At 73.0% G+C, this 112,477-nt stretch carries 98 protein-coding genes, 3 pseudogenes and 1 riboswitch (1 of these 102 running past the window's edge); of the genes and pseudogenes, 42 read left to right on the top strand and 59 right to left on the bottom strand.

What is annotated here, in order from left to right; translation table 11 throughout:
• The 3 genes from ACFYXE_RS12595 to ACFYXE_RS12585 form a co-directional block, all read right to left on the bottom strand.
• On the bottom strand, positions 1-456 hold the 5' portion of the coding sequence (locus ACFYXE_RS12595) for a hypothetical protein (RefSeq protein WP_389311751.1). It extends 399 nt beyond the left edge of the window; the window shows 456 of its 855 coding nt (coding positions 1-456); the start codon lies at positions 454-456; the stop codon falls past the left edge of the window.
• 165 nt (positions 457-621) lie between these two features.
• On the bottom strand, positions 622-2,415 hold the full coding sequence (locus ACFYXE_RS12590; RefSeq protein WP_389311749.1) for a multicopper oxidase family protein: 1,794 nt from the start codon (positions 2,413-2,415) through the stop codon (positions 622-624).
• A 136-nt stretch (positions 2,416-2,551) separates the two neighbouring features.
• On the bottom strand, positions 2,552-2,803 hold the full coding sequence (locus ACFYXE_RS12585) for a hypothetical protein (RefSeq protein ID WP_389311747.1): 252 nt from the start codon (positions 2,801-2,803) through the stop codon (positions 2,552-2,554).
• A gap of 592 nt (positions 2,804-3,395) precedes the next feature.
• Between ACFYXE_RS12585 and ACFYXE_RS12580 the strand changes: the two genes are divergently transcribed.
• From ACFYXE_RS12580 to ACFYXE_RS12570, 3 genes are read left to right on the top strand one after another with little or no spacing between them, the layout of a single operon-like run.
• Positions 3,396-4,862 (top strand): APC family permease, encoded by a 1,467-nt coding sequence (locus ACFYXE_RS12580; protein WP_389311745.1) that lies wholly within the window; start codon positions 3,396-3,398, stop codon positions 4,860-4,862.
• Positions 4,863-4,905: 43 nt separating this feature from the next.
• Positions 4,906-5,667 (top strand): DUF998 domain-containing protein, encoded by a 762-nt coding sequence (locus ACFYXE_RS12575; RefSeq protein ID WP_389311743.1) that lies wholly within the window; start codon positions 4,906-4,908, stop codon positions 5,665-5,667.
• Positions 5,664-6,503, top strand: coding sequence for an alpha/beta fold hydrolase (locus tag ACFYXE_RS12570; protein ID WP_389311741.1), 840 nt, complete (start codon positions 5,664-5,666; stop codon positions 6,501-6,503). The genes ACFYXE_RS12575 and ACFYXE_RS12570 overlap by 4 nt, the downstream gene beginning before the upstream one ends.
• 159 nt (positions 6,504-6,662) lie before the next feature.
• On the opposite strand, the gene ACFYXE_RS12565 is transcribed toward ACFYXE_RS12570, so the two are convergent.
• From ACFYXE_RS12565 to ACFYXE_RS12550, 4 genes are all read right to left on the bottom strand, one after another.
• Positions 6,663-7,721 carry a LacI family DNA-binding transcriptional regulator gene (locus tag ACFYXE_RS12565; protein WP_389311739.1) on the bottom strand — a complete coding sequence of 353 codons (1,059 nt, stop codon included), beginning with the start codon at positions 7,719-7,721 and terminating at the stop codon, positions 6,663-6,665.
• A gap of 123 nt (positions 7,722-7,844) precedes the next feature.
• Positions 7,845-9,482, bottom strand: coding sequence for an extracellular solute-binding protein (locus tag ACFYXE_RS12560; RefSeq protein ID WP_389311737.1), 1,638 nt, complete (start codon positions 9,480-9,482; stop codon positions 7,845-7,847).
• An 87-nt stretch (positions 9,483-9,569) separates the two neighbouring features.
• On the bottom strand, positions 9,570-10,433 hold the full coding sequence (locus ACFYXE_RS12555) for a carbohydrate ABC transporter permease (protein ID WP_389312546.1): 864 nt from the start codon (positions 10,431-10,433) through the stop codon (positions 9,570-9,572).
• A gap of 29 nt (positions 10,434-10,462) precedes the next feature.
• Entirely contained in the window at positions 10,463-11,317 is an 855-nt protein-coding gene (locus ACFYXE_RS12550; RefSeq protein ID WP_389312544.1) for an ABC transporter permease, read from the bottom strand.
• Positions 11,318-11,688: 371 nt separating this feature from the next.
• Here ACFYXE_RS12550 and ACFYXE_RS12545 point away from each other — a divergent pair, with 371 nt between their 5' ends.
• The gene (locus ACFYXE_RS12545; RefSeq protein ID WP_389312542.1) at positions 11,689-12,660 is read left to right on the top strand and encodes a hydroxyacid dehydrogenase; all 972 of its coding nucleotides are present in this window, start codon (positions 11,689-11,691) and stop codon (positions 12,658-12,660) included.
• 218 nt (positions 12,661-12,878) lie between these two features.
• Positions 12,879-13,637, top strand: a complete 759-nt coding sequence (locus tag ACFYXE_RS12540; protein ID WP_389311735.1) for a polysaccharide deacetylase family protein — start codon at positions 12,879-12,881, stop codon at positions 13,635-13,637.
• 231 nt (positions 13,638-13,868) lie between these two features.
• On the opposite strand, the gene ACFYXE_RS12535 is transcribed toward ACFYXE_RS12540, so the two are convergent.
• Together ACFYXE_RS12535 and ACFYXE_RS12530 are read right to left on the bottom strand one after the other, a co-directional pair.
• Complete coding sequence (locus ACFYXE_RS12535) at positions 13,869-14,501, bottom strand: DUF305 domain-containing protein (RefSeq protein WP_361179547.1); 633 nt, start codon at positions 14,499-14,501, stop codon at positions 13,869-13,871.
• Positions 14,502-14,519: 18 nt separating this feature from the next.
• A complete protein-coding gene (locus tag ACFYXE_RS12530; protein WP_389311732.1) occupies positions 14,520-15,179 on the bottom strand; it encodes a DUF3105 domain-containing protein in 660 nt (219 codons plus the stop codon).
• A gap of 152 nt (positions 15,180-15,331) precedes the next feature.
• Here ACFYXE_RS12530 and ACFYXE_RS12525 point away from each other — a divergent pair, with 152 nt between their 5' ends.
• The gene (locus ACFYXE_RS12525; RefSeq protein ID WP_389311730.1) at positions 15,332-15,781 is read left to right on the top strand and encodes an RrF2 family transcriptional regulator; all 450 of its coding nucleotides are present in this window, start codon (positions 15,332-15,334) and stop codon (positions 15,779-15,781) included.
• A 9-nt stretch (positions 15,782-15,790) separates the two neighbouring features.
• Here ACFYXE_RS12525 and ACFYXE_RS12520 read toward each other — a convergent pair whose 3' ends face one another.
• Complete coding sequence (locus tag ACFYXE_RS12520) at positions 15,791-17,146, bottom strand: globin domain-containing protein (protein ID WP_389311728.1); 1,356 nt, start codon at positions 17,144-17,146, stop codon at positions 15,791-15,793.
• A gap of 419 nt (positions 17,147-17,565) precedes the next feature.
• On the opposite strand from ACFYXE_RS12520, the gene ACFYXE_RS12515 reads away from it, so the two are divergent.
• A complete protein-coding gene (locus ACFYXE_RS12515; RefSeq protein WP_361179537.1) occupies positions 17,566-18,927 on the top strand; it encodes a glutamine synthetase family protein in 1,362 nt (453 codons plus the stop codon).
• A 251-nt stretch (positions 18,928-19,178) separates the two neighbouring features.
• Positions 19,179-19,646 (top strand): hypothetical protein, encoded by a 468-nt coding sequence (locus ACFYXE_RS12510; protein ID WP_389311726.1) that lies wholly within the window; start codon positions 19,179-19,181, stop codon positions 19,644-19,646.
• A gap of 181 nt (positions 19,647-19,827) precedes the next feature.
• Here ACFYXE_RS12510 and ACFYXE_RS12505 read toward each other — a convergent pair.
• Positions 19,828-20,243, bottom strand: a pseudogene (locus ACFYXE_RS12505) (hypothetical protein); the annotation flags it as partial.
• Between the two features lie 126 nt (positions 20,244-20,369).
• Here ACFYXE_RS12505 and ACFYXE_RS12500 point away from each other — a divergent pair.
• Together ACFYXE_RS12500 and ACFYXE_RS12495 are read left to right on the top strand one after the other, a co-directional pair.
• Complete coding sequence (locus ACFYXE_RS12500; protein ID WP_389311724.1) at positions 20,370-21,314, top strand: hypothetical protein; 945 nt, start codon at positions 20,370-20,372, stop codon at positions 21,312-21,314.
• 339 nt (positions 21,315-21,653) lie between these two features.
• Positions 21,654-21,740, top strand: a pseudogene (locus ACFYXE_RS12495) (glutamine synthetase); the annotation flags it as partial.
• An 83-nt stretch (positions 21,741-21,823) separates the two neighbouring features.
• Here ACFYXE_RS12495 and ACFYXE_RS12490 read toward each other — a convergent pair.
• Positions 21,824-22,258, bottom strand: coding sequence for a VOC family protein (locus ACFYXE_RS12490; protein ID WP_389311722.1), 435 nt, complete (start codon positions 22,256-22,258; stop codon positions 21,824-21,826).
• Between the two features lie 207 nt (positions 22,259-22,465).
• Here ACFYXE_RS12490 and ACFYXE_RS12485 point away from each other — a divergent pair, with 207 nt between their 5' ends.
• Entirely contained in the window at positions 22,466-25,459 is a 2,994-nt protein-coding gene (locus tag ACFYXE_RS12485) for a bifunctional [glutamine synthetase] adenylyltransferase/[glutamine synthetase]-adenylyl-L-tyrosine phosphorylase (RefSeq protein WP_361179533.1), read from the top strand.
• 107 nt (positions 25,460-25,566) lie between these two features.
• Positions 25,567-26,142, top strand: a pseudogene (locus tag ACFYXE_RS12480) (DUF4157 domain-containing protein); the annotation flags it as partial.
• Between the two features lie 136 nt (positions 26,143-26,278).
• Here the strand turns inward: ACFYXE_RS12480 and ACFYXE_RS12475 are convergent.
• Positions 26,279-26,947: a TetR/AcrR family transcriptional regulator C-terminal domain-containing protein gene (locus tag ACFYXE_RS12475; protein ID WP_389311720.1), complete on the bottom strand. Its 669-nt coding sequence runs from the start codon at positions 26,945-26,947 to the stop codon at positions 26,279-26,281.
• 179 nt (positions 26,948-27,126) lie between these two features.
• Between ACFYXE_RS12475 and ACFYXE_RS12470 the strand changes: the two genes are divergently transcribed.
• The gene (locus ACFYXE_RS12470; protein ID WP_389311718.1) at positions 27,127-28,599 is read left to right on the top strand and encodes an APC family permease; all 1,473 of its coding nucleotides are present in this window, start codon (positions 27,127-27,129) and stop codon (positions 28,597-28,599) included.
• A 54-nt stretch (positions 28,600-28,653) separates the two neighbouring features.
• Positions 28,654-30,234, top strand: coding sequence for an amidohydrolase (locus tag ACFYXE_RS12465; protein WP_389311716.1), 1,581 nt, complete (start codon positions 28,654-28,656; stop codon positions 30,232-30,234).
• A 67-nt stretch (positions 30,235-30,301) separates the two neighbouring features.
• On the opposite strand, the gene ACFYXE_RS12460 is transcribed toward ACFYXE_RS12465, so the two are convergent.
• The 3 genes from ACFYXE_RS12460 to ACFYXE_RS12450 all read right to left on the bottom strand — a co-directional run bounded on the left by ACFYXE_RS12460 (position 30,302) and on the right by ACFYXE_RS12450 (position 34,005).
• Positions 30,302-31,180: a phosphatase PAP2 family protein gene (locus tag ACFYXE_RS12460; RefSeq protein WP_389311714.1), complete on the bottom strand. Its 879-nt coding sequence runs from the start codon at positions 31,178-31,180 to the stop codon at positions 30,302-30,304.
• A gap of 106 nt (positions 31,181-31,286) precedes the next feature.
• Positions 31,287-32,312, bottom strand: coding sequence for a LacI family DNA-binding transcriptional regulator (locus ACFYXE_RS12455; protein WP_389311712.1), 1,026 nt, complete (start codon positions 32,310-32,312; stop codon positions 31,287-31,289).
• A 25-nt stretch (positions 32,313-32,337) separates the two neighbouring features.
• Positions 32,338-34,005, bottom strand: coding sequence for a glycoside hydrolase family 13 protein (locus tag ACFYXE_RS12450; RefSeq protein WP_389311710.1), 1,668 nt, complete (start codon positions 34,003-34,005; stop codon positions 32,338-32,340).
• 478 nt (positions 34,006-34,483) lie between these two features.
• Between ACFYXE_RS12450 and ACFYXE_RS12445 the strand changes: the two genes are divergently transcribed.
• Entirely contained in the window at positions 34,484-36,166 is a 1,683-nt protein-coding gene (locus ACFYXE_RS12445; protein WP_389312540.1) for a SpoIIE family protein phosphatase, read from the top strand.
• Here the strand turns inward: ACFYXE_RS12445 and ACFYXE_RS12440 are convergent.
• The 6 genes from ACFYXE_RS12440 to ACFYXE_RS12415 form a co-directional block, all read right to left on the bottom strand.
• On the bottom strand, positions 36,129-36,866 hold the full coding sequence (locus tag ACFYXE_RS12440; RefSeq protein ID WP_389311708.1) for a TetR/AcrR family transcriptional regulator: 738 nt from the start codon (positions 36,864-36,866) through the stop codon (positions 36,129-36,131). The genes ACFYXE_RS12445 and ACFYXE_RS12440 overlap by 38 nt on opposite strands.
• 67 nt (positions 36,867-36,933) lie before the next feature.
• Positions 36,934-38,004, bottom strand: a complete 1,071-nt coding sequence (locus tag ACFYXE_RS12435; RefSeq protein WP_389311706.1) for a PDR/VanB family oxidoreductase — start codon at positions 38,002-38,004, stop codon at positions 36,934-36,936.
• 1 nt (position 38,005) lies between these two features.
• Positions 38,006-38,911, bottom strand: coding sequence for a metal-dependent hydrolase (locus tag ACFYXE_RS12430; protein ID WP_389311704.1), 906 nt, complete (start codon positions 38,909-38,911; stop codon positions 38,006-38,008).
• Positions 38,912-38,981: 70 nt separating this feature from the next.
• The gene (locus ACFYXE_RS12425; protein WP_389312538.1) at positions 38,982-40,880 is read right to left on the bottom strand and encodes a hypothetical protein; all 1,899 of its coding nucleotides are present in this window, start codon (positions 40,878-40,880) and stop codon (positions 38,982-38,984) included.
• A 47-nt stretch (positions 40,881-40,927) separates the two neighbouring features.
• The gene (locus tag ACFYXE_RS12420; protein ID WP_389311702.1) at positions 40,928-41,431 is read right to left on the bottom strand and encodes a tetratricopeptide repeat protein; all 504 of its coding nucleotides are present in this window, start codon (positions 41,429-41,431) and stop codon (positions 40,928-40,930) included.
• A 77-nt stretch (positions 41,432-41,508) separates the two neighbouring features.
• The gene (locus tag ACFYXE_RS12415; protein WP_389311700.1) at positions 41,509-44,649 is read right to left on the bottom strand and encodes an alpha-N-acetylglucosaminidase; all 3,141 of its coding nucleotides are present in this window, start codon (positions 44,647-44,649) and stop codon (positions 41,509-41,511) included.
• A 111-nt stretch (positions 44,650-44,760) separates the two neighbouring features.
• On the opposite strand from ACFYXE_RS12415, the gene ACFYXE_RS12410 reads away from it, so the two are divergent.
• A complete protein-coding gene (locus tag ACFYXE_RS12410) occupies positions 44,761-45,201 on the top strand; it encodes a hypothetical protein (RefSeq protein WP_389311698.1) in 441 nt (146 codons plus the stop codon).
• A 39-nt stretch (positions 45,202-45,240) separates the two neighbouring features.
• Here the strand turns inward: ACFYXE_RS12410 and ACFYXE_RS12405 are convergent, their stop codons facing one another.
• From ACFYXE_RS12405 to ACFYXE_RS12395, 3 genes are all read right to left on the bottom strand, one after another.
• The gene (locus ACFYXE_RS12405) at positions 45,241-46,698 is read right to left on the bottom strand and encodes a DUF1996 domain-containing protein (protein ID WP_389311696.1); all 1,458 of its coding nucleotides are present in this window, start codon (positions 46,696-46,698) and stop codon (positions 45,241-45,243) included.
• 80 nt (positions 46,699-46,778) lie between these two features.
• Positions 46,779-47,429: a response regulator transcription factor gene (locus ACFYXE_RS12400; protein ID WP_361165574.1), complete on the bottom strand. Its 651-nt coding sequence runs from the start codon at positions 47,427-47,429 to the stop codon at positions 46,779-46,781.
• Entirely contained in the window at positions 47,414-48,685 is a 1,272-nt protein-coding gene (locus ACFYXE_RS12395; RefSeq protein WP_389311694.1) for a sensor histidine kinase, read from the bottom strand. Before ACFYXE_RS12395 ends, ACFYXE_RS12400 begins: the two co-directional genes overlap by 16 nt.
• Positions 48,686-48,946: 261 nt before the next feature.
• Between ACFYXE_RS12395 and ACFYXE_RS12390 the strand changes: the two genes are divergently transcribed.
• The gene (locus ACFYXE_RS12390; protein WP_389311692.1) at positions 48,947-51,145 is read left to right on the top strand and encodes an MMPL family transporter; all 2,199 of its coding nucleotides are present in this window, start codon (positions 48,947-48,949) and stop codon (positions 51,143-51,145) included.
• Between the two features lie 72 nt (positions 51,146-51,217).
• On the opposite strand, the gene ACFYXE_RS12385 is transcribed toward ACFYXE_RS12390, so the two are convergent.
• The 5 genes from ACFYXE_RS12385 to ACFYXE_RS12365 form a co-directional block, all read right to left on the bottom strand.
• Positions 51,218-52,204, bottom strand: coding sequence for an NAD-dependent epimerase/dehydratase family protein (locus ACFYXE_RS12385; protein WP_389311690.1), 987 nt, complete (start codon positions 52,202-52,204; stop codon positions 51,218-51,220).
• A 94-nt stretch (positions 52,205-52,298) separates the two neighbouring features.
• Positions 52,299-52,868, bottom strand: coding sequence for a winged helix-turn-helix domain-containing protein (locus tag ACFYXE_RS12380; RefSeq protein ID WP_361165586.1), 570 nt, complete (start codon positions 52,866-52,868; stop codon positions 52,299-52,301).
• A 554-nt stretch (positions 52,869-53,422) separates the two neighbouring features.
• On the bottom strand, positions 53,423-54,451 hold the full coding sequence (glnII, locus tag ACFYXE_RS12375) for a glutamine synthetase (RefSeq protein ID WP_389311687.1): 1,029 nt from the start codon (positions 54,449-54,451) through the stop codon (positions 53,423-53,425).
• A 171-nt stretch (positions 54,452-54,622) separates the two neighbouring features.
• Complete coding sequence (locus ACFYXE_RS12370) at positions 54,623-55,093, bottom strand: hypothetical protein (protein ID WP_361165592.1); 471 nt, start codon at positions 55,091-55,093, stop codon at positions 54,623-54,625.
• 140 nt (positions 55,094-55,233) lie between these two features.
• Positions 55,234-55,605 (bottom strand): arsenate reductase family protein, encoded by a 372-nt coding sequence (locus ACFYXE_RS12365; RefSeq protein WP_389311685.1) that lies wholly within the window; start codon positions 55,603-55,605, stop codon positions 55,234-55,236.
• A gap of 168 nt (positions 55,606-55,773) precedes the next feature.
• Between ACFYXE_RS12365 and ACFYXE_RS12360 the strand changes: the two genes are divergently transcribed.
• From ACFYXE_RS12360 to ACFYXE_RS12350, 3 genes are all read left to right on the top strand, one after another.
• Positions 55,774-56,082: a hypothetical protein gene (locus ACFYXE_RS12360; protein ID WP_389311683.1), complete on the top strand. Its 309-nt coding sequence runs from the start codon at positions 55,774-55,776 to the stop codon at positions 56,080-56,082.
• Positions 56,083-56,240: 158 nt separating this feature from the next.
• Positions 56,241-57,203 carry an alpha/beta fold hydrolase gene (locus ACFYXE_RS12355; RefSeq protein ID WP_389311682.1) on the top strand — a complete coding sequence of 321 codons (963 nt, stop codon included), beginning with the start codon at positions 56,241-56,243 and terminating at the stop codon, positions 57,201-57,203.
• 133 nt (positions 57,204-57,336) lie between these two features.
• Positions 57,337-58,698: a DUF2252 domain-containing protein gene (locus ACFYXE_RS12350; protein ID WP_361165603.1), complete on the top strand. Its 1,362-nt coding sequence runs from the start codon at positions 57,337-57,339 to the stop codon at positions 58,696-58,698.
• Between the two features lie 3 nt (positions 58,699-58,701).
• Here the strand turns inward: ACFYXE_RS12350 and ACFYXE_RS12345 are convergent, their stop codons facing one another.
• Entirely contained in the window at positions 58,702-59,472 is a 771-nt protein-coding gene (locus tag ACFYXE_RS12345; protein WP_389311680.1) for an alpha/beta hydrolase, read from the bottom strand.
• A 37-nt stretch (positions 59,473-59,509) separates the two neighbouring features.
• Entirely contained in the window at positions 59,510-60,640 is a 1,131-nt protein-coding gene (locus ACFYXE_RS12340) for a haloacid dehalogenase-like hydrolase (protein ID WP_389311678.1), read from the bottom strand.
• A 215-nt stretch (positions 60,641-60,855) separates the two neighbouring features.
• Here ACFYXE_RS12340 and ACFYXE_RS12335 point away from each other — a divergent pair, with 215 nt between their 5' ends.
• From ACFYXE_RS12335 to ACFYXE_RS12310, 6 genes are all read left to right on the top strand, one after another.
• Entirely contained in the window at positions 60,856-61,743 is an 888-nt protein-coding gene (locus tag ACFYXE_RS12335) for a helix-turn-helix domain-containing protein (RefSeq protein WP_389311676.1), read from the top strand.
• Positions 61,718-62,221: a VOC family protein gene (locus tag ACFYXE_RS12330; RefSeq protein WP_389311674.1), complete on the top strand. Its 504-nt coding sequence runs from the start codon at positions 61,718-61,720 to the stop codon at positions 62,219-62,221. Before ACFYXE_RS12335 ends, ACFYXE_RS12330 begins: the two co-directional genes overlap by 26 nt.
• Positions 62,222-62,272: 51 nt before the next feature.
• Positions 62,273-62,460: riboswitch (cobalamin riboswitch) on the top strand.
• A 107-nt stretch (positions 62,461-62,567) separates the two neighbouring features.
• A complete protein-coding gene (locus ACFYXE_RS12325) occupies positions 62,568-63,554 on the top strand; it encodes an ABC transporter substrate-binding protein (protein ID WP_389312536.1) in 987 nt (328 codons plus the stop codon).
• A 161-nt stretch (positions 63,555-63,715) separates the two neighbouring features.
• Positions 63,716-64,711 (top strand): FecCD family ABC transporter permease, encoded by a 996-nt coding sequence (locus ACFYXE_RS12320; protein WP_389312534.1) that lies wholly within the window; start codon positions 63,716-63,718, stop codon positions 64,709-64,711.
• On the top strand, positions 64,708-65,556 hold the full coding sequence (locus ACFYXE_RS12315; protein WP_389311672.1) for an ABC transporter ATP-binding protein: 849 nt from the start codon (positions 64,708-64,710) through the stop codon (positions 65,554-65,556). Before ACFYXE_RS12320 ends, ACFYXE_RS12315 begins: the two co-directional genes overlap by 4 nt.
• Before the next feature lie 208 nt (positions 65,557-65,764).
• The gene (locus tag ACFYXE_RS12310; RefSeq protein WP_389311670.1) at positions 65,765-66,541 is read left to right on the top strand and encodes a metallophosphoesterase; all 777 of its coding nucleotides are present in this window, start codon (positions 65,765-65,767) and stop codon (positions 66,539-66,541) included.
• Between the two features lie 19 nt (positions 66,542-66,560).
• Here the strand turns inward: ACFYXE_RS12310 and ACFYXE_RS12305 are convergent, their stop codons facing one another.
• Positions 66,561-67,025, bottom strand: a complete 465-nt coding sequence (locus ACFYXE_RS12305) for a hypothetical protein (protein ID WP_389311668.1) — start codon at positions 67,023-67,025, stop codon at positions 66,561-66,563.
• 299 nt (positions 67,026-67,324) lie between these two features.
• Positions 67,325-68,734 carry a type I glutamate--ammonia ligase gene (gene glnA, locus ACFYXE_RS12300; RefSeq protein ID WP_361165713.1) on the bottom strand — a complete coding sequence of 470 codons (1,410 nt, stop codon included), beginning with the start codon at positions 68,732-68,734 and terminating at the stop codon, positions 67,325-67,327.
• A gap of 269 nt (positions 68,735-69,003) precedes the next feature.
• On the opposite strand from glnA, the gene ACFYXE_RS12295 reads away from it, so the two are divergent.
• Positions 69,004-69,471 (top strand): RDD family protein, encoded by a 468-nt coding sequence (locus ACFYXE_RS12295; protein WP_361165633.1) that lies wholly within the window; start codon positions 69,004-69,006, stop codon positions 69,469-69,471.
• Positions 69,472-69,589: 118 nt separating this feature from the next.
• Here ACFYXE_RS12295 and ACFYXE_RS12290 read toward each other — a convergent pair whose 3' ends face one another.
• Positions 69,590-69,982: a hypothetical protein gene (locus ACFYXE_RS12290; protein ID WP_361165636.1), complete on the bottom strand. Its 393-nt coding sequence runs from the start codon at positions 69,980-69,982 to the stop codon at positions 69,590-69,592.
• A gap of 478 nt (positions 69,983-70,460) precedes the next feature.
• Positions 70,461-70,907 carry an ArsI/CadI family heavy metal resistance metalloenzyme gene (locus ACFYXE_RS12285; RefSeq protein WP_389311665.1) on the bottom strand — a complete coding sequence of 149 codons (447 nt, stop codon included), beginning with the start codon at positions 70,905-70,907 and terminating at the stop codon, positions 70,461-70,463.
• 78 nt (positions 70,908-70,985) lie between these two features.
• Here ACFYXE_RS12285 and ACFYXE_RS12280 point away from each other — a divergent pair, with 78 nt between their 5' ends.
• The 4 genes from ACFYXE_RS12280 (at position 70,986) to ACFYXE_RS12265 (ending at position 73,579) form a co-directional block, all read left to right on the top strand.
• Complete coding sequence (locus ACFYXE_RS12280; protein WP_389311663.1) at positions 70,986-71,384, top strand: ArsR/SmtB family transcription factor; 399 nt, start codon at positions 70,986-70,988, stop codon at positions 71,382-71,384.
• Positions 71,381-72,469 carry an ACR3 family arsenite efflux transporter gene (gene arsB / locus ACFYXE_RS12275; RefSeq protein WP_389311661.1) on the top strand — a complete coding sequence of 363 codons (1,089 nt, stop codon included), beginning with the start codon at positions 71,381-71,383 and terminating at the stop codon, positions 72,467-72,469. Before ACFYXE_RS12280 ends, arsB begins: the two co-directional genes overlap by 4 nt.
• Positions 72,462-72,872 (top strand): arsenate reductase ArsC, encoded by a 411-nt coding sequence (locus tag ACFYXE_RS12270; RefSeq protein WP_389311659.1) that lies wholly within the window; start codon positions 72,462-72,464, stop codon positions 72,870-72,872. Before arsB ends, ACFYXE_RS12270 begins: the two co-directional genes overlap by 8 nt.
• A gap of 188 nt (positions 72,873-73,060) precedes the next feature.
• A complete protein-coding gene (locus ACFYXE_RS12265) occupies positions 73,061-73,579 on the top strand; it encodes a hypothetical protein (RefSeq protein WP_389311657.1) in 519 nt (172 codons plus the stop codon).
• 66 nt (positions 73,580-73,645) lie between these two features.
• On the opposite strand, the gene ACFYXE_RS12260 is transcribed toward ACFYXE_RS12265, so the two are convergent.
• The 5 genes from ACFYXE_RS12260 to lipB form a co-directional block, all read right to left on the bottom strand.
• On the bottom strand, positions 73,646-74,122 hold the full coding sequence (locus ACFYXE_RS12260) for a nuclear transport factor 2 family protein (RefSeq protein WP_389311655.1): 477 nt from the start codon (positions 74,120-74,122) through the stop codon (positions 73,646-73,648).
• 317 nt (positions 74,123-74,439) lie between these two features.
• Positions 74,440-75,147, bottom strand: coding sequence for a DUF4191 domain-containing protein (locus ACFYXE_RS12255; RefSeq protein ID WP_361165648.1), 708 nt, complete (start codon positions 75,145-75,147; stop codon positions 74,440-74,442).
• A 30-nt stretch (positions 75,148-75,177) separates the two neighbouring features.
• Positions 75,178-75,381: a hypothetical protein gene (locus ACFYXE_RS12250; protein WP_361165651.1), complete on the bottom strand. Its 204-nt coding sequence runs from the start codon at positions 75,379-75,381 to the stop codon at positions 75,178-75,180.
• Positions 75,382-75,731: 350 nt separating this feature from the next.
• Entirely contained in the window at positions 75,732-76,697 is a 966-nt protein-coding gene (locus ACFYXE_RS12245; RefSeq protein WP_361165654.1) for a lipoyl synthase, read from the bottom strand.
• A 119-nt stretch (positions 76,698-76,816) separates the two neighbouring features.
• Positions 76,817-77,695 carry a lipoyl(octanoyl) transferase LipB gene (gene lipB / locus ACFYXE_RS12240; protein ID WP_389311652.1) on the bottom strand — a complete coding sequence of 293 codons (879 nt, stop codon included), beginning with the start codon at positions 77,693-77,695 and terminating at the stop codon, positions 76,817-76,819.
• A 217-nt stretch (positions 77,696-77,912) separates the two neighbouring features.
• Between lipB and ACFYXE_RS12235 the strand changes: the two genes are divergently transcribed.
• On the top strand, positions 77,913-79,352 hold the full coding sequence (locus tag ACFYXE_RS12235) for a regulator (protein ID WP_361165660.1): 1,440 nt from the start codon (positions 77,913-77,915) through the stop codon (positions 79,350-79,352).
• A 12-nt stretch (positions 79,353-79,364) separates the two neighbouring features.
• Here ACFYXE_RS12235 and ACFYXE_RS12230 read toward each other — a convergent pair whose 3' ends face one another.
• The 3 genes from ACFYXE_RS12230 to ACFYXE_RS12220 all read right to left on the bottom strand — a co-directional run bounded on the left by ACFYXE_RS12230 (position 79,365) and on the right by ACFYXE_RS12220 (position 84,183).
• Positions 79,365-81,506, bottom strand: coding sequence for a family 20 glycosylhydrolase (locus ACFYXE_RS12230; RefSeq protein WP_389311649.1), 2,142 nt, complete (start codon positions 81,504-81,506; stop codon positions 79,365-79,367).
• 207 nt (positions 81,507-81,713) lie between these two features.
• Positions 81,714-83,078 (bottom strand): NAD(P)/FAD-dependent oxidoreductase, encoded by a 1,365-nt coding sequence (locus ACFYXE_RS12225; protein ID WP_389311647.1) that lies wholly within the window; start codon positions 83,076-83,078, stop codon positions 81,714-81,716.
• A gap of 199 nt (positions 83,079-83,277) precedes the next feature.
• A complete protein-coding gene (locus tag ACFYXE_RS12220) occupies positions 83,278-84,183 on the bottom strand; it encodes a TIGR01777 family oxidoreductase (RefSeq protein WP_389311645.1) in 906 nt (301 codons plus the stop codon).
• Positions 84,184-84,270: 87 nt separating this feature from the next.
• Here ACFYXE_RS12220 and ACFYXE_RS12215 point away from each other — a divergent pair, with 87 nt between their 5' ends.
• Entirely contained in the window at positions 84,271-84,759 is a 489-nt protein-coding gene (locus ACFYXE_RS12215) for a GNAT family N-acetyltransferase (RefSeq protein WP_389311643.1), read from the top strand.
• Positions 84,760-84,846: 87 nt separating this feature from the next.
• On the top strand, positions 84,847-86,145 hold the full coding sequence (locus ACFYXE_RS12210) for a SpoIIE family protein phosphatase (RefSeq protein WP_389311641.1): 1,299 nt from the start codon (positions 84,847-84,849) through the stop codon (positions 86,143-86,145).
• Positions 86,146-86,159: 14 nt separating this feature from the next.
• On the opposite strand, the gene ACFYXE_RS12205 is transcribed toward ACFYXE_RS12210, so the two are convergent.
• On the bottom strand, positions 86,160-86,810 hold the full coding sequence (locus ACFYXE_RS12205) for a TetR family transcriptional regulator (RefSeq protein WP_389311639.1): 651 nt from the start codon (positions 86,808-86,810) through the stop codon (positions 86,160-86,162).
• Between the two features lie 131 nt (positions 86,811-86,941).
• Between ACFYXE_RS12205 and ACFYXE_RS12200 the strand changes: the two genes are divergently transcribed.
• The gene (locus tag ACFYXE_RS12200) at positions 86,942-87,736 is read left to right on the top strand and encodes an SDR family NAD(P)-dependent oxidoreductase (protein WP_389312532.1); all 795 of its coding nucleotides are present in this window, start codon (positions 86,942-86,944) and stop codon (positions 87,734-87,736) included.
• A gap of 14 nt (positions 87,737-87,750) precedes the next feature.
• Here the strand turns inward: ACFYXE_RS12200 and ACFYXE_RS12195 are convergent, their stop codons facing one another.
• Positions 87,751-88,272 (bottom strand): DUF4240 domain-containing protein, encoded by a 522-nt coding sequence (locus ACFYXE_RS12195; protein ID WP_389312530.1) that lies wholly within the window; start codon positions 88,270-88,272, stop codon positions 87,751-87,753.
• Positions 88,273-88,406: 134 nt separating this feature from the next.
• On the opposite strand from ACFYXE_RS12195, the gene ACFYXE_RS12190 reads away from it, so the two are divergent.
• Entirely contained in the window at positions 88,407-89,333 is a 927-nt protein-coding gene (locus tag ACFYXE_RS12190) for an SDR family oxidoreductase (protein WP_389311637.1), read from the top strand.
• A 28-nt stretch (positions 89,334-89,361) separates the two neighbouring features.
• Positions 89,362-90,333: a helix-turn-helix transcriptional regulator gene (locus ACFYXE_RS12185; RefSeq protein ID WP_389311635.1), complete on the top strand. Its 972-nt coding sequence runs from the start codon at positions 89,362-89,364 to the stop codon at positions 90,331-90,333.
• Between the two features lie 114 nt (positions 90,334-90,447).
• Here the strand turns inward: ACFYXE_RS12185 and aceE are convergent, their stop codons facing one another.
• From aceE to ACFYXE_RS12155, 6 genes are all read right to left on the bottom strand, one after another.
• Positions 90,448-93,153, bottom strand: coding sequence for a pyruvate dehydrogenase (acetyl-transferring), homodimeric type (aceE, locus tag ACFYXE_RS12180; RefSeq protein ID WP_389311633.1), 2,706 nt, complete (start codon positions 93,151-93,153; stop codon positions 90,448-90,450).
• 299 nt (positions 93,154-93,452) lie between these two features.
• The gene (locus tag ACFYXE_RS12175; RefSeq protein WP_361165690.1) at positions 93,453-94,076 is read right to left on the bottom strand and encodes a GntR family transcriptional regulator; all 624 of its coding nucleotides are present in this window, start codon (positions 94,074-94,076) and stop codon (positions 93,453-93,455) included.
• A 155-nt stretch (positions 94,077-94,231) separates the two neighbouring features.
• Positions 94,232-95,995, bottom strand: a complete 1,764-nt coding sequence (gene sucB / locus ACFYXE_RS12170; RefSeq protein WP_389311630.1) for a 2-oxoglutarate dehydrogenase, E2 component, dihydrolipoamide succinyltransferase — start codon at positions 95,993-95,995, stop codon at positions 94,232-94,234.
• 101 nt (positions 95,996-96,096) lie between these two features.
• A complete protein-coding gene (gene lpdA / locus ACFYXE_RS12165) occupies positions 96,097-97,485 on the bottom strand; it encodes a dihydrolipoyl dehydrogenase (protein ID WP_361165695.1) in 1,389 nt (462 codons plus the stop codon).
• Positions 97,486-97,783: 298 nt separating this feature from the next.
• Positions 97,784-99,331 carry a leucyl aminopeptidase gene (locus ACFYXE_RS12160; protein ID WP_361165698.1) on the bottom strand — a complete coding sequence of 516 codons (1,548 nt, stop codon included), beginning with the start codon at positions 99,329-99,331 and terminating at the stop codon, positions 97,784-97,786.
• A gap of 146 nt (positions 99,332-99,477) precedes the next feature.
• Complete coding sequence (locus tag ACFYXE_RS12155; protein WP_389311628.1) at positions 99,478-100,260, bottom strand: adenosylcobinamide-GDP ribazoletransferase; 783 nt, start codon at positions 100,258-100,260, stop codon at positions 99,478-99,480.
• Between the two features lie 87 nt (positions 100,261-100,347).
• Here ACFYXE_RS12155 and ACFYXE_RS12150 point away from each other — a divergent pair, with 87 nt between their 5' ends.
• The gene (locus tag ACFYXE_RS12150) at positions 100,348-101,154 is read left to right on the top strand and encodes a hypothetical protein (RefSeq protein WP_389311626.1); all 807 of its coding nucleotides are present in this window, start codon (positions 100,348-100,350) and stop codon (positions 101,152-101,154) included.
• Here ACFYXE_RS12150 and ACFYXE_RS12145 read toward each other — a convergent pair.
• From ACFYXE_RS12145 to cobT, 3 genes are all read right to left on the bottom strand, one after another.
• Entirely contained in the window at positions 101,052-101,801 is a 750-nt protein-coding gene (locus ACFYXE_RS12145; protein WP_389311624.1) for a hypothetical protein, read from the bottom strand. The two genes, ACFYXE_RS12150 and ACFYXE_RS12145, sit on opposite strands and share 103 nt — an antisense overlap.
• Entirely contained in the window at positions 101,798-103,588 is a 1,791-nt protein-coding gene (locus ACFYXE_RS12140) for a phosphatidylglycerol lysyltransferase domain-containing protein (protein WP_389311622.1), read from the bottom strand. The genes ACFYXE_RS12145 and ACFYXE_RS12140 overlap by 4 nt, the downstream gene beginning before the upstream one ends.
• A gap of 194 nt (positions 103,589-103,782) precedes the next feature.
• On the bottom strand, positions 103,783-105,069 hold the full coding sequence (cobT, locus tag ACFYXE_RS12135; RefSeq protein ID WP_389311620.1) for a nicotinate-nucleotide--dimethylbenzimidazole phosphoribosyltransferase: 1,287 nt from the start codon (positions 105,067-105,069) through the stop codon (positions 103,783-103,785).
• A gap of 294 nt (positions 105,070-105,363) precedes the next feature.
• Between cobT and ACFYXE_RS12130 the strand changes: the two genes are divergently transcribed.
• A complete protein-coding gene (locus ACFYXE_RS12130; protein ID WP_389311618.1) occupies positions 105,364-106,446 on the top strand; it encodes a class I SAM-dependent methyltransferase in 1,083 nt (360 codons plus the stop codon).
• A gap of 12 nt (positions 106,447-106,458) precedes the next feature.
• Here ACFYXE_RS12130 and ACFYXE_RS12125 read toward each other — a convergent pair whose 3' ends face one another.
• A complete protein-coding gene (locus ACFYXE_RS12125; protein ID WP_389311616.1) occupies positions 106,459-107,673 on the bottom strand; it encodes a bifunctional adenosylcobinamide kinase/adenosylcobinamide-phosphate guanylyltransferase in 1,215 nt (404 codons plus the stop codon).
• A gap of 101 nt (positions 107,674-107,774) precedes the next feature.
• Here ACFYXE_RS12125 and ACFYXE_RS12120 point away from each other — a divergent pair, with 101 nt between their 5' ends.
• Positions 107,775-108,008 carry a hypothetical protein gene (locus ACFYXE_RS12120; protein ID WP_389311614.1) on the top strand — a complete coding sequence of 78 codons (234 nt, stop codon included), beginning with the start codon at positions 107,775-107,777 and terminating at the stop codon, positions 108,006-108,008.
• Between the two features lie 155 nt (positions 108,009-108,163).
• Here the strand turns inward: ACFYXE_RS12120 and ACFYXE_RS12115 are convergent, their stop codons facing one another.
• The 3 genes from ACFYXE_RS12115 to ACFYXE_RS12105 all read right to left on the bottom strand — a co-directional run bounded on the left by ACFYXE_RS12115 (position 108,164) and on the right by ACFYXE_RS12105 (position 110,789).
• On the bottom strand, positions 108,164-109,222 hold the full coding sequence (locus ACFYXE_RS12115; protein ID WP_389311612.1) for a S1C family serine protease: 1,059 nt from the start codon (positions 109,220-109,222) through the stop codon (positions 108,164-108,166).
• A gap of 158 nt (positions 109,223-109,380) precedes the next feature.
• On the bottom strand, positions 109,381-110,088 hold the full coding sequence (locus ACFYXE_RS12110; RefSeq protein ID WP_361180748.1) for a class I SAM-dependent methyltransferase: 708 nt from the start codon (positions 110,086-110,088) through the stop codon (positions 109,381-109,383).
• 74 nt (positions 110,089-110,162) lie between these two features.
• Positions 110,163-110,789: a DUF3043 domain-containing protein gene (locus ACFYXE_RS12105; protein WP_361180747.1), complete on the bottom strand. Its 627-nt coding sequence runs from the start codon at positions 110,787-110,789 to the stop codon at positions 110,163-110,165.
• Between the two features lie 292 nt (positions 110,790-111,081).
• On the opposite strand from ACFYXE_RS12105, the gene ACFYXE_RS12100 reads away from it, so the two are divergent.
• Positions 111,082-111,879 carry a PspA/IM30 family protein gene (locus ACFYXE_RS12100; protein WP_361180746.1) on the top strand — a complete coding sequence of 266 codons (798 nt, stop codon included), beginning with the start codon at positions 111,082-111,084 and terminating at the stop codon, positions 111,877-111,879.
• A gap of 49 nt (positions 111,880-111,928) precedes the next feature.
• Positions 111,929-112,207 (top strand): hypothetical protein, encoded by a 279-nt coding sequence (locus ACFYXE_RS12095; RefSeq protein WP_389311609.1) that lies wholly within the window; start codon positions 111,929-111,931, stop codon positions 112,205-112,207.
• The last annotated feature ends 270 nt before the right edge of the window (positions 112,208-112,477 follow it).

Raw genomic sequence — 112,477 nt, 5'->3', positions numbered from 1 at the left:
GTCCTGCCTCTCCTCGTCCGGCTTCTCCTTGTCCTGTCGCCCGGACGCCCCCGTGGACGTGCTCGACGATTCCTTCTTGCCGCCCGTGCCGTTCAGTTCGTCCACCGCGTCGTTGACGACGGAGACGCTGATGACGAGGCCGACCACGGCGAGGACCGCGGCGGCCGCGCCGAGTGCGGTGCCCCAGATCGCCGTCTTCCTGTTCGTGGCCTGGCCCTTGCGGGCCCGCCCGATGCCGACGCAGCCGAAGACGACCGCCAGGACGGCGAGGATGCCGGCCGCCCAGAACAGCAGCGGCACCAGCCCGCACAGCACGCCGATGATGCCGAGCACGAGGGACGCGGTGCCGAGTCCGTTGCGGAGCTGCCCGGGCGGCTGCGGCTGCGGCTGCGGTGGCGGTGGCGGCGGGCGTGATCCCCATCTGGGTGGCGGCGGAGGGCCGTCGGGTGTGGTCATGGTGGCCCCCTTCGGGAAGGGGAGGCCTGGCTGCTGCCCTGTGGCCATTGTCCCGCTTCTGGCGGAAAGCACCCACCTTTCCGTGGTGCGGAGCGGGGCGGACGGTGCCCCCGGACGGCGGGTCCGAGGGCACCGACGCGCCTGCCCGGCGTCGCGGGCCGGTCGTCAGGCGCGGTAGCCGAGCACCGTCATCATCCCCGCCTCCGCGTGGTAGACGTTGTGGCAGTGGATCATCCACTGGCCCGGGTTGTCCGCGTCGAAGTCGACCGACAGGGTGCTGTTCGGCCGGACGATCGCCGTGTCCTTGCGGGGGCCGCCGCGGGTGTTCGCCAGGGCGAAGGTGTGGCCGTGGAGGTGGACGGGGTGCCACATCGACGTCGTGTTGGTGAAGGTCAGGCGGACGCGTTCGCCCGCGCGGACGGGGTGGCGGCGGCCGGGGGAGTAGGGCTTCGCGTCGAACGCCCAGTCGTACCGCGCCATGCCGCCCGTCAGGCGCAGCCCGATCGTGCGGTCCGGCCGGCGGGCGGGGAGGGCGGCGGACGCGTGCGCCCGCAGCTTGTCGGCGGTCAGGACGCGGCCCGTCAGCTCCCGGGGGCGGGCCGAGGCGGTCGGCGCGGCCCCGCCCCCCGTACGCAGCACCGCGAGCGCCGTCGCCTTCTTGCCCTCGGCCAGCGCGGTCAGCGGGAAGACGCCGTCCTTGGCGGTGATCAGCACGTCGTACCGCTCGCCCATGCCGAGGAGCAGCGCGTCCGTCGTCGCGTGCCGCACGGGGAAGCCGTCGGTGTGCGTCACCGTCATCTCGTGGCCGCCGAGCGCCACGCGGAAGGCCGTGTCGCCGCCGGCGTTGATGATGCGCAGGCGGACGCGGTCGCCGGGGCGGGCGCGGAACTGTGCGGGCGCGTCGGCCGTACGCCCGTTGACCAGGTAGTGGGGGTAGGCGACGTCGCCCGCGTCGCCGCCGAGCAGGTCGCTCCTGGCGCCCATCATCATGCGGGAGGGGCCGGTCCGGCCCGGCCGGTCGGGGCCGGGCGTGGGGGAGGCCTTCCGCCCGAGCGACATCGTCGACATGTCGTGACCCCCGTGGTCCATGCCGCCGCTTCCGCCGTCCCCGCCCATGTCGTGGTCGGCCATGCCCCGGCTCAGCTCCGCGAGGACCCCGTCCGGGGTGGAGCCGTCCACGCCGTCCACCCAGTCGTCGAGGACGATCACCCACTCCTTGTCGTACCGCAGCGGCTCCTTGGGGTCCTCGACGATCAGGGGCGCGTACAGACCGCGGTCCTGCTGGGTGCCGGAATGCGGATGGAACCAGTACGTCCCCGGGTCCGGGAGCGTGAAGCGGTAGGTGATGTCGCCGCCGGGCCGGACGGACCGCTGGGTGAGGCCGGGGACGCCGTCCATGTCGTTGCGCAGGGCGATGCCGTGCCAGTGCAGGGACGTGGCCTGCGGGAGGTGATTGGCGAGCGTGAGGGCGAGGGTGTCGCCCGCGGTGACGCGGACCTCCTTGCCGGGGAGCCGGTCCCCGTACGCCCAGGTCCTGACCGTGCGACCGCCCAGGTCGAGCCGCGCCTCCGCGGCCGTCAGGCGCACCTCGCGGGTCCGGCCGCCCCGCCTCCGCTTCTGTTCCGCGGCGGCGACCTCCGGGCCCGCCGGGTCCACATAGCCGTCCGTGCCGGACGCGCCGCCCCGGCCGTGACCGCCGTGACCGCCGTCCGGCCCCGTGTCCGAACAGGCCGTCAGAAACCCTGCCCCGGCGACGCCTGCCGCGGCGCCGAGCAGGGTGCGGCGCGCGGGAGCGTGGACCTGCGCGGGACGGTGAGGGGATGCGGGCGTCTGAAGAGGGGCGGGGTCCCGGAGCGGGGCGGGGCCCCGAAAAGGAGCGGAGTCCCGGAAAGGAGCGGGTTCCTGGAAGGGCGCGGGCGTGCGGGAGTGCTCGGGCGTGTGCGGAGCTGTCTTGCGCATGGCTGAGTGACACCTCGTCGTGATGGTGCGTGCAGAAGGGCGCATCTGCTGCTTCTGGTACACCGCTCGACGCCCATGGGTTCCCGATCGGACCCCATGACGTCGGCGGGCAGCGCGAAGCAGCCGGTGCGCAGGCCTAGATGCGCAGCACCGAGAGGCGGGCGAGCCGTATGCGGGGCGGGGGCGGCTCGGGCCGCGGGGCGAGGAGGAGCCGCCGGAGCGCGGGCAGCGCGGCGGACGCCCCACCCGGTCGCAGCAGTCCGGCCCGTACGAGCAGGACGAGCGTGAAGGCGCCCAGCACCGCCAGGCACACGGACAGCGGATCCATCGCCATCCCGTCGTGCGGCGCGGACCCGGGCGCGGCGGCGCCCCGCGTCACCGGCAGCACGCCGCCGCGATCCCCGCCCCCGTCGTCACCGGAACCGGAGCGGGGGCCGGGTCCGGCTCCGAGAGCGCGGACGGAGTACGTGGAGTGCGCGGAGTGCGCTGACGGCACCGACGGCATGACGGGCGCTGACGGCAGGGGCGCCATGGACGGCCCCGACGGTCCGGACGGCCCGGACGGCCCGGACATGGACGGCACGGACATGGACGGCGGCACGCCCACGGAGTCGTGTGCGAGGAGGAGGGCGCGGGGAGCGTGCCCGCCCGGCATGCCGGGCGCGGACGCACCGGGCCCCGGGGCATGACCCCCGTCCCGCATCCGCGCCGACACCCCGTCAAGCCCTGCGCCCGCCACCGGCACCGAGGCCACCGCCGCGGCGCCACTCCCGTGGCCGCCCCCGTGAGCGCTCCCGCCCCCGGACCCGCCCGAGGGATGCCCCACCGTATGCATCGTCACGATCCCGAAGAGCAGCGCGGCGAGCAGCAACCACTGCCCGTGCCCCGTGCCGCCCCGCGTCCTCGCCATGCGGCGAACCCTACCCCCGCCGGGTATCCGCGGACATGCGGGCCCCCGCCGCTCCGACGATCATGTGCGCATGACGAGTACGGACAAACCGGAGCAGACCACCGCAGGGACCCTGCCGGAGCCGGACGCCGCCATGCCCCGCCAGCTCATCTCCTGGGTGACGCTCGCCCTGATGACCACCGCGTCCGTGGCGAGCCTGCGCCCCTCGCCCTCGATGGCCATCTACGGCCTGGCCGCCGTCTTCCTCTACCTGCTGCCCGCCGTCGTCTTCCTCCTCCCCACCGCCCTCGTCGGCGCCGAACTCGCCTCCGGCTGGTCCGGCGGCATCTACCGGTGGGTCAGCGAGGCGCTCGGCAGGCCGCTCGGGTTCGTCGCCGTGTGGTGCCAGTTCGCCATGACCATCGCGTACTACCCGAGCCTGCTCGCCTACGTGGCCTCGACGTTCGCGTACGTCATCCACCCGGGCCTCGCCGAGAACGGCCTCTACGTGGCGATCGTCATCGTCGTCATCTACTGGACGGGCGTCTGGATCACCTGCCGGGGCACCAGGACCGTCGCCGGGCTCTCCTCCCTGGGGCTGATCATCGGCACCCTCATCCCCGGCGTCGTCCTCGTCGCCCTCGGCCTCGTCTTCCTGGGCCAGGGCAACGCCTCCGAAGCACCCATGAGCCCCGACCACTGGCTGCCCCCGTGGACCGGCCTGGCCAGCCTGGTCCTCATCGTCAACAACTTCCTCTCCTACGCGGGCATGGAGATGAACGGCGTCCACGTGTCCTCGCTGCGCCACCCCCGCGCCGAGTACCCGCGCTCGATCTTCCTGGCCACCGGCCTCGTCCTGCTGATCTTCGTGCTGCCCGCCCTGGCCATCAGCTGGGTCATGCCCGCGGAGGAGCTCAGCCTGACGGCCGGTCTGATGCAGGCCTTCCAGGCGTTCTTCGACCACTTCCACGTCGGCTGGCTGACGAAGATCGTCGGGATCATGCTGGTCATGGCCGCCCTCGGCGGCATGCTCACCTGGCTCGCCGGACCCGCCAAGGGGCTGGTGACGCTCGCCCGCCAGGAGGGCTATCTGCCGCCCTTCCTGCAGCAGTTCAACAAGGCGGGCGTGCCGCGCAACATCATGGTCGCCCAGGGCGTGATCACCACGCTGATCGGAGTCCTGTACGCCTTCAGCAGCGACGTCTCCAGCGCGTACTGGATGTTCTCGGTCATCACCGTGCAGATCTACCTCATCGCCTACCTGCTGATGTTCGTCGCCGTCGTCCGGCTGCGGAAGCGGCAGCCGCAGGTGCCCCGCGGCTTCGTCGTCCCGGCCGTGACGCTCGTCGCGACCGTCGGCTTCGTCGCCTCGCTCGCCGCCCTCGCCATCGGGTTCGTACCGCCCGACCAGTTCGGCAGCGGGCCGCTGTGGCGCTACCTGCTCATCGTCGGCGGCGGCCTCCTGGCGCTCGGCGTCCTGGCGCCCGCCGCCTTCCTCAAGTACCGCAAGCCCGGCTGGATCCATCCCGAGCACCGGATGCCCCGTGCGACCGAATAGCGTATATCCGCAGATGTCACCTTCTACGACGGCAGCCGCCTCCATGGCCCCACAGCAGTCGCAGCACCCGCGTCGGCAGCACGGCGCCGGACCCGCACGCCCCGCCGCCGCCCGCACCGTCGCCCTCCTGCTGCTGGCCGGCGCCCTCGCCTACAGCACCTGGTCGGCCGAGGCCTTCCTGCCGACCGGCCTCTCGCCGCGCACGGCGTACGTCAGCGAACTCGCCGCCGGGGACCAGCCGTACGGCACGTTCTTCCGCGGCGCGGACCTCCTCGCGGGCCTCCTCGTGCTCGCGGCGGCCCTGTACGCCCTGCTGCGGCTGCCCCGGCGGGGCCGGTGGCCCGCGCTCGGCTGGGCCGGGCTCGCGCTCTTCGGGGCGGCCACGGCGGCCGACTCGCGGCTGCCGCTGAGCTGCACGCCCACCGCCGACCCCGGCTGCCTGGCGCGGGAGCGCGCGGGCGAGGTCCCCTGGACGCACACCGCACACGCGGTCAGCAGCAGCCTCGCGGTCACCGGGGCGCTGATCGCCATGGTCCTGCTGACCGTCGCCGCGCGGCGGCGCACGGGGCCGTGGCCCGCACTCGCCCGCACCGGCCCGGTCGTCGTCGCCCTCGAACTGGCCGCCACCGGCTGGACGCTGGCGTCCGTCGCGGCCTTCGACGCGGGACACGGGACCTGGGGGCTCGGCATCGGGCAGCGGCTCCAGGTCCTGTGCATCGCGGTGTGGCTGGTGGTGCTCGCCCGGTCGCTGGCGGCCGGGGCCCGGCGGCCGGGGACGGCACCCGCCGGAGCGCCGCCGGGGTGACCTTCGTACGCGTCCGGGGAGTGCCGCACCACGTCGAGGTGACCGGCAGCGGCCCGGTGTGCGTGCTCGGCGCCGGGCTCGGGCTCGGCTGGTTCGACTGGGACCCGGTGGTGCCGCTGCTCGCCCCGCACCGGACCGTGATCCGCTTCGACCGCCCCGGCCTCGGACTCAGCGGCCACGCGCGCGTGGCACCCACCCTGCACGGCGAGGCGGAGCGCGTCCTGCGGGTCCTCGACGCCGTGCGGCCCGGAGCACGGGCCACCGTGGTCGGCCACTCGCTCGCCGGGTTCCACGCGGAGGCGTACGCGCGGCTGTACCCGGAGCGGACGGCGGGGCTCGTCCTGATCGACTCCAGCGTGGAGGAGCGACCGCGGGTGCTGGTGCCGCGCGGGGCGCGGGTGGCCGCCACGCGCGCGTGCGGGACGGTCCTGAGCGCGGCCGGCCTGCCGCGCGCGATCGGGCCCGCGCTGCGCCGGCTGGCGGCGCCGACCGCCTGGGCGTGGCTGTACGGGGGCAGCCGGGTGTGGCGGGCGGCGCTCATGGAGTACGCGACCTACGGCGACACGGCCCGCGAACTCGCCGCGCTGCGAAGGGAGTCGCCGCTCCCCGACGGCATCCCGGTGACGGTGCTCGCCGCGTACGCGGGAGGTCCGCGGCGCTGGCTCGACCGCCAGCGGAGGCTGGCCCAGGACCTGGGCGGGGACTTCCGGGTGGCGGAACCCGCGGGCCACCTCGTGATGCGGGACCGCCCCGGGGACGTGGCGGCCGCGGTGCTCGGCACGCGTCCGGGGGAGGCCACTGCCGCCCCACCCGCCGGCCCGACGGCGACCACTTAAGGATCACCGTCCGCCAGCCGCCGTCCGCCAGCCGCCAGCCGCCAGCCACCGCCGTCAGCCGCCAGCCGCGCCCGCCACCGCCGCCAGCCGTCAGGCAACCCGGCCCCCACCGCGCCGCAACGACCCTCCGCGCCCCGCGCCCCGAACCCCGCACCCCCGCTACCCCGACACCACCCCCCGAACCGGCCGCACGCTGTCCCGGATCACGATGTGCGTCCCGAGCACGTGCCGCTCCTGTCCCGCGCGCGGGGAGCCGGAGAGGGCGCGGCGGACCGCCGTGCGGCCCATCTCCTCGGCGGGGATGTGGACGGTCGTCAGACCGGGCGTGATGTCCCCGGCCACCGGGTCGTCGTTGTAGCCGACCACCGACATGTCCTCCGGGACCCGCAGGCCGTACTCGCGCAGCGCGATGATCGCCGCCGCGGCGGCCCGGTCGTCACCCGCGAAGACGGCCGTGAAGTCGGGCCTGCCGTCCGCCTTGTCGAGCAGGTCCCGCATGGCCTGGTAGCCGTGGTTCTGGCCGAAGCCGAGGCCGTGCAGGACGGCTTCGGTGTGCGGCACCCCGTGGTCGGTCAGCGCCCGCAGGTACCCGGCGAGCCGGTCCTCGCCGGTCGTGTTGCCCGGCTCGTAGCCGAGCAGGGCGATCCTCCGGTGCCCGGCCCCCAGCAGGTGGCTGGTGACGGCGTGGGCGCCCGCCTCGTTGTCGTACTCGACGACGAGCGCGGGCACGTCCGGCGCGGGCGCGGGACGCCCGCAGAGCACCAGGCGGGAGCCCGCCGCCGCGAGCACCTCGGCGTACCGCGCCATCCGCTGGCGGTACTCGTCGTCCTGGATGACACCGCCGACGAGCACCACCGCCTCGGCGGCCTGTTCGCGCATCATCTGCACAAGGGCCAGCTCGCGGGCCGGATCGCTGCCCGTGGACGAGACGAGGGTGAGGCGGCCGTGCTGGGCGGCCTCCATCTCGACGCCCTGCGCGACCTGCGCGTAGAACGCCCCGACCACGTCGTACATGAGCACCGCGATCGTCTTGCGCCCGGCGCCCGCCAGCGCGCGGGCGTGCGCGTTGGCCACGTAGTCCAGATCCTTGACCGCGCGCAGCACCTTGGCGCGCGACGCCGTGGACGTCGGGTAGTTGCCCGCGAGGACCCGCGAGACGGTCGCTACCGAGACGCCCGCGCGCGCGGCCACCTCGCGGATGGTGACCCGCTCACCCACTGTGTCTCCCTCACCTAGCCGCCGGCCGGCCTCCGGCCCGACGGTCAACCCACTGGATCCGGGGCGGAGTTGCCCCCACGGCGCCCCCGCCCCCGACCCATCATCCCGCGCCCGGCCCCCGGGTCAGTGCGCGGCCTCGTACTCCTTCTGGAACTCCTCGGCCGACCGCTTGCCGCCCTGTGCCTGCCACTTGCGGTGGATGCCGTCCCAGTCGGAGAGCTTCTTGCGCCCGGAGACGACCGCCGTCACGCCGTCCTCGATGATCTGCTGCATGGTGGCGCCCTGCCGGTTGTACGTCTCCGACATCAGACCCCAGTGGTCGTCGGGCACGAGCAGCGGCACGACCTTCTTCTCCCAGGCGTGCAGCCGCTCGGTGAGGTCGGGGAAGCCGGGGAAGTACAGCGGCTGCGGGGCGTCCATGAGGTACGGGAAGGGCAGGTTGGCGCGGGAGTCGACCAGGCCCGTCTCGGTGGCGACCGGGTCGCCGTCCTTGTTGTACGTGAAGTGGGTGCCCTCCAGGCCGTAGTGCATCAGCTCGTACTCCTTGGAGCCGAACGGCGAGGCGAGCCAGTCCAGGACGCGCAGCATCAGCCTGACGCGTTCCTTGGAGGCCTTCTTGATGACGGTGTAGCCGAAGCAGCCGCGCTGCTGCTGGTAGACGGGCGTGACCCCGTCGACGGCGTACGGCTCGGCGACGTCGAGGGTGAACTCGTCCTTGATGCCCTGGGCGTTGGAGATGACGGCACCCCAGCCGTCGGTCATCGAGCGGACGGTGCCGTTGTAGAACTGCGTCTTCAGGTCGACCTGGGAGATCGACGTGGCGTCGGGGTTGTACGAGCCGTCCTTGCGGAGCTGGGCCATGTACTCCAGGGCGGCCTTGAACTCGTCGGTCCCGTACATGTCGGTGGCCTTGCCGCCCTTGATCCGCCACTGGTTGGGCGCGCCGTGCCACATCGCGTGGTAGAGGTAGCCGTAGATGCCGACCGTGGACGCGCCGAGGGCGAACTTCTTGCCGCGCGAGGCCTCCTTGGCCATCGTCCGGAAGTCGGCCGCGGACAGGCCCGGCTTGTAGCCGGCCGCGTCGAACGCCTCGCGGTTGATGAACATCGCGCCCTGCACCTTGGCCCGCTCGACGGGCAGCCCGTAGATGCGTCCGGCGACGCGGCCCATGCCCTCCCAGGCGTACGTGGGGATGTTGGCGAGGTTGGGGTAGTCCTTGACGGCGTCGCCCGAGAGGTGGTCGCTGAGATCGGCGCAGCGGGACTTCACGAACTGCGACTCGCGCGGCAGGACGTACCCGCCACCGAAGTTGATCATGTCGGGCAGGTCGTCGCCGGACATCAGGGTGGACATCTTGGCGCGGAAGTCCGCGTCCGGCACGACGGTGAACTCGATCTCGACGCCCAGCGCCTCGTTGACGGCCTGCCAGTACTTGTTGCGGCCGAGGTCCCGCGGCGGGGTGCCGTAGGTGATGGTCATGACCTTGATCTTCTGCTTGCCGGTGCCCGGCTTCTCGGTCATCGCCCGCACGAGCTTCTCCGGGTACTTCGTGTACCCGGCCTGCACGCCGGCGGCGCTCGGCGCGAGATCGGGCACGGGGCCCTTCGCCGGGGTGTACGTCGGCCAGGGCGCCGCCTTCTTGCCCGCGTTGGAGACGTTGCCCCCGCCGCCGGACCCGGTGGAGCAGGCGGTGAGGACGGACGGGGCGGCCAGGGCGGCGCCGCCGACGGCTATCGAGCGGAGCAGGCTGCGCCGCGACATCGAGGAACCGGACACGTGAATGAGCCCTTCTGGACGACGGGTTGGGGAAGAGGGGGCGGGCCCGGTCCTGAATCCCGGGCGGTCCGCTCAGCTCTTGATGGCGCCGGTGAGCACGCCCTTGGTGAAGTACTTCTGCAGGAAGGGGTAGACGAGCAGGATCGGCACGGTGGCGATCACCAGGACGGCCATCTGCGTCGTCTGCGGGGCGGAGACCAGGCCGGCCTCGCTCAGCCCGGTGTCGGCGATCTGGGAGCCGCCGATGACGTACGTGCGCAGGACCTGCGACAGCGGCCAGTGGCCGGACTCCATGTAGATCGACGCATGGAACCAGGCGTTCCAGTAGCTCACGGCGTAGAAGAGGGAGACCACGGCGAGTGCGGCCTTGGACAGCGGGAGCACGATCCGCCACAGGATGTGCCAGTCCCCGGCGCCGTCGAGTCTGGCCGCCTCGTACAGCTCCTCGGGTATCCCCTGGAAGAAGCCGCGCAGCACGATCAGGTTGAAGACGTTGATGAGGACGGGCGCGACGAGCGCGGCGTAGGTGTCCATCATGCCCATGCCCTTGACCAGCAGGAACGCGGGGATCATGCCGGGCGGGAAGAGGAAGGTGAACAGGATGACCAGCAGCACCGGCTTGCCGCCGAAGACGCCGGGGCGGGCCAGGGCGTACGCGAGGAAGGTGGTGCACGCGAGCGAGAAGAGCGTGCCGGCCAGGGTGAGGCCGACGCTGACGCCGAGCGCCTTGGTGACGATGCCGCCGTTGAGGATGGTCCGGTAGGCGCGCAGCGTCGGATCGCTCGGCCACAGCACCCAGCCGCCGTTGTCCACGACCTCCCGGTTGGAGGCGAGCGAGGTCGAGACGATGACGAGGAAGGGGATCAGCACGAGCGCGAGGACGACGACGACCGCGACGCCCTTGGCGGCCTTGGTGGCGAACCGCGGCTTCTCCATCCAGGCGGGCCTGGTGACGTGTCCGGTACTCACTTGTAGACCCCCTGCTCGCCGAGCCGGTGGGCGACCCGGTTGGCGGTGAAGACGAGCGCCGCGCCGACGACGCCCTTGAACAGACCTGCGGCCGCCGCGTATCCGGTGTCGCCGCCGACGATGCCCTGCCAGAACACGAAGGTGTCGAGCACCTCGCCGACCTCGGGGCCCACCGACTGCCGCTGCAGCAGCATCTGTTCGAAGCCGACCGAGAGGATGTCGCCGAGCCGCATGATCAGCAGCAGGATGATGATGGGCCGGATGCTGGGCAGCGTGACGTGCCAGAACCGCCGCCAGGGGCCCGCCCCGTCGATCGCCGAGGCCTCGTAGAGCTGCTCGTCGACCTGCATCAGGGCGGCCAGGAAGATGATCGTGCCCCAGCCGGCGTCCTTCCAGATCACCTCGATGACGACGAGCGGCTTGTACGCGTCCGGGTTGCCGATGATGTCGACGGTGTGCAGCCCCGAGTCGCTGAGGAAGGTGTTCAACAGGCCGGTGTCACTCAGCACTTGCTGGAAGAGCGCCACCACGACGACCCACGACAGGAAGTGCGGCAGATAGATCACGGACTGCGTGAAGCGGCGCAGCAGGTCCGAGCTCAGGCTGTGCAGGAGCAGGGCGAGGGCGAGCGGCGCGGGGAAGAAGAAGACCAGCTGCAGCACCGCGATGAACAGGGTGTTCCACGTCGCGTGCCAGAAGTCCGGGTCGCCGAACATCCGCTCGAAGTTCTCGGTGCCGACCCAGGGGCTGGCCCAGAGGCCGTCGAAGGGGACGTACTCCTTGAACGCCACCGCGTTGGCGACGAAGGCGCCGTAGTGGAAGACCAGGAAGTACACCAGGCCCGGCACCATGAGCAGCACCAGGACGCGGGTGCGCTGAAACCGTTTCCACAGCTCACCACGCCCCGATTTCTCATCAGTTGACCCGCTATCGCTCCTGCCGGGCGGCTTCACCGCCTCGGTTTCCGCCCGGTCCTTCGTCACCGTCGGCACGGCAACCCCTCCGTCGTCGGAATAAGGTGCCCGGAATCTAAAGCGGTTACTTCGCCCGGTCAACCCCCCTCGCCTCGCTGTCTCTTGACCGCTCTCCCGGATTGGTCCTAGCCTCCAGGCGCTGGTTGGTAACCGGTTACTACGAGGGACGGTCACGCGTGGCAGATCAGGCAGAGCGGGTGGATCGGCGGGCGCGGAGCGGTGAAGGGCCGCCGGTCGCGGCCCTGGCCATGGGCGTCGAGATCGCCGACCGGGTCTTCCCGCAGGAGCTGCGCGAACGGCTGGCCCGCAGCGTGGAGTTGGCGCCGCCGCTCCTGTCGGGGCCGCTCACCACCCCCGAGGCGCGGGCGGTCCTCGCCGGGACGGACGTCCTGGTCACGGGCTGGGAGTGCCCGCCCCTGACCCGGGAGGTCCTGGCCGGCGCACCCCGCCTGCGGGCCGTCGTCCACGCGGCGGGCTCGGTCAAGCCGATGGTCACCGAGGCGGTGTGGGAGCGCGGCATCGTCGTCTCCTCGGCGGCGGACGCCAACGCGGATCCGGTGGTGGCGTTCACGCTCGCTGCGGTCACCTTCGCGTCGAAGGGCGCGCTGGCGACGGCGGCGGCCTACGCGTCCGGCTGGCCGTCGTTCACCGCCCGCGCCGGGGCCGACGCGCGCACGATCGGGGTGATCGGCGCGTCACGGATCGGCCGCAGGGTCATCGCGGGCCTGCTCGCGGCGGACACGGGCTGCCGCGTCCTGCTCACCGACCCGTACGTGCGCCCCGAGGAGGCGGCGGGCCTGGGCGTGGAACTCGTCGACCTCGCGGAACTCTGCGCCCGCAGCAGCATCGTCACGGTCCACGCGCCCCAGCTCCCGGAGACGCGCGGCCTGCTGAGCGCGGACCTGCTCGAACTCATCCCCGACGGCGGGGCCGTCATCAACACGGCACGGGGGTCGCTCGTCGACACGGAGGCGCTGGCCCGGGAGTGCGGGGCGGGGCGCCTGGACGCGTTCCTCGACGTCACGGACCCCGAACCCCTGCCGCCGGACCACGCCCTCCTGCACCTCCCGAACGTGCTGGTCACCCCGCACATCGCGGGCGCGCAGGGCAGCGAGGTCCGCAGGCTCGGCGAGTTCGCGGTGGCGGAGGTGGAGCGGTTCGTGGCGGGGAAGGAGCTCAGGGGCCGGCTGCGCAGGGAGGAGCTGGACAGACTGGCGTGACCCGGCCCCCGGGCCTCGGACGTCGGGGCGGAGCCGCGGCGCCTGCCGTCACGACGGTTTACCCCCGCCATTTCCACCGTCCCATCCATCCGCACGGGCCCACCCGTTTGCGAGGTCCGTCCCCGGAACCCGGCGGAATGGTGTGGGCTCCGTAACAGACGGATCCCGCGCCGCCGGTCCCTCGTCCTGCCAGGTGGAACGAGAGAAATGAGGCGGGTATGGCGCGGCGTGGTGGTGGGCGGGGTTGGTACGGGAAGTTGTTGGGGGCGGCGTTGGGGGTGACGGTGCTTGCGACGGGTGCGTCGGTGTGGACGGCGCAGGCGGGGGAGACCGATGAGGCGTCTCCGGCGGTGAGGGCGCCGGCGGTCAGGGCGGTGTCGGCGTCGATCGCGCATGCGTCGCAGGGCGGCCGGGGGGCCATCAACCTGACGATCGATGACGGTCCTGACCCGAAGTGGACGCCGCGGGTGCTGGAGTTGTTGCGGCAGTACCGGGTGAAGGCGACGTTCTGCATGGTGGGTACGCAGGCGCGGGCGCATCCTGATCTGGTGCGTCGGGTGGTGGCGGAGGGCCACCGGCTGTGCAATCACTCGGTGTCGCACAACACGGCGATGGACAAGCAATCCGAGGCCTATCAGTCCCGGCAGATCCTGGATGCGGAGCGCATGATCACGCGGGCGTCGGGTGGGGTGCGTCCGCAGTACTACCGGGCGCCGGGTGGGGCGTTCACGCCGTTCAGCCGCAAGCTGGCCGCGTCGCGGGGGATGCGGCCGCTGGGGTGGAACGTGGACAGCAAGGACTTCGAGCGGCCCGGCGTGGGGGCGATCGTGGCGACGGTGGAGCGGGAGTTGTCGGGCGGACCCGCGGTTCTCTTCCATGATGCGGGCGGGGACCGGTCCCAGACGTTGGAGGCGTTGCGCCGCCTGTTGCCGGGCCTGCGGCAGCAGGGACACACGTTCAGCTTCCCGGTCCGTTAGCCCGCACCGGCCCGCACCCGTAGCGGACGCCCACCGGCCTGCACCCGCGAGCGAGACGGGAGGGGACGTGGGGGTATGTGCGCACGGAGCACCGAGCGCACCATGGCGTCTTTGTTCGTGCAGCGGGGCGCAGGGATAGCGAGTACGCACATACCCCCGCGGCCCCGCCCCACAACACGGAGAGGGCGCAGACGGCAACCCCGCACCAGCCCAAGCCCAGCGCAGCGCCCCTCAGGCCTTGGCCCCCCGCGCCTTCAACATCGTCGCCATCAGCTCGATCTCCGACTCCTGCGACTCCACCATCCCCCGCGCCAACCGCCGCTCCGCCGACACCTCACACCGCTCCACACACCCCTGCGCCATATGCACCCCACCCTTGTGGTGCCGCGTCATCAGCTGCAGGTAGAGGACTTCGGCCTGCTCACCGCTCAACTTGCCGAGCCGCTTCAGCTCCGTCCCCGTCGCCATCCCCGGCATCAGCGCCCCGTCCTGACCGGCCGGCATGTCGCCCATGCCCATCCAGGCCATCGGCGACCCCTCGGGGACCTTCGGCAGCTCCCACAGATCGAGCCACCCGAGCAGCATCCCGCGCTGATTGGCCTGGGTCTGCGCGATGTCGTACGCGAGACGCCGCACGTCCTCGTCGTCGGTGCGGTCCCGCACGATGTACGACATCTCCACGGCCTGCTGGTGGTGCACGGACATGTCCTGCGCGAACCCCGCGTCGGCGGAGGAACTCGCGGGCGTACCGCCCGAGCCGGAGTGCGTGGCGGCGACCGCCGCCGTGATGCCGCCCCCGGCGACGACCGCCGCGGCCGCACAGCCGACGATCCAGTTGGTGCGCCGCCTCACTTCGAACCCCACTTCGTCGCGTTCATCCGTTCACTGGCCCATCCCGTTGGTACAGGCGGCCCCCGGCTCCGGAGTCTGCTTGCCCTGGACGTACTTGGAGAAGAATTCCTTGACCTTCGGGTCGTCCGCGCCCTTGACCGTCCGCTGGTGCGCCCACGCACTCAGCATGACGGGGTCCTTCTGGTCCTTGACGGGGCTCATCAGGGAGTAGGGCGTGGCCTTGACCTTCGCCTCCAGCTTCTTCAGGTCGGCCGGCTCCGCCTTCTCGTTGTAGGTGACCCAGACGGCACCGTGCTCCAGCGAGTGCACGGCGTTCATCTCGGGGATCGCCTTGGAGTAGACGTCGCCGTTGCAGTTCATCCACACCTGATTGTGGTCCCCGCCGACGGGCGGCGTCATCGGGTAGTCGACGTCCTTCGTGACGTGCGTACGGCCGAGTTTGCCCCAGACCTTCTCGCCGTCTGCGGACACCTTGTACTTCGGCCAGCCCTTCGCGTCGTCGTTCGAGCCGGAGTCGTCCGACGCCTTGTCGAAGAGGAAGAAGCCGCCCACACCGAGCGCCGTGACGACGACCGCACTGACCGTGATCATCAGAGCCCGGCCCCGGCGCTCGCGGGCGCGGTCGGCCCGGCGCATCTCCTCTATCCGGGCCTTGCGGGAAGCGTTGCTCGTGTTCTTGGCGGAACCCATGGTGTGTCCTTCTGCGGAAAGGGACGGACGGGACGACGAACGAGTCCGCTGATCGTAATGGGCGGGCGGCCCCGTACTACAGGCCGCAGGAGAAGTGGTCCGCGCCCTCCCATCATTTGAAGCAGGGATGCGCATTACCTACGCTCGGCGGCATGCGGCTCATGCGATCCACCGACCTGGCGTTGCGCACCCTCATGCGCCTGGCCGTGGCGAGCGGCGCGGCGCCCACGACGCGCGAGGTGGCCGCCGACATGGCGGTGCCGTACACGCACGAGGCGAAGGTGGTCGCCGAGCTCCAGAAGAGGGGCCTCCTGGAGGCCCGCAGGGGCAGGGGCGGCGGGCTCGCGCTGACGGAGGCGGGCCGCACGGCGTCGGTGGGCGCGCTGGTGCGGTCGCTGGAGGGCGAGGGCGACGTGGTGGACTGCGAGGGCGGCACCCCGTGCCCGCTGAACTCCGCGTGCCGTCTGCGCGCCGCGCTCCGCACCGCGCAGGAGGCCTTCTACGCGTCCCTCGACCCGCTCACGATCGCGGACATCGTGGCGGCGCCGACGGGCCCCCTGCTCCTGGAGATCACGACCCGCGGTGCCGACACCCGCGACTGACTCCCGGCGCTACCCCTGGGCCAGCCACAGATCGGGCCCGAACACCTCGTAGTGGATGTCGGCGGCGGCGACGCCGAGCCCGAGGAGCTGCGTGCGCACGGCCCGCATGAAGGGCAGCGGCCCGCACAGGTACGCGCGCGTGCCCGTGGGAATCGCGGGAAGCGCGGCGAGATCGACCCGCCCCGCCAGCGACGTAACCGCTCCACCCCCAGCCTGATCGCCACCCCCAGCCTGATCGCCACCCCCAGCCTGATCGCCACCCCCAGCCTGATCGCCACCCCCAGCCTGATCGCCACCCCCACCCTGATCGCCACCCCCAACCCCATCTCCCCCCACCCCCTCATAGAAAAAGTAGGCCGCCCCGCCAGCAAGCTTCCCGCTATACGTCTCGTGCTCGGCCCGCAGCGCGTGCGCGGCGGGGGAGCGGTCGGCGTGGACGACGGTGACGGCCCCCGCGTGCCCCGCCCCCGCGAGCTCCTCCAGCATGGCGATCATCGGCGTGACCCCGATCCCGGCGGAGACGAGCAGCAACGGCGACTCCGCGCCGCGGTCGCCGCCCCCGGCCCCCGCATCCAGCACCAGATCCCCGTACGGCGCCGAGACCCGCAGCACGTCCCCGACCCGCACGCGCGCGTGCAGCTGCCGGGACACCTCGCCGTCGGGCGCCCCCGCCCCCACGTCCCCCCGCACCCGCTTCACGCTGATCTGCCGTACGCGCGGGCCGCCGCCCGACAAGCTGTACTGCCGTATCTGCCGGGCCCCGTCGTCCAGTTGGACCTGCACGGACACGTACTGCCCCGCGCGAAAGCGCGGCGCGGGTCCCCCGTCGAGCGGGCGCAGCCGGAACGTGGCGACGTCGGCCGTCTCCTCGACGCGGTCGACGACCTCCCAGAGGCGCCAGGGGTCCTCTCCCGCGACGACGCCCTGCTCGGCGTAGAGGCGGGCCTCGATGGCGATGAGGGCGTTGGCCATGAGCCAGTAGACGTCGTCCCAGGCGGCGGCGACCTCGGGGGTGACCGCGTCGCCGAGGACCTCGGCGACGGCCTCGAAGAGGTGCTGGTGCACCGTCCCGTACTGGTCGGGCGACACGCCGAGCGAGGCGTGCTTGTGCGCGATGCGGCCGAGCAGCACGTCGGGGCGCTCGCCGGGGTGGTCCAGGAGGTGGGCCGCGAAGGCGGCGATCGATCCCGCGAGGGCCCGGCGCTGGGTCCCCGCGGCCTGGTTGCCGCGGTTGAACAGGTCCCGCAGGAGCTCGGGGCGGGCCGTGAAGAGGCGGTCGTAGAAGCGTTCGGTGATGTCGTCGATGGCGGCTCCGACGACGGGGAGGGTGGCGCGGACGGTCGCGGCGGACTGCTCGGACAGCAAGGTGACTCCTCAAGGCCGGGCGGCGGCGGCCGGCGGTGGGCGGCCGGAAGCCGGGCAGCCGGAAGGCGGGGCAGCCGAAAGGCCTGGACGGTAAGGGGGTTGGGCCTCCCTTGTCTGGTGCAGACGGTAGAAAACTTGCATCTCAGATGCAAGTTAAAAGAGGGGGTGGGCGGCCCGCTGTTACCGAGCGGCCGATCAGCAGGCACTATGGGCACAGAGCGGCAATCACAACGGCACAACGGCGACACGAAGCCGCGGCAGCCGGGGCCGGGGTCCGGGCGGCGCGCGGTACGGCGCGGTACGCGGCGGCACGGACTGGGCAACGCGCTCGAAACCGTGGAATGGGATGCTCGGGTGCCGGGGTGTCCCGTGGCACGGGTGCAGGTGGCCTGACCAGCAAGGATGGGTGGAAGCGGAAGATGGACAAGCAGCAGGAATTCGTGCTCCGTACGTTGGAGGAGCGCGACATCCGGTTCGTACGCCTGTGGTTCACGGATGTCCTCGGCTTCCTGAAGTCGGTGGCCGTGGCCCCGGCCGAGCTGGAGCAGGCCTTCGACGAGGGCATCGGCTTCGACGGCTCGGCGATCGAGGGCTTCGCCCGGGTGTACGAGTCGGACATGATCGCGAAGCCGGACCCGTCGACGTTCCAGGTGCTGCCGTGGCGCGCGGAGGCGCCCGGCACGGCCCGCATGTTCTGCGACATCCTGATGCCGGACGGCTCGCCGTCCTTCGCCGACCCGCGCTACGTCCTGAAGCGGGCGCTGGCGAAGACCTCGGACCTGGGCTTCACCTTCTACACCCACCCCGAGATCGAGTTCTTCCTGCTGAAGGACAAGCCGCTGGACGGCTCACGGCCCACCCCGGCCGACAACTCCGGCTACTTCGACCACACCCCGCAGAACGTGGGCATGGACTTCCGCCGCCAGGCCATCACGATGCTCGAATCCATGGGCATCTCGGTCGAGTTCAGCCACCACGAGGGCGCGCCGGGCCAGCAGGAGATCGACCTGCGGTACGCGGACGCGCTCTCCACGGCGGACAACGTCATGACGTTCCGCCTGGTCATGAAGCAGGTCGCGCTCGAACAGGGCGTCCAGGCCACCTTCATGCCCAAGCCCTTCTCCGAGCACCCCGGCTCGGGCATGCACACGCACCTGTCCCTCTTCGAGGGCGACCGCAACGCGTTCTACGAGTCGGGCGCGGAGTACCAGCTCTCCAAGGTCGGCCGCTCCTTCATCGCGGGCCTGCTCAAGCACGCCGCGGAGATCTCGGCGGTCACCAACCAGTGGGTGAACTCCTACAAGCGCATCTGGGGCGGCTCCGAGCGCACGGCGGGCGCGGGCGGCGAGGCCCCCTCGTACATCTGCTGGGGCCACAACAACCGCTCGGCCCTGATCCGCGTCCCGATGTACAAGCCCGGCAAGACCGGCTCCGCGCGCGTGGAGGTCCGCTCCATCGACTCGGGCGCCAACCCCTACCTGACGTACGCGGTCCTGCTCGCCGCCGGCCTCAAGGGTATCGAGGAGGGCTACGAGCTCCCGCCGGGCGCCGACGACGACGTGTGGGCCCTGCGGGACGCGGAGCGCCGCGCCCTGGGCATCGAGCCCCTGCCGCAGAACCTCGGCGAGGCGATCGCCCTCATGGAGAAGTCGGAACTGGTCGCCGAGACGCTCGGCGAGCACGTCTACGACTTCTTCCTGCGCAACAAGAAGCAGGAGTGGGAGGAGTACCGCAGCGAGGTCACCGCCTTCGAGCTGCGCAAGAACCTGCCGGTGCTGTAGGCACAGGTCAGGGCGGGTTTCGGCTAGAGCGACGTGCAGGGCCGGCGGTAAGGTCACCGTCGGCCCTTTGTCGTCTCGACAGCTCTGGGGCCGTGTGTGGGCCGTGGCGCGTGAGCGTAGGCATCCGCCCGCCATCCAGTTGGCAGATGAGCGTGCCTCGCCACATGCTGGCGGCGGCTACGGCAGCAACGTTTCCGGACCCTCCGGTGCGGGGGAGCATGAAGCGAGAGGCGTAGAGCGTTGGGGGTTGGATGGGAACGCTCATTTTCGGGATCATTGCGTCAGCGGCGGCGCTTGCGACAATCCTGTTTTCTGCACTGCAAACCAGGACCTTAATCCAGCAGGCGGAAGTCAACAACGGAATTTCTGCTGCATCGGCGATCTATAACAGCATCGAGCGACTGCACAGTATCGGCAGTCTCCTGTTTCAGGATCCTGACATCGTTAAGTATTTTCACGAGGGCGCCCCTGTTCCCCCTGAAGGTGACGAAAAGCGAGCCAGGGTATTGATCATTGCCCGCATGTATGCCGACTGTATGGACTACGGGTTGATGATCAAAGATCTCGCTCCGGAAGCGGGTGCTTATGACTGCTGGAACACGTATGTAGAAGGGCGGCTAGCTTCGTCGCCCGCTATTGCGTTCGTGGTGTCCAAGGATAGGGCGTGGTGGCCGACGCTGGCGTCATCTGTACGGCACCTGCTTCCGCCCGAGTCATAGCATTCATGTGTGCCAGCCCAGAACCTAGTGATCCCTGATTGTTGCACTTCCGGGATCACCGAGTTCTGTGTTGGCGGTATTGCGTCGAGCGAATTTCGCTCGCGCTTGAGCAGTACCCTAATCCCTACTGAACTTGATTGGGTGATGTCGGGCGAACGGCTCCGACATCACCCAATCAAGTTCAGTAGCCTGCGGCCTCCTCCGGGGCAGGGTTGTCACGTGCCGTCCTGCCGGGGGCATCCGGTGCTGGAACGGTGTCCTCGTAGAGGCTGTCCACGGCCTTACGAGCTCGCGCATCGCTGCTCGGCACGAGGTGGGTGTAGACCCTGAGCGTGAACCCCGGATCGTTGTGTCCGAGGTAGGCACTGAGCGCTATCACGTTCTCGCCAGCGTCCAGCAGGACCGACGCGTAGAAGTGCCTCGGCGCGCGCATGCCGTGCTCGCGAGCGGCTGGTGCCGCGCGCCCGGCTTCGGCTCGGGGATGACTCCGGCGGCAACGAGAGCGGACTTCCACATGTGCGTGTTGAAGTCGGTACGGCGGACCGCACCGTTACCGTCTGGCCGAGTGAACAGCAGCCGCTTCGTGACGAGCGGCCCTTGATGAAACTCTCCGCGCCGCAACCCATCGCAACACTAGGATCTCCAGGAGTCGGCTAGGAACCGGAGTTGCCCATGTACTCCTTTCGTCTCCCTTTCACGATGCCGAGCCATAAACGGCTCGGAGTGGAAAATGTCCAACTCGTGCTTCACGATGAGGAACAGCTACGGGTTTCTCTGAATTCTGCGGAGAAAGGGCAGAATCTGTACGATGCCGCGAAGATCGTGCTTAGAGGTGATGGTTACGCAACTCAGGAAGATGCCGCCCGAGACGGTGGGCGGTGGAGAGATGTTGTCAGTCGTGCTTTCGCCCTGATGCATCTTGCCGCAGATTTCAGCGATCAGGATCCTTCGGGAGTTTCGGTCTCCATTGGACAGGTGGTCTTTTCTGAGCACTTGAGGCGACACTTGATGGCTGATTTTCCTGGCATTACCGTATTCGAAGACCAGTCGGGTCTTCTGCTGGCCACAGCGGGAGAGCTGTCTGGGTGTGTACGCCCATCGAGCGAGAAGTGCCGCTCCGTACTCTTCCAAGCCGAGCGGCTCCACGAACCGCTGAAGGATTCAGAGAGGTTGGCCTTCGATCTGTACAGCGGCTCCTTTTTTCAGCCGTCGGCGGATGCGCGACTTCTGATGTTGACCATGGCGATTGAGACTTTGCTCGACCTTCAACCTCGTTCGGACGCCGCGCACGTTCATGTGGCCGCCATGATCGAGGCTACGGAAGCAAACGTATCTCTCGCCCAAGCGGAGCGCGATTCGATAAGAGGGACGCTGAATTGGTTGTACAAAGAGTCGATCGGGCAGGCCGGTCGTGCTCTGGCTCGCACTTTGGAACCACGCACATACGACAGCAGGAAGCCGGCTGCCTTCTTCACTCGTTGCTACGATGTGCGAAGCGCGCTTACTCACGGACACGTGCCGAGGCCAGATTATCGCGAAGTAAATTCACTGGCGGGAAGCCTTGAGCTGTTCGTGGGAGACCTCTTGGCTGGCCGTCTACTCCACGCTACGCCCGACGATGTCGAGGTCGGCGGACTGGTGGCCCGCGATGGCTCCGACTGTCCCTAAACGCTGAGCCCGACGCGAGTGATCGACAAGCTCAGTCGCAACTCGGCGAGATTAGGAGGCTGTGGGTCATCCGTGGGCCAGGATGTGCTCTGCGCAAACCGAAACACCTCGTGAGCTGGACTAATCCGGGGCAGTCGGTTGTCTTGAAAGCCGTGCAGTTGCGAGACGCTACCACTGTGGTCCCCGTTCGCGGCGTAGCTGAGGGCGCCATCCCTGGGCCGTCGCTGGGCCGTCAGGGGGCGGCCCGTAGTGACCAATAACGACCGTCAGCGACCCTCGCGCAGCTGGTCAGTGGGGTTCTGGGCCGGACAGTCGCAGGCCGTCGGCAGCGCTCATCAATTCCTGCGCAACAAGAAGCAGGAGTGGGAGGAGTACCGCAGCGAGGTCACCGCCTTCGAGCTGCGCAAGAACCTGCCGGTGCTGTAGCCGGACCCCGTAGGGGGCACGAGGGGCACGCCGCCCCCGCGCCCCCTGGGGCACCGCGCCCCCTCCGGGGCAGCCCCGCGCCCCTACTGGGCGCTCACGATCGCATCCCGCAGAGGCGTCCCCGCCCGCACCCGGTACTCCTGGATCGCCCAGCCGTTGCCGTCCGGGTCCTTGAAGTACATGAACGTGCCGCCGTCCTGCGGCGCGTGCGCGACCGGCTCCGAGACGTCCAGGCCGCGGGCGGTCAGCTCGGCGTGGGCCGCCTTCGCGTCGGCCACGCACAGCTGCAGGCCCTGGTAGGAGCCGGGCGCCGGCGTCGGTCCGTCCATCGTGTCCCACAGCGTGTCGGCCAGGGCGATGGAACAGCCCGAGCCCGGCGGGGTCAGCTGGACGATGCGCAGGCCCGGCATGACCTCCGTGTCGATGTCGACGTGGAAGCCGAGCTTGTCGCGGTAGAACTCCTTGGACCGCTCGATGTCGCTCACCGGCAGCGGGATCACTTCGAGTGTGTATTCCATGGCCCGCAGTACACCAGCCAGTTGAGCCCCTGTCAGCGCGGCGGCACCGGTCGCGTGCACCGCCACCGCGTCCGGGTGAACGGCCCGCCCCCGCCGCCCGGTCCCGTACGGGATTCCCCGCCCGGCGTCATCCGCCCGCCCGCCCGCGCGCGGTCCACCGGTCAGGCCGTAGGCTCGGCGTGAGGTGTGATCGAACGGAGGCTCGGCATGACGCTGCCGCAAGGGCGACGAAGCAGTACGTTCACGCGGCTGCTGCGGCACGGCTTCACCGACCCGTCCACCGCGGAGCGGTTCCTGGACGACCCCGCGCTGAGCGCCGTGCGCGACGACCCGCTGCTCCTGGACGCCCTCGGCGCCACCGCCGACCCCGACCTCGCGCTCCTCGGCCTGGTCCGCCTGGTGGAGGCGCAGGAGGACGAGCTGAGCAGCCGCGAGCTGCTCGACACCCTCGTCACCGCCAAGCCGCTGCGCGACCGCCTCCTCGGCGTGCTCGGCGCCTCCGAGGCCCTCGCCGACCACCTGGCCCGCCACCCCCGCGACTGGCGCGCCCTGGTCACCTACGAGTCGGCGGACCTGCACCCCGGCGTCGCCGAATTCGAACAGGGCCTCTCCGACGCCACCGACCCGGTCACCCTGCGCGTCGCCTACCGCCGCTGCCTGCTGTCCATCGCCGCCCGCGACGTCTGCGGCACGACCGACGTCGCCCAGGCGGCGGCCGAGCTCGCCGACCTCGCCACCGCGACCCTGCGGGCGGCGCTCGCCATGGCCCGCGCGGCGGCCCCCGGCGACGCCGCGCAGTGCAGGCTCGCCGTCATCGCGATGGGCAAGTGCGGCGGCCACGAGCTCAACTACGTCTCCGACGTCGACGTCATCTTCGTCGGCGAGGCCGTCGAGGGCGCCGACGAGGACAAGGCGCTGCGCGCCGCGACCCGCCTCGCCTCGCACATGATGCGGATCTGCTCCGAGACGAACGTCGAGGGCACCATCTGGCCCGTCGACGCCAACCTCCGCCCCGAGGGGCGGAACGGCCCGCTGGTGCGCACCCTCTCCAGCCACCTCGCGTACTACCAGCGCTGGGCGAAGACCTGGGAGTTCCAGGCGCTGCTCAAGGCCCGCCCGGTCGCGGGCGACCTCGCGCTCGGCGAGGAGTACGTGGCCACCCTCGCCCCCCTGGTCTGGCACGCCGCCGAGCGCGAGAACTTCGTGCCCGACGTGCAGAAGATGCGCCGCAGGGTCGTCGAGAACATCCCGGCGGGCGAGGTCGAGCGGGAGCTCAAGCTCGGCCCCGGCGGGCTGCGCGACGTCGAGTTCGCCGTGCAGATGCTGCAGCTGGTGCACGGCCGCAGCGACCCCTCGATCCGCAGCGGCTCGACGCTGGAGGCGCTGCAGGCGCTCGGCACCGGCGGCTACGTGGGGCGGGTGGACGCCGCCCAGCTCGACGACGCGTACCGCTTCCTGCGCTCCCTCGAACACCGCATCCAGCTCTACCGGCTGCGCCGCACCCACCTCGTGCCGGAGGGCGACGCGGACCTGCGCCGCCTGGGCCGCTCCCTGGGCATGCGCACCGAACCGATCACCGAGCTGAGCCGCGCCTGGAAGCGGCACACCTCCGTGGTCCGCCGCCTGCACGAGAAGCTCTTCTACCGGCCGCTGCTCGACGCCGTCGCCCAACTGGCGCCCGGCGAGACCCGGCTGAGCACCGAGGCGGCCCGCGAACGCCTGGTCGCGCTCGGCTACGCGGACCCGAGCGCCGCCCTGCGCCACCTGGAGGCGCTGGCCTCCGGGGTGTCCCGCAAGGCGGCCATCCAGCGCACCCTGCTGCCGGTCCTGCTCGGCTGGTTCGCGGACTCCGCCGACCCCGACGCGGGCCTGCTCGGCTTCCGCAAGGTCTCCGACGCGCTGGGCAAGACCCCCTGGTACCTGCGGCTGCTCCGGGACGAGGGCGCGGCCGCCGAGAACCTCGCCCGCGTCCTGTCCGCCGGCCGCCTCGCCCCCGACCTGCTGCTGCGCGCTCCCGAGGCGGTGGCCCTGCTCGGCGACGCCACCGGGCTCGAACCGCGCACCCGCACCCACCTGGAGCAGGAGGTCCTCGCCGCGGTGCGCCGCGCGGACGGCGCCGAACAGGCCGTGACGGCGGCCCGCGGCGTGCGCCGCCGCGAGCTGTTCCGTACCGCGGCGGGCGACATCATCGGCTCGTACGGCACCGAGGAGAGCCCCGCGGAGGCGGACCCGGGCACGCTCGTGGACCGGGTGGGCGACGCGATCTCGGACCTGACGGCCGCCACCATCGCGGGCACGCTGCGCGCGGTCGTCCGCGAGGGCTGGGGCGACACGCTCCCCACCCGCTTCGCGATCATCGGCATGGGCCGCTTCGGCGGCCACGAGCTGGGCTACGGCTCGGACGCCGACGTCCTGTTCGTGCACGAGCCGCGCGAGGGCGCCGACGAGCAGGAGGCGGCGAAGGCCGCGGCCAAGGTGGTCTCCGAGATGCGCAGGCTGCTTCAACTGCCCTCCGCCGACCCGCCGTTGCTCATCGACGCCGACCTGCGCCCGGAGGGCAGGAGCGGCCCGCTGGTGCGCACCCTGAAGTCGTACGAGGCGTACTACCGCCGCTGGTCCCTGGTCTGGGAGGCGCAGGCGCTGCTGCGCGCCGAACCGGTCGCGGGCGACGAGGAGCTGGGGCGCGCCTTCATCGACCTGGTGAGCCCGCTGCGCTATCCGGCCGAGGGGCTCGGCGAGGACGCGATCCGCGAGATCCGGCGGCTGAAGGCCCGCATGGAGGCCGAGCGGATGCCGCGCGGCGCGGACCCCACCCTGCACGCCAAGCTCGGCCGCGGCGGGCTCTCCGACGTCGAGTGGACCGTGCAGCTCCTCCAGCTGGAGCACGGCTGGGCCGAGCCGGGCCTGCGCACGACCCGCACCCGCGCGGCCCTCGCCGCGGCCCGCGCGGCGGAGCTGATCCCCACGGACGACGCGGCGATCCTGGACGAGGCGTGGGTCCTGGCGACCCGGGTGCGCAACGCGGTGATGCTGGTGCGCGGCCGCGCGGGCGACACGTTCCCCTCCGACGGCCGCGAACTCGCCGCCGTCGGACGGTACTTGGGCTACGACGCCGGACACGTGGGCGACATGCTGGACGACTACCGGCGGATCACGCGCCGGGCGCGGGCGGTCGTGGAGGAGCGGTTCTACGGGGCGTGAGGCGCCCGCTGCCCGATCGGACAGCGAACCGTGCCCTCGCGTGCCTGGCCCGCGGACGGGCCCGTGGCGTATCCAGGAAGGGTCCGAGCTTTCTGTCTGGAGGCCCCATGCGTGCCCGCGAGACCGACCGACCCGCCGACGGCGAGGGGGCGGGCCGTGCCCCGGCCCGGTCCGCCGGATCGCCGGTGCGTGCCGAAGGCGCGGCGGCGAGCGCCGAGGGGGCGGCGGACGCCCGGGGCATGTCCGCGCAGGCGGTCATGGCCCTGCAGCGCAGCGCGGGCAACGCCGCCGTCGCGGGGGCCGTGCAGCGTTCCGCGGTGCATGAGGTGTTGCGTGGTGGTGGGCGGCCGTTGGACTCCGGGACCCGGTCGGACATGGAGGCGCGGCTGGGCGCGGACTTCTCCGACGTGCGGGTGCACGACGACAGCGCGGCGAAGGCGTCGGCGGCGGAGGTGGGCGCCCGGGCCTACACGTCGGGCAGTCATGTGGTGATCGGTGACGGGGGCGGGGACCGGCACACGCTGGCGCACGAGCTGACGCATGTCATCCAGCAGCGGCAGGGCCCGGTGGCGGGCACGGACAACGGCGACGGTCTGAAGGTCTCCGATCCCTCGGACCGGTTCGAGCGCGAGGCGGAGGCCAACGCCACCCGCGTCCTGGCCAACGACCCCGCACCCGCGGCCCACGCCGCGGAGGGCGAGGGCCCCGCGTAGCTGCCGCCCCGCCGCGCCTTGCTCCCGCCGCGCCTTGCTCCCGCCGCGCCTGCTCCCGCGGTGCCGGGTGGCGGGCCACCGCGGGCGCTGACCGCCGGCCTCGCGGCTACGGGCCCTCTTGGCCCTCCTGGCCCTCCTGGCCCTCCTGGCCCTCCTGACGCTCCTGGAGGGAGTCGCGCAGGACGGCCCGCGCATGCGCGACGCAGCCCTCGAGCGCCAGGTCGAACGCCCGGTCCGCCCGGCCCACCGGCACCGCGTCGAGCGCGCGGGCCAGCAGGGGTGTCGCCGTCTCGTCGGCCGGCACCCACATCGTCTCCGGCGCCGCCAGGTCGAGCGCGGAGCCGAGGACGAGGTTCTCCAGGCCGGTGATCAGCGGCATGACGTCGGGCAGGGCGAACCCCGCGTCGAGGAGCAGCGTCACCGCCCGCTCGTACTGGTCGAGCACGCGCGGCGCCCGCACCGGCGACGTCGTCAGGAGCGGGATCGCCCTGGGGTGGGCCGCGAAGGCCGCGCGGTAGGAGCGGGCCCACGCCGTCAGGGCCGCGTCCCACGGGCCCGCCGCCAGCGTCGCCGTGTCGATCGACTCGGACACCCGCTCCCGCAGCAGCTCGACGATGCCGTCCCTGCCGTCCACATGGTGGTACACCGAGCCGGTCTGCACGCCGAGCCGCCGCGCGATCCGCGGGACGCTGAAGTCGCCGTTCTCGTCGACGAGTTCGAGCGCGGTCGTGGTGATCCGCTCCCGGTCCAGAAGTGCTGTGCGCGGCCGCCCCATGGCTCCGAACTCCCTGTGAAGTCTTCCCGAACTGCCCAGGGTGAGGCTACATTGCCGAAACCGAAAGCCTTTAGGTTTCCGGTTCCCCGGTCGTGCCCTGCCCCCGCCCCGCCCTCGTCACACCCCTGCCCCGCCCCGCCGTGCCCTGCCCCCGCCCGCCGCAGAAGGGCTGTCCCTCCATGGCCATCACGCTCCGCACCGGCTCCCTCGGCACCGCCGACATCGCCTTCTTCGTGGTCTCCGCCGCGGCCCCGCTCACCGTGATGGCGGGCGTCGCGCCCATCGCCATCTCGCTCGGCGGCATCGGCGCCCCCGTCGGCTACCTCCTCGCCGGCCTCACCCTCGCCGTCTTCGCCGTCGGGTTCACCACGATGAGCCGCCACGTGCGCAGCGGCGGCGCCTTCTACGCGTACATCACCCGCGGGCTCGGCCGCCCGGCCGGCATCGCCGCCGCCCTGCTCGCCCTGCTCGGCTACAACGGCATGGAGATAGGCGTCTACGGCCTGCTCGGCACCGCCACCCAGGACACCGCGCACGCCCTCTTCGGCGCCGACATCCCCTGGCTCCCGGTCTCCCTCGCCGGGCTGCTGCTCATCTGGTACGGCGGCTTCCGGTCCATCGACTTCGGGGCGAAGCTGCTCGGCGTCCTGCTCGTCGCCGAGACCGGCATCCTCGTGCTGCTCGCCGCCGGCGTCCTCGTCGAGGGCGGCGCCGACGGCCTCGGCCTGCGCAGCCTCGCCCCGGACCACGTCCTGGTCCCCGGCACCGCCGCCGTGCTGGCCTGCGCCTTCGCCGCGTTCACCGGCTTCGAGTCCACCGTCATCTACCGCCGCGAGGCCCGCGACCCCGACCGCACGGTGCCCCGGGCCACGTACATCGCCGTCGCCTTCCTCGGCCTCTTCTACGCCTTCGTCGTCTGGACCGTCGTCCAGGCCTTCGGCGACGACAAGGTCGTCGAGGCGGCCGGGTCCGACCCGGCCGGGCTCTTCTTCTCCGCGATCACCACCTACGTGGGCGCCTGGGCCGCCGACCTCATGCACGTCCTCATCGTCACCAGCGTCCTCGCCTCCCTGCTCGCCTTCCACAACGCCATCAACCGCTACGGCCTCGCCCTCGCCGAGGAGGGCGTCCTGCCCGGGATCCTCGGGCGCGTCCACCCGCGCCACCGCTCGCCGTACGTCGCGGGCGCCGCGCAGACCGCGCTCGGCGCGGCGGTCGTCCTCGCCTTCGCCGCGGCGGGCGCGGACCCGTACCGGCAGCTGCTCCTGTGGGTCAACACGCCGGGGATGATCGGCCTGCTGACGCTCCAACTGCTCGCCGCGGTCGCCGTGCCCTGCTACTTCCGGCGGGTCGGCCACCAGGAGGGCGTGCTGCGCACGGTGGTCGCGCCGCTCGTCGCGACGGTGCTGCTGAGCGTGGCGCTCGTCCTGGTCGTCACGCACATCGACCTCTTCACCGGGGCGTCGCCCCTCGTCGACACGGTGCTCGTCGCGCTCGTGCCGACGGCGCTCGTGCTCGGCCTCGCGTGGGCGTGGCGCCTGCGCGGGAGCAGGCCCGAGGTGTACGAAGCCTTTGCCGCGGAGCCGCCCGTCGAGGGCCCCCCTTCGGCGGACGCGGCACCGGCTTCGCCCTCCCGCACGGGACGGGCCTGAAAGGGCCGTCCCGCGCACCACCGTCCACCATGGCCCCCTCTGAACGGAGTTCCCGTGCCCGCAGCCGACCTCGTCCTCACCGGCGCCGCCGTCCGTACGCTCGACCCGAACCGGCCGCACGCGAGTGCCGTCGCCGTACGGGACGGGGTGATCGTCGCCGTGGGGGACGACGCCGACGTGCGCGGGCTGCGCGGCCCCGGCACCGAGGTGGTCGACCTCGGCGGGGCCACGCTCACCCCCGGCCTCGTCGACGCGCACAGCCACCCGGTGTGGGGCCTGGAGATGGCCACCGGGACCGACCTCTCCGCCGTCCGTGACCTCGACGCGCTGCGCGGCGCCCTGCGCGGTGCCGGGCGGACCGGGGGATGGGTGCTCGGCTGGGGGCTCGACCACAACGCCTTCGGCGGGCGGGCCGTGGACCGGGCGCTGATCGAGGACGTCCTCGACGGCGCGCCCGCCTTCATCCGGCTGTACGACGGCCACTCCGCGCTGGTCAGCGGTGCCGCGCTGCGGGCCGCCGGGATCGAGGGGCCGCGCGCGTTCGCCCAGCGGTCCACCGTCGTGTGCGACCCGGACGGGCGGCCCACCGGACACCTCGTCGAGCACGCCGCCATGGACCTCGTCCAGGCCGTGCTGCCCCGGCCGTCCCACGCCGAGCGGCGCGCCCGGCTCGTCGAGCTCCTGTCGGCCATGGCGGCCACCGGGCTGACCGGCGCCCACGTGATGGACCTCGGCGACGGCGACGTGCCCGAGCTCCTCGCCTCCGTCGAGGAGGCGGGCGACCTGCCCGTGCGGCTGCGGCTCGCCCCCTGGTGCATGCCCGGAGTGGGGCCGCAGGGCATCGACGAGATCATCGCGCTGCAGGCCGCGGCGGGGCGGCTGTGGCGGGTCGGCGGCGCCAAGTTCTTCATGGACGGCACCGTCGAGGGCGGCACCGCCTGGCTGGAGCACGCGGACTGCCACGGCCAGGGCACCGACGCCTTCTGGCCGGACCCGCGGGCGTACGCGGACGCCGTGCGGCGGCTGCACGCGGCCGGGGTGCGCACGGCGACCCACGCCATCGGCGACGCGGCCGTCCGGCACGTCCTGGACACCGTGGCGTCCCTGGGCGAGAGCGGCCGTCTCGCCCACCGGATCGAGCACATCGAGACCGTGCCGGACGACACCGTGCCGCGCTTCGCCGAGCTGGGCGTCATCGCCTCCATGCAGCCCCCGCACACCGCGTACACGCGGGCCGACCACACCGACGAGTGGTCCCGGCGGCTGGGGGACACCCGCGCCTCCCGCGCCTGGCGCACCCGGGACCTGCGGGACGCCGGGGCCTTCGTCGCCCTCGGCTCCGACTGGCCGATCGCGCACTACGACGTGCGCCAGGTCCTCGCCACCGCGATGTCCCCGCGCGGCGCGGCCTCGGCGGGCCCCGGACTCACCGGCCTGATGGCCCTGGAGGGCTGCACGACGCACGCCGCGGTCGCCGCCGGTGAGGCGGACGTGGCCGGGCGCGTCGCCCCCGGCCACCGGGCGGACCTGACCGCCCTCGGCCTCGACCCGGTGACGGCGGGCGCCGACGAGGTGGCGCAGGCGCCGGTCCGCCTCACCGTGGCGGGCGGCAGGATCACGTACCGCGGGCTCTGACCCCGGCGACGCGCGAAGGGCCGCACCGGAAAGCTCCGGTGCGGCCCTCCGACGGGACCAGGGGGGCTCAGGCCTTGACCGGCAGCAGTGGCCGCTCGCCCCGTACCGCCACCTCGCGCGGCAGCGCGTACGGCAGCTTGCCGTACCAGAGCCGGGCCACCAGGAAGCCGAAGGCCAGGCACAGCATGCCGCCGACCGCGTCCAGCCAGAAGTGGTTGGCCGTCGCCACGATCACCACCAGCGTGGTCACCGGGTAGAGCAGGCCGAGCACCTTGGCCCACGGCACCGACGCCAGGGCGAAGATGGTCAGGCCGCACCACAGCGACCAGCCGATGTGCATCGACGGCATCGCCGCGTACTGGTTCGACATGTTCTTCAGGTCGCCGGACGCCATGGAGCCCCACGTCTGGTGGACCACGACGGTGTCGACGAACGTGCTGCCGTTCATCAGGCGGGGCGGGGCCAGCGGATACAGGTAGTAGCCGACCAGGGCCACCGCCGTCGTCGCGAAGAGCACCAGGCGCGTCGCCGCGTACCGCCCGGGATGCTTGCGGAAGAGCCAGACCAGGACACCGAGCGTCACCACGAAGTGCAGCGTCGCGTAGTAGTAGTTCATCCCGACGATCAGCCATGTCACCGAGTTCACGGCGTGGTTGACGCCGTGCTCGACGGCGATCCCGAGGTCCTGCTCGATGCGCCAGAGCCAGTCGGCGTTGTTCAGCGCCTTGGTCCGCTGTTCCGGCACCGCGTTGCGGATCAGGGAGTACGTCCAGTAACTGACCGCGATCAGCAGGATCTCGAACCAGAGCCGAGGGCGGCGGGGCGTACGCAGGCGGTGCAGAAGACGCAGCGGATTGCGCCCATTGCGGCCGTTCTCGTCGCCCGCGATGGGTGATGCAGTAGGGCTCTGCCGGCCCTCCAGTGTCGTCACGGTCGTCTCACCCATAGGGACAGAGTCTGCCAGATCCCCACCCTTCGACCGATCATCCCTCGGTCGGGTTCGGACCGCATTCTCTACGCCCGGGGAACGAGTCGGCCATACGGGTGTTCCCCTAGGGGCGCCGGGGACCCGAGGCCGTTGAACCGCGTACGACGAGCTCCGGCATGAAGACGAATTCGTCGGGCGGGGCGGGCGTCCCGCCGATCTCCTCCAGGAGGGTGCGCACGGCGGCCTGGCCCATCGCGGGCACCGGTTTGCGCACCGTGGTCAGCGGCGGATCGGTGAACGCGATCAGCGGAGAGTCGTCGAAACCCACCACCGAGACGTCGTCCGGCACCTCCAGGCCGCGCTGCCTGGCCGCCCGTATCGCCCCCAGCGCCATCATGTCGCTGGCGCACGCGAGCGCCGTGCAGCCCCGGTCGAGCAGCGCGGAGGCCGCCGCCTGGCCGCCCTCCAGGGTGTACAGGGAGTGCTGGACCAGTTCTGTCTCGATCTCGCCGGGGGAGAGGCCCAGCTGGTCCCCCATCGTGCGGGCGAACCCCTCGATCTTCCGCTGTACGGGCACGAACCGCTTCGGGCCGAGGGCCAGTCCGATGCGTGTATGCCCCAGGGAGACGAGGTGGGTGACCGCGAGGCGCATCGCCGCCCGGTCGTCCGGCGAGATGGACGGCGCCCGCACCTCCGGCGAGAAACCGTCCACCAGGACGAAGGGGACGCCCTGCGCGCGCAGCTGCTCGTAGCGCCGCATGTCGGCGGAGGTGTCCGCGTGCAGACCCGAGACGAAGATGATCCCGGCGACCCCGCGATCCACCAGCATCTCGGTCAGCTCGTCCTCGGTGGAACCGCCCGGGGTCTGGGTGGCGAGCACCGGCGTGTACCCCTGCCGGGTCAGGGCCTGCCCGATGACCTGCGCAAGCGCCGGGAATATCGGGTTCTCCAGCTCGGGCGTGATCAGCCCGACCAGGCCCGCGCTGCGCTGCCGCAGCCGCACCGGCCGCTCGTAGCCGAGCACGTCGAGCGCGGCGAGCACGGACTGACGGGTGCCCGCGGCGACGCCCGGCTTGCCGTTGAGCACGCGGCTTACTGTCGCTTCGCTGACCCCCGCCTGGGCTGCGATGTCGGCTAGCCGTGCGGTCACAGGATTGGACTGTACCGGTCGTCCCTCAGGCTGCCCACCAGACCGCCGAATCGGCCGGGAGCACGGTCTCCTCGGCGCCCGGCACGACGTCCGCGCCCGCCAGCAGCACGGTGCCGGGCGTGGGCAGCGCGACCGGCGCGCCGGTGAGGTTCACCGTGCAGACGAACGAACCCCCGGCCGCCGTACGGGAGAAGGCGAGCACGCCCTCGGGGGACGGCAGCCACACCAGGCCGGGGCCCGCGCCGAGCGCCGGGTGGGCGCGGCGCGCCGCCAGCGCCCGGCGGTAGAACTCCAGCGTGGACGCCGGGTCGCCGGTCTGCGCCGCCACCGAGAGGTCCCGCCAGGAGTCCGGCTGCGGCAGCCAGCTCGGGCCGCCCTCGACCGGCCCGAAGCCGTAGGGCGCGCGCCGCCCGGACCACGGCAGCGGCACCCGGCAGCCGTCCCGCGTCCCGTCCTGGCCCGCGCCGCGGAAGAACGCCGGGTCCTGGCGCACCTCGTCCGGCAGGTCGGTGACCTCGGGCAGGCCGAGCTCCTCGCCCTGGTAGAGGTAGGCGGAGCCGGGCAGCGCCAGCATCAGCAGCGTCGCCGCGCGCGCCCGGCGCGTCCCGCGGGCCCCGCCGTCGCCGTCCCCCGCCCCGCCCTCGCCGGACAGGCGTGTCGTGTGGCGCACGACGTCGTGGTTGGAGAGCACCCAGGTGGCGGGCGCGCCCACCGCGTCCATCGCGGTGAGGGAGCGGTCGATGACGGCACGCAGCGCGGCGGCGTCCCACCCGGTCGTCAGGTACTCGAAGTTGAAGGCCTGGTGCAGCTCGCCGCGGCGCAGGTAGCGGGCGCTGCGCTCCACGGTCGGCGTCCACGCCTCCGCGACGGCGATGCGCTCCGAGCCGCCGGAGTACTCGTCCAGGATCCGGCGCCAGCCGCGGTAGATCTCGTGCACGCCGTCCTGGTCGAAGTACGGCACGGCCTGCTTGCCGAGCAGCTTGACCTGCTCGCCGTGCCCGACGTCGGGCAGCCCGGGCGCCTTGACCAGGCCGTGCGCCACGTCGATGCGGAAGCCGTCCACCCCGAGGTCGAGCCAGAACCGCAGCACCGAGCGGAACTCGTCGTGGACCGCCGGGTGGTCCCAGTCGAAGTCGGGCTGCTCGGGCGCGAACAGGTGCAGGTACCACTCGCCGTCCGGGACGCGGGTCCAGGCGGGGCCGCCGAAGACGGACTCCCAGTCGTTCGGCGGCAGTTCACCGGCCGCGCCCCGGCCGGCCCGGAAGAGGAACCGCTCGCGGGCCGGCGACCCCGGGCCCTCGCGCAGCGCCTGCCGGAACCACTCGTGCCGGTCGGAGCAGTGGTTGGGCACGATGTCGACGATGACGCGCAGGCCGAGCGCGTGCGCCGCCCGGATCAGCTCGTCGGCGTCGGTGAGCGTGCCGAACACGGGGTCGACGGCGCGGTAGTCCGCCACGTCGTAGCCCGCGTCGGCCTGCGGCGAGGCGTAGAAGGGGGAGAGCCAGACGGCGTCCACGCCCAGGTCGCGCAGGTGCGGCAGCCGGGCCGTGATGCCGGGCAGGTCCCCCATGCCGTCGCCGTTCCCGTCGGCGAAACTGCGCGGGTACACCTGGTAGATCACCGCGTCCCGCCACCACTGCCCGGCGGGCGCGGAGTCGGTGGCGGCGGGCGCGGCGGTGGTGTTCTGGGTCATGAAGTCCCTTAGCGGTACGGGGAGTTACGAGGGTACGGGGGCCTGCGGGCGGTACGGCGGCGGGGTGGCGGGGCCGCGCGGCGGGCGGTCGGACACCCCACAGAACGCGCCGCGGAACCCGAAGGTCACGAGGTGCGGGCCGGTCCGGCGAGCGCGCGGCCGTGCGTCCCGCACGCGCCGGGCGCGATGGGCCGGGGCGCCGGCACGGCGGCGGGGCGGGCTCCCGGCCCTCCCGGCACGATCCGGGCAGCCCTCCCGGCACGATCCGGGCAGGGGAAGGGGCGCAGATCCTATCGCCAAGCCCCCGCCGCACGCCGAGAGTTCCTGGATCTTCACCGATCCCGGTCGCAGGCGCGTCATCATCCCCCGGCACACCCTCCGGGGCGCTAATTTGGTCCGGCAGGCCCGAGGGAGGCCTGTTCCATCAGCCCCAAAGGGGCCCCGCGTGAGCGTCAACGGCAAGGCCAAGGCAGGGACCATGATCCTGGTGGTGGACGACGTTGCCGCCAGTCGATACGCGCTGGGCGCGGTCCTGCGCAGGGACGGCCACCGCGTCGTGCTCGCCGCCAGCGCGGGCGAGGCGCTCATCGAACTCGACCGGCGCAGGCGGGCCGGCGAACTGCCCGACGTGGCGCTCGTCGACGTGGGCCTGCCCGACATGAGCGGCTTCGAGCTGTGCCGCCGCCTGAAGGAGTCGCCGCCCTTCGCCGCGCTGCCCGTCGTGCACTTCTCGGCCGCCCGGATGGCTCCCGCCGACCGGTGCCGAGGCCTCGACGCGGGCGGCGAGGCCTATCTGACGGTGCCCGCCGAACCGGAGGAGATCCAGGCCGTGGTGCGCGCCGCGGCCCGCGGCGCCCGCCACCGCAGCGACGCCGAGGCGCAGGCCGGCCACCTGACCCGGCTCGCCGAGACGATCCTCGCCGTCCAGTCCGCCCGCTGCCCCCTCGAACTGGCCGAGGCCGCCGCCGTCGGCACCGCCCGCCTCAGCCAGGGCCCCGCCGCCGCGTTCGTCCTCGGCGACGACGGCGAGCTCCACCGCGGCCTGTCCCAGCGCCGCACCGCCGCCTCCCTGCCCGACGACGGCGCGCACGAGGCGGTCCGCAGGCTGATCCAGCGCGAGACGGCGGGCCGGGTCGGCGTGCACGACACCGTGGTGTCCGCGCCCCAGTGGCCGCCCGGCTTCTTCCGGGCCCGGACCTCCCACGGCGCCGACGGCGCCGACGGCACCGGGCCGCTCGACGGGGCCCGGCTCACCCTGGCCCGCGCCCGCGAGGGCTGCGCGCCGGTGTGCCTGGCCACCCCGGAGTACGGCGAAGGGCTCGTCCCCGGCACCGGCCGGCTCGTGGGCCGGCTCGCGCACGCCACCGCGGTCGCGGCCGAACGCCTGCTCATGTACGAGATGGAACGCCACATCGCGCTGACCCTGCAGCGCAGCTTCCTGCCCACGCACGTGCCGCAGACCCCCGGCACCGAGGTCGTCGTCCGCTACGAACCCGCCTCCCGCGACACCGAGATCGGCGGCGACTTCTACGCCGCGCTCGACACCTCGCAGGGGCTGCTCACCGCCATCGGCGACGTCGTCGGCCACTCCCTGGACGCCGCGACGGTGATGGTCGAGATCCGGCACGCGCTGCGCGCCTACTGCGTCGACGACCCCGACCCGCGCACGCTCGCCCTGCGCCTCGACAAGATGCTGCAGCGCTACCACCCCGAGGCCACGGCGACCCTCTGCCTGGCCCTCGTCGACCCCGCCACCGGACGCACCCGCGTCACCAACGCCGGGCACATCCCGCCCCTCGTCGTCGGCGACGACGGCGGCGCCGTCTACCTGCGGGCGAAGGGCCCGTTGCTCGGTCTCGGCCTGGACCGCCCCCCGGCCACCGAGACGGTGCTGCTGCCCACCGACCGGCTCCTCATGGTCACCGACGGACTCATCGAGACCCGCGGCATCGACCTCGCCGTGTCCATGGAACACCTGCGCACGGTGGCGGCCGGGGCGCCGCTCGGCGTCACGGCCCTGTGCGACACCCTGCTCACCTGCCTCGGCCACGACCGCGACGACGACATCGCCCTGCTCGCCCTGCGGCTGCGCCCGGACCGCGCCGGGGCCGGGCCCGCGCTCCCTACCGCTCCTCGGCGGACGCCTGCGGAGCCAGGGTGAACAGGCGCTCCAGGAGCTCGGCGAACGGGCCGTCGGCCGGTTCCGCGGCGAGGATGTCGCGCAGCAGCGCCGCCATCTCCTCGTCGTAGGCGGCGCTCACCGCGGTCAGCGCCGCGAAGTCGTGCACCAGCTGCAGCTCCAGCTCGGCGCGCGGGATGCGCCGGCCGTCCAGCCAGATCAGCGCCGTCGACTCGGCCAGCGAGATCCAGGACCGCACCACGAGTTCGAGACGGGCGGGCGGGTCGGTGATGCCCAGGTGCGCGAGGATCTGGTCGTACGCCGCCTGCCGCACCGAGTCGATCAGCGCGGTCGTCGTCGAGACCGTCCCGGGCACGCACGCGCCGCCCGCGGACACCGCGGGACCGCCCCGCATCAGCGCGGAGAAACCGGGGCCGTGGTCGTCGACGAAGGCGAGGAAGCGCCCCATCACCCGCAGCAGCCGGGCCCCGAGCGGCCCCTCGCGGGGCTCCACGAACCGTCCGGCCAGGTCCTCCGCCGCCCGGCGCAACGCGGCCTCGTACAGGCTCAGTTTGCCGGGGAAGTAGTGGTAGACCAGCGGGCGCGAGATGCCCGCGGCCGCTGCTATCTCGTCGATGGAGACATCGTCGGGCGAGCGGTGGCTGAACAGCTCGAGCGCGACCCCGATCAGCTGCTGCCGCCGCTCCTCGACACCCATTCTGCGGCGCACCCCGGTTGTCATGCGAACACCCTACCGAGCAGAACCGGCCCCGCGGCGGGCCGGTCGGCGTCCGGTTCGGGCGGATGCCTCACATGTCGAGCACGAGCCGCTCACCGCGCGCCCGCGACACACAGATGAGCATCGAGTCGGCCCGCTCGCCGTCCGTCAGGAGCTCGTCGCGGTGGTCGATCTCCCCTTCCACGACGCGCTGTTGGCACGTCCCGCAGAAGCCCTGCTCGCAGCTGTACGCGGTGTTCGGCAGCTCGGCGCGGACCGCGGCGAGCACCGTCGTGTCCGCGCCGACCGCCACCGTGCGCCCGCTGCGCCGCAGTTCCACCTCGAAGGGGGCGTTGCCGTCGAGCGCGGTGCGTGGCGTGAAACGCTCCAGGTGCAGCGCACACCCGTCGGGCAGTACGGCGTCGACCGCGTCCATGAGGGCCTCGGGGCCGCACACGTGGACGGCCGTGCCCCGCGGCGTCCCGTCGAGGAACGCGCCGAGGTCCGGCCGCCCGGCCTCGTCCTCGGCGACGACGGTGACCCGCTCCCGTGCCGGGCCCGCGAGCTTCTCGATCTCCTCCAGGAAGGGCATCGAGGACCGCGAACGCCCGCCGTACAGCAGCCGCCACGGCGCCCCGGCCGCCTCCACGGCCCGCAGCATCGGCAGGATCGGGGTGATCCCGATGCCGCCCGCCACGAAGACGTACGACGGCGCCTGCGCCAGCGGGAACCGGTTGCGCGGTCCGCGCACCTCGACGGCGACGCCCTCCCGCAACTGCTCGTGCACCTCGCGCGAGCCGCCCCGGCCGCCCTGCTCGGCGCCGATCAGCCGGGTCGCGACGGTGTACGAGGAGGAGTCCTCGGGGTCGCCGCACAGCGAGTACTGCCGCACGAGCCCCGAGGGCAGCACGACGTCGAGGTGGGCGCCCGGCTCCCAGGCGGGCAGGTCCCGGCCCTCCAGGCGCAGTTGGACCACGCCGTCGGCGACCGGCTCGTGGCGGGTGACGACCAGCCGCAGCGCCCGCGAGCGCGGCTGCCCGGAGACCGGCTCCTCCAGGGCGGGCAGCGGCCACAGCGGGGAGGTCGCGATGCGCCGGCGCAGGGCCCGCCGGGTGAGCAGGGCGGCGCCGGCGACGAGGGCGACGGTGCGGATGCGGGGCATGTCAGGCGGCCCCCTTCTCGGCGGCGAGGGCGGCGGGCGACGTGGCGAGATAGGCCACGGCCTGCTCGGTGCTGCCCTCCTGCGAGGGGTGGTAGCCGCGGCTCAGATAGCGGGGGATGGAGCGGGCCATGGCGCCCGCGGTCGGCAGCGTCCCCGCCTTGCCGCTGCGGTAGAAGGCCTTGAGGCTCGCCCGGCCGTCCACCAGCGTCGGGTCGTTCTCCATGAAGAACCGTGCGCCGCGCTGCCAGAGGAAGACCAGCGCGGTGAACGCGGTCGCCCAGGTCCTGGCCCGGCGCCGGTAGCTCCCGTCGACGTGCATGAACAGCTCGAAGGCGACCGAGCGGTGCTCGACCTCCTCGGCGCCGTGCCAGCGCAGCAGGTCCAGCATCGTCGGATCGGCACCCCTGCGGTCCAGCTCCCCGGCGTTGAGCACCCAGTCGCCGAGGAAGGCGGTGTAGTGCTCGATGGCGGCGATCGTCGCGACCCGCTCCATCAGCCACCACCGGCGCGCCCTGCCCGGCGGCAGCGTGCGGTCGCCGAGCAGCTTCTCGAAGAGCCAGTCGACCTGCGCGGTGTACGGCGTCGGGTCGAGCCCCTGCTCCTTGAGGTGCGGCAGGACCTCGTCGTGGGCCTGCGAGTGCATGGCCTCCTGGCCGATGAACCCGATGACGTCCTCGCGCAGTCCCTCGTCGCGGATCAGCGGCAGGACCTGCTTGTAGACGTGCACGAACCAGCGCTCACCGGCGGGCAGCAGCAGGTGCAGCACGTTGATGGTGTGCGTGGTGAACGGGTCGTTCGGGAGCCAGTGGAGCGGGGTCTTCTCCCAGGAGAAGGAGACGTTGCGTGCCTTGAGCGGTATGTGCTCGGACGCGACGGGCTCGGGCGCCCGGCTCTGCGTATTAGACATGGCGTCAATGTACTGAGCGGTAGGACGGTGGTACAGGGGTCTGCGCCGGGAACTTCGCCCGGACCTCCCGCTACCGCAGCGTGGTCACCTTCTTCCCGTCGGCCAGCGTGCCGGTCAGGCTGACCTCGGCGTTCCGTCCGGTGCGCGCCGCCAGGACGTGGCCGGGCACCGGGCCGCCGCCCGTCGCGGTGATCGAGGCGACCTGCCTGCTGCCCGCGGCCAGCAGGTACCAGGTGCCCGCCCGGGACTTCCAGCGGACGCCCGCGAGCACCTGCGGGTCGCGGGCGCCGCACGCGGGGGAGTCCTCGGACTTCGCGGCGATCGCGCCCGCGGGCCCGGCGGCGGTCTGGAACTGCGCGAGGATGCGGCTGTCCGCGCCCCGCCACGTCTCGGCGCGGGTGCAGACCCAGCTCGCCGTCCCGTTGCCCTCGGGGAGCGCCTGCTGCGCGTACGTCCAGGAGTTCACCGTGCGCACGCCGTGCGAGCGGATCGTGGCCAGCGAGCACGCCGACTTCGACCACTCGGCGGGCGTCGCCTCGCGCGGGGCCTGCGGGCGGCCCGCGGTCAGGTGCGCGGGCACGAGCTCGCCGAGGTCGGTCGACAGGCGGGTCGCGCCGGAGTGGTCGCGCAGCCGCAGCGCGTTCCACGACGTGCACCGGCCGGTCTGCACGGGACCGGAGAACGGGTCGGTGACGCCGTCCTTCGAGCGGTGCAGCGCGGCGGGCCGGGCGGCGGGCTTCAGCAGGTCCTGCACCCCGGCCGCCCGGACCCAGGGGGCCGTCAGGTAGCGGATGTTGCCGTCGGCGCGGTTGACGACGACGGCGTTCGCCTCCGTGCCGGTCGCGCCGTCCACGCGCGCGAAGTCGAGGGCGGCGCCACTGGTGCCCTTCAGCGGCTCGGCGTACCGCACGATGCGCAGCCCGTCGTAGAACAGCACCACGCGGGCGGAGTCGACCTCACCGGCGAACAGCAGCTGGGCGGGTCCGGGCGGCGCCCCGGCCGCGGTCCCCGGTGTCGCCGAGACCTGCACGGACTCGCCGGGCCTGGCCCAGACGGCGAGGGCGCGGCGCAGCAGGTCCTCGTCGCCGACCAGGCCGCCGCGCGCGGGCCACACGGAGAAGTCGGTGCGAGCGGAACGTTTCCACGCCCCCGCCGCGGCCGTCGTCAGCTGCCCGGGGTCCAGGGCGGCCTGCCCGGCCGGGTTGCGCGCGTACGGCGGGGCCGCGGCGCCGTCCGGGCCCCAGCCGTCGCCCGGCAGCCCGAGCAGCGCCCCGCACACCAGCGCGGCGGCGGCCGCGACGCCCGCGGCCTTCATGTGCTGCCTGCGCCGCATCAGATCCGTCGGCCTGGCCTGCAGGGTGCAGGGGTCGAACTCGGGGGAGGCGAGGAGCTCGTGCCCCGCCTCGACCTCGTCGGCCTCGTCGAGCGCGTCCTCGGGGTCGTCGCACCCGGCGGCGGCCAGCACCGCTTCCACGGCCGCGTCGTCGAGCCCTTCCAGGCCGCGCAGCACGAAGGCGGCGCGGCCGGCCCCGGACAGGGCGGCAAGCCGCTGGTCCAGGGCGAGTTCGTCGGAACCGCCCGAGCGCGGGAACAGCCGCAGCCCGCGGACCTGCGGCAGCACCGGCGGCAGCTGGGCCCGCTTGGGCCAGGACCGCCAGTGCAGGGGGACGCCCGCGTCCAGGGCGCCGCGCAGCACCTGGACGCGGACGTACGCGTACCCGGGGTCGGACGCGCCGCCGCCCCGCTGGCCCGGGATGCCGGCCCCCGGCCTGCGGCTGCGCGGCAGGGCGCGCTGGGTGAGGGCGTGGGCGGTCAGGACGCGGCGGTTGCGGCCGAGGCTCGGCGGCAGCACGAGATAGGCCAGCCGGACGAGCCGCGGGTAGTGCTCGACGAGGGCGGCCTCGGCCTGCTCCACGTCGACGACGGGAGCGGGGCCGCTGGGGTGGGGGGACTTCGACGGGGACTGCACTTTCGACGACACGTTCAGCAAAACGAGCGAATCGTCGGATGGTCACCTCATGCCGGTGTGTCCGCCACGAGTTCGCGGGCGTAGTTGGCCATCGAGCGCTGGTAGCGCGGCAGATGGGGGGCGAGGGCGCCGAGCACCAGGGAGAGCCCCTCGCGCTCCCGTCCCAGGTTCGCCAGGCACAGGGCGAGGCAGGCCCGCACGGCGTCGTCCAACTCGTCCGACGGCGCGTCCAGTTCCGGCGTCAGCAGGGCGACGCCCTCCTCGGCCCGGCCCACGTTCCGCAGGGAGCTGGCGAGCTGGATGACCGTGCGCCGCTTGCGGTAGCCGTCGAGTCCGCGCTCCAGGGCCTCCCGGTAGAGCGGCACGGCACGGTCCGAGTGGCCCGTGGAGTCGAAGGCGCAGGCCCGCTCGAAGAGCCCGGCGGGGTGCCCTTCGGGCAGCTCGGCGGCGAGGCCGTCGATCAGGGCACGGAACTCCCCGGCGTTCTCCTCGTCGTAGGTGTCCAGACGGTCCCACGCGACCCCGAGCCGCTTCTCCCACGCGTCATCCATGCCGCCACCCTGTCACCCGGGCCCCGCCCCGTCACCTCCTTTTCCCCACGGCCTGCCGCACGCCACCCGCGACCCGCTCACACCACCCGCCACCCGCTGAACTCCACCGTCCCGCGCGCCCCGTCGCCCCCGTGCGTCGCGCTCATGAACATCCCCACGTCCTGCGCCGCCCCCGCCCCGGCGACCGGCACCGCCGCCACCGTCCGCCACGACGCCCCGCCGTCCGTGGAGCACGCCCCCGTGAACACGCCCGCGGCCCGGGACAGCCGCAACAGCACCGGCGCCTCGATGCCGGTGAGGCGCTGGTACGTGTCCAGCGTGCCGTCCCCGTTCGTGTCGTACGAGAGCACCACCCCGTTCGCCGGGGTCACCGCGAGGTCGACGAAGCCGCGCGCCCCCGGCGTCGCCAGCGCGTCACGGGCGACGATGCCAGCCCGCGCCCACGGGCCCGTCACCGCCTGGGAGTCCACCCGCACCGTCACCGAGACCCCGTCCCGCAGCGCCCCTGCCCGGTACAGCGCCCCGAACTCGGCCGTGCCCTTCCACAGGTCGGCGCCGCCCCCGTCGATCGCGTACCGCCCGGCCAGCTCCCCGAAGACCGCGTCGTTGGTGCTGTACGTCCGCCAGTCGCCGCTCACCGGACCCGCCTCGAACAGCGTCCCGGACCGCACGGCGGACACCCGCCGCTCGCCCGCGGGACCGTACCGTGCGGTGATCCCGTACGGCAGGGCCCGCAGCGGCCGGTCCAGCGGGGTGTCCGGCGCCTGGACCCGCCAGGCGACCCGGCCCGTCCCCGCGGGAGCCACCCGGGGCAGTGACAGGGGCCCGGTCGGCTCCGCGTCGAGTCCCGTCAGGGCGAAGTCGACCCGGCCGGTGGCCCGCAGCCCGTTGACGTTGCGGAAGGCGGCCGTCAGGCGGGCCGATCCGCCCGGCGGCAGGGCGGGCGGGTCCGCCGTGACCTCCACGCCGCCCTGGTAGGGGGCCCGCGCGAGGACGTCCCGGACCCGGGAGGCCGCCCGGTACGGCGAGCCGACCGGCCGCAGCGGGTACTCCTTCCGCTCCCGCGTCCACGGCTCCTCGACCGCGAACCAGTCGACGGCCCTCGGCGCCCGCCCGGCCGCCAGCGCGTCGGCCAGCTCGTCGAGCCACCGCTGCCACCGCGGCAGGTAGAAGTCGCCCATGAGGCCGTGCCATTCACGGTTGCCGTAGTCGTGCAGCCGCCCGCCGTCGGCCGTGGCGCGGTCGCCCCACACGGTGATCAGGACCTTCGCGGTCCGCTCGAACCCGGCGCTCTCGGCCTCGCCGGTGCCCGCGCGGCGGGCGGCGTCCACCCACGGGCCCAGGAGGAAGGCCGGGGCGGTCCCGGTGACCTCGTCGGAGAGCCGCATCAGGCGCAGCCACAGCGTCGACAGGGCGCCGAAGGTCTCCCGGTCCTGCCGCGCGAAGGCGTCCCGCAGCTGCGGCAGGAGCTGGCGGCCGCGGTGGGCGAGCGCCTGCCGGGCGACGTCGACCAGGTCGTTGCGGTAGGCCGCGCTGCCGCGCAGGGCGCCGGACACGCCGAGGAGCCCGGTGAGCGCGGCGTCGAAGCGGCCCGGGTCGTAGGTGAGGGCGCGCGGCGCGTACTCCGCGGCGCGGGCGGCCGCGAGGTCGGGGCGCGCGGCGAACAGGGAGTCGTGCGGGTCGCTGCGCTCGACGGCGGTGTGCCGGTAGGCGGTCTCGTCGAGGGCGCGCCAGGCGTCCCGGGCCCGGCGGTCGCGCCCGCCGTAGCGGAAGTCGGCGTACCCGGCGAACCAGGCGGCCCGGTCCACCGGCTCCCGCCTCCAGGCCAGTTCGGAGAAGAGCTCGAAGGCGGCGGGGTCGCGGTCGGTGGCCTCGGGCATGAACGCGGTGCCGGCGAGCGCGCTGCCCGCCTTGTCGCGCCAGGCGAAGAACTTCTCGTTCCAGACGTGGGTGCGGGCGCCGAGGGTGGTGCGCCCGCCGAAGTTGGGGATCGTCCCGAACGCGTACGGGGTGCCGCCCCAGTCCTCCTCCCGGTCGGTCACGCCCGCGAACCGGTCCGCGACACCGTCCACGACGAGCATGCGCTTCCTGTCGACGGCGTCGAGCAGCGCGGGCAGCGGATTGGCCTCCCAGCCCAGGATCACCCAGGTCGCGCCGGGCCGCGCGGTGCGCAGCGCCCGCTCCACGCCGCGGGCGGCGTCGGGCACGGGCACGTCGCCCGCGGTGCCGCCCTCGTGCAGCAGGTCCATCTTGAAGTGGTCGGCGGGGCCGAAGAGCTGCTCCTGGTGCCGGTAGAAGGACGCGGCGACCCGGGCGAACGCGGTGGTCCGCGGGTCGAGCCAGTCGGGCCGTGCGAAGCCGTGCCAGGAGCCCTGCGGCACGACGCGCGCGTCACCGCCGTTGCGGGCGACGAAGCCGTCGGGCACGTTGCCGTAGTAGCCGGGCAGCACCGGCGCCATGCCGAGGTCGCGCAGCCGCCGCACGATGCGCCGGCCCAGCGCGGCCCGGTCGGCGATCAGCCGGCCGGAGAGCGGCCCGCCGTACCCGGCGAGGTTCTGCAGCAGCCACCAGGGCTGGTGCGAGGGGGCGGGCAGCCACGCCCTGGCCTCCGCGTCGGAGTAGCCGAACTCCCGCAGCACCCGGTGGTAGACGGCCTCGGCGCCCGCGGTCACCAGGACCTCGTTGCAGCCGTGCAGGGCGAGCACGTCGATCATCCGCTCCCAGTACGCCCAGTCCGCGTACGGCGCGGTGTACCCGTCGTTGGTGTCGTTGAGGGCGAACCGGTGGGGGAGCGCGGTGGACCGGGCCAGCGGACGCGCCTGCGCGGGCAGCCTGCGCGGCAGGTCCAGTTGGCTGCCGTTCCAGGTGAGGTGGGCCCCGCAGACGTACTTCAGGTACCAGTGGACGCCGGTGAGCTGGACGGCGGGCGTGGTGCCCGCCACCTCGACGCGCCCGGTGGCCCCGGTCACCCGGAACCGGTCCGTGCGGCGGCCGTCGCCGTCCCGCGCCGGGAGGAGGTCCAGCCGTATCTGTTCCGCGTGACGCGGCAGCAGTCTGTTGAGCGCCGCGCGCGCGGAATCCGTATCGAAGGCGGGGCCCTTGCCGGCACCGGTGGTGCCGTCGGCGGCCCGGGCCGGCCGCGGCACCCCGCCGACGGCGGCGCCGAAGCCGAGCGCACCCGCGGTGCCGAGCACGGAACGTCGGGACGGTGCGGACATGCGTACCCCCTTGGGGTGAGGCTGCGGCGCACGGTATCCGCGCCCCCGTCCGTGCTCAACGGTGCGGAAAGAGATGGCGAGTTCAGGTCGCCGGAAGGGTCTGGTGGGACGATGCGGACAGCGCGGAGCGTGCTCGGGGGCGTGGCGGTGGCGGGGCTGCTCGCGGTGGCGGGCTGCGGCTCGGGGGGTGACGGCGCACCGGACACGGCGCGCGGCAGCCTGGAGCGGCTCGCGGCCGAGGCGGGGTGCAGGCCCGACGTCCAGACGGACGCGGCCGAACTGCGCCAGGCCATCTGTGCGGACGGCGCCAGGCGCTACGTCCTCGTCACCTTCGCCACCGCCCGCGGCCAGGCCGAGTGGCTCGACGGGGCGAACGACTACGGGGGCACGTACCTCGTCGGCGGGCGCTGGGTGGCGGTCGGCGGCGCCGGGGACATCTCGGCGCTGCGCGACCGCCTCGGCGGGACCGTGGTGGACGCCGCACAGGGGCACGGGGGCGGCCACCACGGTCACCGCATGGAGGGCGCGGGCGGCCTGGCCGGCGCGGGCTGAGGGGGGAGGTTCGGCCCGCGGGCACCGCCCGGCCCGGGATCAGGTGCAGCGCCGCCCGGAGTTGACGCACTGCGCCACGCGCTTCATCAGCCGCTCGTCGAAGACGTTGATGAAGTCCCCGTGGTCGGTGACGGGCTTGTGCAGCTGCTCGGGGAAGGAGTCGACGGCGAAACCGGGGCCCGGCGGCACGTCGTAGACGACGCGCTGGACCAGCTGCGGGACGGCCCGGAAGCCCTGCGGGCAGGCGCCGGTGCGGGGGTCGGCGAAGGCGACGTGGGTGCGGTGGTTGGCGCTGTCGGTGTTCCGGCCGTCCCAGCAGCTCTGGAAGTTGAATGTCCGGACGACCTTGCTGCCCTTCGGACAGATCGGGTACTTGTCCTTCAACTGCCGGTTCTCGAATCCGGTGCAGCTCCACGACGCGTTGGCGTTGGCGTCGCCATTGGTGAACGCCTTGGCGTCACCGGTGATGATGCGCAGGAAACGCGGCATCGCGACGACCTTGCCGCGCGGATTCCCGGCGAACTTCAGCGTCACGGAGGCCGGGGTCTGGATCTCGCCGACGTTCTGGTCCTTGCCGCCGCCGTCGGCCTGGGCGTCGTCCTCGTTCTTCCCGTTCTGCAGCCGCAGCACGGGCCAGTAGTACGTCGACCGGTCGCCCTGATTGCGGCAGCTCGTCTCGCCGTTCGCGAGTTCCTCGTCGCTGGAGAAGGCGTCCGTCGCCTGATTCCCCACGTAGTCGTGCATGTGGTGGGCGCCGTTGCTCACGCCCGGCGCGACGATGACGTTGTCCGGATTGAACTTCCCGTTCTCGTTCCGGCCGCATGCCGTGGTGAAGGTGCCGCGCGAGGCGTTGCGTCCGTCGCGGGGGCGCCGGACGTTCGGCCGCACGGACTGGATCTTGACGAAGTCACCGGCCTCGGGGCCGTTGGCGCTCTGGCCCTGGTCCTGGCCTTGCCCCTGATCCTGGCCCTCGCCCTGGTCCTGGCCCTCGCCCTGACCCTGACCGCCCTGACCGCCCTGACCGCCCTGACCGCGACCGGTCCGGTCGTCGGCGCGCAGCGTGCACGGCGCCATGCCGTCGATGCCCTCGGGCCGGGCGCCCGCCCGGTCCATGGCGTCGGAGATCTCGCCGAGCGTGCCGCGCCGCTGCTCCTCCAGCGGGCCGAGCACGGAGTCCTTCTCCCCGTCGGCGGCCCGGGAGAAATCGGTGTAGGCGCGGGTGATCTGGCTGTCCAGATCGGCGAGCCTGCGGTCGACGTCGCCGCGCGCGGATTCCGGCACCTCGGGGAGCTGGTTGGCCACGTCCGGGCAGCTGATGGTCGACACCTGCTGTCCCGCGCTCTGCGGGGGTGGCCGATCGGAGCCCTCCTCGGCGTTCGCGTAGACATTCACCGCGACAAGACCGCCGCCGCCGAGAAGCAGCGCCACCGAGGCGGCGACCGCCCGGCCGGCACGTTTTGATCGTTTTCGAGATGTGCGTCGTGATGTGCGTCCCATGGGACTACGTACGCACCAGCCGTGCCCCCCGTTCAACCGGCCCCGGGATTACCGGAATTGCCGGCAGCCGTGCACCGGATTCATCGCCCCTGATCCAGATAGGCGAGCACCGCGAGGACCCGCCGGTTGTCGTCGTCGGAGACCGCGAGATCGAGCTTTCCGAAGATGTTCGACGTGTGCTTGGCGATGGCCCGCTCGGTGACGACGAGCTGCGCCGCGATCGCCGCGTTCGACCGGCCCTGCGCCATCAGTTCGAGCACCTCGCGCTCGCGCGGGGTCAGCGCGCCGATCGGCTGGTCGGCGCGCTGCCGCGACAGGAGCTGCTGGATCACCTGCGGGTCCATCGCCGTGCCGCCCGCCGCGACCCGGCGCACCGCGTCGACGAACTGCGCGGCGTCGAAGACCCGGTCCTTGAGGAGATACCCCACCCCGCCGTTGCCGTCGGCCAGGAGCTCGCGGGCGTACAGCTGCTCCACGTGCTGCGAGAGGACCAGGACGGGCAGGCCGGGGCGGGCCCGGCGGGCCGCGAGCGCGCACTGCAGGCCCTCGTCCGTGTGGGACGGCGGGAGCCGGACGTCGACGACGGCGACGTCCGGCTGCAACTCGGCCAGGGCCTTGGTCAGTTCCGGCCCGCTCTCCACGGCCGCCGCGATCTCGAAGTCGAACGCCTCCAGCATCCGCACCAGGCCGTCGCGCAGCAGGAAGAGGTCTTCGGCTAGGACAACTCGCAAGGGATCTCCATGGTCACCATGGTCGGGCCGCCCGCGGGACTGCTGACGGCCAGTACGCCGTCGAATGTACCGAGTCGGCGTTCGACGCCGCTCAGCCCCGAGCCCGCCCCCATGGCCGCGCCGCCCTTGCCGTCGTCGGTCACGGCGATGCGCAGCATGCCCTCGGCGTGGTGCACGTCCACCCAGATGCGGTCCGCGCCCGAGTGCTTGATCGCGTTCGTCAGCGACTCGCTCACCGCGAAGTACGCGGCCGACTCGACCGACTCCTCGGCCCGTCCTGCCAGTTCCACGTCGACCTCGGTGCTGATCGGCAGCCGCAGCGCGAGCGCCCGCACCGCGTCGCCCAGGCCGCGCTCGGCCAGCACCGGCGGGTGGATGCCGCGGACCAGGTCGCGCAGCTCGGTGAGCGCCTCGCCGGAGTTCTGCCGGGCCCGGGCGAGCAGCTCCTTGGCCTTGGCGGGGTCGGCGTCGACGAGCGCCTCGATGGTGCCGAGGTCCATTCCCATGGCGACCAGCCGGGCCTGCGCGCCGTCGTGCAGGTCGCGCTCGATGCGGCGCAGTTCGGCCGCGGAGTTGTCCACGGCGTCGTGCCGGGTCTCGGTCAGCCGGTCCACGCGGCGGGCCAGTTCGCGTTCCCGCATGGTCGCGGTGGGCGCGAGGAGCGTACGGGCGAGGAGGAAGTGCGCACGGACGAGGCCCGGGTTGACGAAGACGGCGAGGGCGAAGAAGCCGGTGCCGAGCAGGGCCGCGTAGTTCGCGGTGGTCTGCGAGGTGACGTGGATGAACGCGAACCACTCGCCGCCGCCCGCGTCGTAGATGGGCTCCCACACGCCGAGGGCCAGCACCCAGCCGTACAGCAGGTAGAGCAGCAGCGAGGGCGCGAGGACCACGACGACGGCGCCCGCGGTCATGTTGACCAGGAGCCACTGCAGGTCGCGCCAGGTCGCCGGGTCCTTCAGGAGCAGCGAGCAGCGCTCCACCTGCCCGGTGACACCCGTGCGCAGGTCGGCGGGCAGCGGCCGGTAGGGCGAGGGGATGTCCACGCCCGACCAGGACCGGGCGCCCCTGCGGTACGCGTCGGCGTACGCGCGCACCGCCTTGAGGACCGGCGGCGTGGTGAGGACACCGATGCCGAGCAGGATGAACGCGATCGAGAGGACCGACAGGACGAAGAGCGTGATGGAGCCCGCCAGCGCGGCGATCGTGAGGTAGAGGCCCTGGGCCCCCGCCGCCACCGCTTCCTTCAGTTTCCTCATCGCCCTCAGCCCTCTCGTCGTGCGTCGCCTCCCCGTCCGCGCTGCACGCGTCCGGCACGTCTCACATTCTTCCTGGTGGGAGCGGCCTCGGTCAGGGGCCGGACCACCCGGCGGGGGGTGTACCTGACGACACCCCCGGGCCTCGCCCTGTGCTTCCGCGACAGGGGGCCCCGGCGGCTGGGGCGCGGGGCCCGGGATTCCTAGCGTGAGTGGCGTCTTGTCCGACGCATACTCACGCAGATCTGATGGGGGCGAAGCGCCATGAGGCGGAATCTCGCGGCACGACTCGGGGTGTGGAGCGCACACCATCGCAAGACGGCCGTCCTCGGCTGGCTCCTCTTCGTCGTCCTCGCCACGGCCGTCGGCGGGGCCTCGGGCATGGTCACCGCGACCGAGGACGAGATGGGCGTCGGCGACTCGGGCCGCGCCGCCGCGATCCTCAAGGACGCGGGCATCGACGAGCCCGCCGGCGAGCTCGTCCTGGTCGGCTCCCGGATGCCGGGCGGCTGGCGGGACGCGGCGGGCGACCTCTCCAAGGCGCTGACCGCGACCGGCGAGACCCGCGGCGTCAAGGCGCCGCTGCCCTCCGGGAACGGCAGGGACGCGCTGCTCCGCTTCGAGATCAAGGGCCCGTCGGACGAGGCGGCGGACCGCATCCAGCCCGTCCTCGACGCCGTGGCCAAGGCGGCGGAGGACGGGAAGGCCCAGGGCATCACCGTCCACCAGTTCGGCGACGCGAGCTCCGAGAAGCACCTGTCGGACCTGCTCGCCGACGACCTGAAGAAGGCCGAGTTCACCGCCGTGCCCCTGGCGCTCGGCATCCTCCTGGTCGCCTTCGGCGCGGTGGTCGCCGCGCTGCTCCCGGTCGGCCTGGCGCTCACCGCCTGCGTGGCCACGTTCGGGCTGCTGTCCCTCGCCAGCCACCGGCTGCACCTGTTCGAGACGACGTACTCCGTGATGTTCCTGATGGGCCTGGCGGTCGGCGTCGACTACTGCCTGTTCTACCTGCGCCGCGAGCGGGACGAGCGGGCGGCGGGCCGCGACGCGGACACGGCGCTGCGGATCGCCGCGGCCACCAGCGGACGCGCCGTCCTGGTCTCGGGCCTGACGGTGATGGTCGCGATGGCGGGCATGTTCCTGTCCGGTCTGCTGCTCTTCAAGGGCTTCGCCCTGGCCACGATCCTCGTGGTGTGCGTGGCGATGCTCGGCTCGGTCACGGTGCTGCCCGCGCTGCTCGCCGGGCTCGGCGACCGGATCGACGCGGGCCGCATCCCGTTCCTGCGCCGCCGCACGAAGAAGGGCACGCATGCCGGCGGCGGGGTCGCGGGCACCGTCCTGCGGCCGGTCCTGGCCCGCCCGAAGTTCTTCGCCGCCGCGGCGGCCGTGCTGCTGCTGGTCCTGGCCGCGCCCGCGCTCGGCATGAAGACGGAACAGCTGGGCCTGGAGAAGCAGTTCGGCTCGGACGCCCCGCTCTCGGTGGCGTACAAGAAGATCACCGCGGAGTTCCCCGGCGGTCCCGCCCCGGCCCGGGTGGTCGTCAAGGCCGACCACGCCGAAGACATCGAGGGGCGGCAGGTGCGGGACGCGCTCGGCACGGTGACGAGGAAGGCGGGCGAGGGCGCCGAGCTGACCGTCCACCGGGCGGCGGGCGTCGCCGAGATCGCCGTCCCGCTGCCGGGCGACGGCACCGACGCCGAGGCGAAGCGGGCGCTGGCGACGCTGCGGGACGACACGGTCCCGGCCGCGTTCGACGGCGTGGACGCGCAGGCCTACGTGGGCGGCGACCTGGCCTCCTCCGAGGACTTCGGCGACCAGCTCGGGCGGGGCATCGTGCCGGTGTTCGCCTTCATCACCGCGGTGACGTTCCTGCTGATGCTCTTCAGCTTCCGCTCGGTGGTGATCGCGGTGACGTCGATCGCGCTGAACCTGCTGTCGGTGGGCGCCGCCTACGGCGTGATGACCGCCGTCTTCCAGCACGGCTGGGGCGCGGAGCTGATCGGTTCGGAGCAGGTCGGCGCGATCGAGAACTGGATGCCGCTGTTCGTCCTGGTCGTCCTCTTCGGACTCTCCATGGACTACCACGTGTTCGTGGTCTCCCGGATCCGTGAGGCCCGTGACCGGGGCATGGACAACCGCTCGGCGATCCGGGAGGGCATCACCCGCACGGCGGGCGCGGTCACCGGCGCGGCCGTGATCATGGTGGCGGTCTTCGCGGTGTTCGGCACGCTGTCCATGCAGGACATGCAGCAGATGGGCGTGGGTCTGGGCGTGGCGGTCCTGCTGGACGCGACGGTGGTCCGGATGATCCTGCTGCCGTCCCTGATGACCGTCCTCGGCGAGCGCAACTGGCACACGCCGAGCTGGCTGCGGTGGCTGCCGCGGATCTCCCACGAGGACGCGGGGGCCGAGGCCCCGGCCGGGTCCGCACGGCCCGGCGCCCCGGTGCCGAGCGGCCGCTGACCGCTCGACCCGCACCACGAGGGGCCCCGGCGCGTGGTGCGCCGGGGCCCCTCGTGGTGCGGCACGCCCGGCTCACCGGCCCAGTGCCTTGGCCTCCTTGTCGGGGGCGAGTCCGACCACGGGACGGTCGGGCCGCTGCGGTGCCGTCCCGCCGATGGACCGCAGCCACTCCCACGTGTCGCGCACGGTCTCGGCGACGGGCCGGGTCGCCAGCCCCGCGGCGACCGCCTTCGCCGAGGACGTGCGGTGCAGCGTGTCGTGCAGCTCGCCCGGCGCCAGCCACACCGGCAGCTCCATCCACTGCTCGATGCCCGCGTCGAGCACCACCTCCGGCGCCGTCCAGCGCAGCGTCGCGGCGCCGCCCGTCACGGCCGCGCAGGCGTCGAGCAGCTCGCCCATCGTGAACCGCCCGAGGGGACTGACCAGGTTGTACGCCCCGTGCAGCTCGGCGGCGACCGCGTCGAGAACCCACTCGGCGAGGTCGCGGACGTCCACGTACTGGATGTCGAGGTCGCGCGGGCCGGGCGCCAGCACGTCGCCGCCGCGCGCCATCCGGCCCAGCCACCAGGGCAGCCGCCCGATGTTCTCGTAGGGGCCGAGGATCAGCCCGGCCCGGGCCAGCACGGTCCGTCCGGCCCCGAACTCGGCGAGCGCGGCGAGCTCACCGCCCCGCTTGTCCTCGGCGTACGCCGTCGCCTCCGCGTCCGGGTCGCCGTCCACCACCGGGTGGCTCTCGTCGGACCCGGCCGCGCCCGGCGTGGCGTACACCGAGGTGCTGGACACGTACACGTACCGCTCGGCGCGGCCGGCGAGCAGCCGGGCCGCCGCGCGCACCACGCGGGGCGCCGCCGACCAGGTGTCGACCACCGCGTCCCACTCGCCCCCGGCGAGCCCGGCGAGGCCGTCGTCGGCCAGCCGGTCGCCGTGCACGACCCGGGCGCCCGCGGGCGCGGCACGGCTGCCGCGGTGGAAGACGGTCACCTCCCAGCCCCGGGCGAGGGCCGCCTCGGTGACCGCGCGCCCCACGAATTCGGTTCCGCCCAGCATCAGAAGTCTCATGCGGGCGACTCTGCCCGCCAGGACCGGTCCGGGGGAACCGGGTTCTGCTCGCAGCAGAGCAGCAGAGAGGTTCCCCGGACCGGCGGGCGGCAGGTCAGCGGGTCGTGGCCGGCGCGTACTTGTAGCCGACCCGGCGCACCGTCTGGATCGTCCTGCGGTGCTCGGCGCCGAGCTTGCGGCGCAGCCGGGCGATGTGGACGTCGACGGTCCGGCCGTCGCCCACGTGCCCGTAGCCCCACACCGTGGTCACCAACTGGTCGCGGGTGTGCACCCGGTGGGGGTGCGCGACGAGGTGGGCGAGCAGCTCGAACTCCAGGTAGGTGAGGTCCAGGAGCTGTCCGTCGACCTCGGCGGCGCGCTGCACGCCGTCGATCCTGATCGGTCCGGCGGCGGGCGCGGGCCGCGGATCGGGGCGCAGCGGCTCGGCGGTGACGGGTTCCTGGCCGGCCGGTACGAGGACGAGGTAGCCGACCATCGGCGGCTGGCCCGGCAGGGTCGGCAGGGTGTGCTGCGGCGCGGGCAGCCACTGGGCGCCCGGCGGCAGGAAGTCGGCGATCTGCACCACCTCGTCGGGATCGACGGCCCGCAGGCGTCCGCGCGCGGCGGGCACGGGAGGGGTGAGGGTGGTGGGGGCGGAGGCGGAGAAGGTACGGGAGTTCGCCATGGTGAAGTCAGCTCTTTCGCGCGAAGAAGGAGTCGTCGAGAACGAGACGTACGTCGTGCGCGTCAGGCGAAGGCCGGGTGAACGGCTTTAGAGGGCCCGCGCGTTCATCGCGCGGCAACACACCCGGTCGAAGTCGTGATGCTGCCGGGAGGGCCAGAAAGGCTCGAGGTCATGACGACCCGTCGCGGTGTTCTGGTGGCTGCCCATGGCTCCATTGAATCAGATGGGTGGGTCACTGGCAGTTCCCTGTCGCACACCGATACGAACCCTTGGCGGCAGTTGGCGTGAAATGCACCCAGAAAAAGTGCGTGAGCTCAGGGATCCGACATGGCCTGCGGAGGGTTTGCGCCAGTCCCCGGCCGGTGTTCCGGAGGGTCTGTCCACCGATCCGTCCCACTCCGTGGACGCACCGGTCCCGGGAACCCCGAAAGGGGCGCCCACCGGTCGTTCCGGCGGACGCCCCTGCGGCGTGCGGGCTGTGCGGCTGTGCGGGTGCGCGGGTGTACGGGTGTACGGGTTACGGAAGTACGGAGGTACGGGAGGGAAGGGCCGGGTCAGACCTGTCCGGCCTTCTCCAGGGCGGCGCAGCAGGTGTCGACGAGCAGCCGCGTCACCACGTACGGGTCGACGTTCGCGTTCGGGCGGCGGTCCTCGATGTAGCCCTTCTGCTCCACCTCGACCTGCCACGGGATGCGCACGGAGGCACCGCGGTCGGAGACGCCGTACTTGTACTCGTCCCACGGGGCGGTCTCGTGCAGGCCGGTGAGCCGCTCGTCGATGCCGGCGCCGTAGTTCTTGACGTGGTCCAGCGGCTTGGAGCCCTCGCCGAGGGCCTCGCAGGCGGTGATGATCGGGGCGTAGCCCTCGCGCATCGCCCGGGTGGAGAAGTTGGTGTGCGCGCCCGCGCCGTTCCAGTCGCCCTTCACCGGCTTGGGGTCCAGGGTGGCGGAGACCTTGAAGTCCTCGGCGGTGCGGTAGAGCAGCCAGCGGGCGATCCACAGCTGGTCGGAGACCTCCAGCGGCGCCAGCGGGCCGACCTGGAACTCCCACTGGCCGGGCATGACCTCGGCGTTGATGCCGGAGATGCCGAGACCCGCGGCGAGGCAGTGCTCCAGGTGCGCCTCGACGACGTCACGGCCGAAGATCTCGTCCGAGCCGACGCCGCAGTAGTAGCCGCCCTGCGCGGCGGGGAAGCCGCCGACGGGGAAGCCGAGCGGGCGGTCGCCCTCGAAGAAGGTGTACTCCTGCTCGATGCCGAAGATCGGCTCCTGCGCGCCGAAGCGGGCCTCGGTCGCGGCCAGTTCGGCGCGGGTGTTGGACTCGTGCGGCGTCATGTCCGTGTTGAGGACCTCGCACAGCACGAGCAGGTCGTCGCCGCCGCGGATCGGGTCCGGGCAGGTGAAGACCGGTCGCAGGACGCGGTCCGACGCGTGGCCCTCGGCCTGGTTCGTGCTGGATCCGTCGAAGCCCCAGAGCGGCAGCTCCGCGCCCTTCGCGCCGTCCGCGAGGATCTTCGTCTTCGAACGGAGCTTGGCGGTCGGCGCGGTGCCGTCGATCCAGATGTACTCAGCCTTGAAGGTCACGGGGCCTCATCCTCATAACGCTCGGTACGGCGCAGAACGTGCGGGTGCTGCGGTGCCGTGGTGATGACCGGAAGAGTGGCAACCGGCGATTTCCCGACCGTTGCTCTTGTGTGAACCCCGTGTTACCCGGGGCGGGTGTGTCCGACGTCACCCCGCGGCGCCCGTGGGGCCCTACTTGATGACCGCGTTGGCGGCGGCGATGGCCAGCCCGATCGTCGCGTCGGCGGCGCCGATCAGCACCGCCGAGCGGCGCCGGTAGCCGACCCGCAGTGCGGCGAAGGTGCCCCAGCCGAACAGGAGGGCGGCGTTCAGCAGCAGCCCGGTGGTGGTGACGCGGTCCTCGGGCCAGTGGAGGGCCCCGGCGAGCAGCAGCAGGGCCACGGTCGGCCAGCAGGCGACGACCACCGGCCACTCGTCCGCGAGGGCCCGCGCCAACTGCCGCCAGCGGTGCGCGCCGGAGCCGGGCCGGTGCGTCGACATGTGGTGGGCGTAGCCGTGCGCGAGGGCGGCCGTGCCCGCGGTGACCAGGACCCAGGAGGCGTCGTAGTAGGGCGTGTAGGGGGTGCCCGACGACTGCAGGGCGGCGAGCAGCGCGCTCGCGAGGACCGTTCCGTATACGCCCCCGAACATCCAGCTCCGCACGGCGCGCTCCTTCCGTGTGCCGGAACCCTCGTCCGGTCGACGGCCTGTGGAGCACCCCACGCTAGGCAGGCGTATGTAACGGTTTGCCGGACTTCGTCCATCGGTCGGCGGTCAACCGCGCGCGGGCCTCCGGCGCCCGGTCACCGGCGCGAGACCGCGTCCCGCACCGCCTCGTCCGTGCGGGCCACCACCGCCGTGCCGTCGTCCGCCGTGATGATCGGGCGCTGGATCAGCTTCGGGTGCGCGGCGAGCGCCGCGATCCACCGGGCGCGGCCCGACGCGTCGCGCGGCCAGGCCGTCCGGTCCTTGAGGTCCAGGTCCTTGGCGGCCTGCTCCTGGGTGCGCGTGATGTCCCAGGGCTCCAGGCCCAGGCGCGCGAGGACGGCGTCGATCTCGGCCTCGGTCGGCACGTCCTCCAGGTAGCGGCGCACGGTGTAGTCGGCGCCCTGCGCGTCGAGCAGCGAGAGCGCGCTCCGGCACTTCGAACAGGCGGGGTTGATCCAGATCTCCATGCCGCACACGCTACCTCCGAACCACCCGCCCCAGGCCGCGCGCCACCCCTCGATTCGAACACCCCAAATGCCGCCTGGCCAGCGGCGATTGTCAGTGCCGCGCAGTAGAATCACCGTAGTGTTCGAGGGCGCCCGACGGGGGTTCCCGACCGCGACAGGAGGATGCCCGTGCCCGCTGCCGCACTCACATCGAAGCGCGCTTACCCGACCGTTCCCCAGCCCGTTCTGATCGACCTGCCGTACGTGCCGCGGCCGAAGAAGCCGCTGCCCGCCGGGCGCCCGCGCGAGTGGTACGTCAACCACAACCGCCGCCTGAAGGCCATGCGGCTCGCCATCGCCCTGCTCGACTCGGGCGTCTACCTGCCGGACCAGGCGAAGAACAGCGCGATACGGAGCATGGCGGAGGACGTCGGCATCCACCCGCCGTCCGACATCACGTGCCACATGGTGCGGGCGCTCATGCGCTACAGCCGCTGAGCACGCGCGGGGCCCCGCGGCGCGAGCCGGCCGCCGCGGGGCCCCGTCCGCGCGCACCACCCGTCCCCCGTTGGGGCGTTTGGGCCGCCGTGCCAGGACACGCCCCGTTCCCGCACGGGCCTGTCCGCTCGCATGTGCGATGGGAGATGCTGGGCCGCATGACCCAGCCGGAGCCCGTCGGTGACCTGCCGCTCGTGACGACCGCCGAACTCCCGGACGGCACCCGCCTTCCGGTGCGCGGCCTGCGCGCCCCCGCCCCCGAGCGCTTCCTGCCGTCCGGCTCGGGCCCGGCCCCCGGCCCGCCCCCGGCGCCCGCCGTGCTCGTGCTGCCCGCCATGGGCACCCCCGCCCGCTTCTACCGCCGCTTCGCCCGCCAACTCCACGCCGCGGGCATGACGGCGCTCACCGTCGACCTGCGCGGCCAGGGCGAGTCGGCGGCACGCGGTGCGCGCACCCCCGGCCACGGCTACCGCGCCATCGTCGAGGAGGACCTGCCCGCGGTCGTCGCCGCGATCCGCGACGAGCTCGGCCCCGAACCGCCCCTGCACCTCCTCGGCCACAGCCTCGGCGGCCAACTCGGCCTGATCCACGCCGCGTCGGCCGACGGGTCCGGCGCGGACGGCGTGGACGGCGTGGCGGTCGTCGCCACCGGCTCGGTCTGGTTCCGCGCGTTCGGCCCGGTGCGCGGCCCCGGCCTGCTCCTGGTCCAGCTCCTGATCACCGTGACGGCCACCCTGCTCGGCCGCTGGCCCGGCACCCGCCTCGGCTTCGGCGGCAACCAGCCCAAGGGCGTCATGCGCGACTGGGCACGGCAGGTGCGCACCGGCCGCTACAGCGCCAAGGGCTCCGCGCTCGACTACGAGGCGCTCCTCGCGGGACTGCGGCTGCCCGTGCTCGCCGTCTCCGTCGAGGGCGACACCTACGCCCCCGCCACCAGCCTCGACCACCTCCTCGGCAAGATCCCCGGGGCCCGCCTCACCCGCCGCCACCACACGGCACAGGAGGCGGGCGCGCGGCTCGACCACTTCGCCTGGGTCCGGGCGGGCGGCGCCCTCGCCGAGCTGGTCGCCGCCTGGGCCGTCGCCGAGGAGAGGTCCGGCAGGGCGGGCGCCGGACGCTGAGCGGGTCACCCGATCGGCGTATTAGGCATGCGTGCGGGGCCCCGGCCGCCTTGGCTGCTGTTGAGGGGCAGCCGGTGACCGCGGCGACCGCGCGGCGACCGCTGTCCGCGGCGAGCGCGAGAGGGGAGCGGGCATGACGACCCCGGAGACACGCGCGAGCACCCCGCAGGCCCGCGCCGACGCGGGCAAGGCGGCCCGCAAACGCGCCTCCCGCTCCTCCCACGGCGCCTGGATCCCCTCCGCCGACCGCCCCGACCCGGTGGCCGTCCTGGAGCGCCAGGGCGCCGACCGCGTCCCCGACCTGCTGCCCGTCCGCTACGGCCGGATGGCCGCCACCCCCTTCGCCTTCCTGCGCGGCGCCGCCGCCGTCATGGCGGGCGACCTCGCCGCCCAGCGCCACACCGGCCTGCGCGTCCAGCTCTGCGGCGACGCCCACCTGCTGAACTTCGGCCTGTTCGCCTCGCCCGAACGCGCCCTGCTCTTCGACCTCGACGACTTCGACGAGACCTTCCCCGGCCCCTTCGAGTGGGACGTCAAGCGGCTCGCCGCCAGCGCCGCCGTCGCCGCCCGCGACAGCGGCGCCACCGAGGACGCCGCCCGCACCACCGCGCAGGACGCCGTCGCCGCCTACCGCGCGGGCATCCGGCGCCTGGCGGGCCTCGGCGAGCTCGCCGTCTGGTACGAGCGCACCGACGCGCACGACCTGCTGCCCCTGGTCCGCCCGGGACGCCACCGCAAGCGCGCCGCCGCGACCCTGGAGCGCGCCCGCGGGCGCACCAGCCTCCAGGCGCTCGGCAAGCTCACCGAGGTCGTGGACGGCGAGCGCCGCATCATCCACGACCCGCCGCTCCTCGAACCGGCGGGCGCCCCCGACCTGGCCGCCCTGCGCAAGATCTTCGGCGACTACCGCTCCACCCTCGCCGAGGAGCGCCGCCTGCTCCTGGACCGCTACCGCTTCGTCGACGCGGCCCGCAAGGTCGTCGGCGTCGGCAGCGTCGGCACCCGCTGCTACATCGTGCTGCTGTCCGGACGCGACGCGGGCGACCCGCTGTTCCTGCAGATCAAGGAGGCGGTCAGGTCCGTCGTCGAGGAACACCTGCCGACCGGGCCCTACGTCCACCCCGGGCACCGCGTGGTGGCGGGCCAGCGGCTGCTGCAGGCGGCGGGCGACATCTTCCTCGGCTGGATGACCGGGCCCCAGGGCCGCGCCTTCTACTGGCGCCAACTGCGCGACATGAAGGGTTCGGTGGACGTCGCCGCCCTGTCCGGCGCCGAACTGCGCGGCTACGCCCGGCTGTGCGGCACCGCGCTCGCCCGCGCCCACGCCCGCTCGGGCGACCGCATCGCGATAGCCGCCTACCTCGGCGGCTCCGACACCTTCGACCGTGCCGTCGCCGACTTCGCGCTGCGCTACGCCGCGCAGAACGCCCGCGACCACGCGGCGCTCACCGCGGCCATCGGCGCGGGCGTGCTCACCGCGACCCCGGGCGTGTGAGGCTCACGTCCGGCCGGGCCGGTCCGCGAGCACGGCGTCCACCACCCGCCGCCGGTCCGCCGCGTGGTCCCGCAGCCAGGCGCCCAACGCGTGGTCGGCGCCGGGAAGTTCGAGCCGGGTGAAGCGCGCCCGGGTGGCGAGCGCCGCGCCGACGGCCGCCGTCACCGCGGGCGGGATCACCGCGTCGGTGCCGGGCACGACGAGCACCGCGCGCCCGGCGAAGTCCCGGTAGACGTCGAGCGCCGCGGAGTCGCGCCACCGGTCCGGCGTCCGGATGACCTCGGTGAAGCGTCCGTCGCCGTCGCCGAACGGCAGCGGCCACGCCTCCCGCGCGTACACGGCGGGCGCGCACAGCCCGATGCCGGCGACCCGCCCGCCGAAGTGCGCCACGAGGTCCGCGACGGTCTGCCCGCTCATGCTGAACCCGACGAACACCAGCGCGTCACCGGCCGGCACCCGCTCCCCGACCACCCCGGCCGCCTGCTCGAACCGCCGCCGCAGGCTCGACTCGGCCAGCGCCCCCGAGCTTTCGCCGTGCCCGGAGAAGTCCAGCGCGAGCGACCGGCAGCCGCGCGCCGCGAAGTCCGCCTGGAGGGGAGCGAGCCGGGCCTTGCTGCCGGCCCCGGCGCCGTGCAGCAGCACGACGGTGGTGGCGGGCCCCCGGACGCGATCGGGCAGCGCCTGCGCGCAACTGAGCTCCTCACCGCCCCAGTCGAGGCGGAAGGCCGACACCGCGGGTGCGGCGCCGGATACGGCCGGGGAGTCCTGAGTCATGCCGCCCCTTCTCGGTCCGGTCCCGGGAGTCGTGCCGCTAGCCGATCTGGTCGGGGGTGACCGTCAGCCACCGCTTGTCGGCGGTCACCCGCTGACCCAGCTCGCGCTGGCGCTCGGCGTTCTTCTTCTTCATCCCGTCGAGCTGCTTCATGTACGCGTCCTTGCGGTTGACCCACACCCGCACCCCGCCGTGCGCCACGTCGGCGGAGTGGAACAGCATCGGGCCGTCGCTGGCCGGGGTGTCACCGGCGGCCAGGATCGGCTTCTTCCACTCGTCGATGTAGGTGTTGATCGCCGCGGGCTTGCCCTCGTACCAGGTCAGCGGCGCCCACAGATGCGGAGTCAGCTCGCGCCCTGCGAGCTTCGCGCGGTCCTTCGCGCCGAAGCGGCCCTCGGCGATCTCCTTGCGGGAGCTGGTCACCTCACCGGTCCTGCGGTCCTTGAGCTGCATCGAGACACCGATGACGTTCTGCGGCTTCACGCCGTAGCCGTACTTCGGGTCGGCGAGCACCATGCGCACCAGGTCCTCACTGGCCGCGCTGACCACGTACACCTCGATGCCGTGCGCCCGCAGCGTCTTGTAGAGCTGCTGCATGCCGCGGGAGAACTCCGGCGCCTCGACCTCGGTCCGGGTGAGCTTGCCGTCCTCGTAGTACTCGGCCGGGATCGGCTTCTTGTACGCGAGGAGCTCGTCGACGTACCCCTTCAGCTCCTTGAGGGTGAAGCCCGCGAAGATCTGCGCCGCCCAGGGGTAGCAGACCTGGTCGTCCACCTCGCACAGCCGGTTGTAGTAGCTGTAGAGGCTCTCCTTGTGCCCGGCCTTGTCCTTGAAGGGGATGATCTTCAGGGAGGGGTCCATCGTCTTGCGGGTCAGCACGCCCTTCATCTCCAGGAAGGGCAGCAGCGACTCCTCCAGGTCGTTGCGGTACGTGGTGTTGTCCGCGTCGAAGACGGCGTACGCGCCCTTGTGGTCGTTCTCCGCGATGACCTTGCCGAGCTGCTTCGCGACGGGCTTCGGCCAGTGCGAGAGAGCGCGGGAGGCGGCCGCGGAGGTGTCGGCGGCCGTGGCCTCGCTCGTCGGCCACAGCGCGCTGCCCGCGAGGACGGCGGCGGCCAGCGCGCCCGTGGTGCCGATGACGGCCAGCTTGCCCTTTGCCCGTACTGCCATGTCTCTACGTCCCTGCCGTTCCCTGAGAGCGATCCGCTGCCCCGTCCGGAGCGGCGCGCAATGCTATGGGGCGGGGCCGCCGATTCCCATGATCGAAGTCACCGTGGCGGGCAGGCATGGGGCGGCGGAACCCGGGTAGCCGCACCGCACGCCCAGACGCGCCCCGCACCCCGCCGCGCCTACTGGCCCCGCACCCCGCCGCGCATACTGAACGCATGGGCTCCCGTGAGTTCGTCCGCACCGTGCCCCGGCTCGACGGCATGGTCGTCTCCGCGACCGGCTACCGCACCGCGGGGCAGCGGCCCGCCCTGCACCGGGGCCTGCCCTCGCCCTGGCTGACGGTGATCTTCTCCCTCGACGGGCCCATCGCCACCGCCGCGACGCCCGAGGCGGCGCGCGGCACGGACGCGGTGCGCACCGACATCGTCGTGGGCGGCCTGCACCAGAGCCCCGCCTACGTCGTCCAGCCCGAGCACGAGGCCGGCATCCAGCTCGCCGTGCACCCCCTCGCCGCCCGCGCGCTCCTCGGCCTGCCCGCCGCCGCGCTGGCCGGCGCGCTCGTGACCCCCGGCACCGACGTGTTCGGCGGCCGGGCCGACGACGTCCGTGCCCAGCTGTGCGCCCTCGACCGGTGGCCGGACCGCTTCGCCCTGCTCTCCGGCTATCTGCGGCGCCGCGCGGCGGGCGCCGACGCGGGCCGGGTCCGCCCCGAGGTCGCCGAGGCCTGGGCGTGGCTCGCCCGGCACCGCGGCGCGGGCACCCTCGGCGGCCTGTCCCGGCACGTCGCGCTCGGCGAGCGCCGGCTGACCACGCTGTTCCGCGCCGAGACGGGACTCACCCCGAAGCAGGCCGCCCGCCTGATGCGCTTCGAGCACGCCCGGGCCGCGGTGACCCGCGCCGTCGGGGCGGGCGCCCGCCCCGACCTCGCCCGGGTCGCCGCCGACACCGGCTACTGCGACCACTCCCACCTGGTCCGCGACTTCCGCCGGTACACCGGGGCCAGCCCCACCGGCTGGCTGGCCGAGGAGTGCCGGAATATCCAAGCCAGGGAGGGGAGCGGGGGCGAAGAGTGGGGGCATGAACACCACCGCACGCACCCCTGAGAGCCACGCACCGCGCACCCCGCGACCGCCCGCCGCCGACGAGGGCACCCGGGACGCCCCGCGGCCCGGCGCCCCCGCGCCCACCGTCTGGCCCACCCTCCAGGCGCGGGACGCCCCCGCGCTGATCGACTTCCTCGTCGGCACCGTCGGCTTCCTGCGCACCGTCGTCCACACGGACGGCGACCGCGTCGCCCACGCCCAGCTCGACTGGCCCGAGGGCGGCGGCGTCATGCTGGGGTCGTACGACCCGGCGGCGGCCGCCGGGATCTGCGGGACGCCGGGCACCTCCGGCGCCTACGTCGTCACCGCGCGGGTCGACGCCCTCCACGCCCGGCTCACCGCGGCGGGCGTGCGGATCACCGGCGAGCTCGCGGACAAGCCCTACGGAAGCCGGGAGTTCGGCATCCTGGACCCGGAGGGAAACCGCTGGTCGTTCGGCACCTACCCGGGCGAGCCGCGGCCCGCGCCGACCGGCTGAGGGCGGCCGGGCCCCGGCGGGGCGCGCGGCACGATCCCGGCCGGGCGCGCGTGATAACTTGCGCAAGCCAGTCAAACCCACACCTGGGCCAGGGAATCCGGTGCGAATCCGGAACTGACGCGCAGCGGTGAGGGAGGACGGGCGGGGCCACGGCCACTGGGAGTCCACGGATTCCCGGGAAGGCGCCCCGTCCGGTCGATCCCCGAGTCCGAAGACCTGCTGGCGCCTCCGTCCGCACACCGGGCGGCGGAGGACGTGACGCAGGCCAGGCTCCGCGTATGAGCCGTGACATCCAAGGGATCCCGTGTCCTCGACAGCCCGTATATCCGCCCTGCTCTGCGCCGGAATGCTCACGCTCACCGCGTGCGGCGACGGCTCCGCACCCGAGAGCGCGGGCAGGAGCGCCGCGGGCTATCCGGTCACGGTCGCCTCCTGCGGCAAGAAGGCCGAGGTCAAGGCCCCGCCGCAGCGTGCCGTCTCGCTCGACCAGGGCTCCTCGGAGATCCTGCTCTCGCTCGGCCTCGCCGACCGGATGGCCGGCACCGGCACCTGGACCGACCCGGTCCTGAAGAACCTCGCGAAGGACAACGCGAAGGTCGAGCGCCTCGCCGACCGCTACCCGTCGCTGGAGAAGGTCCTGGCCAAGGAGCCGGACTTCGTCAGCGCCTCCTTCCTCTACACGGTCGGCAAGGGCGGCGTCGCCGACCGCGCCAAGTTCACCGAGCTCGGCGTCCCCGTCTACGTCTCGCCCTCCGACTGCGCGGGCAAGGACAACGACGGCGGCGGCGACGGCAAGCGCGTCAAGACCCTCACCATGGACACCGTCTACGGCGAGGTGCGCGACCTGGCGAAGGTCTTCGACGTCGAACAGCGCGGCGAGCGGCTGATCGACGGCATGAAGCGCCGCGTCGCCAGGGCCACCGACGACATCGACGCCTCCGACGCGTCGCTCCTGTACTGGTTCGCCAACTCCGACGCCCCGTACATGGCGGGCTGCTGCGGCGCCCCCGGCATCATCACCCGTGAACTCGGCGCGAAGAACGTCTTCGACGACACCCGCGAGGAGTGGCCCCAGATCAACTGGGAGACCGTCGCCGACCGCGACCCCGACGTCCTCGTCCTCGGCGACCTCACCCGCAAGTCGCAGTCCGCCGAGAGCGCCCGGGCGAAGATCAAGTTCCTGGAGAGCAACCCGGCGACGAAGAACCTGACCGCCGTGAAGAAGAAGCGGTACGTCCTGCTCAGCGGCCAGGCCATGAACCCCTCGATCCGCACGGTCGACGGCATCGAGCAAGTGGCGGCCGGACTGCGGAAGTTCGGGCTCGTCACGTGAGCCGAGACGGCGCCGGAGCCGACAGCGCGGGCCCGGGCGGCACGGCGACGGGGACCTCCGCCGCCTCCCGCGACACCGCCCCCGGCACCGCCGGCACCGGGCCGGATCCGGCGGCGGAGCACGAACCGCGGCCCGGGCCACGGCACGGGCTCCGGCTCGGCCTGCTGTGGGCGGGCGGCCTCGCCGCCCTCCTCCTCTCGGTGTCCGCGGCCGTCACCATCGGCCCCGCGGACCTCTCCGTGCCCGACGTCTGGGCGACCGTCGCCGCCCACCTCGGCTGGGGCGAGACCCCGCTCACCCCGATCAGGGACGGCATCGTCTGGAACCTGCGGATGCCCCGCACGCTGCTCGCCGCGGTCTGCGGCGCGGGCCTCGCCGTGTGCGGCGCGGTCATGCAGTCCCTGCTCCGCAACCCCCTCGCCGACCCCTTCGTCCTCGGCGTCTCGTCCGGGGCGTCCACCGGGGCCGTCGCGGTCGTCGTCCTCGGCGTCGGCGGGGGAGCGGTGTCCGTGTCCGCGGGCGCCTTCGCGGGCGCGCTCTGCTCCTTCGGACTGGTGCTGTTCCTGAGCCACGTCCTCGGCGACACCACCGACCGGGTGGTGCTCTCCGGCGTCGCCGCCATGCAACTGTTCTCCGCGCTCACCTCGTTCGTGGTCCTCACCGCGGGCGACGCGGAGACCACCCGCGGCGTGCTGTTCTGGCTGCTCGGCTCGCTCAGCGGGATCGGCTGGACGGACGTGTCGCTGTGCGCCGCGGTGCTCGCCGTGGCGCTGGCCGTCTGCCTCACCCACGCCCGTACGCTCGACGCCTTCGCGTTCGGCCCCGAGGCGGCGGCCACGCTGGGCGTGCGGGTCGCCCGCACCCGGCTCGTGCTCCTGTGCACGACGGCGCTGCTGACCGCGGCCCTGGTCAGCTCCGCGGGCGCCATCGGCTTCGTCGGCCTGGTGCTCCCGCACGCGGCCCGCGCCGTCGTCGGCCCGGGCCACGCCCGGCTGCTCCCCGTCACGGCGCTGGCCGGCGCGGTCTTCCTGGTCTGGGTGGACACCCTCGCCCGCACGGCCCTCGACCCCCAGGAGGTCCCGGTCGGCGTGGTGACCTCACTCATCGGCGTACCCGCGTTCGTCGCGGTGCTGTACCGGACGCGGAGGACGGCATGACGTACGACGTGGTCCCGCCGGGCGGGGCGTCCGGGCTGCGGGCCGACCGGGTCGCCAGGGAGGCGGGCGGCCGGCTCGTCGTCGACGGCGTCAGCCTCGCCCCGCCCGACGGCGCCACCGTGGGCCTCCTCGGCCCCAACGGCTCCGGCAAGTCCACGCTCCTGCGCCTGCTCGCGGGGGTCCTCGCCCCGGCCTCCGGCGTGGTCACCCTGGACGGCCGCCGGCTGGCCGACACCGGCCGCCGTGCGGTGGCCCGCCGGATCGCCGTCGTCGAGCAGCACGCCGCCACGCAGGTCGAGCTGACCGTGGGGGACGTCGTACGCCTCGGCCGCATCCCGCACCGCCGCGCGTGGTCGGCGCCCACCGCGCACGACGAGCGGGCCGTGCGCGAGGCCCTGGCGCGCACCGGGCTCACCGCCCGCGCCGGCCAGGCCTGGCACACGCTGTCCGGCGGCGAGCGCCAGCGCGTCCAGATCGCCCGCGCCCTCGCCCAGGAACCCCGCGAGCTGCTCCTGGACGAGCCGACCAACCACCTCGACGTACAGCACCAGTTGGACCTGCTCTCGCTGGTCGCGGAGCTCCCCGTGACCAGCGTGATCGCGCTGCACGACCTCAACCTCGCGGCGATGTTCTGCGACCACCTGCTCGTCCTCAAGGAGGGCACCGCGTACGCGGCGGGCCCACCGGACGAGGTGATCACCGAGGAGCTGATCGCGGCGGTGTACGGGGTGCGGGCGGTGGTGACGCCGGGCACCGGCGGGCCCGACGGCCATCTGTCGGTGCGCTTCCTGCGCGGCCGGGCGGCCACGGCCGACGCGGTCCGCCGCCCCGCGGGTGGCCCGTAGGGCGTGTTGCGAAAGTCCCGTCTGCTCGGCGACGCCTGGCACGCACGCTCGCCGCGTTGTCGGGATCACCCCGATACACCCGGTATCGGGGCGACCCTCCGCCTTGCGATCGCACGCACCGGACGCCGCCGAGCCCGCCCTGCGGGCGGACGACGCCACTTCCGACACACGCCCTGACCCGTCCCGGCGCACCCCGTAGGTTCGGGGCATGCACGTGATAGCCCACCTCAGCGACACCCACATCGACACCGGCGCCGCCGACGCCGGACGCAGCGTCGGGCGCACCCGCGCCGTCATGGCCTACCTGAACGACCTCCCGTACGACCTGGACGCCGTCCTGGTCACCGGCGACGTCGCCGACCACGCCACCCCGGACGAGTACGCGGCGGCCCGTGAGCTCCTGGCGTCCCGCCACCCCGTACTGGCCTGCCCCGGCAACCACGACGAGCGCGCCGCGTACCGCGAGCACTTCCTCGGCGAGGCCCCGAGCACCGCGCCGGTCGACCTGGTGCACGCCACCGACCGGTTCGTCCTCGCGCTGTGCGACACCTCGGTGCCCGGCGAGCACCACGGCAGGCTGGCGGACGAGACCCTGGCCCGGCTCGCGGACACGCTGGCCGCCACCCCGCCGACGGTGCCGGTGCTGATCGCCTTCCACCACCCGCCGGTCCCGCTGCACACGCCCTACGTCGACGGGATCCGCCAGCGCGACGAGCACCGCCTCGCCGAACTGACCGCCCGCCACCCCAACGTGACGGCGTTCCTCGCCGGGCACGCCCACACGCCCGCGGCGACGACCTTCGCGGGCCGCCCGCTCCTGGTCGCGCCGGGCGTCGTCTCCACCCTCCGCCTCCCCTGGGAGCACCGGAACGGCCCCGACCACCACGTCCACCGCGACCTGCCGCCGTCCGTGGCCTTCCACGTCCTGGACGACACGGGCCGGCTCACCACGCACTACCGTCCGGTGCCGCTCGGCGACGGCTGAGCGGGCCGCGGGGGCGTCCTCAGCGGAACTCCGCGCGCCAGGCCCCGCCGGCGGAGGCCGGCGGGGCTAGCACCATCTCCCCGTCGGCGCGGACGAAGGCGCCGGTGCCTCCGGTGACGATCCCGGTGACCTCGGCGTGGTCGTCCCGCGGGTCGCCCGCCACCGAACGGGACGCCTGGAAGCCGATCTTCCCCCGGCCCTCGACCTCGATGATCCCGGAGCAGTACGCGGTGACCGCGCCGGCCCCGACGGCCTCCTTGGCGCACGTCTCGTAGGCCCCGCCCACCGTCGTCCCGGCCGCGTCCCGCACGGTGAACCGCGAGGCGAGGAGATCACCGTCCCGGACGGCGTCCGGTCCCCGCTCCTGGATCAGCCGCAGCGAGGGCAGCGGCGGCGGTTCCTGACCGCCCGGCCCCTGCGCCGTCACGGCATACGCCCCCGCCGCGATGACGAGCCCTCCCGCCGCCGCCCATACGCGCACCACAGTTTTCTCCCGGGGAAGTGGATCGAGGAAGTGAATCGGGGAGGTGAATCTCGCTGCCCATTGTCGTGTTGTCGTGGGGGAAGCCAAATTAGCAGGGCCCGGGAAGACCTCGACCCACCTTTCCGTTCATGGGAAAGGCGGATCGTAGGACTTACGGAATAAAGCTGATGAGAAATATGAAAAGGGAAATACGAAAAGAGCCGTCGGCCGGTTCCTCCCTGCCCTGACAAGGAGGAAACGCGACCGACGGCCCGAAAGGCGTCACGGGTGGGCGGTGGTCCGCCCGGCCCGCGGGCCTTCTAGATGTCGAAGTACAGCTCGAACTCGTGCGGGTGCGGGCGCAGCTGGATCGGGGCGATCTCGTTCGTGCGCTTGTAGTCGATCCACGTCTCGATCAGGTCGGACGTGAAGACGCCGCCCGCCTGCAGGTACTCGTTGTCCGCCTCCAGGGCGTCGAGGACCGCGGGGAGGGAGGTCGGGACCTGGGCGACACCCGCGTGCTCCTCGGGAGCGAGCTCGTAGAGGTCCTTGTCGATCGGCTCCGGCGGCTCGATCTTGTTCTTGACGCCGTCCAGGCCGGCCATCAGGAGCGCCGAGAACGCCAGGTACGGGTTCGAGGACGGGTCCGGCGCGCGGAACTCGACGCGCTTGGCCTTCGGGTTCGAGCCCGTGATCGGGATACGCATGGCCGCCGAGCGGTTGCGCTGCGAGTAGACCATGTTGACCGGGGCCTCGAAGCCGGGGACCAGGCGGTGGTACGAGTTCACCGTCGGGTTGGTGAAGGCCAGCAGCGAGGGCGCGTGCTTGAGGATGCCGCCGATGTAGTAGCGGGCGGTGTCCGAGAGGCCCGCGTAGCCCTGCTCGTCGTAGAAGAGCGGGTCGCCGCCCGACCACAGCGACTGGTGGACGTGCATGCCCGAGCCGTTGTCGCCGAAGATCGGCTTCGGCATGAAGGTCGCGGTCTTCTCGTTGCGCCAGGCGACGTTCTTCACGATGTACTTGAAGAGCATCAGGTCGTCGGCCGCGGCGAGCAGCGTGTTGAACTTGTAGTTGATCTCGGCCTGGCCGGCCGTGCCCACCTCGTGGTGCTGGCGCTCGACCTGGAGGCCGTTCTTGTCCAGCTCCAGGGAGATCTCGGCCCGCAGGTCGGCGAAGTGGTCGACCGGCGGGGCCGGGAAGTAGCCGCCCTTGTAGCGGACCTTGTAGCCGCGGTTGTTCTCGACCGCACCGGTGTTCCAGGCGCCGGCCTCGGAGTCGATGTGGTAGAAGCTCTCGTTCGCCGACGTCTGGAAGCGGACGTTGTCGAAGACGTAGAACTCGGCCTCGGGGCCGAAGTACGCGGTGTCGGCGATGCCGGTGGAGGCGAGGTACGCCTCGGCCTTCTTGGCCACGTTGCGCGGGTCACGGCTGTACTGCTCGCCGGTGATCGGGTCGTGGATGAAGAAGTTGATGTTGACGGTCTTGTCGCGGCGGAACGGGTCGACCCGGGCCGTCGACAGGTCGGCGCGCAGCGCCATGTCGGACTCGTGGATGGCCTGGAAGCCGCGGATCGACGAACCGTCGAAGGCCAGCTCCTCGTCCGGGTCGAACGCCGCCGCCGGGATCGTGAAGTGCTGCATCACTCCGGGCAGGTCGCAGAATCGGACGTCGATGAACTTGACGTCCTCGTCCGCGATGTACTTCTTCGCGTCGTCGGCGTTCTGGAACAACATCCAACTCCTCCTACTCCCGCCCGAGGCGGGACGGGGTTGCAGCTCGTGGTGCGGCCAGTGCGGTGGCACACGCTGGGACCCGACCATAAGGACGGGGGATTTCTCAAGCGTGACCCATTTGTTTCACCCAAGTTAACCGGCCCGGGTGTCCGGTACCCCGTCGAGCCGCCCGGAATCACCGCGGCCCCTTCCCGCGCCGGGCGCCGGACCGGCGGGGTCCGACCCCGCCCGTCCCCGTGGGACAAGGGGCGCAGTACCTTTGACGGGTGGACAAGAGGCAAGCAATCGGATCGTGGCTGTCCGGCCCGCGCGCGGCCGCGGAGGAAGCCGGAGTCGACTTCGGGTACCGGGGCCAGCAGCTCGGCCTGCCCGAGGAGGGCCCGGGCTCGATCGCGCGCCCCGGGCGCCGCATCGGTGCCGTCGCCGTCGACTGGGCCCTGTGCATGGTGATCGCATACGGCTTCTTCGCCCGCGGTGACCAGCAGGCGATGGGCAACTGGGCCCTCGGGATCTTCTTCGTCATGAGCGTGCTGACCGTCGGCACGGTCGGCTGCACCCCGGGCAAGTCCCTCTTCCGGCTGCGTCTGGTCGCCGAGGGCGGCGGCCGGCTCGGCGCCGGATGGGTCCTGGTCCGCAGCATCCTGCTCTGCCTCGTCGTCCCGGCCCTGATCTGGGACCGCGACGGCCGCGGCCTGCACGACCGCCTCTCGCGCTCGGTGCAGATCCGCATCTGATCGCCGGAGCCCCCGCGGGCTCCCCGGCACGGGAAATGCCCCTCGGCCGTGCCGGGAACGGGCACGGCCGAGGGGCAGCTCGGTACGGGGCTGGTGACGAGCCCCGTCGCGGCAGGTCTCAGAGGATGCGCTCGGGCGCGTCGAACTGGTCGACCGGCGCCGTGTCGCAGGCCGCCACCGGACCGCCGAGGACGTTGCCGCCCACACCCTGGGTCGCCGGGACCGCGCAGCGCAGGTCCACGTCGACGAACGGGGCGCCGTAGCTGTTGGCGATGCCGCCCGGGTCGCCCGCGATGGCGACGTCACCGTTCTCGGTGGCGAACGGGGAGACGCCGGTGCCGCTCGCCGTCTCGCCGTACGCGGCGCGCGCCGACTGGTTCATGTCGTGCGCACTGGTCGCGGTCTCGGCCTGCGGGCCGCCCTCGGTGGCCGAGGCGATGCCCGTGGTGCCGACGGTGGCCGCGGCGGCAGCGGACGCGAGCGCCGCACCGGCCAGAACCTTCCGGATCATTCTTGCTCCCCATTCGCTTTGATTTGCTCGTTTTTGACGACCAGTGTTGGCGTCGCGATCAGAAATTATCGTCCGGGGAGAAACGTCACGGCACATTTCGACCGTGCCGGTCGGCGCTTCATTCCTGTCGGGGTAATTCCTCCGCCATCCAGTCCATGGCGCGTTATGAATTCCCCGGCTATCGGCCCTGTTCGCCGAGTGCTTTCAGGATGTCGTCGGCCGTCGCGTTCTCGAGCGTGAACAGGGGGCGTACGGTCGGCGGGATGTCCGCCTCGGTGATGAGCGAGGTGAGCTCCGGCGCCCAGCCGGCGAACTCGCGGGCGATCCGCGCGGTGTACGCGGGTGCGGCGTCGGAGAGCGGCGGCCTGAAGCGCGACCAGGTGCCGTCGTCGGGGATGTCGTGGACGACGGTCCCGTCCCGCCCCTCGCGCAGGGAGCCGACGTCGGCGCGTTGGACGGTCAGGGGGGCGACTCTCCCTCAACCGAGCGTCGGTGACGGGTCGTTCGTGCAGCACTCGCCGCCGGGCACGGGGCTCTCGGCGCTCTTGCCGAGTGTGTCGGCGTCGGCCTTGACGACGTAGACCTCCCACGGCTCCTTGCCGGGGCCGTGGACCCACACCTTGTCCTGGAGGGCGTAGCAGCAGGAGGTGTCGTTCTCCTCGAACGTGGCGAGGCCGGCGTCCTTGAGCCGGGTCGTCGCGGCGGTCACCTGCTCGGCCGCCGCCACCTCCACGCCGAGGTGGTCGAGGCGGGTCTCCTGTCCGGGCTCGCCCTCGATCAGCACGAGCTTGAGCGGCGGCTCGGTGAGGGCGAAGTTGGCGTAGCCCTCGCGCCGCTTGGCCGGTCCAGTGCCGAACAGCTTCGTGTAGAAGGTGACCGACGCTTCGAGATCGCTGACGCGCAGGGCGAGTTGTGCACGGGACATGGCGGTGCTCCGATCGGCTGTATTGATGTCTGTCGATTCAAGGTTGCATCTTGTATCGAAGAACGTCAACATAGAAGAATGTCGAAACAAGAGCTCGCGGTACTCGGCCCGTCCGACGGGACCGGTGACTGCTGCCCCGGTCTGCTGACCGCTCCCCTCGACGAGGAGCAGGCCGTGGACCTGGCGAAGGTGTTCAAGGCGCTGGGCGATCCCGTACGGCTGCGGTTGCTCTCGATGATCGCCTCGCGCGCCGGTGGTGAGGTCTGCGTCTGCGACCTGACGCCCGCCTTCGACCTCTCGCAGCCGACGATCTCGCACCACCTCAAGCTGCTGCGGCAGGCGGGCCTCATCGACTGCGAGCGCCGCGGCACGTGGGTGTACTACTGGCTGCTGCCCGCGATGACCGACCGTCTCGCGGGCGTCCTGGCCCGGCCCGCGGGCGAGGCCGTGCCCGACTCCGCGGACGTCACTTCGTGAGCGCCCCCGAAGGCCCGGTGGCCGGTCGCCTCGCGTTCCTCGACCGGTACCTCGCCGTGTGGATCCTCGCCGCGATGGCCGTCGGACTCGGCCTCGGCCGCGTGGTGCCGGGCCTGGGGGACGCGCTCGCCGGGGTCACCGTGACCGGGGTGTCGCTGCCGATCGCGCTCGGCCTGCTCGTGATGATGTACCCGGTCCTCGCCAAGGTGCGCTACGACCGGCTCGGCGCCGTCACCGGCGACCGCCGCCTGCTGCTGCCGTCCCTGCTGCTGAACTGGATCCTCGGGCCGGCCTTGATGTTCGCCCTGGCCTGGCTGTTCCTGCCGGACCTGCCCGAGTACCGCACGGGCCTGATCATCGTGGGACTGGCGCGCTGCATCGCCATGGTGGTCATCTGGAACGACCTGGCCGGTGGGGACCGCGAGGCCGCCGCCGTCCTGGTGGCGCTGAACTCCGTGTTCCAGGTGATCGCGTTCTCGGCCCTGGGCTGGTTCTACCTGTCCGTGCTGCCGGGCCTGCTCGGCCTGGCGCAGGTGGGCCTCGACGTGTCCGTGTGGGAGATCGCGCGCAGCGTACTGATCTTCCTCGGCGTCCCGCTCGTCGCCGGCTTCCTCACGCGCCGGATCGGCGAGAGCGTCAAGGGCCGCGCCTGGTACGAGGCGCGGTTCGTCCCGCGCGTCGGCCCGTTCGCCCTGTACGGCCTGCTGTTCACCATCGTGGTGCTCTTCGCGCTCCAAGGCGACGCGATCGCCTCCCGGCCGCTCGACGTCGTCCGTATCGCGCTGCCGCTGCTCGTGTACTTCGCGATCATGTGGGTCGGCTCGTTGGCGCTCGGCCGCGCCGTGGGCCTCGGTCATCCCCGCGCGACGACCCTCGCGTTCACCGCCGCGGGCAACAACTTCGAGTTGGCCATCGCGGTGGCCGTCGCCACGTTCGGAGCCACGTCCGGGCAGGCACTCGCCGGTGTGGTCGGCCCGCTCATCGAGGTGCCGGCCCTGATCGGCCTCGTCCATGTCGCGCTGTACGCCCGGCGCTTCTTCGCCCCCTCCGTGGCGCTGACCGGGAAGGACCCCGCCCATGTCTGACGACGCCCTGCCGTCCGTACTGTTCGTCTGCGTCCACAACGCCGGCCGCTCCCAGATGGCCGCGGCGTTCCTGACGCACCTCGCGGGCGGCCGTGTACGGGTCCGGTCCGCCGGTTCCCGTCCGGCCGACGCGGTGAACCCCGCCGTCGTCGCGGCGATGGCGGAGGTGGGCATCGACGTCTCGGCCGAGGTGCCGAAGGTGCTCGCCGCCGAGGCCGTGCGGGCATCCGATGTGGTGATCACGATGGGCTGCGGTGACGCCTGCCCCGTCTTCCCGGGCACGAGGTACCTGGACTGGCGGCTGGAGGACCCGGCCGGGCGGGGCGTCGAGGCGGTCCGCCCGATCCGGGACGAGATCCGACAGCGCGTCCACCGACTGCTGGCGGAGCTGCTGCGGGCGTAGCCCTCCTGGGGTCCTCCGGCGTCCTGGCCGGCGCGCGAACAGCACCACGCCCACCGTGGCGAGGCCCGGGCGACCGGAGAGGCCGACGCGTTCGGGTCTTGTCAGCGCCGGCAGAGCGGCGCAGTCTTGCCCCTCCGGTCATCGGATGAGCCTGGCGTCCCGAACGGGGCCCGGAGGGGGAGGATCGTATGAGGAAGCGTGATCTGGTCGGCTTAGTGGGCCGTCGGGCAGCGCTGCGGTACCTGCTTGCGGGGATCGCCGCTTCCGCGGTGTCGGGGTGCGGGAGCCCGGTGGAGAAGGCGGTCACCGCGTTCGCCGAGGGTTCCTGGAAGTTCACGACCAACACGGGTATCGAAGGGAACTTGACCATCACCGGCGACGGGCAGTGGTCGGAGACCCGGTTGGGACTCTCGGGCCGGTGGCGGTACGACGCCTCCCGCCTCACGGTCACCATGGACGGCGTCGACAGTGAGGGCGCGAAGCCCTACCGCATCCCGTCGGTTCCGGAGCCCGCCAAGGAGGCTCTGTCCCGGGAGTACTCCATGCAGGGAGGTTGGGCGGTCGGCCTCGGCGAGAAGGTGAAGGCTCGCAGGGACAAGGATGACGTGGTCCTGGAGTTCGCGGACTTCTCGGACGGGAGCGAGGGCTCACCCGAGCACGTCGAGTCCTTGGTCTTCACCCTCACCCGCCTGAAAGAGGCGCCCTGACCCTGGCTCACCGGTGGCTCGCCGCCTCCCCGGCGGCGAGCCGCCCGAGGCGCCGACGGCAAGGCCTCAGCCCTCGACGCGTCCTGCGGCGTCGGTGTGCGGGGCGGCCGGGTCCGGGTACTGGCGGGGTGCCAGGCGGTTCAGGATGTCGGTGACCGCGACGGAGTCGATGTAGGCGTCGACCGCGACGATGGTGTCGCCCCGCGAGTCGAAGTGGCAGACCCAGACGTAGAAGGGGTCGTACGGAACGCCGTCGAGAGCGACGCCGACACCCTGCATCTCCACCACGGACACCGGCCCGTCGCCGTGCAGGGCTTTGACGTGGAACCGCAGTCCTCCGGAGAGCAGGGGCAGGACCTGGCCGATCGAGGCCGGAATTAACTCCGCCTTGCTGCGGTACTGCCCGGCGAGCGGATGCCGGCCGTGCAGGGTCCACCGCACGTCGTCCGCGAGGTACGCGAAGAACTCCTTGACGGTGTCCACGTTCTCCAGCAGGGCGAACAGTTCCCGTCGGGATGCGCTGACTTCTTGTGAAGCGGCCATGGATCTGCCTCCGGTTGCGTCGAGGGACGGTCTGTCTCACCGCACATGATCCGAGAAACAGCGCCCAGGACTCAAGATCGGGGGAGCGCCCTGCTCGTGCCCCCAGATCGACGCGCGGGGCGTGGAAAAGTGGGCGCGCGCTGGCACTCGTCCGCTGCCCATGCACCGCGGGTTGGCGTGTCCGGTCGCCGCCTGGTCCGGGCTGCAGGAGCCGCTCAATGGCGAGGCCTCGCTCCTCCTGCCGATGGGGTCGGCGGGAGGAGCGAGGCCTGGCTGATCGTGGCGGGCCGTCCGGGGGCGGGCCGTGCCGTGGTGGGCTACTTCGTCTTCGGGCCGCCGCGCGGCATCCGCATGCCCTTGGGCATCGGACCCTTCGGCAGCGGCATGTTCGACATCAGGTCGCCCATCGCGCGCAGGCGGTCGTTCGTCGCCGTCACCTGCGGGCCCGTGAGGACGCGGGGGAGCTTCAGGAGCGTCGTACGGAGCTTCTTCAGGGAGACCGTGTCGTCCGTGGTGCCGACGATGACGTCGTGCACCGGGACGTCCGCCACGATGCGCGCCATCTTCCGCTTCTCGGCGGCCAGCAGGCCCTTCACGCGGTTCGGGTTGCCCTCGGCCACCAGGACGATGCCGGCCTTGCCGACGGTGCGGTGCACCACGTCCTGGCTGCGGTTCATCGCGACCGCGGGGGTCGTCGTCCAGCCGCGGCCGATCTTGTCGAGCACCGCGGCCGCCGCGCCGGGCTGGCCCTCCATCTGCCCGAAAGCGGCCCGCTCGGCCCTGCGTCCGAAGACGATCGCCATCGCGAGGAAGGCGAGCAGGAAACCGAGAATGCCCAGGTAGACCGGGTGACCAAGCCAGAAACCGATCGCGAGGAAGACGCCAAAGGTGACGATTCCCACAGCCGCGATGATGAGACCGATCTTGGAGTCGGCCCGCCGGGTCATCTTGTAGGTCAGGGCAATCTGCTTGAGTCGCCCTGGCTCCGCGGCCGCATCCGCCGCGGTGGATTCCTTCCTCGCCATGAGGCGAAGTCTACGTGCCCCCGGATGCGACTACGACGTGCGGGTTGTCACGGCCTCTTCGAGCACGCGCAGCGCGTCGACCCGGTCCTTGGCGCGGCGCCGGTCCTCCAGGACGGACGTCCACGCATTGCGCCGTGCGGTGCGCTGGCCGCCGCTCATGAGCAGCGACTCGACGGCGCGCAGGGCGTCGGCGACGGACGGGATGGCGGTGGCGCGAACGGGCGCGGCCTGCATGATGGGGCCCTCCTGGGGAGCGGCTCGGGTGGGGGGAACGGCTGGGGCGGTGCTCTGCGTGCGGTGCTTCACGTGCGGTAGTACCAGGGTCACTGATTGGTGTTACCAGGGCGTGACCGGGTGGTCAAACACGGATGAAACCTTGACGCCATGCCGCAAAACGCTGACGCGGCCCGTACGCCCCCGTCACCTGCGGGGATCGTGCGGACCGCGTCGTCGCGGCTTTTACCGGTGGGTAGTCACTTGTGCGCCGATTCACACGGCGTGCGCGCGGGCGGCATGTGCCCGCGTCACGGGGCCCGGCTCGCGCCGTCCGCCGCACCCTCCGACGCGGAGGGCCCGCGGTCGCCTCAGACGGCCTGCGAGGCGACGTACTGGCCGCGCTTCTCGATCGCCATCTGGTAGAGGCGGCCCGCGCGGTACGAGGAGCGGACCAGCGGCCCGGACATCACGCCGGAGAAGCCGATCTGCTCGGCCTCGTCCTTCAGCTCCACGAACTCGGCCGGCTTCACCCAGCGCTCCACGGGGTGGTGGCGCGGGGTCGGCCGCAGGTACTGGGTGATCGTGATGAGCTCGGTGCCCGCCTCGTGCAGCTGGCGCAGCGCCTCGCTGACCTCTTCGCGGGTCTCGCCCATGCCGAGGATCAGGTTCGACTTGGTGACCAGGCCGGCCTCACGGGCCTTCGTGATGACCTCGAGGGAGCGCTCGTAGCGGAAGCCGGGGCGGATGCGCTTGAAGATGCGCGGCACCGTCTCCACGTTGTGCCCGAGGACCTCGGGGCGGGACGAGAAGACCTCGGCCAGCTGGTCCGGGTCGGCGTTGAAGTCCGGGATGAGCAGCTCGACCTTGGTGTAGCCCTCGGCGCGCTCCGCCGTCATCGCGTGGATCTGGCGCACCGTCTCGGCGTACAGCCAGGCGCCGCCGTCCTCCAGGTCGTCGCGGGCGACGCCGGTGATCGTGGCGTAGTTCAGGTCCATCGTGACGACGGACTCGCCCACGCGCCGCGGCTCGTCGCGGTCGAGGGCCTGCGGCTTGCCGGTGTCGATCTGGCAGAAGTCGCAGCGCCGCGTGCACTGGTCGCCGCCGATGAGGAACGTGGCCTCGCGGTCTTCCCAGCACTCGTAGATGTTCGGACAGCCCGCCTCCTGGCAGACCGTGTGCAGACCCTCGCTCTTCACGAGCTTCTGCAGGGCGTTGTACTCGGGGCCCATTTTCGCCCGGGTCTTGATCCACTCGGGCTTGCGCTCGATGGGGGTCTGGGCGTTCCGGACCTCCAGGCGCAGCATCTTGCGTCCGTCGGGTGCGACTGCGGACACATCGGCTCCCTGTAGCTTCGATTCTTCGGCGCACACCAGGGTACGCCCCTGATGTCGGTGGGCTTACTTCTGGCCAACCTCTGGCCAAGGGGGTGCATTCCCCCGAACCCCGGTTCCTTTTAGGCGCTGGCCTTCTCGGCCTGCCCGGCCGTCTCGATCTGCCCGGCCGCCCCGGTCTGCCCGGCCGTCCCGGTCTGCCCGGCCGTCTCCGTCTTCTCGACGACGCGCGGCTTCAGCTCCGCGTTCTCCAGGACCTCCCGCAGGTGCCGCTCGGCGACCGGCAGCACGTCCGCGATGGTGACCTCGCGGTCCAGCTCGTACGAGAGGGACGTCACGCCCGCGTCCCGGATGCCGCACGGGATGATCCGGTCGAACCACGTGTTGTCCGGGTTCACGTTCAGCGCGAAGCCGTGCATCGTCACGCCCTTGGCGACCCGGATGCCGATCGCGGCGATCTTGCGGTCCTCGCGGCGCTGGCCCGCGTTGGAGGGGGCGTACTCCGGGCCGTTGAACCGGGCGTCGAACTCGTCGTCCTGCAGCCGCGGGTCGAAGTCGAGGGAGAGCCCGCCGAGCGCGGGGCGCTGCTCCACCGGGTCGCCCAGGACCCAGACGCCGCTGCGCCCCTCGATGCGGGTCGTCCGCAGACCGAACTCCGCGCACGTACGGATAAGTGCCTCTTCCAGGCGGCGTACATGTGCTACGACGTCCACCGGGCGGGGCAGCTTCTGGATCGGGTAGCCGACCAGCTGGCCGGGCCCGTGCCAGGTGATCTTGCCGCCGCGGTCGACGTCGACGACCGGGGTGCCGTCCAGCGGGCGCTCGCTGTCCTCGGTGCGGCGGCCCGCGGTGTAGACCGGCGGGTGCTCCAGGAGCAGGCAGGTGTCCGGGACCTCGTCGGCGAAACGGGCGGCGTGCACGCGGCGCTGCTCGTCCCATGCCTCTTGGTACTCCACGGAGTCCGGGCCGAAGCCCAGCCGGACGAACCGAAACTCACTCACGGCAGGTGCCTCCCTGAACGTTCATCGTGCACATATCGCGCCCCTGCCACTGTACGGGCCGCCTCGACCGACAACCTCGGCCCGGGTTCCTCACACGATCGGATGAATGACGGACGAAAGGGGGTCCACAGGCTGTGATGGCCGCTACATTCACGCCGTTCACGAGGCCATAAGGGCTGCTCAAGGCAGGCCCGGAAGGCAGGAGACCGCACAGCCGATGACGGAACGACCCCCGCAGCGCACCCCAAATCGCCAGCTAGCCGCGCTCATCTCGGAAGCCGGGTTCTCCAATGCGGGCCTCGCGCGCCGCGTCGACCAGCTGGGCCTCGAGCACGGCCTGGACCTGCGGTACGACAAGACGTCCGTGACCCGGTGGCTCCGCGGCCAGCAGCCCAGAGGCACCACACCCGCGCTGATCGCCGAGGTCTTCACGAGACGGCTCGGGCGCCGCCTGTCCGCCCAGGACCTCGGACTCGACGCCTGCGCGCCGGTCTACGCGGGCCTGGAGTTCGCGGCGAGCCCCGAGGAGGCCGTCGACATCGTCGGCGGCCTGTGGCGCAAGGACTCCGGAAGCCACGCGGAGTTGCGGAAGATCGCGTTCACCCCGGCCGGGCTCGTGGTGCCCAGCCGGGACTGGCTGATCGGCCGCGCCGACGAACGCGTCGGCCGCGGCGACGTCGACCCCCAGCGCGTCCCCGTGCAGGGCCGCCCCGCGGTGCCCCGCCAGCGCCAGGGGCCCGAGCGCGGCCCCGGCCAGCGGGTCAGCAGCGGCGACATCGCGGCGCTGCGCTCCGTGGGCGAGCTCTTCCGCGCCCTCGACCACGCCTACGGCGGCGGGCACGCGCGCCAGGCCCTGGTCCGCTACCTGGAGCACGAGGCCGAGCCGATGCTGCGCGGTGTGTACGGCGAGCAGGCCGGGCGGCGCCTGTTCGGGGCCGCGGCCGACCTGACCCGCCTGGCGGGCTGGACCTCCTACGACATCGCGGCGCACGGCCTCGCCCAGCGGTACTACGTGCAGGCCCTGCGCCTGGCGCAGGCGGCGGGCGACCGGGCGTACGGCTCCTACGTCCTGGTGACGATGAGCCGCCAGGCCGTCTACCTCGGCCATGGACGCGAGGCCGTGCAGCTCGCCCGGGTCGCCCAGCAGGGCGTCGGCTCCTCGGCGCCGCCCGTCGTGCAGTCCCTGCTGTACGCGGCGGAGGCGCGCGGGCACGGCGTGCTCGGCGAGGTGCGGGCCTGCACGGCCGCGCTGGTGCGCGCCGAGCGGTCCCTGGAGGCCGCGCGGACCGGTGACGAGGTGCCGCACTGGGCGCGCTTCTTCGACGAGGCGCAGCTCGCGGACGAGTTCGGGCACAGCTACCGCGACCTGCAGCAGTACCGCGCCGCCGCGCAGTACGCCGAGCGCTCGCTGCAGCTGCGCGCGCCCGCCTTCGCGCGCAGCCGCCTCTTCTGCCGGGTGGTGCTGGCCTCCGCGCGGCTCGGCCTCGGCGAGCTGGAACTGGCCTGCCAGCTCGGCGCCGAGGCCGCGCAGGCCGCCGGCGAGATGCGCTCGGCGCGGGCCCACGAGTACGTACGCGACTTCGAACGCCGCCTGGAGCCCTACCGGGACGCGGCGCCGGTGAGGGGGTACCGCGACCGGGTCGCCGCGCTCGGGTAGGCCGCCGCGCGCTCACGCCAGGCGCGCGACCTCCTCGGGGGTCAACGCCTCGTCCCAGGTGACCAGTTCGTCCAGGTCGCCGCGGAGGCCCGCCCGCTCCGTGCCGAGGGAGCGCAGCGGCAGCGGGATCGAGGCGGCGACGGTCCCGACCCGCCGCCCGTCGGCGTACAGCGTGGTGGAGCCCTTGGTCGCCACCCAGGTCAGCCGGGTCCAGCGGCCCGGCGCCACGGTGTGGTCGAAGCTGTGGTCGGCGGTGCCGTACCGGGTGAAGCCGACCCTGCCCGTGCCGTGCTGCATCAGCTTCAGGGCGCCCGCCCTCGAGCTGAGCAGCACCTGGTCGCCGGTCCGTTCCGTCGGCCGGACCCGGACCGAGGCCGTCCACGGCTCGGCGACGTCCAGGCCGCCGAAGCCCACGCCGTCCCGGTCGGAGGCGAAGCGCCAGGCCCGGCCGTGCACACCGGGCACGGGTGTGGGGTTGTCGACGATGTACGAGGTGCCGGACAGGTCACCGGCGCTGTCCTCGGCGAGGAGCGTGTTGCCGGGGCTGCCCGCGTACGTCCAGCCGCTCGGGTACGCCGCGTCGTCGAAGGTCCACCGGTGGCTGGGCCGGCCCGTGACGCGCGGCGGGAGGGGCGCGGGGGTGGTGGCCGGCTCGCCGACGCGGGCGGCGCGGGCCCGGAAGCCGGCGAGCGTGTCCGGCGCCGGCGTGCTGTTCCAGGTCCGGTCGGCGAGGATCGCGCGGGCGCCCGCCATGTGCTGCTCGAAGTAGCCGTCGTCGGCCCAGAAGTTGTAGTCGGCCCAGTTCGTGATGCCGGAGCCGAGCATGTCGGGCGCGGTGCTCGGCGCCCAACTGCCGTACATCCAGGGCTCGTCCGGGTACAGGTGGTGGTAGTTGTTCGGGGTGTTGTAGAAGGGGCCGACGGCGATCTCGTCGTGGCCCGGCACGGCGGGCTCGGCGCCCGTGCCCTCCCAGGTGAGGAAGACGACGCGGGCGCGGACCCGCTGCCGGGGCGCGTCCAGGCGCTCGGAGCCGTTGTAGACGGCGGTGCGTTTGCCGTGCGAGGCGACCACGTCGTCGAGGGCGTTGAGGTAGCGGTTGAGGAGGTCGCCCAGGGTGGAGACGTCGGGGGCGGACGCCAGGTGGTCCCGCACGCGCGGGCACGCGGCGAGCTGCGCGGGGACCTCTTCGGCGCCGATGGAGAACAGCGGGGCGTCGAACCAGCCCGCGAATTCGTCGACGATCTCCTTCGACGTGGCGATCGCCCGGTCGCTGGTCAGGTCGACGACCCAGTCGGGCGTCAGGTGGGAGTGGGTGTGCGCGCCCGTGCAGGCGCCGGGGCCCGAGCCGAAGCCGATGCCGAAGGTCCGGCTGATCGTGGTGGCGTGGCCCGGGAGCTCCAGGCCCGGCATCAGCTGCACGTGGTGGCGGGCCGCGAAAGCCTTCAAGTGCTCGATGTCGGCGCGGCCGTAGCTGTGCCGGGGGTCGGCGAGCCCCGGGAACCGCGGGCTGTCCAGGCGGAAGCCCTCGGCCTCGGAGAAGTGCAGGAGCAGCGTGTTGAGCTTCTGGTCGGCCATCCTGCGGATCAGGTTCTCCAGGTACGGGATCCGCCAGTACTTGCGGCCCGCGTCCAGGTGCACCATGCGGATGCGCTGCGCCGGGCGGTCCACGGCCCTGGCGCGGGGCACCTGGCGGTGGTCGTCGGCCGTGGCCCGCAGGAGCTGCAGGAGGGTGTGGGTGCCGTAGAAGAGGCCGTGCGTGGAGGCCGCCTCGACGCGCACCGGGCCGCGGCTGTCGAAGAGGTGGCCCTCGGCGCCGGGCGCGCCCCGGTCGGTGAGGGCGAGCACGATGTCGCAGGGTGCGGGGGAGGGGTCGTCGGTGACGCGCGGGGCGAGGCCGGTGACCTGCTCGATCTCGGTACGGAGCCGGGTGGCGAGCTCGTGCACGGACTGCCGTGCGGGGCCCGGGAGTTCGGCGCGCCCGGCGGGCAGGTCGGCGTCGGCCGCCGTGCGCGGGTCGATGAGGATGCGGGTGGCCCGGGTGAGCGCGGTGCGTCCCGCGAAGGGCGTCCAGTCGGTGGGCCGGGGGATGACGGAGGGGGGTGCGTCCGCGCCGCCGGACTCCGCGCCCGGGACGTCGGCTCGGGCGGTGGGCAAGGTCGGAGCTCCCATGAATCGGCCGGGGAGGAGTGATGCCGCCGGGTGGTGCGGCCCGCGCCGGTCCTCCCGCTGCTTGGCGGTCCAGGGGGACCGTAATCGCGTAGAGGTGCCGTGGCAAGGGGAGTTGTGGGTCACGTCGGGTCGGTGAAGCCCCCGCGCGTGGGGCGCGGGGGCTTCACCGGGGCAGGCGGAGAGGTCGGATGACTAGGCCGCGGCGGGCAGGGGTTCTCCGGCGTACGCGGGGGTGATCCCGAAGTCCGTGAGGGCGGCGTGGGCGGCCCGCCGACCGGAGTGCAGGGCGCCCTGGACCGTGCTGGTGTCCCGGTGGTCCCCGCAGACGTAGAGCCCCGCGAGCAGCCGCACCGGGCGGCGCACGTCGTGCGGGGGCGGCATCGCGGGCACGGCCTCGCGCGTGTGGTGGACCGCGAGCGACTCCCAGCGGTGCGTGGGGACGCCGTACAGGGCGGCGAGATGCGTGCGCACGGCCTGCTCGTCCGGCGGCGGGCCGAGGACCGTGGAGGAGATCAGGACGCCGTCGGCGGGCGCGCGCGAGGGGTCGACCTGGCTGACGACCGAGGTGTGGGCGACCGGACCCGCGCGGTCGGCGTCCAGGAGCAGCGCCGGGCCGTCCAGGGGCGGTTCGGGCGCGGTGTGGTGGAACACCGACACCTCGTGGAACGGCGGCACGCGCAGGCCGGGGAGCAGCTCGGCGGCGGCGCGCGCGTCGGTGGCGAGCAGGACGGCACGGCAGCTGATCTCGCCGTGCTCGGCGGTGCCGACCGCGCTGGTGGAGACCGAGATGACCCGGACCCCGGTGCGCACCACGCCGGGCGGCAGGGCGGCGGCGAGGAGCTCGGGCAGGACCTCGGCGCCGCCCTCGGGCAGGCAGAGGCGGCCGCGCGCGAAGGCGTGCAGGGCGAGGTCCGCGCACCGGCTCGACGTGGTCAGGTCCGGGTCGCAGAGCAGCGCGGAGAGCAGCGGGCGCAGGAAGCCGTGGATGGTGCGCGCGGGCAGGCCGCGGGCCGAGAGCGCCGCGCCGGCGGGGAGTTCGGGCCGGGCCAGGAGGCGTTCGACCGGCAGGGCGGCGAGCCGGGCGAGGGCGGAGCCGAGGCGTGCCTGGTCCAGCGGGCCGCCGAGCGGCGCGGAGCGGGAGGCGGTGCCGGGGGCGGCCCGCGCCGGGGTGCGTGCGGCCAGCGGACCCAGGGGGGCGCTCGCGAGGGCGCGCGCTGCCGTGAGTGCGCCCCTTGCGCTCCGTCCGGGCAGGGGCTCGGCGGCGCGGTGGTGCCGGCCCTCGCTGTGCACGAGGAGGCCGGGCGCGAAGGGGCGCAGGACCAGGGAGCCGAGCCCCGGTGTGCGGCGCAGTTCGGGATACGAGGTGGTGAGGAGCTGGCCGATCCGGTCGAGCCGGAACCCGTCGACCTTCTCCGTCGACATCCGGCCGCCGACGTAAGGGGCGGCCTCCAGGACAACGGTCGTCACACCGGCACTGGTCAGCCGGTGCGCTGCCGAGAGCCCCGCGGCCCCGGCTCCCACGATGACGACATCCGCATGGTGCGCAGGCTCTGGCACGTGCCCCTCCCGAGGTCGCGCTGCTTGTGGGGAGCTGATGCCCCCGACAGGGCTCCTGAATACCCGAGTAGGACCCGAGTGATACCCGAGTCGGGCACGAGGGTAGGAGCGGTTCCGGTCGAAGGCAGTCGCGCATGCACCGGGCACGGTCGCACAGAGGTCGCACGGAAGTCGCAGGGCGGCCGCGGGCCGGAACGGATCAGGCCAGCGCCGCCCGGATCGAGTCGTCGATGCCGGGGAACGCGAAGGCGAAGCCGGACTCCAGGAGCCGCGTCGGCAGGACGCGCTGGCTGCCCAGGACGTCCCCGGCCATCTCCCCGAGCGCCAGGCGCAGCGCCGGGGCGGGCACGGGCAGCAGCGTGGGCCGCTTCAGGACGCGCCCCATCGCGGCCGTCACCTCGCGGTTGGTGACCGGGTCGGGGGCCGTGAGGTTGAACGGGCCCGACAGCGTCCTGGTGTCGATCAGGTGCCGCAGCGCGGCCACCACGTCGTGCAGGGAGATGTGGCTCCAGTACTGCCGGCCGTTGCCGAGCTGTCCGCCGAGGCCCGCCTTGAAGAGCGGGAAGAGGCGGCCCCAGGCGCCGCCCTCACGGCCGACCACCAGGCCGTTGCGGGCCAGCACGGTGCGGATGCCCGCGCCGCGGGCGGCCCCGGCCGCCTCCTCCCACTCCACGCAGAGCGAGGGCAGGAACCCGTCGCCCGCCGGGGCGGTCTCGTCGACCGCCCGTGCACCGGTGTCGCCGTAGTAGCCGATCGCGCTGGCGTTCAGGAACACCTGCGGGGGCGCGTCCAGCGAGGCGACGGCCGCGGCCAGGGTGCGGGTGCCGAGCACCCTGCTGTCCCTGAGCTCCCGCTTGTACGCCGCCGTCCAGCGGTGGTCGCCGATGCCCGCGCCCGCCAGGTTGACGACCGCCGTGCAGCCCGCGAGCCCGGCCGTGTCGACGTACTCCTTGTGGGGATCCCAGCGCACCTCGTCCCCGGCCCGCGGAGTGCGGCGCACCAGCCGCACCACGTCGTGCCCGTCGGCGGCGAGGGAGCGGGTGAGCGCCGTACCGATGAGCCCGGAGGCGCCGGCCACGGCGACGCGCGACTGTGTGGTGTCCATGCGGTCCATCCTGCCCCGTGGCGGCCGGGCCGTGCCCCCTGTGCCGGACCGGGACGGCGCGCGTCGCGGCCGCCGTAGAGTTGCGCCATGCCGGACATGCACATACGAACCGCACGGCCCGAGGACGACGACGAGCTCGCCCGTCTCGATCGCGCCACCTGGTCCACGCTGCACGCGGTCCAGCCCCGCCCCCAGCCCCCCTACGAGCCCTTCTTCAACGACCGCTTCGGCCCCCACGACCACCTGGTCGCCGAGACGGACGGGCGGATCGTCGGCTATGTGAAGCTCGGCTTCCCCACCCCGCTGCTGGTCAACGCGCACGTGCGGCAGATCCAGGGCTTCGTCGTCGCCGAGGAACTGCGCGGCCGGGGCGTCGGCCGCACACTGATCCGGGCGGCCATGGACGAGGCCCGCCGCCAGGGCGCGCTGCGCATCACCCTGCGCGTCCTCGGGCACAACACCCCGGCCCGCAAGCTCTACGAAGCGGAGGGGTTCGTCATCGAGGGCGTACTGCCCGGCGAGTTCCTGCTGGACGGCGTGTACGTCGACGACGTCCTCATGGGCCGCCCCCTCTGACCTTCCCGGCGCGCGGACCCGCCGGGTCCGGCACCCGACGGACCGGCCCGGCGTGCGGGGGCGCCGTGCCCGTAGGAGCGTGAAGAGATGATCAGGGCTGCGGCCAGACGGCGCGACGCGGACCAGCGCGACTGGCTGCTGCGCGGCACGCCCCCGCCGCCGTGGGTGCGCTGGCCGCCGCCGCTGCTCCTGCTCGTGATCATCCTCGTCCAGGTCGTCACCCCCAAGACGGTGGACCTGAGCTTCCTGGTCGCCGCCGTCCCGCCGCTGGCCGCGCTGTCGTACGGGCCCGCCGCCACCGCCGTGGTCGGCGGCGTCGTGATCATGCTGCTCTCGCTGCCCGGCTTCGGCCTCGGCCACCCCGGCAACAGCGACGAGCTGACGATCACCTTCATCGCGCTGCTCAGCGTCGTCTTCGCCTGGGTGCGCAGCCGCCGCGAGGCCCAGCTCGTGACGGTCCGCACGGTCGCCGAGGCGGCCCAGTACGCCGTCCTGCCGCCGCTGCGGGAGCGGGTCGGCAGGGTGCGGTGCGCGGGCCTGTACGAGGCGGCGCAGCACGAGTCGCTGGTCGGCGGCGACTTCTTCGACGTCCGCCGGGGGCCCGGCGGGGTGCGGGCCCTGGTGGGCGACGTGCAGGGCCACGGGCTCGCCGCGGTCGGCACGGTCGCCGCGCTGCTCGGCGCGTTCCGCGAGGCGGTCCTCGACAAGGCCGACCTGGCGGGCGTCGCCGCCCAGCTCGACCGCAGGCTGGTGGTGGACTCGGCGGGGCAGGAGCACCCGGAGCTGTTCGCCACGGCGGTGCTCCTGGAGTTCCCCGACGACGCCCCCGTCGTCCGCGTCGTCTCCTGCGGGCACCCGCCGCCCCTGCTGCTGCGCGGCACCGAGGTGACGGAGCTCGACGTCTCGCCGGGCGCCCCGCTGGGCCTCGGCATCGCGGGCCCCGACCCCTGCGAGCAGCTCACGGTGCCGCTGCTCGCCGGGGACCTGGTCCTCGGCCTGACCGACGGGGTGAGCGAGGCGCGGGACGCGTCCGGCGCGTTCTACCCGCTGCCCGACCGCCTCACCGCGATGCTCAGGGCCGACCCGTCCCTGCCGGCCGACCCGGTGGCCCTCATGGAGCGGGTGTGGGCGGACGTGGTGGGCCACGCGGGGGAGATACGGGACGACGTGACGATGATGATCTTCGCGCCGGAGCCGGAGCCGGAGCCGGAGCCGGAGCCGAACCCGGAGCCGCAGCCGCAGCCGCGCCCGGCCCCGGAGTCGGGCCTGGCCCCGGAGTCGGGCCCGGACCCTGAATCCGGCCCGGACCCTGAATCCGGCCCGGACCCGGAATCCGGCCCGGACCCGGAATCCGGCCCGGACGGGGGCCGCCCCGAGGGGACGTGAGCCGCGGGCACGGCCTAGTCCTCCCGCGTCAGCACCCGCATCCCGCCCATCAGTTCCGCCAGGCACCGCACCGCGAGTTCCGCGGGGGAGCCGGGCCCCGTGACGTCCGCGTCCGACTCCGCCCATGTCTCCAGGGCGATCCTGATCGCGTCCGTCGCCGCGGCCGCGGCCAGCCGGACCTCCAGCGGTCGTGCGCCCCCGCCCGCGAGCTCCGCGACGACGGGCCGCAGCTTCTCCTCCGACTCCTGGTTCACGCGGTACCAGACCGCCCGCAGCGCCGGATCGTCCACGGCGGCCCGCAGCAGCCCGCGCGCCTGGCGCAGCCCGTCCGCCGCCGCCTCGTCGGGAGCGGCGAGGGCCTCGGCGATCGCGCCCCGCAGGGCCTCGGGGAGCGTCGCGCCCGGCTCGCTCGCGGCCAGGAGCGCACGCCAGCGCTCCCCGCCGACGGCGAGCAGCGGGCCCACCGCGTCCTGCTTGGTGCGGAAGTACCGGTAGAAGGTGCGCAGGGCGACCCCGGCCCGGCCCGCGATGGCCTCGGCCGTCGTCCCGTCCGGCCCCTGCGCGGTGAAGAGCTCGGCCGCGGCGTGCGCGATCTCCAGCTGGGTGGCCCGCTTGCGGCGCTCCGTCAGGGACAGCGGCGGGAGGGACGGCGACTGGGTGCTCACCCCTCGCACCCTACGCCGATCCGGCCAGACAGGCACGTCAAGTCGTTGTGGCACAACGTGCCATCCAGGCGTACCGTGTAATGCGAAGGCAGGACCGTTGCGAGAGTGGAGAGAACGCCATGCAGAGCGCCATGCAGACCCTGAACCGTTACGAGGGGCGCCGCGCCCTGGTCACCGGCGGCGGCTCCGGCATCGGCCAGGCGACCGTGCTGCGCATGCTGGCCGAGGGCGGCCGGGTCGTCGCCGCCGACGTCAGCGAGGACGGCCTCAAGGACACCGCGGCCAAGGCGGGCGCCGCCGCGGAGCGCCTCACCACCCTGGTCGTGAACATCGCCGACGAGGCCTCCGTCCGCGCGGGCGTCGCCGCCGCCACCGCCGCGCTGGGCGGCCTGGACGTGCTGGTGAACGCCGCGGGCATCCTGCGCTCCTCGCACACCCACGAGACCACCCTCGACGCCTTCAACCAGGTCGTCGCGGTCAACCTGACCGGCACCTTCCTGATGATCCGCGAGGCGATCCCGGCACTGCTGCGGGGCGAGGGCGCCGCCGTGGTCAACTTCAGCTCGACGTCCGCGATGTTCGCCCACCCGTACATGGCGGCGTACGCGGCCAGCAAGGGCGGCATCCAGTCCATGACGCACGCCCTCGCCGCCGAGTACGGCAAGCAGGGCATCCGCTTCACCGCCGTGCAGCCCGGCTCCATCTCCTCCGGGATGACGGACGGGACCGGCGCGAGCCGGCAGAGCGTGGGCCCCGGCCTGCCCGCGGACGCCGACATGAGCCTGTTCGTCAAGCTCGCCCCCGCCATCGGCCAGGGCTTCGCGGGCCCCGAGACGGTCGCCTCCGTCGTCGCGATGCTCGCCTCGGACGACGGCCGCTTCATCACCGGCACCGAGGTCCGCGTCGACGGCGGCACCCACTTCTGAGCCGGGCGGGACGCTCAGTCCGCCATGTAGCGCTGCCACAGCTTCGGATAGCGCCGCGCCATCGCGGTGTCGTCCTCGAAGTCGATCGCGCTGCCCTCCGGCTCGGCGGGCGCGGGCGCGAGACCCAGATCCGGGGCGTCGACGCCGGTGAGCTGCTCGTACGCCTCGTCCGCGGCGTAACCGAGCTCCTCGCCGTCCCCGTCGAGCTCCTCGTCGAAGTCGTCGAGCAGATCGGCGAGCGCGTCCGGGTCGTGCACGGCGCCCTCGAACACCTCCCGGCCCTGGCCGATCAGCCAGCACCGGAAGTAGTCGAAGGCGTCGTCGCCCGCGCCGCCGAGCAGCACCCAGGCCGCGCCCCACAGGTCCCAGCGGTAGGCGCGGTTGTAGCGGGACTCGAAGTGACGGGCGAAGTCGAGGACGGAGTCCGGGTCGGACTGCACCAGTCTCTCGACGAGCAGCTCGGCGTGGTCCTCGGGGTCGCCGCCCGCGGCCTCCCGAGTACGGTCCACGATCTCCCAGAACTCCGTCTCGTCCATCACGGGTCCAGCATCGGTCCTGCGGGGTGGGGGCGCACGCGGAGTGCGCCGGAATGCGGCTGTCTCGTTATCCGCGCACATGCCGACGGAAAGGCCGACAGGAGATGTCGGCTTTTGCTGGCAGCCTCAAGATCATGGAGACCACACAGACACTGACCGGAAAGATCGCCCTGGTCGCGGGCGCCACCCGCGGCGCGGGCCGCGCCATGGCCGTGGAGCTCGGCCGCGCCGGGGCGACCGTGTACGTGACGGGCCGCACCACCCGCGCGCACACCAGCGAGATCGGCCGCGGCTCGGAGACCATCGAGGAGACCGCCGAACTGGTCGGCGCGGCGGGCGGCACCGGCATCGCCGTACCCACCGACCACCTGGAGCCCGACCGGGTCGAGGCCCTCGTCGCGCGGATCGACCGCGAGCAGGGCCGCCTCGACATCCTCGTCAACGACATCTGGGGCGGCGACATCCACGTCGAGTGGGACAAGAAGATGTGGGAGCACGACCTCGACAAGGGGCTGCGCATCCTGCGCCTCGGCATCGAGACCCACATCGTCACCAGCCGCTACGCGCTGCCGCTGCTCCTGAAGAACCCCGGCGGCCTCGTCGTCGAGGTCACCGACGGCACCGCGGAGTACAACGGCGCCAACTACCGCAAGCCGTTCTACTACGACCTCGCCAAGGCGGCCCCGCTGCGCATGGCCAAAGGCCTGGCCGAGGAGGTCGAGGAGTACGGCTGCACGGCGCTCTGCCTCACGCCCGGCTGGCTGCGCTCGGAGTTCATGCTCGACACGGCCTTCGAGGTGACCGAGGAGAACTGGCGCGACGGCACCGAGCGCAACCCGCACTTCGCGATCTCCGAGACGCCGGCGTTCATCGGCCGGGCGCTGGTCGCGCTCGCCGCCGACCCCGACGTGCGGCGCTGGAACGGCGCGTCCCTCTCCAGCGGCGGACTGGCCAAGGAGTACGGCTTCACGGACGTCGACGGCTCCGCGCCGGACGCCTGGCGCTACCTCACCGAGGTCGACCAGGAGAGCGGGACCGCCGACGTCACCGGCTACCGCTGACGGCATCGGCCGACGGCAGAATGAGAGCATGCGCGCTGCCCGCCTCATCAAGATGGTGCTCCTGCTCCAGGCCCGCCCCTCCATGACCGCCGCGGAGCTCGCGGCCGAACTGGAGGTGTCCGAGCGGACCATCACCCGGGACGCCCAGGCCCTCTCGGAGGCGGGCGTCCCGGTGTACGCGGACCGCGGGCGGGCCGGCGGCTACCGCCTCATCGGCGGCTACCGCACCCGGCTCACCGGGCTCGGCCGCAGCGAGGCGGAGGCCCTGTTCCTGTCCGGAGTGCCGGGCGCGCTGCGCGAGATGGGTCTGGAGGACGCGGCGTCGGCGGCCCGCCTGAAGGTGTCGGCGGCGCTGACGCCCTCGCTGCGGGACGCCTCGCAGAACGCCTCGCAGCGCTTCCACCTGGACGCGCCGGGCTGGTTCAGGGAGACCTCCGCGCCCGGACTGCTGCCCCCGCTGGCCGACGCGGTGTGGGACGACCGCCGCGTCACCGCCCGCTACCGCCGCCAGGACGCCGAGGTGGAAAGGGAGTTGGAGCCCTACGGCCTCGTGCTCAAGGCCGGGGTCTGGTACCTGTGCGCGCGGGTCCCCGACACCGGCTCGTTCCGGGTGTACCGCATCGACCGGTTCACCGCGGTCGACCCGGGCGAGGAGCGCTTCGCCCGCGACGAGGAGTTCGACCTGCCGGGCTTCTGGGAGGAACGGGCCGCGCAGTTCGCGCGGGCGCTCCTGCGCTCCGAGGTGGTGGTGCGGCTCTCGGCGGCAGGCGCACGGCGGCTCCCGCACGCCACCGACCCGGTCGCCGCGCGCGAGGCCCTGGCCGGCGCGGGCGAGCCGGACGACCGGGACCGGGTGACGGTGACGCTCGCGGTCGAGAGCGAGGACGTCGCGTACACCCAGCTCCTGTCCCTGGGCCCGGAGGCGGAGGTACTGTCCCCGGCCCCGCTCAGGGCGCGCTGCGCCGAAGCGGCCCACGAAATGTCCGCCCGCTACCGCTAGCCACCCCCCCCCAGAGAAAGGGCGGGTGGGTGGGAAGAATCCCGCAGTAGGCGCACACGGCAACGGGCCCCCACCCCGTAGGGGAGAGGACCCGCACCCGCATCAGGCCGAAGGCTACAGACCGTACTTGGCCCGGGCCTCCTTCACCGCCGACGCCGGCACCTCGCCGCGACGGGCGAGCTGCGCCAGCGACGCGACGACGATCGACTGCGCGTCGACGCCGAAGTGGCGACGCGCCGCGTCCCGCGTGTCGGAGAGGCCGAAGCCGTCCGCGCCGAGCGAGGAGTAGTCCTGCTCGACCCACTGCGCGATCTGGTCGGGAACCTGGCGCATGTAGTCGGAGACCGCGAGCACCGGACCCTGCGCACCCTCAAGTGCGGTCCGTACGTAGGGCGTACGCTCCTCGCCGCGCAGCAGCGCCTCGTCCGCCTCCAGGGCGTCGCGCCGCAGCTCGGTCCAGGACGTCGCGGACCACACGTCGGCGGCCACGCCCCACTCCTCGGCGAGCAGCTTCTGGGCCTCCAGGGTCCAGTGGATCGCCGTGCCGGAACCGATGAGCTGGATGCGCGCGGCGTTGGCGGCCGGGGAGAGCCCCGCCGTCTCGGCCGTGTTGAAGCGGTACAGGCCCTTGACGATGCCCTCGTCGACGCCCGCGGGCTTCGCCGGCTGCGGCATCGGCTCGTTGTAGACCGTGAGGTAGTAGAAGACGTTCTGGTCCTCGCCCTCGTGGGCCTCGCCGTACATGCGGCGCAGCCCCTCCTTGACGATCGCGGCGATCTCGTAGGCGAACGCCGGGTCGTAGGAGAGCGCGGCCGGGTTGGTCGCGGCGATCACCGGCGAGTGGCCGTCCGCGTGCTGCAGACCCTCACCCGTCAGCGTCGTGCGGCCCGCCGTGGCGCCGACGAGGAAGCCGCGGCCGAGCTGGTCGCCGAGCTGCCACATCTGGTCGGCGGTGCGCTGCCAGCCGAACATCGAGTAGAAGATGTAGAAGGGGATCATCGCTTCGCCGTGCGTCGCGTACGACGACGACGCGGCGATGAAGTCCGCCATGGAACCGGCCTCGGTGATCCCCTCGTTGAGGATCTGGCCGTCCTTGGCCTCCTTGTAGTACATCAGCTGGTCGCGGTCGACCGGCTCGTACGTCTGGCCCTTGGGCGAGTAGATGCCGAGCGAGGGGAAGAGCGACTCCATGCCGAAGGTGCGCGCCTCGTCGGGGACGATCGGCACCCAGCGCTTGCCGGTCTCCTTGTCGCGGACCAGGTCCTTGACCAGGCGGACGAACGCCATGGTCGTGGCCACCGACTGCGATCCCGAGCCCTTGTCGAAGGAGGCGAACGCCTTGTCCGCGGCGGCGGGCAGCGGGGCCAGCGGCTGCGTGCGGCGGGCCGGGGCCGGACCGCCGAGCGCCGCGCGGCGCTCCTGGAGGTAGCGGACCTCGGGGGAGTCGGCGCCGGGGTGGCCGTAGGGCACCTGGCCGTCGACGAAGTCGCTGTCCGGGATCGGCAGACCGAGCAGGTCGCGCATGTCCTTGAACTCGTCCACCGTGAGCTTCTTCATCTGGTGGTTGGCGTTCTTGGACGCGAAGCCCTTGCCGAGGGTGAAGCCCTTGACCGTCTGCGCGAGGATCACGGTCGGCGCGCCCTTGTGGGTGAGCGCCGCACGGTAGGCCGCGTAGACCTTGCGGGCCTCGTGGCCGCCGCGCGAGAGGTGGAAGCACTCGCTGATCTTGTCGTCCGTGAGCAGCTTGCCCAGCTCGACGAGCGCGGGCGCGGAGCCGAAGAAGTGCTCGCGGATGTAGGCGGCGTCGCGGGTGGCGTACGTCTGGAACTGCGCGTCCGGCACCTCGCGCAGGCGGCGGACCAGGGCGCCGGTGGTGTCGAGCCGGAACAGCTCGTCCCAGGCGTTGCCCCACAGGACCTTGATGACGTTCCAGCCGGCGCCGCGGAACTGCGCCTCCAGCTCCTGGACCACGCGGAAGTTGGCGCGGACCGGGCCGTCGAGGCGCTGCAGGTTGCAGTTGATGACGTACGTGAGGTTGTCCAGACCCTCGCGCGCGGCCAGGGCGAGGGCCGCCGTCGACTCGGGCTCGTCCATCTCGCCGTCACCGAGGAACGCCCACACGTGCGAGGCGGAGACGTCCTTGATGCCGCGGTTGGTGAGGTACCGGTTGAAGCGCGCCTGGTAGATGGCGGAGAGCGGACCGAGACCCATGGAGACGGTCGGGAACTCCCACAGCCAGGGCAGGCGGCGCGGGTGCGGGTAGGACGGGAGGCCGTTGCCGCCCGCCTCCTGCCGGAAGTTGTCGAGCTGCGCCTCGTTCAGACGGCCGTCGAGGAAGGCGCGGGCGTAGATGCCGGGGGAGGCGTGGCCCTGGATGTACAGCTGGTCGCCGGACCCGGGTGCCTCCTGGGATTCCTTGCCCTTGAAGAAGTGGTTGAAGCCCGTCTCGTACAGCCAGGCCGCGGACGCGAAGGTCGCGATGTGGCCGCCGACGCCGTGCTTGGAGCCGCGGGTGACCATGGCGGCCGCGTTCCAGCGGTTCCACGCCGTGATCTTGCGCTCCATCTCCTCGTCACCGTCGACGGACGGCTCGGCGGAGGTGGGGATGGTGTTGACGTAGTCCGTCTCCAGCAGCTTCGGCAGCGCCAGGCCCGCGCCCTCGGCGCGCTCCAGCGTGCGGCGCATCAGGTACGCGGCACGGTGCGGCCCGGCCGCCTCGGTGACGGCGTCCAGGGAGGCCTGCCATTCGGCGGTCTCCTCGGGGTCGCGGTCCGGGAGCTGGTCGAGCTCGCTCGGCTGGATTGCGGAGGGGTCGGTCATTGCGCCGCCTTCCTGAGTCGGAGGGGGTCCCCTGTTCGGTAAGGGGTGGGGGTGCCCGATGTCTTGGCAGGACAGGGCGTGAGGCTCTGGTGTGAGCCCGTCGGAGACTGTAACTCCGTGATCGATGATCGATCAAAGGGTTGAAGGCGAAAACTCCTCCGGATCGAGAAAGTAGGCATCCGGTGCCAGGAATGCGGGCACGCGGTGCCTTCGAATGGAAGGGTTCCCGCAGGTGGGAGCACGTATGAGCGGGTCGTCCACGGATGAGCGTCGGCGGGCGCGACGGCCCGCGGAGCACGTCAGGGGCGCGGGGCGCAGCCGAGCACGTGGGACTTCACCAGCTCCGCGATGGCGGGATCGCGCCGCCGGAACGCCGAGACCAGGGCCTCGTGCTCCTCCGCGTACGACTGCTGGACCGTGCCCAGCCAGCGGATCGACAGCGCCGTGAAGACCTCGATGCCCAGGCCCTCCCAGGTGTGCAGGAGGACGGAGTTGTCCGCGGCGCGCACCAGCTCCCGGTGGAAGGCGACGGTGTGCCGCACCTGCCCGGTGCCGTCGGCGGCGCGGTCCGCCTCGTAGAGGGCGGCGACGTGCGGTTCCAGGGCCGAGCAGTCCGCCGCCAGCCGCTCCGCCGCGAGCTCCGCGGCGATGGCCTCCAGGCCGGCCCGCACGGGGTAGCTCTCCTCCAGGTCGGCGGCCGTCAGATTGCGGACGCGTACGCCCTTGTTCGGGGCGGACTCGATCAGCCGCAGGGTCTCCAGCTCGCGCAGCGCCTCCCGCACCGGCGTCTGGGAGACTTCCAGCTCCACCGCGATCCGGCGCTCCACGATGCGCTCGCCCGGCTTCCATCTCCCGCTGACGATCCCCTCCACGATGTGCTCGCGGATCTGTTCGCGCAGCGAGTGAACGACGGGCGCGGTCATGTGGGCTCCTCAGGCAGGGGCAGGCAGGCGCCCCAGGGCGTAGTGACCCCTAGACAATACGGCGACGCCCCCGCCCGGAAGACTCCGGACGGGGGCGTACGCGCTGATGAGACGAGTGTTACAGACGCACGGGGCGCCCGGCACGTCGCATCGGACTACAGGCCGAGCTCGACCTCGAACTCGCCGGCCTCGAGGATCGCCTTGACCGCGGTCAGGTAACGGGCGGCGTCCGCGCCGTCCACCAGACGGTGGTCGTAGGAGAGCGACAGGTAGGTCATGTCGCGCACCGCGATGGTCTCGCCGAGGTCCGGGTGGTTGATGACCACCGGACGCTTGACGGTCGCACCGATGCCGAGGATGGCGGCCTGGTTCGGCGGCACGATGACCGTGTCGAACAGGGCGCCGCGCGAGCCGGTGTTGGAGATCGTGAACGTGGCGCCGGACATGTCGTCCGGGGTGAGGCCACCGCCACGGGCCTTGCCGGCCAGCTCCGCGGTCTTCTTCGAGATACCGGCGATGTTCAGGTCGCCCGCACCCTTGATGACCGGCGTCATCAGACCCTTCTCGGCGTCCACGGCGATGCCGATGTTCTCCGAGTCGAAGTACGTGATGGTGCCTTCGTCGTCGTTGATCCGGGCGTTGACGACCGGGTGGGCCTTCAGCGCCTGGGCGGCGGCCTTGACGAAGAACGGCATCGGGGAGAGCTTGACGCCCTCGCGGGCCGCGAAGGAGTCCTTCGCCTTGGCGCGCAGCTTCATCAGCTTGGTGATGTCGACCTCGACGACCGAGGTCAGCTGGGCCTGCGAGTGCAGGGCCTTCATCATGTTGTCGCCGATGACCTTGCGCATGCGGGTCATCTTGACCGTCTGGCCGCGGAGGGGGGAGACCTCCAGGGCCGGGGCCTTCGAGGCCGCCGGAGCGGCAGCGGCGGCCGGGGCCGGGGCCGACTTCTTGGCCTCGGCGGCGGCGATGACGTCCTGCTTGCGGATGCGGCCGCCGACACCGGAACCGGTGACCTCGGAGAGGTTCACGCCGTTCTCGGACGCGAGCTTACGGACCAGCGGGGTCACGTAGGCGCCGTCGTCGGCCGGGGTGGCCTGGGCCGGGGCGGCGGGCGCGGCCGGAGCCGGCTGGGCCGGGGCCGGGGCGGCAGCGGCGGGCGCGGCCGGAGCGGCGGGAGCCGGAGCCGGGGCGGCGGGCTGCGCGGGGGCCGGGGCGGCCTCCTGCTTCGGCGCCTCCTGCTTCGGGGCCTCCTGCTGCGCGGGGGCGGCCGGGGCCTCCTCCTTGGCCGGAGCGGCGGCGGCACCGGGCGCACCGATGACGGCGAGCTTGGCGCCGACCTCGGCGGTCTCGTCCTCACCGACGACGATCTCGAGCAGCACGCCCGCGACCGGCGAGGGGATCTCGGTGTCGACCTTGTCCGTCGAGACCTCCAGGAGGGGCTCGTCGGCCGCGACCTCCTCGCCGACCTCCTTCAGCCAGCGGGTGACGGTGCCCTCGGTGACGGACTCGCCGAGCGCGGGCAGGGTGACCTCGGTGCCCTCGGCGGAACCGCCGGAGGCGGCCGGGGCGGCGGGCGCCTCGGCCTGGGCGGGGGCCTCCTGCTGCGGGGCCTCCTCCTGGGCGGGGGCGGCGGGTGCCTCGGCCTGCGCCGGGGCGGCCGAGCCGCCCGCGTCGCCGGAGCCGTCGTCGATGACGGCGAGCTCGGCGCCGACCTCGACGGTCTCGTCCTCGGCGACCTTGATGGAGGCCAGGATGCCGGCGGCCGGCGAGGGGATCTCGGTGTCGACCTTGTCGGTCGACACCTCGAGCAGCGGCTCGTCGGCCTCGACGCGCTCGCCCTCGGCCTTCAGCCAACGGGTGACAGTGCCCTCGGTGACGCTCTCGCCGAGCGCCGGAAGGGATACGGAAACCGCCATGGTTTCAGTTGCTCCTTACGGATGGGGCCTCCCCGGCTCGAGCGAAGTCGAGAGCCTGGGGAAGCGGGAAGTCTGGTCGTCGCGCCCGTGTGACCGAAGGGTCAGTCGTGGGAGTGCAGCGGCTTGCCCGCCAGGGCGAGGTGGGCCTCGCCCAGCGCCTCGTTCTGCGTCGGGTGGGCGTGGATGAGCTGGGCGACCTCGGCCGGCAGCGCCTCCCAGTTGTAGATCAGCTGGGCCTCGCCGACCTGCTCGCCCATGCGGTCGCCGACCATGTGGACGCCGACCACGGCCCCGTCCTTGACCTGGACGAGCTTGATCTCGCCCGCGGTCTTGAGGATCTTGCTCTTGCCGTTGCCCGCGAGGTTGTACTTGAGGGCGACGACCTTGTCCGCGCCGTAGAGCTCCTTGGCCTTGGCCTCGGTGATGCCCACGGAGGCGACCTCGGGGTGGCAGTACGTCACCTTCGGCACGCCGTCGTAGTCGACCGGGACGGGGTTCTGACCGGCCAGGCGCTCGGCCACCAGCATGCCCTCGGCGAAGCCGACGTGGGCGAGCTGCAGGGTCGGCACCAGGTCGCCCACGGCCGAGATCGTCGGGACGTTGGTCTGCATGTACTCGTCGACCAGGACGTAGCCGCGGTCCATGGCGACGCCCTGCTCCTCGTAGCCGAGGCCCTGCGAGACCGGGCCGCGGCCGATGGCGACCAGGAGGACCTCGGCCTCGAAGGTCTTGCCGTCGGCGAGGGTCACGCGGACACCGTCCTGCGTGTACTCGGCCTTCTCGAAGAACGTGCCGAGGTTGAACTTGATGCCGCGCTTGCGGAAGGCGCGCTCAAGAAGCTTGGAGCTGTTCTCGTCCTCGACCGGCACGAGGTGCTTGAGACCCTCGATGACCGTGACGTCGGCCCCGAAGGACTTCCACGCCGAGGCGAACTCGACGCCGATGACGCCGCCGCCCAGGATGATCGCGGACTTCGGCACGCGGTCCAGGGTCAGGCCGTGGTCCGAGGAGATGATGCGGTTGCCGTCGATCTCCAGGCCCGGCAGCGACTTCGGCACGGAGCCGGTCGCGAGGAGCACGTGGCGGCCCTGGATCCGCTGGCCGTTCACATCCACGGAGGTCGGCGACGAGAGCTTGCCCTCGCCCTCGATGTAGGTCACCTTGCGGGAGGCCACCAGGCCCTGCAGGCCCTTGTAGAGGCCCGAGATCACGTCGTCCTTGTACTTGTGGACGGCCGCCATGTCGATGCCCTCGAAGGTGGCCTTCACGCCGAACTGGTCGGCCTCGCGCGCCTGGTCGGCGATCTCGCCGGCGTGCAGCAGCGCCTTCGTGGGGATGCAGCCGTTGTGCAGGCAGGTGCCGCCGAGCTTGTTCTTCTCGATCAGGGCGACGTCCAGGCCCAGCTGCGCTCCGCGCAGGGCCGCGGCGTAACCGCCGCTACCGCCGCCGAGGATCACTAGGTCGAAAACAGTGCTGGCGTCGTTCGCCACGTCACGTCCTCCATGCATGTGCGCCGTACGCCGGACCCCTGTTCTCGGGGGACGACCGGTCGGTCGGCTGGTATTCGGCCGCTCTTGTTTCGGCCCTTTGGTGGGGGCCCTGTCCTGCCGAGAACCCATCTTCGCACTTGTCGGCGGGAGACGGGACGCCGGGCCGGGGTGTGAGACGTCGGATCGACCGTCTGCAGGGCCATCTCGTGCGTACGAACGTACGGATTTCGTCGAGGGCGAAATCGCACCGGGGCCCCGGACGCCGTGGCGGCCGGAGCCCCGGATCAACGTACGCGAATCAGCCCAGGTCGCCCGATGCGGTGTGCTCGGCGAGCCGGACCAGGGTGCGCACCGCGGATCCGGTGCCGCCCTTGGGGGTGTAGCCGTAGGGCGCGCCCTCGTGGAAGGCGGGGCCCGCGATGTCGAGGTGGGCCCAGGTGATGCCCTCGCCGACGAACTCCTGCAGGAACAGGCCGGCCACCAGGCCGCCGCCCATGCGCTCGCCCATGTTGGCGATGTCGGCGGTGGGGGAGTCCATGCCCTTGCGCAGATCGGCGGGGAGCGGCATCGGCCACGAGGGCTCGCCGGCCTCCTCGGCGATCTCGTGCACCGAGGTACGGAACGCGTCGTCGTTCGACATGATGCCGAAGGTGCGGTTGCCCAGGGCCATCATCATGGCGCCGGTCAGCGTCGCCACGTCGACGATCGCGTCGGGCTCCTCCTCGGAGGCCTTGGCGATGGCGTCGGCCAGGACCAGGCGGCCCTCGGCGTCGGTGTTGAGCACCTCGACGGTCTTGCCGCTGTACATCCGCAGGACGTCGCCGGGGCGGGTCGCGGAGCCGGACGGCATGTTCTCGGCGAGCGCCAGCCAGCCGGTGACGTTCACCTCCAGGCCCAGGCGCGCGGCGGCGACGACGGCGGCGAAGACCGCGGCGGCACCGGCCATGTCGCACTTCATGGTCTCGTTGTGACCGGCGGGCTTGAGGGAGATGCCGCCCGAGTCGTAGGTGATGCCCTTGCCGACGAAGGCGAGGTGCTTCTTCGCCTTGGAGCTCGTGTACGAGAGCTTCACCAGGCGCGGCGGGGCGTCCGAGCCGGCGCCGACGCCGAGGATGCCGCCGTAGCCGCCCTTGGTCAGCGCCTTCTCGTCGAGCACCTGCACCTTGATGCCGTGCTCCTTGGCCGCGGCCTGGGCGACGGCGGCGAAGGCCTCCGGGCTGAGGTCGTTCGGCGGGGTGTTCACCAGGTCGCGGGCGCGGTTGAGCTCCTCGGCGACGGCGACGGCACGCTCCAGGGCGGCCTTGTGCGCCTTGTCGCGGGGCTTGGCGCCGAGCAGGGCCACCTCGGCCAGCGGGGCCTTGGCCTCCTTGCCGTTCTTCTTCGCGGCCTTGGCGTCGCCCTGGTCCTTGTAGGCGTCGAAGCTGTACGCGCCGAGCAGCGCGCCCTCGGCGACGGCGCCGATGTCCTCGGCGTCCTCCAGCGGCAGCGCGAACGCGGCCTTCTTCGAGCCCTTGAGGGTGCGCGCGGCGGCACCGGCGGCACGGCGCAGCGTGTCCGTGCCGTACGTCTCGTCCTTCTCCGGGACCTCGCCGAGACCGACCGCGACGACGACCGGAGCCTTGAGGCCGGACGGCGCGGGGAGCTTCGTCACCTCACCCTCGCCGCCCGAGGCGCCGAGGGTCTCCAGGACGGACGCGAGCTTGCCGTCGTACGCCTTGTCCACGGCCTCGGCGCCGGGAGCGACGACCAGGCCCCCCTTGGATCCAGCGCCCTTCGCGACACCGACGACGATCGCGTCGGCACGCAGGCCGGTCGCGGCGGCGGTGCTGAGAGTCAGAGCAGTCACGGTGGTGAGGTCCTCTTTCGGTGAGTTTCGACGGGCTGTGGGGTGGTGAGCCCGTCGCGAGCCTACGCCCGTGAGCGCTGCGGTGCGCCTCACTGTGTGTGTCGGGCGTGCTGCCGGGCACGCGGCGCCCGCCGTCCGCCCCCTTGTCAGCCGAGCGCGAGGACCACGAGGGCGACCGTCGCCGCGGTCTCCGCGAGCCCGCCGAAGACGTCTCCGGTGACCCCGCCGAAGCGCCGTACGCAGTGCCGCAGGAGCAGTTCGGCGGCGCCGAGCGCGAGGACGACGGCCGCCGCGCCGCGCACCGCGTCGGCCGCGCCGAGCGGCACCGAGGCGGCCGCCGCCGCGCCCACCACGAGGGCGGCGACGCCGAGCGCGCGGGCGCGCGGGACGACCCCGGCGACGGCGGCGCCGAGCCCCTCCGGGCGGGCCGGCGGCACCCCGGCGCGGGCGGCCAGGGTCAGGGCCAGCCGGGCCGCGGCGGCGGAGACGACGGTGGCGGTGGCGCCGCGCGCCCAGGAGTCCGCGTACAGCTGGAAGACCGCGGCGACCTGCGCGAACAGCACGAACAGCAGGGTGATGACGCCGAACGGGCCGATGTCGGACTGCTTCATGATGCGCAGCGCGTCCTCGGCGGGCTTGGCGCTGCCCAGGCCGTCGGCGGTGTCGGCGAGGCCGTCCAGGTGCAGGCCGCGGGTGAGCGCGGCCGGGGTGGCCACGGCGGCGACCGCGGCGAGCAGCGGGCCCGCGCCGAGCGCGGTCAGGACGCCACCGGCCGCCGCGGCGAGCAGGCCCACGGCGAGCCCGGCGAGCGGCGCCCACTGCATGCCCGCGCGGGCCGCGTCGCGGTCCCACCGGGTGACGCGGACGGGGAGCGCGGTCAGGGTGCCGAAGGCGAAACGTATGCCGTCGGCGGGGGAGGTTCTGGACACCGCGGAAGGCTACCCCGGGGGAACGTCCCGCCCTGCGGATCACTCTTCGGGGACGGAGGATGGGCGCATGAACGACTGGCGGGCCGCATGAGCGACTGGTGGTACCGGAACATCGTCGAGCCGGGGAAACTGCCCCTGCTGCTCGCGCTGCTCTCCTTCGTGGGGTCGTTCGTGGTCACCCGGACCATCACGCGGCTGATCCGCGCGGGCAGGGGCCCGTTCCGCAACATCAGCTCGGGCGACGTGCACATCCACCACGTCGTGCCGGGCATCTTCCTCATGCTGGTCGGCGGGTTCTGGGCGGTGGCCGCCGGGCGGCACGGGGCGGGCCCGCTGTACGCCGCGGTGATCTTCGGGGTGGGCGCGGGCCTGGTGCTCGACGAGTTCGCGCTGATCCTCCACCTCGACGACGTGTACTGGAGCGAGCAGGGCCGCAAGAGCGTGGAGGTCGTGATGCTCACGGCCGCGCTCGTGGTGCTCGTGCTGACCGGCTTCACGCCGTTCGGGGTGAACGACCTGACGCCCGAGGAGCGGCAGAACCGGGGGCTGTTCGCCCTGAACGTCGGCATCAACTGCGGCTTCTCGCTGATCGCGCTCCTGAAGGGGAAACTGCGCACCGCGCTGATCGGCATGGTGATCCCGTTCGTCGCGCTGATCGGCGCGATCCGGCTGGCCCGGCCCGGCTCGGCGTGGGCGCGGCGGTTCTACCGCAACCGGCACCGGGCACGCGCGCGTGCGGGGCTGCGGGCCTTCCGGCACGACCGCCGCTGGGCGGGCAAGAGCCGCAGGCTTCAGGACTGGATCGGCGGGTTCTCCGAGTCGGGGCCGGACGCGCGCCCGGGGTCGGACGCGGGTTCGGGGCCGGGCGCGGGACGGCTGCCGCCGCGCCGCTGACCCCGGCCCGCCCGCGGGACCACGCACAGCAGGACGAGCACGGCGGCGATGGCGGCCAGGTGCTCCTTGCCCGCGAGGTTGTCCTTGACCAGTACCTCGACGACCATCACGACGCCGACCAGGGCCGCGGTGACGTACGCCCGGTAGCGCCAGCACACGTACACCGCGAGGCCGACCACCGCCGCCGACGGGCCGGTGTCGACGACCTGCGCGTCGGAGGCGGGCAGCCCCACGGGGTTGCCGGGGCCCAGCTCGATGCCCACCCGCGCGTAGAGCGTGCCGGCGAGCGTGGCCGCGTACCCGATGAGCAGCGTGCGCCACCGGCCCAGACAGATCTCCGCGATGCCGAAGACGAGCAGGAGCTGCGCGAGGGCGCCCCACACGGGCAGGTCGAGGGCGGGCACGAACAGCGAGAGCGGGGTGCGCAGCAGGGCGAGCCACAGCGGGTCCTCGGCGCGCACGCAGCCGATGTTCTGCACGAACTGGTAGCCCCACGGCTGGTTCTGCACGTACTGGAGGGCCGCCGTGAGGCAGACGGCCGCCAGCGTCATGGGCACGGCCCGCCACCGCCGGGCGAGGAGCGCGGCGCGCACGGTGGAGAACAACGGCCCCCACTCGGCGCGGGCACAGCGGGCCAGGGTGCTCATCGTCTCGACTCCAGGTGTTTGCGGTGCAGCCACTTCGGCAGGCCCGGGGCTTCCAGGAAGCCCTCCGCGCGGGCGGCGGAGATGCCGATGCGCACGAGGTCGGCGCTCTTCTCGAAGAGCAGGAAGCGGGGTTCCCAGATCGGCCGGTACTTGGCGTTGGCACGGTAGAGGGACTCGATCTGCCACCAGCGCGAGAAGAAGCTGAGCAGCGACCGCCACAGCCGCAGGACCGGTCCCGCGCCGAGCCGCGAGCCACGCTCGAAGACGGAGCGGAACATCGCGAAGTTGAGCGAGACCTGAGTGATCCCGATCTCGGGCGCCCGCTGCAGGAGTTCGATGACCATGAACTCCATCAGGCCGTTCTCGGAGTCGCGGTCACGGCGCATCAGGTCCAGGGAGAGCCCGTGCGGCCCCCACGGCACGAAGGACAGCAGCGCCCGCAACTCGCCCTCGCCGTCGGTGCATTCCAGCATCACGCAGCGTCCGTCCGCCGGGTCGCCGAGCCGTCCCAGGGCCATGGAGAAGCCGCGTTCGGTCGCGCCGTCGCGCCAGTCGTCGGCGCGCCGCAGCAGCTCGGTCATCTCCTCGTGCGGGATGTCCTCGTGCCGGCGGATGCGGACCGTGTAGCCCGCGCGCTTGACGCGGTTGTACGCCTGGCGGACGGTGCGCATGGCCCGCCCCTCCAGCGTGAAGTGCCCGGGAGAGGTCTCGCCCCGGGCGCCGATCTCCACGATGGCTTCGTCGCCCAGTTCCAGGGCGTCCAGGCCGTGCCGCGCGTAGATCGTGCCGGCCTCCTCGCTCGCGCCCATCACGGCGGGGATCCAGCCGTGTTCGCGGGCCTCGGCGAGCCAGGGGTCGATGGCGCCGGGCCAGGCCTCGGGGTCGCCGATGGGATCGCCGGAGGCCAGCGAGACGCCGCCGACGACGCGGTAGGCGACGGCCGCCTTGCCGGTGGGCGACCACACGACGCTCTTCTCGCGGCGCAGCGAGAAGTAGCCGAGCGAGTCGCGCTCGCCGTGCTGGTCGAGCAGTGCCCGCAGCCGCTCCTCGTCGTCCTCGGTGAGCGGGTCGACGGCCCGGCGGGCGCGGAAGGCGGCGTACAGGACGCCGCAGAGCAGCAGCGCGCTGAGCACGTTGATCGAGACGTTGACCCAGCCCGGCGTGGTGATGCCCTCGAAGCGCTTGTCGTCGGCGGCGAGCGAGACCAGGCGCATGGTGCCGTAGCGCCAGCGGTCCAGGAACGTCGAGCGGTAGTCGTCGTGGGCGCGGTTGGTGACGGTGACGAGCAGGGTGGCCAGGAGCGAGGTGACCAGGAGCCCGCCGACCGCGACGGCCGACGCCAGCCTGGGGTTGGAGCGGTCGCCCTTGGCGTAGAACTCGCGCCGCCCGACGATCAGCGCGGCCACGAACGCGGCGGTCAGGACCAGGGAGATCCAGTTCTGCGCGTACCCGCGGATCTCCGGGAAGACCATCGCGAAGGCGAACAACAGCAGGAAGAGCCCGCCGAGCACCAGGTTGAGGATCCACGCGGCGCGCTTGCGGCGCCGCATGGTGATCGCCAGGAACAGCGTGAAGAGGCCGGAGGCGAAGCCCGCGGTCAGCAGGTACGGAGTGAAGTAGTTCTCCGTGTTGTGCTGCCGCAGGTCCTGTCCGAGGGAGACCCAGACGGCGCTCAGGAAGTTGATGAAGGTGACGGCGCGGAGGTACCAGACGGTGAATCCCGCGGCGCGGCGCTGTATGTCGGTGCGTGCTTTCTGTCGCCCGGCGGCGACCTGCTCATCTCCCATGAAAAGGGATCATATGGGCAAGTGTCGCCCCCTTGCGGCGCGCAGACGTTCGGCACGCTTTGCGGGCAAGTGTTCCACAAGTGACGCGAACCGGCGTTCCGCCCGCTTTGGGTACGCGTGCGGGCGTGCGGGGCAGGGGAGTACCGCGGGGGCGCCGGTGACGAGGTGTCAGCACTCGCCCCGGCGCCGGGCGGTCACTCGGCGGGCGGGGTCGCGGCCTTCGGGGCGGAGGGGGGTGCGGGGGCCACCGGCTCTTCGGGCGCCACCGGCTCTTCGGGCGCCACGGGCTGTGCGGATGCCACGGCGGCTTCGGGTGCCACGGCCGCTCCGGGTGCCACGGCGGCTTCGGGTGCCACGGCCGGGTCGGATGCCACGGCCGCTTCGGGCGCCGCGGGTGCCGAGGGCTCCTCGGGCGTCGCCTCCGCCGCGGGCTCCGCAGCCCGCTCCGGCAGTTCCGCCGCCAGCGCCGCCGCGGCCCGCACCAACGGCAGCGCCAGCAGCGCCCCGAGGCCCTCGCCGACCTTCACGCCGTGCGCGAGCAGCGGCTCCAGCGCCATCCGGTCCAGCGCCTTGGACTGCGCGGGCTCCCCGCTGTCGTGGCCCGCTAGCCACCAGTCCGGCGCGCGGAACGCGGCCCGCTGCGCGACCAGCGCCGCCGCCGACGCCACGACGCCGTCGAGGATCACCGGTGTCCGCCGGACCGCGCACTGCAGCAGGAAGCCCGTCATCGCGGCGATGTCCGCGCCGCCGACCGCGGCCAGCAGCTCCAGCTGGTCGCCGAGCACCGGACGGGCCCGCCGCAGGGAGTCGCGTACCGCCGCGCACTTGCGCATCCACGCCAGGTCGTCGATGGCCTCGCCGCCGCGCCCGGTCACCACCGACGCGTCGGTCCCGCACAGCGCGGCGACCAGCGTCGCGGCCGGTGTCGTGCCGCCCACGCTCACGTCGCCGAGCACGACCAGGTCGGTGCCGGAGTCCGCCTCCTGGTCGGCGACGGCCATGCCCGCGCGCACCGCCTGCTCCGCCTCTTCGGCGGTCAGCGCGTCCTCGATGTCGATGCGGCCCGACCCGCGCCGCACCCGATGCCCCGCGACCTCCGCGGGCAGCTCCGCCGGGTCGCAGTCCAGGGCCATGTCGACGACCCGGACGGGCACGTCGAGGCGCCGGGCGAGGACGGAGACCGGGCTCTCGCCGTCGAGCACGGCACGTACGAGCGCGGCGGCACTCCCCGCGGGCCGCGCCGAGACGCCGAGTCCCGCCACCCCGTGGTCGCCCGCGAACAGCACGACGCGCGGCCGCTCGACCGGCCGCAGCGGCACCGCCGACTGGGCCGCCGAGAGCCACTCGCCGAGTTCGTCCAGGCGGCCCAGCGAACCGGGCGGCACGGTCAGCCGCTCCCTGCGTTCCTCGGCGTCGCGGCGCACCCCGCCGTCGGGCCGCTCGATCAGGTCGGTGAAGTCGTCGAGATTCAGCGAGCTCATTCGCCGAACAGTACCGGGAGCGGCACCACCGCCGCTCGAACGGTCCTGCGAGCCGCGCCCGCCCAACCGACGGACCCGGCACGGCGACACGGCGCCCGGTCGCGTCCCGTGCGGCACCGGATGCATAGCGTCATCGTGTGCGCGGGAATGATCCTTTACGTGCCCGTTTGTATCGGCTTGTCGTACCGGCGTACCCCCTCGGCCCCTACGTCTCCTACGCCTCCCTGATCCCTCACCCCTCACCCCTCACTCCTTTCATCTCCCTCGGCCCCAGGACCTCCCAGGAGTACGCCCATGACCACGGACGCCGCCCAGCAGGTCGCCGCACGGCGGCCCGCCTACCTCGCCGAACTCGCCCAGGGCACCGAGCGATTCCACGAGCCGCGCCGCACCGACTGCCCCTGGTGCGGCTCCGAGCGGCTGCGGGTGCGGCTGCGCACCACCGACCTGGTCCAGCACAAGCCGGGCCGCTTCACGCTGGAGCGGTGCGGGGACTGCGGCCACTCCTTCCAGAACCCCCGCCTCACCCGGGAGGGCCTGGACTTCTACGCCCGCGACCTGCCCGCGGGCCCCGACGGGCGCGGCGGCACGACCGCGGACCCCGGCGGGCCCGGCACCCGGCGCCGCCTCTCCCGCGCCCACGCGATGCGCGCCTTCGACGAGCCCGAGTGCTGGCTGGACGTCGAGACCGGCGCCGCGCACTTCGCGGCCCTGGCCAAGCAGGTCCTGCCGTACACCGCCTTCGACGGCCTCGACGCGGGCGACGGCGTCACCGAGGGCGTACGGCGCGGGCGCATCGAGGAGGGCCACCGCGGCACCCTCACCGAACTCGCCGACTCCCTCGCGGGCCGCTACGACGCGCTGAGCATGTTCCACTACCTGCAGCACCGCCCGGACCCGCGCGCGGAACTCAGGGCCGCCAAGGCCGTGCTGCGCCCCGGCGGACACCTGATGATCGAGACGCCCGACCCCGAGAGCCGCTACGCGCGCCTGCTCGGCAAGTGGTGGGCGCCGCACGTCCAGCCGAGGCACCTGCACCTGCTGCCGCTCGCCAACCTCCGCGCGGAGCTGACGGAGCTCGGCTTCACCGTCGTCGCCGTCGAGCGCCGCGCCCCGCACGTCCCCGCCGACCTGAGCGGCGCCCTCGCGCTCTTCCTGGACTGCCACGCCCCCGGCGCCGACGTCCCCTGGCGGGCCAAGCCCGCCTCCCCGCTCCAGCTCCGGCTGCGGCGGGCCGCCTGCTGGGCCTCCGTGCCGCTGATCGCGGCCGCCCGCACCCTCGACCGCGCCCTGGCCCGCCTGCTGACCCGCACCGGCTTCTCCAACACCTACCGGGTCATCGCGCGCCGGGGCGCCGACGGGCACGAGCAGGACTGACCGGGGCGGGGATCAGCCGCGCAGCGCCAGGGCCTGGCCCGCCACGACGAGCAGCACGTGCTCGCACTCGGCGGCGAACGCCGTGTTGAGGCGGCCCAGATCGTCGCGGTAGCGGCGGCCCGACGCGGTCGCGGGCACGATCCCCGAGCCGACCTCGTTCGAGACGGCGACGACCGTGCGCCGGGTGGCGCGCACCGCCTCCGCCAGCTCGGTGACCCGCCCGCGCAGCTTGCGCTCGCCGCCGCCCGCCCACTCGTCGTCGTCCCACGCCCGGACCTCGTCCATGACGTGGGTCAGCCACAGCGACAGGCAGTCGACGAGCAGCGGCGGACCGTCCTGCGCGAGCAGCGGCACCAGGTCGCAGGTCTCCGTGGTCCGCCAGGAGCCGGGGCGCCGCTCGCGGTGCACGCTCACCCGCCGGGCCCACTCGGTGTCGCCGTTCCTGGTCCCGCCGGTCGCCACGTAGAGCACGTCGGGGAAGGCCTCCAGGCGCCGCTCGGCCTCCACCGACTTGCCCGAGCGCGCACCGCCCAGGACGAGGGTGCGCCGCGGCACGTCCGGCACGGCCTCGTAGGCGCCGACCACGAGCGTGGAGCCGTCGGGCACGGCCCGCGCGCCCGCCGCGGCGAGCCGGCGCGTCAGCTCCGGGGCCGGCGGCGCCTCGTGCCCGATGTGCACGGCGATCACGTCGGTGGTGGGCCCGACCGCACCGGCCGCCCGCAGCCGGGCGATCCCGTCCGGGCGCCCCACGACGTCCGCGACGACCATCTCGTACGGCGCCTGCCCGCCGTTGCCGCCGCCCTCGCCGAGCCCGGCGGGCGCCCCGCCCGGCGGCAGGTACAGCAACCGCTCCCCGTCCGGCCCGGTCACCTCGTAGCCGGAGCCCGGCGCGTCCAGGGCCACCGCGCGCACCCGGTGCCCGGTGAGCAGCGCGAGCTCGCGGCCGTCGGCGACCCGGCCCGGCTGCGGCAGGCCCGCGGGGACCTCGACGGCGGGCCCGTCGTGCGGATGGGAGAGCAGCACCTGGCGCACTCCGCCGAGCGAGTGCCCGGCACGCGCGGCCGCGAAGGCCGCCCCCGGGGTGAGGTCGAGCAGCAGGACGCCGTCGACGAGGGCCGCGGTCGCGGCGCGCGCCGCGGGGCCGAGCGCGGTCGCGCAGGCCGCGCAGGGGCAGTCGGGCAGGGGCAGTCCGCCGGGGGCGCCGGTGCCGAGCAAGGTCAGTTCCACACGAAGATCCTCCCGCGTCGGGTCGAGCGCCGCGCGCCCGGCTAGGCTTCAAGCGGATTCAGGCGGTTCGCACGCCGCAACGGAACCTTCGGGAGGCTGACATGGCGGCATGGACGTGGCGGTTCGAGAAGGCGGACGGGACGGAGGTCCAGCCCGCGGTGCAGCCCGAGGAGTTCACCACACAGGGGGACGCGGAGTCCTGGGTCGGTGAGTTCTGGAAGGAGCTGTCCGAGGGCGGCGCCGACCAGGTGAGCCTCTTCGAGGACGCGAACAAGATCTACGGGCCGATGAGCCTGCACGCCGGGGACGCGGCGGCCGAGGACGCCCCGGCCTAGGCGGTACGGCACACCCGGGAGGCGGCGGCCGGACCACGGCCGTCGCCTCCCGCACGTCCCGCGCCGCCCCTCGACCCGTACCCGACCCGTCCGTCCCGCGCCCCTTCACCGCATCCGCTCCCGCCACCGCATCCGGTCCCGCCCGCTCCAGCCCGCTACATCTCGCCGAGCGTGACGTCCGCGGTCTTCTCGTCCCCGTCGCGTACGTACGTGACCTGCGTCTTGTCGCCCGGCGCGGCGCCCGCCAGCGCCTCGGAGAGCGAGTTGATGGTCGTGACCTCGTCGTCGCCGAGGCGCGTGATGATGTCACCGGCCCGCAGGCCCGCCCCGGCCGCGGCGCCGTCCTTCTTCGCGTCGACCACGGCGACCCCGGCGGGCCGGTAGTCGTCGTCCAGGACCGTGCGCCCGGTGATGCCGAGCGCGGCCCGCCCCGAGTCGGTGACCTTGCCGCTCTTGATGATCTGCCCGGCGACCGTCTTCACCATCGAGGAGGGGATGGCGAAGCCGATGCCCGGCGCGGCGCCGTCGCCCATCTGCGGATCGGTCGCGGCGAGCGTGGGGATGCCGATGACCTGTCCGTCCAGGTCGACGAGCGCGCCCCCGCTGTTGCCCGGGTTGATGGCGGCCGACGTCTGGACCATGTTGGCGATGGTGGCCCCGGTCCCGCCGCCGGAGCGGCCCTCGCTGACCGTGCGCCCGACGGCCGAGACGATGCCCTGGGTGACGCTGGAGGAGAGGCCGAGCGGGGAGCCCATGGCCAGCACGATCTGGCCGACCTCGGCCTTGGTGGAGTCGCCGAACGACGCGGCCTTCAGCCCGTTCGGCACGTCGTTCAGCTTGATGACCGCGAGGTCCTGCTCGGGGTAGGCGGCCACCAGGTCGGCGGTCAGGGCCTGCTCGCCGGTGGCCGTGGTCACCTTGAACCGCTTGCCGTCACCGACCACGTGGGCGTTGGTGACGATGTGCCCCTTGTCGTCGTAGACCACCCCGGAGCCGAGGCCCTCGGAGGCGTCGATCTGCACGACGGACGGCAGTACGTCCTTGATGACCTTCTGGTAGTCCGCCTGCAGGTCGTTCGCGGCGGCGGGCGCGGCCTGCGTGGTGGATCCGCCGGCGTCACCGGACCCCGCGGACGAGCACCCGCCGACGAGCGCGGCGGCGGTGAGGGCGGCGAGCAGGGGCACGGACACGGCACGGGCACGAGAGACAGTCATGTCCCGAGTGTCGGTTTTGTCGTACGCGGTCGCCCTGACTTAGGGGGCCGATCAGGGGCCGGAGACCGACCGACCCCGATCTCCCTGCCCCCCCGGATCCGCCGGCTCACCTCAGGCCCCTCAGGCCCCTCAGGCCCCTCGGCTCCCCTTTGGCCCCCTCAGACCCGCACCCCGCACAGGTGCAGCAGCGCGGCGACCCGCCGGTAGGGGTCGGTGCGCCCGGCCCGCTCCTCGGCCGCGAGCAGCGCCTCCAGCTCCCACTCCGGCGGAACGGCCGCGTCGTCCGCGGCGGTGTCCGTGAAGACCCGCACGCCGTACCAGGCCTGCAGCGGAGCGGCGAGCCCCGCCAGCGACGAGGTCAGCGCGTCGAGCCGGTCCGCGCGGGCGTCGACCCCGATGCGGTTGCGGTACGTGACGGAGTCGAAGGAGGCGAGCGCGCCCGCCCAGTCCCCGGCAAGCCCCGGCCGCATCGCCAGCGCCTCCGCGTTGCGCACGAGGAGCGAGAGCAGCCCGCCGGGCGCCAGCATCCGGGCCAGACCGGCCAGCAGGGCGTCCGGCTCCTCGACGTACATCAGGACGCCGTGGCAGAGCACGACGTCGAAGCTGCCGGGCAGGAAGTGCACCCCGGTCTGGTGCCCGTCGCCCTCCACGATCCGCACCCGCCCCTGGATGCCCTCGGGCTCCTCGGCGAGCGCGGTGCGCGCGGCGGCGATCATGGCGGGGTCCTGCTCGACGCCCGTCACCTTGTGCCCGGCCCGGGCGAGTCGCAGCGCCTGGGTGCCCTGGCCCATGCCGACGTCGAGGACCCGCAGCCGCTGCCCCACGGGGAAGCGCGCCACTATCTGCTCGTCGAGCTGGCGCGCCACCAGCTCCTGGCGGACGGCGTTGCGCAGACCGCCCAGCTTCCGCAGCCAGGCGCCGGCGCCGCCGGAGAATCCGCTCAGAGCCGTGCCCCGCGCTTGACCTGCGGCTTGGGCAGTCGCAGCCGGCGCATCTGGAGGGTGCGCATGAGGGCGTACGCGACGGCGCCCTTCCTGCTCTCGTTCGGGAAGCGCTCGCTCAGGCGCTTCTTCAGCCGGAACACGGTCGCGATCGAGTCGACGACGATCAGGACGATCACGAAGAGCCAGAGCAGCAGCGCGATGTTCTGCAGCTGGGGCACGCGGACCATGCTCAGGACGAGGATGATCACCGCGAGCGGCAGGAAGAACTCGGCGATGCAGAAGCGCGAGTCGACGAAGTCGCGCGCGTACTTGCGCACGGGGCCCTTGTCGCGGGCGGGCAGGAACCGCTCGTCCCCGCTGGCGAGCGCCTCGCGCTGCTTCGCCATCTGGGTACGGCGCTCGTCACGCTGCCGCTTGGCGGCCTCCTTGCGCGTCGTCGGCGTGTTCGTCACGCTGCGGCGCTGCGACTGCGCCATGGCGCGCTTGGGGGTGGGGCGGCCCTTCGGGGCCTGCGGGTCACGGGGCTGCTTGGAGTCGGTCACCGGCGCCTGCGCGGCCGGGGCCTTCTCTTCCTTGGATCGGCTACGGAACACAAAATCCAAGGGTACGGGGTGCGGACACATGGAGGTCGGCCCGCCGGGGAACGATCCGGCAACACCGGGCGTCTTGATTTACGTGCCTAAGGGGACGTAGCAGGCGGTTTGCGGCCGGTCCGCGACCCGCGGGCGACGGACTCCGGGGGCTGGCCCACAGGGTGGCACCTACTCCTTACGCCGGAGCGGCGGCGGACTCAGTCGTCCTTGGGGATGAGCGCATCCGCACGCGAACAGTGCGGTAATGGATGCAGGGCCCGTACTGTGGGTTCTGAGCAGTACCTGGAGCTGGAAGTCCGTCAGAAGGGGGCGCGCGAAGCCCATGAGCGGTGTCATGAAGCGTATGGGGATGATCTTCCGCGCGAAGGCGAACAAGGCCCTTGACCGGGCCGAGGATCCGCGCGAGACCCTCGATTACTCCTACCAGAAGCAGCTGGAGCTGCTGCAGAAGGTGCGCCGCGGTGTCGCCGACGTGGCGACCTCCCGCAAGCGTCTGGAACTGCAGCTCACCCAGCTCCAGAAGCAGTCCTCCACCCTCGAGGACCAGGGCCGCAAGGCGCTGGCGCTCGGCCGTGAGGACCTGGCCCGCGAGGCCCTCTCCCGCCGTGCCGCGCTCCAGCAGCAGGTGACGGACCTGGAGACGCAGCACCAGACGCTCCAGGGCGAGGAGGAGAAGCTCACCCTCGCGGCGCAGCGCCTCCAGGCCAAGGTCGACGCCTTCCGCACCAAGAAGGAGACGATCAAGGCCACGTACACCGCCGCGCAGGCGCAGACCCGCATCGGCGAGGCCTTCTCCGGCATCTCCGAGGAGATGGGCGACGTCGGCATGGCGATCCAGCGCGCCGAGGACAAGACCGCGCAGCTCCAGGCGCGGGCCGGCGCGATCGACGAGCTGCTGGCCTCCGGCGCCCTCGACGACTCCTCCGGACTGGCCAAGGACGACATCCAGACCGAGCTGGACCGGCTCTCCGGTGGTACTGATGTAGAGCTGGAACTGCAGCGCATGAAGGCGGAGCTCGCGGGCGGCTCCGGCGGCCAGCAGCAGGCGATCGAGGGCGGCCAGGGCCGGCCCCAGTCGCAGCAGCAGCCGCAGGACACCCCGCGCTTCGACAAGCAGTAGGCCCTACGCAGGTACCGCGCGGTACCGCTCACGTCCGAGGGAGGACGACATGATCGTACGGATCATGGGGGAGGGGCAGGTGAAGCTGGCGGACAGCCACTTCGCCGAACTGAACAAGCTGGACGACGACCTGCTCGCGGAGATGGAGGGCGGCGACGACGTCGCCTTCCGGCGCACGCTCCACGCGCTCCTGGACAAGGTCCGCGAGCTCGGCGCCCCCCTCCCGGACGACGCCCTGGAACCCTCGGAACTGATCCTCCCGTCCCCCGAGGCCACCCTGGACGAGGTCAAGGAGATGCTGAGCGACGACGGCCTGATCCCCGGCTGAGCGCCACAAGGGCACGGCCGCGGGCGCAGCCGGGGGCGCGGGGAACGGCGCGCCCGTCCCAAAGGCGGCCCGCAGGCGAAGGCGCAGCCGGGGGCGCGGGGAACGGCGCGCCCATCCCAAAGGCGGCCCGCAGGCGAAGGCGCAGCCAGGGGCGCGGGGAACGGCGCGCTCAGCCCAAAGGCGGCCCGCAGGCGAAGGCGCAGCCAGGGGCGCGGGGAACGGCGCGCTCAGCCCAAAGGCGGCCCGCAGGCGAAGGCGCAGCCAGGGGCG

Origin of the sequence: Streptomyces sp. NPDC002564 (genome assembly GCF_042889645.1) — a bacterium.
Taxonomy (GTDB): Bacteria; Actinomycetota; Actinomycetes; order Streptomycetales; family Streptomycetaceae; genus Streptomyces.
Note: the sequence above shows the minus strand (reverse complement) of the source record. Positions and strands in the feature narration are given on the sequence as shown.

Coding starts and splice junctions, on each gene's coding strand:
- ACFYXE_RS12590 (WP_389311749.1), bottom strand. CDS start 2,415: ATGCGCAAGACAGCTCCGCACACGCCCGAGCACTCCCGCACGCCCGCG.
- ACFYXE_RS12580 (WP_389311745.1), top strand. CDS start 3,396: ATGACGAGTACGGACAAACCGGAGCAGACCACCGCAGGGACCCTGCCG.
- ACFYXE_RS12575 (WP_389311743.1), top strand. CDS start 4,906: ATGGCCCCACAGCAGTCGCAGCACCCGCGTCGGCAGCACGGCGCCGGA.
- ACFYXE_RS12560 (WP_389311737.1), bottom strand. CDS start 9,482: ATGTCGCGGCGCAGCCTGCTCCGCTCGATAGCCGTCGGCGGCGCCGCC.
- ACFYXE_RS12555 (WP_389312546.1), bottom strand. CDS start 10,433: ATGGAGAAGCCGCGGTTCGCCACCAAGGCCGCCAAGGGCGTCGCGGTC.
- ACFYXE_RS12550 (WP_389312544.1), bottom strand. CDS start 11,317: ATGGTGCCGGGCCTGGTGTACTTCCTGGTCTTCCACTACGGCGCCTTC.
- ACFYXE_RS12545 (WP_389312542.1), top strand. CDS start 11,689: ATGGGCGTCGAGATCGCCGACCGGGTCTTCCCGCAGGAGCTGCGCGAA.
- ACFYXE_RS12540 (WP_389311735.1), top strand. CDS start 12,879: ATGGCGCGGCGTGGTGGTGGGCGGGGTTGGTACGGGAAGTTGTTGGGG.
- ACFYXE_RS12530 (WP_389311732.1), bottom strand. CDS start 15,179: ATGGGTTCCGCCAAGAACACGAGCAACGCTTCCCGCAAGGCCCGGATA.
- ACFYXE_RS12525 (WP_389311730.1), top strand. CDS start 15,332: ATGCGGCTCATGCGATCCACCGACCTGGCGTTGCGCACCCTCATGCGC.
- ACFYXE_RS12515 (WP_361179537.1), top strand. CDS start 17,566: ATGGACAAGCAGCAGGAATTCGTGCTCCGTACGTTGGAGGAGCGCGAC.
- ACFYXE_RS12510 (WP_389311726.1), top strand. CDS start 19,179: ATGGGAACGCTCATTTTCGGGATCATTGCGTCAGCGGCGGCGCTTGCG.
- ACFYXE_RS12490 (WP_389311722.1), bottom strand. CDS start 22,258: ATGGAATACACACTCGAAGTGATCCCGCTGCCGGTGAGCGACATCGAG.
- ACFYXE_RS12485 (WP_361179533.1), top strand. CDS start 22,466: ATGACGCTGCCGCAAGGGCGACGAAGCAGTACGTTCACGCGGCTGCTG.
- ACFYXE_RS12475 (WP_389311720.1), bottom strand. CDS start 26,947: ATGGGGCGGCCGCGCACAGCACTTCTGGACCGGGAGCGGATCACCACG.
- ACFYXE_RS12470 (WP_389311718.1), top strand. CDS start 27,127: ATGGCCATCACGCTCCGCACCGGCTCCCTCGGCACCGCCGACATCGCC.
- ACFYXE_RS12460 (WP_389311714.1), bottom strand. CDS start 31,180: ATGGGTGAGACGACCGTGACGACACTGGAGGGCCGGCAGAGCCCTACT.
- ACFYXE_RS12450 (WP_389311710.1), bottom strand. CDS start 34,005: ATGACCCAGAACACCACCGCCGCGCCCGCCGCCACCGACTCCGCGCCC.
- ACFYXE_RS12445 (WP_389312540.1), top strand. CDS start 34,484: ATGATCCTGGTGGTGGACGACGTTGCCGCCAGTCGATACGCGCTGGGC.
- ACFYXE_RS12440 (WP_389311708.1), bottom strand. CDS start 36,866: ATGACAACCGGGGTGCGCCGCAGAATGGGTGTCGAGGAGCGGCGGCAG.
- ACFYXE_RS12435 (WP_389311706.1), bottom strand. CDS start 38,004: ATGCCCCGCATCCGCACCGTCGCCCTCGTCGCCGGCGCCGCCCTGCTC.
- ACFYXE_RS12430 (WP_389311704.1), bottom strand. CDS start 38,911: ATGTCTAATACGCAGAGCCGGGCGCCCGAGCCCGTCGCGTCCGAGCAC.
- ACFYXE_RS12420 (WP_389311702.1), bottom strand. CDS start 41,431: ATGGATGACGCGTGGGAGAAGCGGCTCGGGGTCGCGTGGGACCGTCTG.
- ACFYXE_RS12415 (WP_389311700.1), bottom strand. CDS start 44,649: ATGTCCGCACCGTCCCGACGTTCCGTGCTCGGCACCGCGGGTGCGCTC.
- ACFYXE_RS12410 (WP_389311698.1), top strand. CDS start 44,761: ATGCGGACAGCGCGGAGCGTGCTCGGGGGCGTGGCGGTGGCGGGGCTG.
- ACFYXE_RS12405 (WP_389311696.1), bottom strand. CDS start 46,698: ATGGGACGCACATCACGACGCACATCTCGAAAACGATCAAAACGTGCC.
- ACFYXE_RS12395 (WP_389311694.1), bottom strand. CDS start 48,685: ATGAGGAAACTGAAGGAAGCGGTGGCGGCGGGGGCCCAGGGCCTCTAC.
- ACFYXE_RS12390 (WP_389311692.1), top strand. CDS start 48,947: ATGAGGCGGAATCTCGCGGCACGACTCGGGGTGTGGAGCGCACACCAT.
- ACFYXE_RS12385 (WP_389311690.1), bottom strand. CDS start 52,204: ATGAGACTTCTGATGCTGGGCGGAACCGAATTCGTGGGGCGCGCGGTC.
- ACFYXE_RS12380 (WP_361165586.1), bottom strand. CDS start 52,868: ATGGCGAACTCCCGTACCTTCTCCGCCTCCGCCCCCACCACCCTCACC.
- ACFYXE_RS12365 (WP_389311685.1), bottom strand. CDS start 55,605: ATGGAGATCTGGATCAACCCCGCCTGTTCGAAGTGCCGGAGCGCGCTC.
- ACFYXE_RS12355 (WP_389311682.1), top strand. CDS start 56,241: ATGACCCAGCCGGAGCCCGTCGGTGACCTGCCGCTCGTGACGACCGCC.
- ACFYXE_RS12350 (WP_361165603.1), top strand. CDS start 57,337: ATGACGACCCCGGAGACACGCGCGAGCACCCCGCAGGCCCGCGCCGAC.
- ACFYXE_RS12345 (WP_389311680.1), bottom strand. CDS start 59,472: ATGACTCAGGACTCCCCGGCCGTATCCGGCGCCGCACCCGCGGTGTCG.
- ACFYXE_RS12340 (WP_389311678.1), bottom strand. CDS start 60,640: ATGGCAGTACGGGCAAAGGGCAAGCTGGCCGTCATCGGCACCACGGGC.
- ACFYXE_RS12335 (WP_389311676.1), top strand. CDS start 60,856: ATGGGCTCCCGTGAGTTCGTCCGCACCGTGCCCCGGCTCGACGGCATG.
- ACFYXE_RS12330 (WP_389311674.1), top strand. CDS start 61,718: ATGAACACCACCGCACGCACCCCTGAGAGCCACGCACCGCGCACCCCG.
- ACFYXE_RS12325 (WP_389312536.1), top strand. CDS start 62,568: ATGCTCACGCTCACCGCGTGCGGCGACGGCTCCGCACCCGAGAGCGCG.
- ACFYXE_RS12315 (WP_389311672.1), top strand. CDS start 64,708: ATGACGTACGACGTGGTCCCGCCGGGCGGGGCGTCCGGGCTGCGGGCC.
- ACFYXE_RS12310 (WP_389311670.1), top strand. CDS start 65,765: ATGCACGTGATAGCCCACCTCAGCGACACCCACATCGACACCGGCGCC.
- ACFYXE_RS12290 (WP_361165636.1), bottom strand. CDS start 69,982: ATGATCCGGAAGGTTCTGGCCGGTGCGGCGCTCGCGTCCGCTGCCGCC.
- ACFYXE_RS12285 (WP_389311665.1), bottom strand. CDS start 70,907: ATGTCCCGTGCACAACTCGCCCTGCGCGTCAGCGATCTCGAAGCGTCG.
- ACFYXE_RS12280 (WP_389311663.1), top strand. CDS start 70,986: ATGTCGAAACAAGAGCTCGCGGTACTCGGCCCGTCCGACGGGACCGGT.
- ACFYXE_RS12270 (WP_389311659.1), top strand. CDS start 72,462: ATGTCTGACGACGCCCTGCCGTCCGTACTGTTCGTCTGCGTCCACAAC.
- ACFYXE_RS12265 (WP_389311657.1), top strand. CDS start 73,061: ATGAGGAAGCGTGATCTGGTCGGCTTAGTGGGCCGTCGGGCAGCGCTG.
- ACFYXE_RS12260 (WP_389311655.1), bottom strand. CDS start 74,122: ATGGCCGCTTCACAAGAAGTCAGCGCATCCCGACGGGAACTGTTCGCC.
- ACFYXE_RS12255 (WP_361165648.1), bottom strand. CDS start 75,147: ATGGCGAGGAAGGAATCCACCGCGGCGGATGCGGCCGCGGAGCCAGGG.
- ACFYXE_RS12250 (WP_361165651.1), bottom strand. CDS start 75,381: ATGCAGGCCGCGCCCGTTCGCGCCACCGCCATCCCGTCCGTCGCCGAC.
- ACFYXE_RS12235 (WP_361165660.1), top strand. CDS start 77,913: ATGACGGAACGACCCCCGCAGCGCACCCCAAATCGCCAGCTAGCCGCG.
- ACFYXE_RS12220 (WP_389311645.1), bottom strand. CDS start 84,183: ATGGACACCACACAGTCGCGCGTCGCCGTGGCCGGCGCCTCCGGGCTC.
- ACFYXE_RS12215 (WP_389311643.1), top strand. CDS start 84,271: ATGCCGGACATGCACATACGAACCGCACGGCCCGAGGACGACGACGAG.
- ACFYXE_RS12210 (WP_389311641.1), top strand. CDS start 84,847: ATGATCAGGGCTGCGGCCAGACGGCGCGACGCGGACCAGCGCGACTGG.
- ACFYXE_RS12200 (WP_389312532.1), top strand. CDS start 86,942: ATGCAGACCCTGAACCGTTACGAGGGGCGCCGCGCCCTGGTCACCGGC.
- ACFYXE_RS12195 (WP_389312530.1), bottom strand. CDS start 88,272: ATGGACGAGACGGAGTTCTGGGAGATCGTGGACCGTACTCGGGAGGCC.
- ACFYXE_RS12190 (WP_389311637.1), top strand. CDS start 88,407: ATGGAGACCACACAGACACTGACCGGAAAGATCGCCCTGGTCGCGGGC.
- ACFYXE_RS12185 (WP_389311635.1), top strand. CDS start 89,362: ATGCGCGCTGCCCGCCTCATCAAGATGGTGCTCCTGCTCCAGGCCCGC.
- aceE (WP_389311633.1), bottom strand. CDS start 93,153: ATGACCGACCCCTCCGCAATCCAGCCGAGCGAGCTCGACCAGCTCCCG.
- ACFYXE_RS12175 (WP_361165690.1), bottom strand. CDS start 94,076: ATGACCGCGCCCGTCGTTCACTCGCTGCGCGAACAGATCCGCGAGCAC.
- sucB (WP_389311630.1), bottom strand. CDS start 95,995: ATGGCGGTTTCCGTATCCCTTCCGGCGCTCGGCGAGAGCGTCACCGAG.
- ACFYXE_RS12150 (WP_389311626.1), top strand. CDS start 100,348: ATGAGCGACTGGTGGTACCGGAACATCGTCGAGCCGGGGAAACTGCCC.
- ACFYXE_RS12145 (WP_389311624.1), bottom strand. CDS start 101,801: ATGAGCACCCTGGCCCGCTGTGCCCGCGCCGAGTGGGGGCCGTTGTTC.
- ACFYXE_RS12140 (WP_389311622.1), bottom strand. CDS start 103,588: ATGGGAGATGAGCAGGTCGCCGCCGGGCGACAGAAAGCACGCACCGAC.
- cobT (WP_389311620.1), bottom strand. CDS start 105,069: ATGAGCTCGCTGAATCTCGACGACTTCACCGACCTGATCGAGCGGCCC.
- ACFYXE_RS12130 (WP_389311618.1), top strand. CDS start 105,364: ATGACCACGGACGCCGCCCAGCAGGTCGCCGCACGGCGGCCCGCCTAC.
- ACFYXE_RS12120 (WP_389311614.1), top strand. CDS start 107,775: ATGGCGGCATGGACGTGGCGGTTCGAGAAGGCGGACGGGACGGAGGTC.
- ACFYXE_RS12115 (WP_389311612.1), bottom strand. CDS start 109,222: ATGACTGTCTCTCGTGCCCGTGCCGTGTCCGTGCCCCTGCTCGCCGCC.
- ACFYXE_RS12105 (WP_361180747.1), bottom strand. CDS start 110,789: ATGTGTCCGCACCCCGTACCCTTGGATTTTGTGTTCCGTAGCCGATCC.
- ACFYXE_RS12100 (WP_361180746.1), top strand. CDS start 111,082: ATGAGCGGTGTCATGAAGCGTATGGGGATGATCTTCCGCGCGAAGGCG.
- ACFYXE_RS12095 (WP_389311609.1), top strand. CDS start 111,929: ATGATCGTACGGATCATGGGGGAGGGGCAGGTGAAGCTGGCGGACAGC.